Origin of the sequence: Flexithrix dorotheae DSM 6795, assembly GCF_000379765.1 — a bacterium.
GTDB lineage: Bacteria > Bacteroidota > Bacteroidia > Cytophagales > Flammeovirgaceae > Flexithrix > Flexithrix dorotheae.
The window spans coordinates 519,043-624,270 of the sequence record NZ_KB903443.1; the positions used below are offsets into that span (position 1 = coordinate 519,043).

Annotated in this window: 80 protein-coding genes, 1 tRNA gene and 1 pseudogene (1 of these 82 only partly in view); 37 read left to right on the forward strand and 45 right to left on the reverse strand. The window is 36.5% G+C overall.

From position 1 onward, the window contains the following. Together A3EM_RS0117680 and A3EM_RS0117685 are read right to left on the reverse strand one after the other, a co-directional pair. A protein-coding gene (locus A3EM_RS0117680; RefSeq protein ID WP_020529570.1) for a complex I subunit 1/NuoH family protein crosses the window boundary here: on the reverse strand, window positions 1-1,079 show its 5' portion. The gene continues 40 nt to the left of window position 1, outside the view; the window shows 1,079 of its 1,119 coding nt (coding positions 1-1,079); its start codon is at window positions 1,077-1,079; its stop codon lies off the left edge, out of view. 71 nt (window positions 1,080-1,150) lie between these two features. Continuing rightward, the gene (locus tag A3EM_RS0117685; protein ID WP_020529571.1) at window positions 1,151-1,600 is read right to left on the reverse strand and encodes a MarR family winged helix-turn-helix transcriptional regulator; all 450 of its coding nucleotides are present in this window, start codon (window positions 1,598-1,600) and stop codon (window positions 1,151-1,153) included. 393 nt (window positions 1,601-1,993) lie between these two features. Between A3EM_RS0117685 and A3EM_RS0117690 the strand changes: the two genes are divergently transcribed. The 3 genes from A3EM_RS0117690 (at window position 1,994) to A3EM_RS0117700 (ending at window position 5,668) form a co-directional block, all read left to right on the forward strand. Further along, on the forward strand, window positions 1,994-2,878 hold the full coding sequence (locus A3EM_RS0117690) for a hypothetical protein (RefSeq protein WP_157637938.1): 885 nt from the start codon (window positions 1,994-1,996) through the stop codon (window positions 2,876-2,878). A gap of 210 nt (window positions 2,879-3,088) precedes the next feature. After that, complete coding sequence (locus tag A3EM_RS0117695) at window positions 3,089-4,513, forward strand: TPR end-of-group domain-containing protein (protein WP_020529573.1); 1,425 nt, start codon at window positions 3,089-3,091, stop codon at window positions 4,511-4,513. Window positions 4,514-4,573: 60 nt separating this feature from the next. Beyond that, window positions 4,574-5,668, forward strand: coding sequence for a prolipoprotein diacylglyceryl transferase (locus tag A3EM_RS0117700; RefSeq protein ID WP_157637939.1), 1,095 nt, complete (start codon window positions 4,574-4,576; stop codon window positions 5,666-5,668). Between the two features lie 139 nt (window positions 5,669-5,807). Here A3EM_RS0117700 and rpsC read toward each other — a convergent pair whose 3' ends face one another. The 11 genes from rpsC to A3EM_RS0117755 all read right to left on the reverse strand — a co-directional run bounded on the left by rpsC (window position 5,808) and on the right by A3EM_RS0117755 (window position 18,603). Beyond that, window positions 5,808-6,572 carry a 30S ribosomal protein S3 gene (rpsC, locus tag A3EM_RS0117705; RefSeq protein ID WP_020529575.1) on the reverse strand — a complete coding sequence of 255 codons (765 nt, stop codon included), beginning with the start codon at window positions 6,570-6,572 and terminating at the stop codon, window positions 5,808-5,810. A gap of 22 nt (window positions 6,573-6,594) precedes the next feature. Continuing rightward, window positions 6,595-6,984, reverse strand: coding sequence for a 50S ribosomal protein L22 (gene rplV, locus A3EM_RS0117710; RefSeq protein ID WP_020529576.1), 390 nt, complete (start codon window positions 6,982-6,984; stop codon window positions 6,595-6,597). After that, window positions 6,984-7,262, reverse strand: a complete 279-nt coding sequence (gene rpsS, locus A3EM_RS0117715) for a 30S ribosomal protein S19 (RefSeq protein WP_020529577.1) — start codon at window positions 7,260-7,262, stop codon at window positions 6,984-6,986. The genes rplV and rpsS overlap by 1 nt, the downstream gene beginning before the upstream one ends. 8 nt (window positions 7,263-7,270) lie before the next feature. Next, entirely contained in the window at window positions 7,271-8,092 is an 822-nt protein-coding gene (rplB, locus tag A3EM_RS0117720; protein WP_020529578.1) for a 50S ribosomal protein L2, read from the reverse strand. Between the two features lie 41 nt (window positions 8,093-8,133). After that, window positions 8,134-8,421: a 50S ribosomal protein L23 gene (rplW, locus tag A3EM_RS0117725; RefSeq protein WP_020529579.1), complete on the reverse strand. Its 288-nt coding sequence runs from the start codon at window positions 8,419-8,421 to the stop codon at window positions 8,134-8,136. A gap of 11 nt (window positions 8,422-8,432) precedes the next feature. Continuing rightward, the gene (gene rplD / locus A3EM_RS0117730) at window positions 8,433-9,053 is read right to left on the reverse strand and encodes a 50S ribosomal protein L4 (RefSeq protein ID WP_020529580.1); all 621 of its coding nucleotides are present in this window, start codon (window positions 9,051-9,053) and stop codon (window positions 8,433-8,435) included. 9 nt (window positions 9,054-9,062) lie between these two features. Further along, window positions 9,063-9,683, reverse strand: coding sequence for a 50S ribosomal protein L3 (gene rplC, locus A3EM_RS0117735; protein ID WP_020529581.1), 621 nt, complete (start codon window positions 9,681-9,683; stop codon window positions 9,063-9,065). Window positions 9,684-9,889: 206 nt separating this feature from the next. Beyond that, the gene (locus A3EM_RS0117740) at window positions 9,890-11,431 is read right to left on the reverse strand and encodes an OmpA family protein (protein ID WP_020529582.1); all 1,542 of its coding nucleotides are present in this window, start codon (window positions 11,429-11,431) and stop codon (window positions 9,890-9,892) included. A 47-nt stretch (window positions 11,432-11,478) separates the two neighbouring features. Further along, window positions 11,479-12,588, reverse strand: a complete 1,110-nt coding sequence (locus A3EM_RS0117745) for a PorP/SprF family type IX secretion system membrane protein (RefSeq protein WP_020529583.1) — start codon at window positions 12,586-12,588, stop codon at window positions 11,479-11,481. Between the two features lie 77 nt (window positions 12,589-12,665). Continuing rightward, window positions 12,666-17,510 carry a cadherin domain-containing protein gene (locus tag A3EM_RS45945; RefSeq protein ID WP_020529584.1) on the reverse strand — a complete coding sequence of 1,615 codons (4,845 nt, stop codon included), beginning with the start codon at window positions 17,508-17,510 and terminating at the stop codon, window positions 12,666-12,668. A gap of 424 nt (window positions 17,511-17,934) precedes the next feature. Beyond that, window positions 17,935-18,603, reverse strand: coding sequence for an outer membrane beta-barrel protein (locus A3EM_RS0117755; protein ID WP_020529585.1), 669 nt, complete (start codon window positions 18,601-18,603; stop codon window positions 17,935-17,937). Window positions 18,604-19,005: 402 nt separating this feature from the next. On the opposite strand from A3EM_RS0117755, the gene A3EM_RS0117760 reads away from it, so the two are divergent. Genes A3EM_RS0117760 through miaA form a run of 3 tightly spaced genes read left to right on the forward strand, consistent with a single transcriptional unit; the run spans window position 19,006 to window position 22,584 of the window. Continuing rightward, window positions 19,006-20,778 carry a chloride channel protein gene (locus A3EM_RS0117760; RefSeq protein ID WP_020529586.1) on the forward strand — a complete coding sequence of 591 codons (1,773 nt, stop codon included), beginning with the start codon at window positions 19,006-19,008 and terminating at the stop codon, window positions 20,776-20,778. Window positions 20,779-20,792: 14 nt separating this feature from the next. Continuing rightward, on the forward strand, window positions 20,793-21,656 hold the full coding sequence (locus A3EM_RS42785; RefSeq protein WP_020529587.1) for a PDDEXK family nuclease: 864 nt from the start codon (window positions 20,793-20,795) through the stop codon (window positions 21,654-21,656). Beyond that, window positions 21,640-22,584, forward strand: a complete 945-nt coding sequence (gene miaA, locus A3EM_RS0117770) for a tRNA (adenosine(37)-N6)-dimethylallyltransferase MiaA (protein WP_020529588.1) — start codon at window positions 21,640-21,642, stop codon at window positions 22,582-22,584. The genes A3EM_RS42785 and miaA overlap by 17 nt, the downstream gene beginning before the upstream one ends. A 60-nt stretch (window positions 22,585-22,644) precedes the next feature. Here the strand turns inward: miaA and A3EM_RS0117775 are convergent, their stop codons facing one another. The 5 genes from A3EM_RS0117775 to A3EM_RS0117795 form a co-directional block, all read right to left on the reverse strand. Beyond that, complete coding sequence (locus tag A3EM_RS0117775) at window positions 22,645-23,496, reverse strand: DUF4249 domain-containing protein (protein ID WP_020529589.1); 852 nt, start codon at window positions 23,494-23,496, stop codon at window positions 22,645-22,647. A 28-nt stretch (window positions 23,497-23,524) separates the two neighbouring features. Next, on the reverse strand, window positions 23,525-25,882 hold the full coding sequence (locus tag A3EM_RS0117780; RefSeq protein WP_020529590.1) for a TonB-dependent receptor: 2,358 nt from the start codon (window positions 25,880-25,882) through the stop codon (window positions 23,525-23,527). Window positions 25,883-25,962: 80 nt separating this feature from the next. Continuing rightward, window positions 25,963-26,139 (reverse strand): hypothetical protein, encoded by a 177-nt coding sequence (locus tag A3EM_RS47595; protein ID WP_020529591.1) that lies wholly within the window; start codon window positions 26,137-26,139, stop codon window positions 25,963-25,965. A 208-nt stretch (window positions 26,140-26,347) separates the two neighbouring features. Further along, a complete protein-coding gene (locus A3EM_RS0117790) occupies window positions 26,348-28,099 on the reverse strand; it encodes an STN domain-containing protein (protein ID WP_020529592.1) in 1,752 nt (583 codons plus the stop codon). Window positions 28,100-28,236: 137 nt separating this feature from the next. Then, window positions 28,237-29,247, reverse strand: a complete 1,011-nt coding sequence (locus tag A3EM_RS0117795) for a FecR family protein (RefSeq protein ID WP_020529593.1) — start codon at window positions 29,245-29,247, stop codon at window positions 28,237-28,239. A gap of 323 nt (window positions 29,248-29,570) precedes the next feature. On the opposite strand from A3EM_RS0117795, the gene A3EM_RS0117805 reads away from it, so the two are divergent. Continuing rightward, window positions 29,571-29,984 (forward strand): hypothetical protein, encoded by a 414-nt coding sequence (locus A3EM_RS0117805; RefSeq protein WP_020529595.1) that lies wholly within the window; start codon window positions 29,571-29,573, stop codon window positions 29,982-29,984. A gap of 51 nt (window positions 29,985-30,035) precedes the next feature. Here the strand turns inward: A3EM_RS0117805 and A3EM_RS0117810 are convergent, their stop codons facing one another. Further along, complete coding sequence (locus A3EM_RS0117810) at window positions 30,036-30,449, reverse strand: hypothetical protein (protein ID WP_020529596.1); 414 nt, start codon at window positions 30,447-30,449, stop codon at window positions 30,036-30,038. Window positions 30,450-31,459: 1,010 nt separating this feature from the next. Here A3EM_RS0117810 and A3EM_RS0117820 point away from each other — a divergent pair. From A3EM_RS0117820 to A3EM_RS0117835, 4 genes are all read left to right on the forward strand, one after another. Beyond that, window positions 31,460-32,338 carry a YicC/YloC family endoribonuclease gene (locus A3EM_RS0117820; protein WP_020529598.1) on the forward strand — a complete coding sequence of 293 codons (879 nt, stop codon included), beginning with the start codon at window positions 31,460-31,462 and terminating at the stop codon, window positions 32,336-32,338. An 87-nt stretch (window positions 32,339-32,425) separates the two neighbouring features. Further along, on the forward strand, window positions 32,426-33,226 hold the full coding sequence (locus A3EM_RS0117825) for a hypothetical protein (RefSeq protein ID WP_020529599.1): 801 nt from the start codon (window positions 32,426-32,428) through the stop codon (window positions 33,224-33,226). Between the two features lie 44 nt (window positions 33,227-33,270). After that, window positions 33,271-34,581 (forward strand): protoporphyrinogen oxidase, encoded by a 1,311-nt coding sequence (gene hemG / locus A3EM_RS0117830; RefSeq protein ID WP_020529600.1) that lies wholly within the window; start codon window positions 33,271-33,273, stop codon window positions 34,579-34,581. A 77-nt stretch (window positions 34,582-34,658) separates the two neighbouring features. Then, window positions 34,659-34,732, forward strand: a tRNA-Ile gene (locus tag A3EM_RS0117835). Window positions 34,733-35,612: 880 nt separating this feature from the next. Here the strand turns inward: A3EM_RS0117835 and A3EM_RS0117840 are convergent. Beyond that, window positions 35,613-37,199 (reverse strand): tetratricopeptide repeat protein, encoded by a 1,587-nt coding sequence (locus A3EM_RS0117840; protein WP_020529601.1) that lies wholly within the window; start codon window positions 37,197-37,199, stop codon window positions 35,613-35,615. A gap of 576 nt (window positions 37,200-37,775) precedes the next feature. Between A3EM_RS0117840 and A3EM_RS0117850 the strand changes: the two genes are divergently transcribed. The 3 genes from A3EM_RS0117850 to A3EM_RS48345 all read left to right on the forward strand — a co-directional run bounded on the left by A3EM_RS0117850 (window position 37,776) and on the right by A3EM_RS48345 (window position 40,074). Further along, complete coding sequence (locus A3EM_RS0117850) at window positions 37,776-38,795, forward strand: SphA family protein (RefSeq protein WP_020529603.1); 1,020 nt, start codon at window positions 37,776-37,778, stop codon at window positions 38,793-38,795. 152 nt (window positions 38,796-38,947) lie between these two features. Next, entirely contained in the window at window positions 38,948-39,433 is a 486-nt protein-coding gene (locus A3EM_RS0117855; protein WP_020529604.1) for a hypothetical protein, read from the forward strand. A 512-nt stretch (window positions 39,434-39,945) separates the two neighbouring features. Continuing rightward, window positions 39,946-40,074 (forward strand): hypothetical protein, encoded by a 129-nt coding sequence (locus A3EM_RS48345; protein WP_281169828.1) that lies wholly within the window; start codon window positions 39,946-39,948, stop codon window positions 40,072-40,074. 331 nt (window positions 40,075-40,405) lie between these two features. Here the strand turns inward: A3EM_RS48345 and A3EM_RS0117870 are convergent, their stop codons facing one another. From A3EM_RS0117870 to A3EM_RS0117925, 11 genes are all read right to left on the reverse strand, one after another. After that, on the reverse strand, window positions 40,406-41,815 hold the full coding sequence (locus A3EM_RS0117870; protein WP_020529607.1) for an MBL fold metallo-hydrolase: 1,410 nt from the start codon (window positions 41,813-41,815) through the stop codon (window positions 40,406-40,408). 173 nt (window positions 41,816-41,988) lie between these two features. Then, the gene (locus tag A3EM_RS0117875; RefSeq protein WP_020529608.1) at window positions 41,989-43,725 is read right to left on the reverse strand and encodes a SulP family inorganic anion transporter; all 1,737 of its coding nucleotides are present in this window, start codon (window positions 43,723-43,725) and stop codon (window positions 41,989-41,991) included. Window positions 43,726-43,787: 62 nt separating this feature from the next. Then, window positions 43,788-44,201 (reverse strand): DUF6691 family protein, encoded by a 414-nt coding sequence (locus tag A3EM_RS0117880; protein WP_026210373.1) that lies wholly within the window; start codon window positions 44,199-44,201, stop codon window positions 43,788-43,790. A gap of 55 nt (window positions 44,202-44,256) precedes the next feature. Next, window positions 44,257-44,823 carry a YeeE/YedE family protein gene (locus A3EM_RS0117885; protein WP_020529610.1) on the reverse strand — a complete coding sequence of 189 codons (567 nt, stop codon included), beginning with the start codon at window positions 44,821-44,823 and terminating at the stop codon, window positions 44,257-44,259. Between the two features lie 58 nt (window positions 44,824-44,881). Then, on the reverse strand, window positions 44,882-45,715 hold the full coding sequence (locus A3EM_RS0117890) for a universal stress protein (protein ID WP_020529611.1): 834 nt from the start codon (window positions 45,713-45,715) through the stop codon (window positions 44,882-44,884). Between the two features lie 228 nt (window positions 45,716-45,943). Next, on the reverse strand, window positions 45,944-46,573 hold the full coding sequence (locus A3EM_RS0117895; protein ID WP_020529612.1) for a Crp/Fnr family transcriptional regulator: 630 nt from the start codon (window positions 46,571-46,573) through the stop codon (window positions 45,944-45,946). 280 nt (window positions 46,574-46,853) lie between these two features. Next, a complete protein-coding gene (locus A3EM_RS0117905) occupies window positions 46,854-48,092 on the reverse strand; it encodes an Nramp family divalent metal transporter (RefSeq protein ID WP_020529614.1) in 1,239 nt (412 codons plus the stop codon). Between the two features lie 6 nt (window positions 48,093-48,098). After that, window positions 48,099-49,316 carry an N-acetylglucosamine-6-phosphate deacetylase gene (nagA, locus tag A3EM_RS42790; protein ID WP_020529615.1) on the reverse strand — a complete coding sequence of 406 codons (1,218 nt, stop codon included), beginning with the start codon at window positions 49,314-49,316 and terminating at the stop codon, window positions 48,099-48,101. 49 nt (window positions 49,317-49,365) lie between these two features. After that, on the reverse strand, window positions 49,366-50,358 hold the full coding sequence (locus A3EM_RS0117915; protein WP_020529616.1) for a Gfo/Idh/MocA family protein: 993 nt from the start codon (window positions 50,356-50,358) through the stop codon (window positions 49,366-49,368). 12 nt (window positions 50,359-50,370) lie between these two features. Then, window positions 50,371-51,723, reverse strand: coding sequence for a Gfo/Idh/MocA family protein (locus A3EM_RS0117920; protein WP_026210375.1), 1,353 nt, complete (start codon window positions 51,721-51,723; stop codon window positions 50,371-50,373). Window positions 51,724-51,963: 240 nt separating this feature from the next. After that, the gene (locus A3EM_RS0117925; RefSeq protein WP_245576517.1) at window positions 51,964-54,618 is read right to left on the reverse strand and encodes a glycoside hydrolase family 2 protein; all 2,655 of its coding nucleotides are present in this window, start codon (window positions 54,616-54,618) and stop codon (window positions 51,964-51,966) included. Window positions 54,619-55,122: 504 nt separating this feature from the next. On the opposite strand from A3EM_RS0117925, the gene A3EM_RS0117930 reads away from it, so the two are divergent. Then, complete coding sequence (locus A3EM_RS0117930; RefSeq protein ID WP_020529619.1) at window positions 55,123-57,780, forward strand: ABC transporter permease; 2,658 nt, start codon at window positions 55,123-55,125, stop codon at window positions 57,778-57,780. A 119-nt stretch (window positions 57,781-57,899) separates the two neighbouring features. Here the strand turns inward: A3EM_RS0117930 and A3EM_RS0117935 are convergent, their stop codons facing one another. Next, on the reverse strand, window positions 57,900-58,640 hold the full coding sequence (locus A3EM_RS0117935; RefSeq protein ID WP_020529620.1) for a phytanoyl-CoA dioxygenase family protein: 741 nt from the start codon (window positions 58,638-58,640) through the stop codon (window positions 57,900-57,902). A gap of 218 nt (window positions 58,641-58,858) precedes the next feature. Between A3EM_RS0117935 and A3EM_RS0117940 the strand changes: the two genes are divergently transcribed. Further along, window positions 58,859-59,293, forward strand: a complete 435-nt coding sequence (locus A3EM_RS0117940; protein ID WP_169513377.1) for a hypothetical protein — start codon at window positions 58,859-58,861, stop codon at window positions 59,291-59,293. 39 nt (window positions 59,294-59,332) lie between these two features. Here the strand turns inward: A3EM_RS0117940 and A3EM_RS0117945 are convergent, their stop codons facing one another. The 3 genes from A3EM_RS0117945 to A3EM_RS0117955 all read right to left on the reverse strand — a co-directional run bounded on the left by A3EM_RS0117945 (window position 59,333) and on the right by A3EM_RS0117955 (window position 62,555). Continuing rightward, a complete protein-coding gene (locus tag A3EM_RS0117945; RefSeq protein WP_020529622.1) occupies window positions 59,333-60,604 on the reverse strand; it encodes an MFS transporter in 1,272 nt (423 codons plus the stop codon). A gap of 43 nt (window positions 60,605-60,647) precedes the next feature. Next, window positions 60,648-61,808, reverse strand: coding sequence for a mandelate racemase/muconate lactonizing enzyme family protein (locus A3EM_RS0117950; protein ID WP_020529623.1), 1,161 nt, complete (start codon window positions 61,806-61,808; stop codon window positions 60,648-60,650). An 81-nt stretch (window positions 61,809-61,889) separates the two neighbouring features. Next, the gene (locus tag A3EM_RS0117955) at window positions 61,890-62,555 is read right to left on the reverse strand and encodes a GntR family transcriptional regulator (RefSeq protein ID WP_044238883.1); all 666 of its coding nucleotides are present in this window, start codon (window positions 62,553-62,555) and stop codon (window positions 61,890-61,892) included. Window positions 62,556-62,969: 414 nt separating this feature from the next. Between A3EM_RS0117955 and A3EM_RS0117965 the strand changes: the two genes are divergently transcribed. Next, window positions 62,970-64,448 (forward strand): alpha-L-fucosidase, encoded by a 1,479-nt coding sequence (locus tag A3EM_RS0117965; RefSeq protein ID WP_020529626.1) that lies wholly within the window; start codon window positions 62,970-62,972, stop codon window positions 64,446-64,448. Window positions 64,449-64,462: 14 nt separating this feature from the next. Further along, window positions 64,463-65,554, forward strand: coding sequence for a Gfo/Idh/MocA family protein (locus A3EM_RS0117970; RefSeq protein WP_020529627.1), 1,092 nt, complete (start codon window positions 64,463-64,465; stop codon window positions 65,552-65,554). A gap of 875 nt (window positions 65,555-66,429) precedes the next feature. Here A3EM_RS0117970 and A3EM_RS42795 read toward each other — a convergent pair. The 3 genes from A3EM_RS42795 to A3EM_RS0117985 form a co-directional block, all read right to left on the reverse strand. Continuing rightward, on the reverse strand, window positions 66,430-68,016 hold the full coding sequence (locus tag A3EM_RS42795; RefSeq protein WP_020529628.1) for an arylsulfatase: 1,587 nt from the start codon (window positions 68,014-68,016) through the stop codon (window positions 66,430-66,432). Between the two features lie 140 nt (window positions 68,017-68,156). Continuing rightward, the gene (locus A3EM_RS0117980) at window positions 68,157-68,534 is read right to left on the reverse strand and encodes a DUF779 domain-containing protein (protein WP_020529629.1); all 378 of its coding nucleotides are present in this window, start codon (window positions 68,532-68,534) and stop codon (window positions 68,157-68,159) included. 116 nt (window positions 68,535-68,650) lie between these two features. Further along, window positions 68,651-70,174, reverse strand: coding sequence for an aldehyde dehydrogenase family protein (locus A3EM_RS0117985; RefSeq protein WP_020529630.1), 1,524 nt, complete (start codon window positions 70,172-70,174; stop codon window positions 68,651-68,653). A gap of 354 nt (window positions 70,175-70,528) precedes the next feature. On the opposite strand from A3EM_RS0117985, the gene A3EM_RS0117990 reads away from it, so the two are divergent. From A3EM_RS0117990 to rfbB, 5 genes are all read left to right on the forward strand, one after another. Next, window positions 70,529-71,440, forward strand: a complete 912-nt coding sequence (locus A3EM_RS0117990; protein WP_020529631.1) for an AraC family transcriptional regulator — start codon at window positions 70,529-70,531, stop codon at window positions 71,438-71,440. Between the two features lie 557 nt (window positions 71,441-71,997). Continuing rightward, on the forward strand, window positions 71,998-74,415 hold the full coding sequence (locus A3EM_RS45950) for a T9SS type A sorting domain-containing protein (protein ID WP_020529633.1): 2,418 nt from the start codon (window positions 71,998-72,000) through the stop codon (window positions 74,413-74,415). Between the two features lie 266 nt (window positions 74,416-74,681). Then, a complete protein-coding gene (rfbC, locus tag A3EM_RS47975) occupies window positions 74,682-75,233 on the forward strand; it encodes a dTDP-4-dehydrorhamnose 3,5-epimerase (RefSeq protein WP_020529634.1) in 552 nt (183 codons plus the stop codon). A gap of 12 nt (window positions 75,234-75,245) precedes the next feature. Continuing rightward, window positions 75,246-76,118: a dTDP-4-dehydrorhamnose reductase gene (rfbD, locus tag A3EM_RS47980; protein WP_020529635.1), complete on the forward strand. Its 873-nt coding sequence runs from the start codon at window positions 75,246-75,248 to the stop codon at window positions 76,116-76,118. Between the two features lie 85 nt (window positions 76,119-76,203). Then, window positions 76,204-77,214, forward strand: coding sequence for a dTDP-glucose 4,6-dehydratase (gene rfbB, locus A3EM_RS0118015; protein WP_020529636.1), 1,011 nt, complete (start codon window positions 76,204-76,206; stop codon window positions 77,212-77,214). Window positions 77,215-77,236: 22 nt separating this feature from the next. Here rfbB and A3EM_RS0118020 read toward each other — a convergent pair whose 3' ends face one another. Beyond that, window positions 77,237-79,444 (reverse strand): amino acid permease, encoded by a 2,208-nt coding sequence (locus tag A3EM_RS0118020; protein WP_020529637.1) that lies wholly within the window; start codon window positions 79,442-79,444, stop codon window positions 77,237-77,239. A gap of 389 nt (window positions 79,445-79,833) precedes the next feature. Here A3EM_RS0118020 and A3EM_RS47605 point away from each other — a divergent pair, with 389 nt between their 5' ends. After that, entirely contained in the window at window positions 79,834-79,980 is a 147-nt protein-coding gene (locus A3EM_RS47605) for a hypothetical protein (protein WP_020529638.1), read from the forward strand. A 31-nt stretch (window positions 79,981-80,011) separates the two neighbouring features. Here the strand turns inward: A3EM_RS47605 and nadB are convergent, their stop codons facing one another. Both nadB and nadA read right to left on the reverse strand, forming a co-directional pair. Next, window positions 80,012-81,586, reverse strand: a complete 1,575-nt coding sequence (gene nadB, locus A3EM_RS0118030; RefSeq protein ID WP_020529639.1) for an L-aspartate oxidase — start codon at window positions 81,584-81,586, stop codon at window positions 80,012-80,014. Window positions 81,587-81,656: 70 nt separating this feature from the next. After that, a complete protein-coding gene (gene nadA / locus A3EM_RS0118035) occupies window positions 81,657-82,655 on the reverse strand; it encodes a quinolinate synthase NadA (protein ID WP_020529640.1) in 999 nt (332 codons plus the stop codon). 299 nt (window positions 82,656-82,954) lie between these two features. Between nadA and A3EM_RS0118040 the strand changes: the two genes are divergently transcribed. From A3EM_RS0118040 to A3EM_RS0118080, 9 genes are all read left to right on the forward strand, one after another. After that, window positions 82,955-83,938, forward strand: a complete 984-nt coding sequence (locus A3EM_RS0118040; protein WP_020529641.1) for a polysaccharide deacetylase family protein — start codon at window positions 82,955-82,957, stop codon at window positions 83,936-83,938. Window positions 83,939-84,470: 532 nt separating this feature from the next. Next, complete coding sequence (locus tag A3EM_RS0118045) at window positions 84,471-89,513, forward strand: PKD domain-containing protein (RefSeq protein WP_020529642.1); 5,043 nt, start codon at window positions 84,471-84,473, stop codon at window positions 89,511-89,513. 175 nt (window positions 89,514-89,688) lie between these two features. Further along, the gene (locus A3EM_RS0118050; RefSeq protein ID WP_020529643.1) at window positions 89,689-91,461 is read left to right on the forward strand and encodes an SLC13 family permease; all 1,773 of its coding nucleotides are present in this window, start codon (window positions 89,689-89,691) and stop codon (window positions 91,459-91,461) included. Window position 91,462: 1 nt separating this feature from the next. After that, window positions 91,463-92,056: an adenylyl-sulfate kinase gene (gene cysC / locus A3EM_RS0118055; protein WP_020529644.1), complete on the forward strand. Its 594-nt coding sequence runs from the start codon at window positions 91,463-91,465 to the stop codon at window positions 92,054-92,056. A 96-nt stretch (window positions 92,057-92,152) separates the two neighbouring features. Beyond that, window positions 92,153-93,058 carry a sulfate adenylyltransferase subunit CysD gene (gene cysD, locus A3EM_RS0118060; protein WP_020529645.1) on the forward strand — a complete coding sequence of 302 codons (906 nt, stop codon included), beginning with the start codon at window positions 92,153-92,155 and terminating at the stop codon, window positions 93,056-93,058. A 35-nt stretch (window positions 93,059-93,093) separates the two neighbouring features. After that, complete coding sequence (dinD, locus tag A3EM_RS0118065; RefSeq protein WP_020529646.1) at window positions 93,094-93,945, forward strand: DNA damage-inducible protein D; 852 nt, start codon at window positions 93,094-93,096, stop codon at window positions 93,943-93,945. Between the two features lie 27 nt (window positions 93,946-93,972). Continuing rightward, entirely contained in the window at window positions 93,973-95,238 is a 1,266-nt protein-coding gene (gene cysN, locus A3EM_RS0118070) for a sulfate adenylyltransferase subunit CysN (protein ID WP_020529647.1), read from the forward strand. A 73-nt stretch (window positions 95,239-95,311) separates the two neighbouring features. Beyond that, the gene (gene cysQ / locus A3EM_RS0118075; protein ID WP_020529648.1) at window positions 95,312-96,097 is read left to right on the forward strand and encodes a 3'(2'),5'-bisphosphate nucleotidase CysQ; all 786 of its coding nucleotides are present in this window, start codon (window positions 95,312-95,314) and stop codon (window positions 96,095-96,097) included. 184 nt (window positions 96,098-96,281) lie between these two features. Beyond that, complete coding sequence (locus A3EM_RS0118080) at window positions 96,282-96,983, forward strand: LiaF domain-containing protein (protein ID WP_020529649.1); 702 nt, start codon at window positions 96,282-96,284, stop codon at window positions 96,981-96,983. 18 nt (window positions 96,984-97,001) lie between these two features. Here the strand turns inward: A3EM_RS0118080 and A3EM_RS0118085 are convergent, their stop codons facing one another. Continuing rightward, a complete protein-coding gene (locus A3EM_RS0118085) occupies window positions 97,002-98,123 on the reverse strand; it encodes a sterol desaturase family protein (protein WP_157637940.1) in 1,122 nt (373 codons plus the stop codon). 576 nt (window positions 98,124-98,699) lie between these two features. Here A3EM_RS0118085 and A3EM_RS0118095 point away from each other — a divergent pair. The 3 genes from A3EM_RS0118095 to A3EM_RS0118105 are packed head-to-tail and all read left to right on the forward strand — an operon-like array spanning window position 98,700 to window position 101,761. Then, the gene (locus A3EM_RS0118095; RefSeq protein WP_020529652.1) at window positions 98,700-99,188 is read left to right on the forward strand and encodes a T9SS type A sorting domain-containing protein; all 489 of its coding nucleotides are present in this window, start codon (window positions 98,700-98,702) and stop codon (window positions 99,186-99,188) included. A 2-nt stretch (window positions 99,189-99,190) separates the two neighbouring features. Further along, window positions 99,191-99,862: a hypothetical protein gene (locus tag A3EM_RS0118100; protein ID WP_157637941.1), complete on the forward strand. Its 672-nt coding sequence runs from the start codon at window positions 99,191-99,193 to the stop codon at window positions 99,860-99,862. 36 nt (window positions 99,863-99,898) lie between these two features. Next, the gene (locus tag A3EM_RS0118105; protein WP_020529654.1) at window positions 99,899-101,761 is read left to right on the forward strand and encodes a hypothetical protein; all 1,863 of its coding nucleotides are present in this window, start codon (window positions 99,899-99,901) and stop codon (window positions 101,759-101,761) included. A 14-nt stretch (window positions 101,762-101,775) separates the two neighbouring features. On the opposite strand, the gene A3EM_RS0118110 is transcribed toward A3EM_RS0118105, so the two are convergent. The 3 genes from A3EM_RS0118110 to A3EM_RS0118120 form a co-directional block, all read right to left on the reverse strand. Further along, window positions 101,776-103,077 carry a M56 family metallopeptidase gene (locus A3EM_RS0118110; protein ID WP_157637942.1) on the reverse strand — a complete coding sequence of 434 codons (1,302 nt, stop codon included), beginning with the start codon at window positions 103,075-103,077 and terminating at the stop codon, window positions 101,776-101,778. A gap of 77 nt (window positions 103,078-103,154) precedes the next feature. Continuing rightward, the gene (locus A3EM_RS0118115) at window positions 103,155-103,532 is read right to left on the reverse strand and encodes a BlaI/MecI/CopY family transcriptional regulator (protein WP_020529656.1); all 378 of its coding nucleotides are present in this window, start codon (window positions 103,530-103,532) and stop codon (window positions 103,155-103,157) included. A 396-nt stretch (window positions 103,533-103,928) separates the two neighbouring features. Next, complete coding sequence (locus A3EM_RS0118120) at window positions 103,929-104,567, reverse strand: TMEM175 family protein (RefSeq protein ID WP_083925252.1); 639 nt, start codon at window positions 104,565-104,567, stop codon at window positions 103,929-103,931. Between the two features lie 347 nt (window positions 104,568-104,914). Here A3EM_RS0118120 and A3EM_RS0118125 point away from each other — a divergent pair. Beyond that, window positions 104,915-105,228 (forward strand): annotated as a pseudogene (locus tag A3EM_RS0118125) (carbonic anhydrase family protein); the annotation flags it as partial.

Genomic DNA, 105,228 nt, shown 5'->3' on the forward strand with positions numbered 1-105,228 from the left:
AGCACTAGAGAAATGGGTGTAAGGTATTTCCAACACAAAGACATAAGCTGGTCCACTCTTAATCTGGGATAGGTCCATCTTATCCACATTTGTACCAGAATTAAGGCAAAAACTTTTAATAATATCCAGAAAATTCCCCAAATATTGCCCATTACCGTGCCTGGCAACCCACTTGTCCATTCAGCTAATCTCAAACTACCAATATTGGGAAAAGGCGTGTTCCATCCTCCAAAAAATAAAATAGCAGCAACAAAACTAACTAAAAGCATCATGGCATATTCAGCCAGCATCACCATTGACCATCTGAATCCAGTATATTCCGTATGAAAACCGCCAATCAATTCAGACTCAGCTTCTGGTAAATCAAAAGGGGTTCGGTTGGCTTCCGCCAGACTGGAAATAAAAAATATGATAAATACAAAAAACAGCAAAGGCATCCGAACTACATTCCAGGTTAAAAACCCACCAATATCTGTGACTTCTATACCAAGCTTTTTAATTCCAAACAGGTAATTTAACTCATTGGAATAATTGATAGTCTCTGTCTGATATTGTTGAATCCATATTCCCTGCTGAAAGCTAATTTCCTGCAAGTTGAGTGTTTGGCAAATCACTACCGCACATAAAACAGAAATTCCCAAAGGCACTTCATAGGAAACAATCTGAGATACAGCACGCATGGCCCCATAGATCGTGTACTTATTATTGGAGCCCCAACCTGCCATCAGAATTCCTAAAACATCAAGAGATATAATGGCCAGAAGATAAAAAACCCCTACCGAGGCAATTGACCCTATGATCCCTGAAGTAAGTGGAATAACAGCAAAACCAGAAAAAACCGCTGTGAAAATAATAACAGGGGCTACAAGAAAGAGAAACTTATCTGCAGTTTTGGGAATTATATCTTCTTTCTGAATTAATTTTAGGAGGTCTGCTACGGTTTGGAGAATACCAAATTTACCCACTTCCATTGGACCCAACCTATCCTGGGCAAAAGCGGATACCTTTCGCTCAATATAAACAGCGAAAACTGTATAAATTATAACAAGAAGTAGTAAGAGAACGAAGGCAATAACCATCCTAAATAATTTTCAGCTAAAATTTGGTCCAAAGTTAATTTCAATTTCTGATGAAAAAAACTCTTTCCAATTTATCCTCTTAGTTTATCCAATAAATAACTTAATTGTTTCAGTTCCTCAACTGATAAATTACTACAACAGAACTCTATTTTTTCGGGTGAATTCTCTATCTCTTTCAATAGATCCAAACCCTTGGCAGTTATTTTTACATCCACCTGCCTTCTGTCATCTTTACAAACATGTCTTCCAACAAGACCCTTCTGTCTTAATTTCTCCACCAATCTTGATGCATTTGACATTCTATCCAACATTCTTTCCATCAATAAATTTATGCTGGCTGGTCTAGGATATTGTCCTCTTAAAATTCTTAATATATTAAATTGTTGGGGAGAAAGGTTATACTGTTTAAAAAATTTGGCATTCAAAGAGTTAACCCAATTTCCGGTAAACATTAAATTTAACATGGCTTTCTGGTGCACACTTGAAAACTTGTACTGTTTTATTTCTTCTTCAAAATTCATGTTAAATCTTTTTTAAGTATAGCAATCCTGGAGATGGAATAATAAACTTAAGCTGCCACAATTATCCTGACTCACAAAGTTTCAATTTAATCTACTTTTTTCTGAACTGCGGCATTAAATCAAAAAAATATTTTTTAAAATGAACAATTAAAGAGATTATTTAGATAATCTAAAAAAACAGGAATTTAGCCTTGTATAGGATATTTAAGAAATTTTTCAGCTAATCAGCCTAAATTGAATTCCTCATATTATTCCAATTTTGCCAAATTATCCAACTTTCAATTGCTTATTTTTAACGTGCAAACCCTATAATTAACCGAAGCATTTTGATACTGTTCTTCAAAAATTTTAAATTTATAGAAAAGATTTTTTAAAATTTAACTGAACAACCCAATGAAAACTATAATAGGCTCATTCCTTTTATTTTTAATGTTCCCCTTAATTTCGTTTTCCCAATCTGTTTCTTTTGATGTAGAAGAAATAAAGGAAAATATCAGTAAAGGGGAAGCAAACGGATTTGCTGTTTATATCCCACAAGCCCATCGAAAAGATGTAGAAAAAGCATGGAGTAAAGACATTAGAGTAGATACAAAGTCAAAAGTGGTAGAAAAAGATGGAGAATTCTTCATTGAGGGTACAAATATCGATAGATTATCAGCAAATCCTATTAACGTATTCAGCAGGATAATAGAAATGGATAGTGGAGTGAAAGTACATGCATTTTTTGAAGTGGATTCAACCTTTTTATCAAGTGAAATTGATGAAGAAAAGGCTACAGTAGCCAAAAAAATTGTAGCTGAATTTGCATCCGATGCCTATACTTTTGCAGTTCAGGAGGAGTTGGAAGAGGAAGAGAAGAAATTAAAAAATTTAAACAATGACCTGAAAAAACTGGTGAATGAAAATGAAAAAATGCATAAAACAATTGCCATGAATAATTCAGATATAGATGCCTTAAATGCTGATTTGGATCAAAATAAACTTAAACTTGACCCTAACCATGGAAAAACAGTGGCAGTTTATGATGAAAATGGAAGGGAAATCGATAGGGCTCCGGCCCCCTCAGAAGTTAAAAAGATTGATGCAGATTTAAAAAAGGAAATTGATAAGGAAGCAAAAAAAATACATAAAAAGATCTTTAAATTAGAATCAGAAATTAGAGAAGCTGAAAGAAATATTCCAGTTAATTTGCAGGAACAGGAAGAAAAGAAAAGTGAAATTGAGGCTCAGGAAATGGTAATTGAAAAAGTAATGCAAAAATTGGAAAATGTCCAATAAAAACTGTCTGACATTTAAAAGGGCTGTGTTCTAACATTAAAGAATACAGCCCTTTTTTATGAAGTTGTTCAAAGTTAAATCTTTTGACTACGTATGGCCTATTTTGCAACATGCTTTCTCATTAAATAATGAGAATTACATAACTCCAAAATAGTAATAAATTTAGTATTTTTTTAAATTGAGGTTAAGTGTCAAATAACCACCATAATAATGCTTTCCCTCAGGCAAATTTTAGTTGGAATAATACTTTATTTCCATTTCTCAGGTCTTCACGCCCAGGAGAATATAAAAGATTTTACTACACTTTATGGGACTGTAATAGATTCTGTAAAATGCAAAAATAACCCCACTCAAAGTTACGCTCTTTTTCTTCCCAAAACCTACTCACCTGATAGGAGTTGGCCAGTTATTTACTTTTTTGAACCTGCTGCAAGGGGAGCACTTCCTCTAAATAAATATTATGAAATTGCTGAAAAATTCAATTTTATTTTCGTCTGCTCAAACAATTCAAAAAATGGTTCCTGGGAAACTGTATTTGATGCTGCAGATGCGATTTTCATGGACACCCAGGAACGGTTTAATATTGACAAAAATAGAATTTACACTTCTGGATTTTCCGGGGGTTCCAGAGCTGCAGTTACCCTAATTCATAATTATCCCAATATCAGAGGAGTAATTGGCTGTGGTGCAGGATTTTCAATCAACCCTGCTCACCACCCAACCAAGGCCCACAGCAACTTACGTTATGTAGGAATTGTGGGAAATAGGGACATGAATTATCTGGAACAATTTAGAGTTGCTGAAGCCTTAAATAAATTAGGTATCCCAAATTTCTTAATCACATTTGAAGGAAAGCATGAATGGCCTCCTGTAGCCAACTTTTATCAAGCCATAGAATGGCTGGTGTTTCAAGAACAGCTAATGAGGACAACTTCTGTATCAAAAAATGATATAAATACAGACTACTATTTTAATAAAAGAACCGAAGCTCTTACCACTTTAAACCAAAATGAAATCATTGCACAAACAAGGATTTACCAGGCTCTGATCAATGATTTTTATGGAATTTATAACATGGAAAGTTTCGCAAAAAGGTTGGAAAAACTACAAAATTCAAAAACTTATAAAAAGAAGGAGAAGGAAATCAGGAGGCTTAACTCCAGAGAGTTAGCCGAGAGAGAAAAGTACCTTCAGGCTCTTGCTCAAATTCCATATAATAATCTTATTGATAATGATAGCATTCAATATTGGTGGAAAATGGAAAGAAATGCATTGTTTCGGATGGAAAACAGTAAAGATTCACTTAAAAGTAGAATGGCTTCCAGGTTACTCAATCTTATATGGGCAACTTGTGCAGAAAAAGGGTGGGGAGCATTGCAAAAAGAAGACTTTATCCACGCATCAAATTATTTCTATTTGTGGACAGAAATTCAGAAAGATAGTTATTGGCCTTACCTCAACCTGGCCTGTTCTTATTCATTACAAAATAACAAACAGGAAGCAATAAAAATGTTAAAAAAAGCAACTGATTTGGATGAATTGTCACCGTCCACTCTTGAAAAAATCCAGGCATTAAACAATATCAGAAAAGAACCTGAATATATCGAAATCCTAAGCAAGTTACCCAAGGAATAGTTTAATACAGAAATACTTAGTCCACTTCTTTGCCGTTTTCAAGGAGTAAAAATTTATTATTTGAAAACACTTCAAATTAGCTTTATGCCTTATTTCCTTAATATTATTTGGTCTTTTGACCCGATTTTATTTTCAATATTTGGATTTCAAATAACCTGGCTAGCTTTTCTTTCAGTAATTGGATTCGGCTTTGGTTATTTGTTTTTGTATTATTCTTACAGGCGAGAGAAAAAATCAACCAAAGAATTGGAACTTCTTACAGTATACCTACTGATTTTTGGGTTTCTTGGTGCCAGAATTGGATATTTCATAAACCAATCACCTATCAATTTCTTTTCAGACTTACAGGAAACGGTCAACTTTAGTGTTGGAGGGTTTTCAAGCCAGGGAGGTATTTTAGGAATATTATTTGGCTTAATAGTTTATTCTTTTGGCAAGCGAAATTTTTGGCAAATCGTTGACAAAGTAGCAGTTTCAGGTTTAATAGTCGCCTTTTTTGTGAACATAGGAAATTTTTTAAGTTCAAATGATTTTGGTTCACCAACAAAAAGTAATTTAGGAATAGCTTTTACCGAACAAACAGGTTCCTTATTACATGAAGTTTTGGATAAGGTAAGTACATCCAAAGTTTTAGCAGATACTATCCAGAAAGAAGAAACTGAGTTTATCCCAATTAAAATTGAAATTTCATTTATTGAAGAATTTAATAACAGAAATGAAATAGAAACTTACTTAAATACAGAAGTAAAACAATTCCTGGCAAATCAACCTAACCTATATGAACCCCAGCAATCAAATTTAAAATATCAAATTGCTGATCAAAAGAAAGACAACAAAATTACTGCAGAATTAAGTACCTTCATTATAAAGAACCATCCCACCCAACTTTATGCTGCATTATTTTATCTGATCCTATTTATTCTCTTTTTTAACAGGTACTTTAAGCTTTCAGTAGGAAAAACCACTTCATTTCTTTTCATCCTGATATTTCTTTACAATTCTCTCTCTATTTATTACTTTGGATCTTTGGAGAACACCTCGTTTATTTCAAGTTTAATAAACCATGCTCAATGGATAAACATTTCCTTTATCTTAATAGGAATAATATTATTTATTAAATCCTTAAATCAGCCATCCAGAGTATCGTACTATTAAAGATATTACAGGAATTTCACTTCTCCTTAATAACAATCTTAAAGAAAAGAAAAAAGTAAAGGAACTTCACTAATAATAAAGGGCATAAAAAAAGGCAAATTCCGAATTGGAATTTGCCTTTTTTTTAAGAAATCAGAAATTAATTATTATTTCTGGGTGATTTATTCCTTCTGTTTCCTCCTCTTCCTCCTGGTCCTCTTTTTCTATCACCTTGAGATCTTCTGTCTCCTTTATCCGAACCGCCTAAATCAACATTTGGAGAAAGGTCAGGCTTACCATAAATTTCACCTTTGAAAATCCAAACTTTAATTCCAATGATTCCATAAACAGTTTGTGCCTCAGTTAGAGCATAATCGATATTTGCTCTAATGGTATGCAAAGGAATTCTACCTTCTTTGTAAGTTTCCGTTCTTGCCATTTCAGCACCTCCCAATCTTCCTGAAACTTTAATTTTAATTCCTTGCGCCCCTACTCTCATTGAATTAGCAATAGCCTGCTTCATCGCTCTTCTGTATGAAACCCTATTACTAATTTGCTGACCTACAGATTCAGCAACTAATTTTGCATCCAGCTCAGGTCTTTTAATTTCAAATATATTTATTTGAACATCTTTTTTTGTAAGCTTTTTCAACTCTTCCTTCACTTTATCAACCTCAGCTCCAGCTTTACCAATTACCACACCTGGTCTAGCAGTGTTAATAGTAATTGTTAATCTCTTAAGTGTTCTTTCAATTACAACTTTTGATATTCCAGCTCTTGGGTTTGGAATTCTGGCAGAGATATATTTTCTAATTTTCTCATCTTCAATCAATTTCGATGAAAAATCTTTTCCACCAAACCAATTGGACTCCCAGCCTTTCACGTAACCTAACCTCAGACCTGTAGGATTAACTTTTTGTCCCATGGATATAATCTTTTATAAATGCTTAATTTTCTGTTTCTTCTACTGACTCTTCCACTTCAATTCCAAAACTTTCACTGGAATCAACTACTAAAGTCACATGATTAGATCTTTTCCTGATCCTGTGAGCTCTACCTTGTGGAGCGGGTCTAAATCTTTTCAAGGTTCTTCCCTGAGTTACAAATGCTTCTTTAATATAAAGATCAGCATCTTCAATAGAAGAATCTGGATTAGAGTTTTCCCAATTAGCTAAAGCAGAAAGTAAAAGTTTTTCTATTAATGGAGCACCACTTTTAGCTTCGAACTTTAATAAATTAAGCGCTCTACCAACTTTTTGTCCCCTTATTAAGTCAATCACGAGCCTCATTTTTCTGGGCGCGATAGGAACATTATTTAATTTTGCTACGGCTTCCATTATCTTTTTCCTTTATCTTTTTTAGCAATATGACCTCTAAAATTTCTTGTAGGGGCAAATTCTCCAAATTTATGACCTACCATATTTTCTGTAACATATACTGGAATAAATTTATTTCCATTATGTACAGCTACTGTATGTCCGATAAAATCCGGGGAAATCATTGATCTTCTTGACCATGTTTTCACTACAGATTTTTTCCCAGATTCATTCATGGCCAACACTTTCTTTTCCAGACTGTGACTTATATAAGGCCCCTTTTTTAATGATCTAGCCATTTTTTATATTATTTTTTCTTACTTACAATCAATCTATTAGAATACTTGGTTCTAGACCTGGTTTTTTGCCCTTTGGCAATAATACCATTTCTAGATCTTGGGTGACCTCCTGAAGATTTACCTTCACCACCACCCATTGGGTGATCCACCGGGTTCATAGCTACACCCCTAACTCGAGGCCGTCTGCCTAACCATCTTTTCCTTCCTGCTTTCCCCAATTTCTCATTAAGATGATCACCATTTGAAACAGTTCCAATAGTTGCATAGCAAGTAATAAGCACCATTCTAGTTTCACCAGATGGCAACTTTATAGTCGCATACTTTCCGGTTCTACCTAATAACTGCGCATAAGCTCCGGCACTTCTCACTAAAGTAGCACCATTACCGGGTCTCAATTCAACATTATGGACAATGGTACCAACTGGAATTTTCTCCAAAGGAAGTGAATTTCCAACTTCAGGAGCTACATCTGGCCCTGACACTACTTTTTGTCCTACTTTTATACCCTCAGGAGCAAGAATATAAGTTTTTTCTCCATCCGCATATTCCAACAAACAAATTCTTGCTGTTCGGTTCGGATCATACTCAATTGTTTTTACCTCGGCCAAAACACCATGCTTTTTCCTGGCAAAATCAATAATTCTATATCTTCTTTTATGCCCGCCACCAATATACCTCATGGTCATTTTACCACTGTTATTCCTTCCTCCACTTCTTTTTTTAGGAGCAAGTAATGACTTTTCCGGTTTATCGGTAGTAATCTCTTCAAACGAAGGGGCTAGTCTATATCTTTGACCTGGAGTAACCGGTCTTAGTTTTTTTACACCCATTATTTCTTATGTTTTGCTGTATTTTATACAGTTAAAAACTATTATAAATTTTCGTATAAATCAATCACATCCCCTTCCTGAAGGGTTACTAAAGCTTTCTTGAAAGAAGGTTTTCTTCCTGAGATTACTCTTGCTTTGGTGTATCTTGTCTTTTCCTTCCCTTCATAATTCATAGTTCTCACTTTATCCACAGTCACACCGTAAACCTCTTCAACAGCTTTTTTTATCTGGATTTTGTTTGCATTTCGATCGACAACAAATCCATACACTCCTTTTTCATTCAACTCTGAAACCTTCTCAGTTATCAAAGGACTTTTTAAAATTTGCATATCTTTATTTTTTAAATATTTGAAAGTTTTTCGATCGAATCTTCAAAAACAATCAAATTATCTGCATTAACAATATCATAAGTATTCAGGCTATCAACAGTAGTGACATTAGCCTTTTGGATATTTCTCGAAGAAAGGAAAACATTTTTATTGTTTTCACCTAAAACAAACAAGGTCTTTTTACCTTCCAACTCTAATCCCTTAATTAAGGAAGCAAAATCCTTAGTTTTTGGATTATCCATAGAGAAGTTTTCCAAAACTGAAATACTGGAATCACTTGCCTTGTAGGATAATGCTGACCTTCTCGCTACTTTTTTCAACTTCTTATTAAGCTTGAAATCGTAGTTTCTCGGTCTTGGACCAAATACTCTTCCTCCTCCTCTAAACACAGGAGATTTGATACTACCTGCCCTAGCGGTACCTGTACCTTTTTGTTTCTTTATCTTTTTTGTCGACCCTGCAATCTCTGCTCTTTCCTTCGACTTATGAGTACCTTGTCTTTGCTGAGCTAAATATTGTTTTACATCCAAATAAATAGCATGATCATTCGGCTCCACTCCGAATACGGACTCAGGCAAATTAACTTTTTTCCCTGTTAGCGCCCCACTTTTATCTTTTACTTCTATCTCCATTTCACTAAATTACTTTTCGATAAAAACATAAGAATTTTTAGCACCAGGTATTGAACCATTCACTACCAAAAGATTTTTCTCTGGTATCATTTTCAAAACCTTTAAATTGGCTACTTTAACCTTTTGATTTCCTGTTCTTCCACCCATCTTAAGTCCTTTAAAAACTCTTGCTGGATAAGAACAAGCTCCAATGGCACCTGGATGCCTCTGCCTGTTGTGCTGACCGTGAGTTGACTGGCCAACCCCACCAAAATTATGTCTTTTTACGACACCTTGAAATCCTTTTCCTTTTGAAGAACCTACAACATCCACAAATTCACCTTCTTGAAAAACATCTTCAAGTTTTACAACATCACCAGGCTTTAACTCCTGATTGAATCCGTCAAATTCTTTGATTTTGTGTTTGGGAGAGGATCCCGATTTTTGGAAATGACCTTGCAAAGGCTTAGTGGTATTCTTCTCTTTCTTCTCATCAAACCCCAATTGAACTGCTGAATATCCATCAGTTTCATCAGTTTTGACTTGAGTAACTACACAGGGGCCAGCTTGGATCAATGTACAAGCCATACTCTTCCCGTTTTCATCGTAAACGCTGGTCATTCCGACCTTAATTCCTATTATTCCCGGCATAATTATAACCTTTAATGCATCGGTTGCGGACCTTCCGCAACATACTGATTGATAAACTTAAAATATGGCCAAATGCAGGCTAAAACCTGAATTCACTACATATTTCCCTAATAAAAGGAGTGCAAAAGTAGTAATTTATTTAACGATTACAAATTACCTCTAAAAAATTTTAAAATTTCTCACTGAAGATCAGCAGGATACTAATTTTATTTGAGGAATTTGAGCTCTACTCTTCTGTTCCTTTCCCTTCCTTTTTTCGAATTATTATCTGCAATTGGTTTGTTCTCCCCATAACCTATTATCATAATTCTATCCTCTGTTATTCCGTTATCCAACAAATACTGCTTAACTGAGTTAGACCTTCTTTTCGAAAGCTCATCGTTATCAGACTCAGATCCAATAAAATCCGTATGCCCTACCAACTGAATTTTAACATTTTTATGGACTTCCATGGTGAGGACTACATCGTCTAGCATTTCTTTATACTTTAAAAGGATATCATCTGAACCAGAGCCAAAAAGAATATCTACAATGGCTGATAATGCCAGAACCTTTGCCTTTTTGGGTTCCTCCAAAGGACCATTTTCCAATAATTTAATTTTTTCGCCCACAACTATATTTTGATCTTTATTACCTTCAGGAACTTCGGTAGAGATAATATTTTCACCAGATTTCCCATCTTTTTCAACGGCAACTAACGGAACTGTGGCAATTGTTGTATTGCCAGAAGTACTTTCAGAAATAGGAATAGAATTATTCTCAGCCCCTTTCCCGCTGTTCATTGTTACCATTGGTTCATTCGGCCGTTCATCTTTTTCTATAGCCTGATTTACTGTATATAACTCAGCAAGCCTTCCACTTCGGTTGCTGGCAAAAAAAGCTTCTCCATTTTGTCCCAAAGTAAAATAGGCATCGAATTTTGAAGAATTAATCCCCTGACCCATATTTACAGGTTCTGACCAATTCTCCCACGAATCGTCTAGTCTTTTACTGTAGTAAATATCCGCTTCCCCCAATCCTCCTGTACGATTACTGGCAAAAAATAAGGTCTTACCATCATCACTTAAAAATGGGGATATTTCATAACCCTTAGAATTGACCGCTTCACCTAGGTGAATTAAAGGAGACTTCCACGCTTCCTTTCCATCCTTGTTTTTAATTTTATAACTGATATATAAATCCTCCTGTCCCAAAGATTCTTTCCCTTGCATGGATACAATTAACACATCCTCAGTTTTGTTCACGAACAAACCATAGGCATCATTTCCTTCTTTTAAATTATGAATTTCATCAATTTCAACCAGCACCGGATTCGTCCAGGTTTTATCCTTTTTTTCTGTAAAAGATAAACCACTAACTCTACCGTCTTCATATTCATAGGAATTAAGTAAATAAATTCTGTTTCCTTCCTCGTTAATACCTACAACTGCATTATTTCCTGTGGTATTAAATTTTTGAGAAGGCTTGGCTGAAGACCAGTTTCCATTCTTCAGTTTTTTACTATACCAAATATCCTGTCCCTTAAACTGTCCCCCAAAATTCCCTTTATATAAGGTTCTTACAAAATAAAGCAGTTTGCCATCGGCTGATAATAAAGGAAGGCTTTCTTCAGCATAAGTATTAATAGTCCGGGGTAATTTGGTGGGCTTCCCAAATTTCATTTCCTGGGAATAGCTCACATTTGTAGCAACTAATAAAGCCAGAATGGCTGTAAACCTTTTTATGTTATTTAATGATATTTTTTGCATTTTTTTTGGATTTGATGTTGATTCAAGAAATCTGTTTGGAATTTAACCTACCAAATGAGAGGACTCATCACAGAGCTTTTCCCTAGTTTTATGCCCACAGTTAATTCATGGCTTCCCGATTGATGCATACTCAATTCCGAAATAGTATAATCATAAGAGTAACCAATTCGCAAAGCATTTTTCAGCCAAATTCCCGTCATAAATGCAATAGCATCCTGATTTCTGTAATAAACCCCTGCCATATATTTTTCTCTATAAACACATTTTACATTGAAGTTTACTTCTGAAGGAGAAATGGTTTTAATTTGGTAAAGCACTCCCGGAATAATGAGCAAATCTCTTACTGCATCAATATTAAATCCGGCCAGAATCACATGCTGGGTTTCTGCACTCTCCTCAGAATAATTCAGGTTATTATTTCCAGCTATCGTTGCAAAGTTCATAGCCGAATATCCACCATAAAATTTTCGGGAATAAATTAAAACTCCGGCATTGGCATGAAAGAATGTTTCATCTGTACTCCCATTGAGATAAGCCTGATACAACTCATCTTCATCAGGGTTGGACACCGAAAACTTATCCAAACGATTTCTGGAAAACATCCCTGATACCCCAAAAGACATTTCCATTTTCCGGTTCAATGGGATGTGGTAAGCATAGGCCAACTGTGCACCAAATTGAGAAAATTCACCATATCTGTCGGTGTGTAAACTTCCCCCAAAACCGTGTTTTTTCTCCGCCTCAAACTTTTCTATATGCAATTCAGCATTCAGTTCTTCAATAGCCCTTTCAATACTGTCTTTCACCAAAAATTTAAATAATTCGGGGTCACTGATCCTAAGTGCATTCTTTGGAAAAACAATCACTTCAGCAGCCTGATCAGGATCATCCGGAATATGGGTATTTCTGAGTTTCCTTTTTGATTCACTTTCCAGAACCGTACTGATATAGGCATAGTTGGTGGCTGGAGCGTTCGCCAAACCGGACCATTGTTGCCTCAGACCAAGTTTCACATCGGTAAAATTTTCAACTCCCATAAATGCCGGGTTATACATTCCGGGCGCATTCATATATTGGGAAAGTTGGAACTGCTGCTGGCCAAAGCCTGCCACACTCAGGCTAATTCCTATTAGCCATAAAAATATTTTCTTTTTCATCTATGGTATCGTTTAAGCGTTGTTTCGCTTGTAAAAAATTCGTAAAAGGAAGTTTTGTACATTTTTAATCAGTAATGCTAGCGCAAAATGGTTACTGAACCGGTGATTGGTGGTGGACCGGTATTCAGGTTAATGACATAATAATAGGAACCTACCGGCAATAATTTCCCATTCAGTTTCCCATCCCATCCTTCCTGGTAACCCTGAGATTGGAATACCCGCTGGCCGGACCGGTCAAATATTTCTACAACACAATTTGTATACAAAGCAAGTTCATGAATTTCCCAGGTATCGTTCACATGATCACCATTGGGTGTAAATCCTGATGGGGCACTCACCAGTGGCAAAGCTGTCACCTTTATTTTAAGGTTTTTCTCAAAACTTTTCACCGAATCGCCATCATCAGTAGTCCGAACCCGAATCAGATAGATGTTTTTTGTATTGTATACAAAAGAAGCTGTGGCATATAATTCATTCCCGGAGATGGTAAAGCTGGCATTGTCTACACCCCCTTCTCCTTCTACTAATGTGTAAGTATGCAAGTCTTCTGCATCTTTATCAATGGTATAAAGCTGACCTACAAAAGTATTCTCAGGACGATATTCCAGAATGGTATCATTATCCAGTAAAATATCAGTAGGAGCATAATTTACATTTTCAATATTAATCACCACAATTCCGGTACCGGTATCTCCTACATCATCCTTCACACTGATATTCAGCACATATTTGTCATTTTCAGAAAAATTTAACTTTCCAGAGTCTGCTACCGAAATTAATCCGGAATACTGTTGTATTTCAAAAGCATTGTCGTAATTCCCTTCCAAGATACTATACTCCAAAAGTTTTCCCTCACCACTGGCTTTCACCACTCCCACTTCAGTTCCTTTTGGGCTATCTTCCGGAATACTGAAGGTGATATCTTCAACCTGTGGTGGCAATTTTGGTAAAATTTTCACTGTGACCTCAGCTTCAGTAGAAATGCCATTTTCATCTTTCACTGAAACAATAAACTGGTAATACAAATCCGCTACAGAGATTTTACCCGGATCAAGTACGGATATTTTTCCCGACAGGCTGTCAATGGCAAAAGCATGATTTGAATTTCCATCTATAATCTCATATTCTAATGAAAATTTGCTTTTAGCTTCTAATTGTCCAACCAGGCTTCCCTTTGCAGGATTTTCTTTAATATTAAATAAGGTATCTGCCACAATTGGTCCGCTAATTAATTTAAAGACCTTTTCATAAGAAAGGGATGGCGTTCGGTTATCACTGGTTTTTATCCTTATCGAAAACTCGCTCTTTTCAGCATTCAAAATACTTCCATTTGGAAAAAGCGTATTCCCCGAAATATTAAAAAATGCATTGTCCGTAGCACCTTCACCAGATACAAACTCATATTTGTGTATATCATTCAAATCAGGATCAAAGGCCGCAAATTCACCAATTTGGGTAAGATTCCCATCTCCCTGAAGGGCTATAATATGATTAGAGAGCAACAGGCTATCCGGAGCTTCATTCACATCCGTGATATTTATGGTAAACTCTCTTTCTACTATAATTCCACCCTGGTCCTGAGCATGAACCAGAATTTTAAAGGATTTTATATCCGCCTCATAGTTAAATACCGTCTTAGTATAAAGCACATCCTCTTCAATCTCAAAATACTGATGATCATACCCTTCTTTTTGAGCAAAAGTGTAAATATGGTGATCCTCATCATCAAGGTCCAGGGCACTAAAAACACCTATCGCAGAATTAATCGGCTTATTTTCCTCTACATTATTGTTGCTCAGGCTAAAATTTTTCAGAGCCTGATTATCCTTTTCCAATCTGATTTTAATGGTAAAACTTTTTTCCAATTCCTTACCATCATTGTCAGTAGATTTTACCCTAATGTTATAAAATGTTTTGAGCTGATAATCAAACACGGCATTGGATCTTAACTGGTTTCCTTCAATTAAAAATGAAGCATTTCCTTCATCTCCATCTCCGCTCACAAACTGATAACTGTAAGTTTTCTCTGCATCTCCACCCTTGGTAATCAGGTTTCCAATAAAAGTTTTTACTGGTAATTTTTCAGTTATCAGATTATTATCCAGGATGATATCATTTGCAGATTCCTCCACATTTTCAATTTTGATGGTAAACTGCTTCATGTAGATAGAATCCCCACTATCCATTACTTCCACCAAAATGGAATAAGTGGCTTTTTGCTCATAATCAAAAACCTGTGTTGATTTTAGTTCATTTCCTTCAATTGTAAAGGCATCATTATTTTCACTTCCTGGCCCATCTACCAGCCTAAACTGATGTACATCATTTTCATCCTGATCTATGGCACTGAAATCCCCTACTTTTGTTCCAATCGGAAGGTTTTCTTTAATACTTTCTTTACTTAATAGGATATCTTCCGGAGCCTCATTCCTGTCCAGTATTTTAATTTCAAATGATTTCTCAAAAGTTTCCAATCCCTTATCCCGAACCTGAATCCGGATATTATACGATTTACCTGTTTCATAATCGAAACCATCATGCGCTACAATAGTGTTATCTTTTATCCTGAAAAAGTGGTTGTCTTCCCCTCCTTCTCCGGCAACAAGCTGGTAGAAAAAGAAATCATCCTTATCAGGGTCGATAGCAGACAAATCTCCAATCCAGGTCCCTATGGGTTCATTTTCTGCAATTTGGGTAGGATCCAGCAGAATATCGGTTGGTGGTAAGTTTTCTTCCACCCTGATTACATGTACAAAAAGGGTATCTTCATAAGAATAGGAGACTGGCTTTCCATTATCCGTAGATCTTAAGCGAATAACATATAATTTCTTTTCATCATAATTTAGTGAATCTTTTATCCACAAGTTATCCCCATCAATAATAAAACTTCCGTTGTCATCATCCCCTTCTCCAGTGGCAAAAGTGTAAGTATGCTGGTCCAGCTCATCCTCATCTATAGACTTCAACCTCCCCACAGGGGTACCAATTGGCGCTTTTTCATTAATTTGATTTGGAGTCAATTCTATTCCCGTTGGAGGATTATTTCCCGCTACCACATCAATCTGAAAAACCTTTTCAAAACTCATTTTTGGGATACCATTATCTGTAGTTTTTACCCGGATAGTATATTGGTTTTGTTCTTCTACATCAAAAACCTTATTGGACAAAAGACTATCTCCATAAATAGTAAAAACACTATTGCCTTCATCTCCTTCACCAGCCACCAACGCATAAATGTGGGAATTTTCAAAATCTGCATCTTCAGTAGAAAATGTACCAATAAAAGTTCCCACTGGAAGATCTTCAAAAACATGATTTTTAGAAAGGGCAATATCTGTTGGAGGGCTGTTACTATCTCTCACATAAATAATGATATCCTGATCCACATACAATCCTTTGGAATCAGTAGCTCTTACTGTAATGTAATACTCCCTTTTTACGGTATAATCAAATACTGCATTGGCTTTCAGGATATTTCCATCAATCGTAAAAGCTCTATTATCATTATTGAAACCAGCCTGAAGACTAAAGGTATGGGAATCATTTAAATCTTCATCCACGGCCGATAATTGCCCAACCACTGTACCAACAGGTTGCTGCTCATCTATGCTGTCATTGCTGAGCAAAACAGCCAAAGGGGCTTCATTTACATCGGTAATACGAATGGTAAGCGCTTTTTCATAAGACAAACAACCAATATCCGTAGCTCTTACCCGAATAGTATAGACACTATCTTCTTCATAATTGAATTTTTTATTGGTTCTGATGGTATCAAATGGGGCAACCAGACCTAAAAAACCATCAGACCGTATGCCTGGAGCCAAAGAATCCATATCCACTAAAAAGGCATCGTTATCATCACTTCCTTCTCCCGGCACCAATTTATAAATATGTCTGTCAAAAACATCCGGATCAACTGCCTTCACATGTCCAAAAATTTCTTTCAGTTCTATATCTTCCGGGATCGTGTTATTGGTAAGAAAAATGTCGGTAGGGGCCTTATTATCTGCCACCACAGAAGTGTGTGCATAACCGGCACTGATTAAAATGGTTTTTCTGTTATTCACAAAACTGGAAGTGGAACTTTGGTCGAACCGGTCATTTCCCCAAACGGCAATGGTACTGTCGGAGGTTAAAGCTACTGTATGGTGATTTCCCGCATCAATAGCAATCACCTCTTTGAAATTTAATTCATAAGGAGGAACAAGCTGATCATGCGCTTCATTATCACCCCATAAAATTAATTCACCGTGAATATTTAAGGCTACAGAATGTAATTCTCCTGCTGCCACAGCTTTAATATGACTCAATCCCACAGGCACATCCGTTTGCCCATATTCATTCCAACCCCAGGAAACCACAGTGCCATCTTCTCTTACGGCCAGGGTATGGAAATTCCCACAACTGATGGATTTAATTTTTCCTATATCATCCGGCACATTCAATTGCCCGAATTCATTTCCACCCCAAACTACCACTGTCCCGTCTCTTTTAAGCGCCACCATGTGCTGGTCACCAGTACCAATGGCCACTACATTATCCAGACCGGCAGGAACGGAAGTTTGTCCAAAATCATTAATTCCCCAGGCCTGTACTGTTCCATCATCCAGCAAAGCAGCGGAATATTTAAAACCAGCGGCAACCGAAACAGGTTTAGCCGAGCCAAAATTGGGAATATAAAGTTGTCCGAAATTGTTTTTACCCAACCCGATCACCCTATTTTCAGTAATGATGAGGGAATGATCGAAACCAGCACTGATGTCAGTGACTTCTTCCACACAATAATAGGCTGGAAAAAGTGGCACACCGTCACCCCAATCCAGAATTACCTGGGAAGAATTTTGTGCAAAAACAGGAAAGTACAACAGGTAGTTGAAAAGTAACAACAGGGTAGAAATACCCCATCTTAATGGTGTCTTCATAGCAGGAAGTTTCAGTTAGTGTAATTTGTCTTCAAAATAAAGTTGATTGACCCTAAAGTAGGTCCTTAGAAAATAGTGAAATGAAATTATTTTGAATGGGATATTTACTTATTATTAAAATTCCATCTAAATTCAACCTTACTTATTTCAGTCAATAAACCATAAATTATTTCACAAAACAAGTAAAAGGTGAAAAATAATTCGATCTCCACTTTGTTTGAGCAATAATAACTAACTTACCACAAATTTAAAAACTCGATTTGTTAAGGAGACTTAAAGCTAACAATATCCCCTTTTGTTATTAAACCAGAGCATTTTTTTAATTCAGTTTAACTGACTGAAAAGGCGATCTTTTTGCCAATAAAAAAGCAGGTTAGGATTTCAAACCTAACCTGCTCCTTTAAATTACTATATGAGCAATTAATTATTTATTTTTGCCCAGAATAACGGTAAACCCAAGGTCTAGTCCAATAATATGGGAAATTTCTTTCTCATTATTGTCATTATTTTCCTTTCTTTTGGATACATGATTTTCATACCCTAATAACAGATCAAAGTTTACTTTTTTCCCTAATGGAACTGCCATACCAATTCCAGCAGAAATCATTGATTCTCTAATATTACCTTCAATTTCTGAATTGTTATAATCAATTTTTACCATACTATTAGTTTTTCCAAAAGAGGACCCAAACTCTAAGAATGGTAAAATATTTTTCGTTGGGATATAATACCTTAAGAATGGCCCAAAACTATACTGATTAATAATAAATGTAATTTTGTCATCATCATATTTGGTATTAGAAAAACTATAGTTAGATAGCAAACCAACCACAAAATTATTTGCAACAAAATAACCGATCTTAGGTGAAAAATTTAGACCAAAAGATTTACTTTCATTCCCACTACTACTACTAGAGTCGTCATCACCTTTAATTACTCGTTTGCTAAATCCAATACTGGTTGTGTTTTCTTCAGTTCCAGCTACATTTAAAGAGGTTGATAATCCAATTAATATTTTTCCTTTATTTATTTGACCCAATAATAATCCAGATTGGATTGTACAAAACACTAATAACAATACTGTTTTTTTCATTTTTTACGATTATGATTTAATGATAATTGATATGATAGATTTGGGAGGAATCACCAAAACCAAAATTATTAAACGCAAGGCTATTATAAATTAATATTTTACAAAACATTTAACCCACCTTATTTATTAGACAATTTATTGGGATAAATTGACAATAAATTTTTCGCCTTAAAACAAAAACCAGCTTTATTTGAATACCAAATAACGATTATGGACCATCATAATCTATTCTTATTTCTTTTAAGTTTTCAGATTACCAATAAATTATTCAGAACCAAAAACCATAATTTCCCTTCAATTTAACCTCCCTTAAATTCGCAAACCATCCTTGTATCTTTATATTTGCATTCAAACTGAAATTAGCAAAAAGCTAAACTTCAAACCCAAATTTAACTGTAAACAATGGGGTTATCCGATAAGCTCGAACGCGCATTAACCTGGAACATAAAATACATTTCTGAAAGGAATTTTGTCCTGATTATAAGTGGGATTGTCGGGATTGTTTCTGGTTTGGCGGCTGTAATTTTAAAAGAGGCGGTACATTATATACACCACTTTCTTACTTCACAGGATTTCACAGAAAACTATGTCCAGATATTATATCCTGTAATAGGGTTATTTTTTACTATTCTTTTGGCAAAAGCACTTTATAGGGAAGAGCAACTCGGGCATGCCATTACTGATATCCTTTATTCCATTGCCAAAAAATCCAGTGTGATTGGGAAAAGTAAAACCTATTCCCGTATGATTACCAGTGCATTTACAGTTGGATTTGGAGGTTCAGCCGGATTAGAGTCTCCGATTGTACTCACTGGTTCTGCAATTGGTTCCAATATCGCCCAACTAGTCAATTTCAATTATAAATTAAGAACTTTAATGATTGGCTGTGGAACTGCAGGAGTAATATCCGCTATCTTTAATGCCCCTGTAGCTGGATTAATTTTCAGTATGGAAGTCATCCTGATCGATGTTTCAGTTTCCAGTTTTATCCCTCTTTTATCAGCCTCGGTTAGTGCAACTTTAGTTTCTCTGGTGCTACTGGGTGAAGATGTCCTGTTTTCGTTTAAACTAGTGGATACTTTCAATGCCTTCGATACACCTCTTTATATTGCACTGGGTATTCTTTGTGGCATCACCTCAAAAACTTTCCTTAAAGTTTTACATGCAACTGAGGACTTATTTGAGAAATTAAAAAACCAATATTCAAGAGTACTCATTGGTGGGGCTCTGCTTTCCTTAACCATTTTTCTGGTACCACCTGTATTTGGAGAAGGTTATTCTATCATAAAAGCATTACTTAACAACAACCATGACCCCATCCTGGACAGAAGTATTTTCTTTGATGGCAAAGAGATAAATGACTGGATTTTTCTGGGATATTTGGTGGTCATCATCATTTTTAAATTTGTGGCTTCATCCCTTACAATCGGTAGTGGCGGTAGTGGCGGAACATTTGCACCATCCATGTTCCTGGGAGGAGTTACTGGTTTTGCTTTTGCCACGCTGGTCAATCTGACAGGATTTGCCTACATTTCTGAAAGTAATTTTGCTCTGGTTGGCATGTGTGGGGTGCTTTGTGGCGTACAATATGCTCCTTTAACAGCCATTTTCCTGATTGCAGAACTTACGGGTGGATACGTTTTATTTATCCCCTTAATGATTGTTTCGGCAATTTCTTATAGCACCGTTTCTTTTAACAATCCCATTTCTCCTTATGTTACTGAACTTTACAAAAGAGGGGAATATGCTGCTGATGACCATGATAAAAAAATCCTCAATCACCTAAGTATCCATAGCCTGATTGAAAGAGATTTTAAGAAGATTCACCAAAGTGCTATTCTGGAGGATTTAATCAAGGTAATCAGCAAGAGTAAACGGAATATTTTCCCGGTACTCAACGGACAGAATGAACTCACTGGAATTGTAACTCTTGATGATGTACGGGAAATAATGTTTGATGGAGAAAAACAGAAAAAAGTAAAAATTTCCGAGATCATGAATATTCCCCCGGCATACATAGAATATGATGAGGATATGGCCTCTGTGATGCAGAAGTTTGAAACTGCCAATGCCTGGAATTTACCGGTTTTAAAAAATGGAAAATATGAAGGATTTATTTCAAAGTCCCGTATTTTTAATGTGTACCGAAAGCAACTGGTAGGTAAAAAACGATAGAAAATGAAGGCGCTATGGATACTTTTGAAAAAAGTGTGCTCGATTTTTTAAAGCAAAACTATTCAGGAGAAATCCAACTTGATTATTCACCAAATTTCGCTAAGGTATTATTCCCGGTTTATTTTATTCCGAATTTCCATCTGGCCATCCAGCTCATTTCTTTAGATAGAACAGAACTCTTTAGCGCTTCATTAAAAGAAGGAAATTATTTTTCCCTACTATCTGATCGGTTCGATCAAAATGGTATTCGACTCATTCATCTTTGGGAAGACTTTTGGCATACAAAAAATAAAATTGTAAAAAGCAGGCTTTTGGCATCGGTGGGGAAATACCAGCGAATTCATGGCAGAAAAGTGAAAGTAAGCCGAATTACCAACCCTCAACTTTTGCAATTTTTGGAAGCAAATCATTTGCAGGTGCCTATCCCAGGAAAACACAAATATGGTTTAATATTCCAGGATGAACTTGTAGCTGTAGCCAGCTTTAGTCATGGCCGAAAAATTAAAAGGCATGGAGAGGTCTATAAGTCTTATGAACTGCTGCGATTTTGTAATAAAAAGGGCATTACCGTAACTGGTGGTTTTAGCAAATTGCTCAGTCGGTTTCTAAAAGATTACCAACCAGATGATATCATGACTTATGCGGATAGAGACTGGTCGTATGGAAAAAGTTACATTACTTTGGGATTTGAGGTAATCCAGGAAACTCCAACTCAATTATTTTTGGTTGATAAAAGCAATTTTCAAAGATTTTACCCAGATAAATTGTTACAAGATGGTAGTGTAGAAAAAGCATGGGCAAAAGCTTACAATGCAGGAAACCTGAAATTTATCCTTGATTTGAAAAAACGGTCTGAAAAGCATGGAACCATCAAATGATCATCATCCGCTCATCATTATCTTAGGCCCGACTGCATCTGGAAAAACCAGCCTTGCCTCTCACCTTGCCTATAATTCGGATTCGGAAATAATCAGTGCAGATTCCCGTCAGGTTTACCAGCAAATGGACATAGGAACAGGCAAGGATTTGGATGAATATATCGTAAATGGCCAAAACATTCCCTATCATTTAATTGATATCAAGCCTCCCGGTTACCGTTACAATATTCATGAGTTTAAGGCTGATTTTGATTCGGCTTATTCGCAAATCAGAGCAAAAGGGAAATTGCCAATTTTATGTGGGGGAAGTGGCTTATATATTGAAGCTGTCTTAAAAGGACATGAGCATACACAAGTGCCGGAAAATGAAAATTTGAGAAAGGAATTAAGTCAATTTGAAAATAAAAATTTACTGGAAACGCTGGCAAATTTGCCCAATCCCAATCAAATAAAAATAGATACCTCTACAAGAAAAAGACTCATTAGGGGAATTGAAATACTGACTTTTTTAAAGGAAAATCATTTAAATAAAAACCCAGGAAAAAACTATAACTCCATCATATTTGGCCTAAATCCGGAAAGAGAAAAAAGGAGAAACAAAATTACCAAAAGGCTAAAATACAGGCTGGAAAATGGGCTGATTGAGGAAGTCAAAAATTTACTTGAATCAGGAATTTCCCCAGAAGATTTAAAATACTACGGATTGGAATACAAACTGGTCACCGAATTTCTGGAAGGAAAATTAAATCAGCAAACACTGTTTGAAAAACTAAACACCAGCATACACCAATTCGCCAAACGCCAAATGACCTGGTTCAGAAAAATGGAAAAAGATGGCTTTGAAATCATTTGGGTAAATGATGAATTAACTTTCGAGGAGAAAATTGATTTTCTTTTGAAGAAACTCAATCAATTCAGGTTAATTTGAAAATAAAAAAAAGACAAAGCCAAAAAGCCTTGTCCTTTAAATCGCTTCTAAATAAAGTCTTTATTTAATCACTCCCTTTTCCCCTGAAATCACACCCTTCACGGCATAATTTGAAGAACCACCAAAATAGCCAACCACCTCTAGTCCGGGTTTGGGGTTTTTATTGAAAATATTTGTTCTCACATTGGATGGAGGAACAGCAAACATTCCCCCGTTATCGGTTTGCTCAGAAAGCTCGGCAAAGAAATAATAAGCATCTTTGGTAATATTCAATCCTTCTACCATTACAGAATCCCCCTCCTGGAAAGGATCATCCCAATTGAGTTGCAAATCGTGAATATAATTACCATCGATCCACTCATCTGTTTCATATATCAGGTTTTTGGGTTGATTAAGCAATTGGCCATTTCGATAAAGTTTTAACCGGTAATTATCCCCAATCCCTTCCGGGTCCCAACCAAAGTAATTCAAATAATATCCTGAATTGTCATCACCGGATTTTTCCTTGTATTCATAAGTGATAGAATCTATCACCACCTGCCTTTGGATAGCGGTTTCTGCATAATATTCTTCACCGTTCACCAACATTTCCAACCGGTAAGATTTACCTACCTGACCCAGGAATTCAGGACTGGTCTGGTACTTTCCTGGCTGATTTTCTGTAAGGTTTTCCACGTTTCCATCTCCGTCAATAATTTTTAAAACACCACCAGTTACAGGAGCAAATTCACTATTATCAAAATATCCCTGAGTCTGGGTAAGCGTAACGGTATAAGGACCTGGCTGATCGTCAATCCAGCCATCTACAGCTAATAAAGTTCTGCCTTCTTCCAGTTTTACATCAATCACATCTTCACAGGAAAAAAAGGAACCTAGCACTAAACTATAAATGATATATTTTAAATTTTCCATTTGTTTAATCTTTGAAATTATGATGAATTTAAAACTTGAAATTGTAGGTCACAGATGGCAACATTGATCCGAAAATCGAAAGCCTTACCGCTTCAGTATTTCGGGGATTATCCTCATTTTGCCTGAAGTAAATACTATAGGCATTTCTTCTCGAATACACATTGTAAATTGCAAACACCCACTCACTTTGGTACTTCCTCAAAGGATTTCTTTTACCCTGCAAAGTGGCAGAAAGATCTAGCCGATGATAAGGTGTAATTTTGTAGTTATTTCGGGAATCATTGGTATTTATCGGCACTGTAATACCCTGATATTCAAACCGTCCATCTGGGAAAGTAGTAGAAACTCCCGTGAGGTAAGAAAAATTTGCGGCAAACTTCCATCTGTTATTCAATTGATAAATGGCTGTAGAGCTCAGATTATGAGTCCTGTCGTATTTGGCAGGATAATAATTTCCATTATTTATACCTTCAATCTTCTTTTCCGATTTGGACAGAGTATAACTCACCCAGCCTGTAAGCCTGCCGACATTTTTCTTAAATAAAAATTCAGCTCCGTAAGCCCTTCCATCCCCAAAAAGCAAATCTCCTTCATAATATTTGTTCAGTAAAAATTCTGTTCCTCCTACAAAATCCACCTGGTTGTCAAGGGTTTTGTAGTACACTTCTGTGGAAAGTTCATAAGCTTTGCCTTTCAGATTTTTAAAATATCCCACTGCTACCTGATCAGCTACCTGCGGTTTGATATTATTTGTACTTAGGGTCCAGGTATCGGTAGGAGTAGAAGCCAGAGTTGGAGAAAGCAGGTGAATATATTGCGCTAATCTATTGTAACTAAACTTTAGAGAAGTGCTCTCATTCAGCGCATAGCGCAAAGAAAACCTCGGTTCAAAATTGTAGTAATTTTGGATGGACTCACTCTTTCCAAACTTTTTCTCATTTTCAATATCCTTCCTTTCCCCGGGATTTCCACTATATTCATAAGCAGTATTTGGCCCCAGGTAATCATAAGAGGATATTCTTAAACCGTATCTCAAAAATATTTTATCCGACAATTCCGATTCGTGCTCAATAAATCCGGCATACTCAAATCCTTTCTGCAAGTCCATAGTGAGCGGATTGAAAACAGAAGTTTCGGTTAAAGGCCTTAATTCTCCGGGATTAACTTCATACAAAGTAGAATTGATCCCGAAGTTCAGACTGTTCCTGTGGTTGATAAAATAGCTAAAGTTGGCATTCCCCACATAATTTTTGATCATGGCTTTCGCCTCAAAATTATTCGTATTGACATCCGGTACACCCAGTTTATAGCCATAATCCGAATAAGCCAGGGTAATTTCCCCAAAAAGCCGATCATTGAAAATATGTTTCCATTTCAGGGAAGAAGCCGCATTTCCCCAGTTGTTATAAAAATCATCTCCAAACTTGAAGGAATCCTTGCCATAATACCCTGAAAGAGAAACCTTGTTTTTCTCATTGATATCAAAATCCATTTTTCCATTCAGATCGTAAAAGAAAGCTCCATTTTTACGCATGTCCGGATCAGAAGAAAGCTTAAGAAATAAATCCGCATAAGACCTTCTTCCTGCCAGCATAATGGAGCTTTTTCCCTTGGTAATTGGGGCTTCCATGGTCAATCTACTGGAAACAGTTCCAATTCCACCAGACATAGCAAATTGATCTTTGTTGGCTTCATGCATACCCACATCCAGAATCGAAGCAATCCGGCCTCCATATTGAGAAGAAATCCCTCCTTTGAGCAGTGCCACATTCGAAACTGCATCCGGATTAAAAACAGAGAAAAAGCCCAACACATGAGAACTGTTATAAATGGGAGCGCCATCCATCAATACCAGATTCTGATCAATTCCTCCTCCTCTCACATTGAAGCCTGTAGCTCCCTCTCCTACCGTAGTAACTCCGGGCAATAGCTGCAAACTTCTCACAATATCTACCTCCCCAAGCAATGCAGGTATATTTTTGATGGTCTGAATTTCCAACTGATTCACACTCATATCACCTGAAATAATATTGTCATTTTCCTTTTTTCCTTCTACCACAACTTCTTCCAGATTTTCTGTTTTTTCTGTTAAATCAAAATTTAGGTTGATATTTCTATCCAGTTTAATTTGCTTTTCTATTGGGGCATAGCCAATTGAAGATATCACAAGGAGGTAATCTCCTTCAGTAAGCGCTAAGGAAAATTCTCCTTTAGGGTTAGTAGCCGTTCCTTGCCTGGTACCCCTCACTTTAATGGTAGCACCAACCAGTTCCTCCTGACCTGCAGAAGTAACTTTTCCACTAATCGTAAATATAGATTGTGCAAATAGTGACTGGGAAATGATTGTCAAAATAAGGCAAAGCAATCCCATCCATCCTTTTTTCATGATGTTCTGTTTTTTTAATAAGATTAAAATTGAATTTTTATAAATCTGTGGTGAAGGGGTAAATCATCTCCCTTCAAAAATTAATAATCGTTTTTTTGATAACTCCCCTCCATCAATTCCCGAATTTGTTGAAGTTTTATTCTTAAAAACTCCATCTCCTGTTCTCTCATAAAATTACACAAAGCCTTTTCCCAACCATCATGATAACTTTTTGATAAATAAAGGCTGTTTTGGTTTTTTGAATTACTAGCTTTCATAAGTCTAAAAATTTAATAACCTGTTAAATTATTTCTGGGTTTTACCAATGAAGTATATTGAAATTTGGGCATTATAAACCAGGGATTACGTATGAGGTAACCGTTGATTTTTAGCCGAAACAAATTATAATTAATTACTGTACAAGATGTTATTTCAAGGTTTTCAGTCCACCTGTTTTATATAGTTCTTAATATTTAACACAAATGCTTAAAACCGAATACCACCATTTAAACCGATCCACATTTTCACATTATGATGACTATGGTCCTCGTCATAAAAACTCCATGGGGCAATATCATTGGCAACTTCAGCCCTATTCTCCTCCTTATTATCTGATACCAATACGTTGTAAGATGCACCAAGAAAGATCGCTGTCTTAGGTGTGATATATTTCGAAAACTGAAGTTTGGCATTATAAAACTGTATTCCTTCCTCGAAATCGGAAAAAGCATCCTTAAAAAACAAATGTCCCATTAAGTCCAGATTCATCGCAAAGCTACTGGAAGCTATTGGAAACTCTGTACCAAAACCTGCTCCTGCTGCCTGTCTTAAAGTATTACTATTGAATTGCGCTCCAACAGAAAAGATATTGTAAAACCTTGGTACACCTATTTTATAAGCAATATTCGCATTAAGTGTTTCCGTTCCCGAAATTTCAAATTTTCTGTAGCCACCTTTTTTCACAATACTCAGCAAACCAATTGGAACCCCACCAATTGTATCAGCAAAATTGAATACGCCTATTTGTACTCCGGAAATATTTCTGGCCATATTCAATACCCCAATTTGTGATCCCTTAATATCCCTTGTCTTATTATAAAATCCAGCTATTTGTACTCCTCTGTTGTTTGCTGCAATGTTCATAAAACCAGCTACCTGAGCCCCGTATACATCCCCATGTCTGATATTCAAAAACCCAGCAATTTGTGCTCCGGTTAAGCTATCTAAACCAATATTCATAAAGCCTGCAGCTTGCATGCCCCACTGAGTGCCATTATTTATATTCATAAAACCTGCGGCTTGTGTAGCTTTCCCAGAATCTTGTGCCACATTCATAAAACCAGCAGCCTGAAAGCCATTTAAACTACCATTCACAGAATTAATTAATCCTGCAGCCTGAAAGCCTTTCACATTTCCCGTTCCAAAACTGGCGATTCCACTGGCTTGAAAACCCTTAATATTTCCGTTGGTTACACTTCCCAATCCATTTAGCTCGAAAGAACCAACTCCTGCAGATACTCCATAAAGCAGGTTTAGTGAAATATCATTGAAAACTTTAGGTGCTCTTTTGCCATTGGTACTAACCGGATAGAACAAGCCAAAATGCGCAGGCACGGAATCCAAATCGTGGTTTGGTTTAAAATTAAATAAAGGCTTGGATGTTTTCTTCTTCTCCGGCTTTTCCTTTTTCTCTTTTTTAGCCCCGGATGGGATATTTCCAGTTTTTTGAGGCACCTTATTCATTGTATTTCCTGTACCGGCAACTACCGTGGCAGTGCTCATTTTTAAACCAATATTTTCAGGAGTTTCCACCTCTTTTACCGAAACTACCTCCGTATTTTTTTTCGCGATTGAAGTTTCCTGTGGTTGAGAAGGAATTACAGCCGGGATTATTTTTTCTTCAACAGGTTCTTCTGGTTCAGGTTCTTTTGATTTTTGAAGTATAACCTGGTTCTTAATTACCTTATAGGAAATATCTGTTTCTTCCAGCAGCATTTCCAAACCATCTTTCAATAAAATCCCTTTTTGGTCAACATTTACTTTTTGATGTAAAGGAAGTCTGTCACTCACATAAGAAAAGTTAATTTGATATTTTTGAGTTAAATCCCGGATAACTTCCCCAATCTCCACATCACTATATACTAAATCCACTTTTTGATTTAAAACATTATTATCCTGTGCCTTTAAACCCAGGCAATATGATACAAGCAACAAGGCGATAAAAAGCTTTGTTTTCATAAGTCTAATTCTTTTTAAACTGTAGTGACCATGCCCTCAAATTTAATCATACCTGAATATGATCTGACAATCCTAATACTACAGCTTTTTATTGTTTAGTTAATTACTACGATTAATTTAAAAATGAGATAATCCAATTACATTTCAGGATCACAACCTTCCCCGGAGATATGGTAAACTCCATCGCTTTCCTGATAAGAGAAATTTGCTGATGCTGCCAAAATTTCCATCACTTCTTCTATTGTTAATTCTTTGAAATTGCCAGTATAATGACAGTTGAGCAGTGTTGGTGATTTTATATCCATATCAATGGCATAATGCTGTTCTAAAGTATTGAATACCTGATTCAGCACTACATCATTAAAAGTAAGCTGGTTATTTTGCCAGGATCTGAAATTTTCATTTTCTATTTTTTGCTTTGTTATATTCTTTAAACTTCCTACTGAAGCTTTTTCACCAGGAAGTAAAAAAACGGTTCTGTCTTCATTTTTTGGGGAAAAGGCCACCCGGCCAGTGGCAACGGCAACTTCCACCTCACTATTTTCATTTTCTTTAATATTAAAAGAAGTCCCAACTACTTCTGTTTTAGAATTTCCTGCATAAATAGTAAACCTTCTGCCTTCCGCTTTTTTCACTTCAAAGAAGGCTTCTCCTGTTAAATTTACCACCCTGTTATCCAGGTTAAAATTTTCGGAATAAGTTATTTGGCTATTTTTATTCAGCCACACTTCACTACTATCAGGTAGCACAACTTTTTTCACCTGATCGTTACCAGCTGAAATTTCTACCATGTCTTTTGAGAAATAAACCATTTTTAGTGTAATAGCCAATCCAATTCCCATCAATAAAACTGCAGCAGCTTTATAAAAAGACGAAATACTATAATGATGTGATTTTGTAACTTTAAGTTTTTCCTGAACAATACCATTCTTTTCACTAAAAACCTTCCATGCCTGTTCACTATCAGGAAAAAAAGTTTCAAGTGGTTTATTAGTTTTATTCCAGATTTTCTGATAATTAAAAAATTCCTCCCTGTTTTCAGCGGACTCATTTAACCAGGAAAGTAATTGCTCATATTCTTTCCTTGTCGATTCCCCGCTCAGGAATTTGGTAAATAATTCAATATGTTGCTCACTTTTATTTTCCACCTTTCGGATTTATGTTAATTGATTTTGTAATTTTATAATTGACCACCAATTCTACTTTTTTTGCTCAACTACTAATAATACCGGTAATTTTAACTCTCCCCCCACCCTACCTCGAAAAAAAATTAAAAAAAAATCATTATCACCCAACCTAACCCCACAAATTCTTAGAATAATTCAAACAATAAAGCTGCAAATATTAATTCATCTAAAAAAAATCTTATCCAAGTGAAAAATTAAAAATCCTTAATTTTTTTGTAAAATTTTCCGCGGCAAAAAATGTTTATAGGAAATAAATATCCTTTTTATAACCTAAAAAACAATTTATGGAATTAGTAAAAAACAGTTTTTTTCAAGCCTCATTTGATGTAGAGCAATCAACACTTACTATTGTGTGGTTACCTGAAACTGCTAAAATGACGGAATATGATTACAAGGAAGCCCTTATTACTATTTTGGATATTATAGAAAAAAATGAAGTAAAATACTGGATTGGGGATACCAGAAACTTTGCCTACGCCATTGTTCCGGAATTGCAGACATGGACCGCTGAAGAATTTAATCCTAAATTAATTGAATATGGGTTAAAAAGAATGGCATTATTAGTCCCTGAAGAATTTGTAGCCAGCCTGGGCATTGAACAAACTGTAGAAGAGATGGAGGCCGATCATAATGAAGCGCAATTCATTACCAGATATTTTGATAATCTTGATGATGCGCAACAATGGATAGCAGCTTAAAAAAATTTATTTGAACGCATAAAAAAAAGCCTTCATATGAAGGCTTTTTTATTAAGCAGCAAGTGCACTTTCTTCCTTAAACCAGTCGAAAGCTTCGGTTTCTCCAGCAAAGTAATGAATATCAATATTCTGTTTATCCATAAAATTTCGGGCAATATTCTTTGCAGCAAAGGTTGCAAAAATATCGTCTCCCAAAATCAGGGCAATATTCAGCTTTTTGGTGCTATCCGCAAACTTCCTCATGTTCGGAACTACATTGGCTTTCACCCATTGTTGGTCCTCTACTCCAATCACGCCCATTGTAGAAGTATCGGTGATGTGATTGTGGTGGCCTTTGCTCTTAAACAACTCCACCAACTGTCCATAGGCAAGCCGATACTGGTCTGAGGTGCATTTTTTTAAAAATGTAAGGTGACTAAGATTCAACTCTTCAATGAATTCTAGTTTGAAAAAAGATTCTTCCATAGGTTTTTAGTTTAAGTGTTTCCTAAAGCCTTTTTTTCAGCTTTTGAAAAATCATTTTTAAGGTTTGTTTAATGTAAATCTTTCACTAATTTCCTTTAAACAGGAATTTATTTTTTCTATTTTCTAAGGGTTAAAAAGGGATTTGAAAAAGGTGTATGATTTTTCTTTAATTTTTAAAAATTTCCCGGTTCTTGCGATTTTAAATAATAATTAAAAGGAGAATATTTCAAAAAAATGCCTTCTTTCCACTGGAATAAAAAATGTCCACTGGAAATTTTTAGTGGACATTTTCTTTTTAATTTTTTTAATCTCCCTTGCTCGAAAAAATGTGTTTGAGAACGATTGGGAAATTCTTTTTATCAGTTTACCGGCAAATAAAAATAGCCACTTCAAAAAAAGGTGAAATAATTATTTCTTTCTCGAATTCTTTGCTTCTTTCAAGTTGATAGGCATTGATTGAGCACTTTCAATTATAGCCTGAATTACACTAGCTTGTTGTTTGTTGCTAACTGTAAGTGAAAAACTATGTTTCTTATTCATTAATCAAAAATTTAAATTGTTTTAATTAACATATATTTATTGAAGATAAACGCTGCCCAATCTTCCTCAGTCTATTTTAAGTATATAAAATTGTAAAAAAACACTTTATGGCAGAGAAATTAATGATCCCTCTAAACCTTACAGTTCATGACATGATTTCCCGAAGGAATTGAAACTCTTTTAGAAAAACGCCATTTATCAGATTCAGTTTACCTTACCCAAGTTAACTGAGTATTTTACAAAGCGAACTGCTTGTCCAAGAATAGGCTAAAAAGAACCCTCAAAAAATGGGAATTTAATTCGTTTCCCTTCCTAAAGAAGATTATCGCAATTATTTGTAGGGTGGTTATGGTATTTTCTTAAAAAATAAATATAAATTGAACCCTTTAAATGAATTTCTTTTATTTAAACCCAAAACGGGTGAGGTAAAATGAAGGTTATATTGATATAAGAGCTAAAAAGAGAAGTATATGGTAAAATCAATGACAGGTTTTGGGAGAGTGGTTCTTGAGACAGATGAACTGAGTGTACAAATAGAACTAAAAACCCTGAATTCCAAGTTTTTAGATTCAAATATTAAAATGAGTTATCTTTTTTTCGATAAGGAAATTGAGATAAAAAACCTGCTCAACAAAAAACTGGAAAGGGGAAAGGTAAGTCTGAATATTAATTATGTATCTAAAAAACCGGAAACCAATAAAATTCAGGTAAACTTCCCATTGGTTTCAAATTATTATAAAGAACTCAAGAAAAGTGCGGATGATCTTGGCACAAATGACAGTGATATTTTTAGGATGATCATGCAAATGCCTGACGCTTATATTAAGGAGCAGGATCAGGATGCCATAGAAAAAGACTGGAAAGTAGTGGCGGAGGCTTTAAATCAGGCCATAGAAAAATGTACACAATTCAGGATTCATGAAGGAGAAATTCTGAAATCTGAGCTCAATGGCTATATTGATAATATTAGAAATTTACTTAAAAATATTGAAGAACTCGATCCCGAAAGGATAAAACATATTAGGGAGAGGCTTCAAAAACAGGTAAATGATTTGGTATCTAATGAGAATTTTGATCCCAATCGGTTCGAACAAGAACTCATTTATTATATAGAAAAACTGGATATTAGCGAGGAAAAAGTAAGGCTCAACAAACATCTTGATCTTTTTCAGGAAACCCTAAAAGCCAAAATATCCAGCGGAAAAAAATTAACTTTTATCAGTCAGGAAATTGGTAGAGAAATCAATACAATTGGTGCCAAAGCCAATTTTGCGGAACTGCAAAAATTTGTAGTGGACATGAAGGATAATCTGGAGAAAATAAAAGAACAACTCTTTAATATCGTATAATTCAAACTGTCAAAAATTCTTCTACTTAAATAAGAGAAGGTTCATTTAAGCGTTGGGGATATTTAGTTGCTAATTATCCCTCGTTTTATGAAAATTCAATGGTTCTTCAGGGCAATATTAAGTTTTGTATTGATCACTTCATTCCGATTTGGGATAGGCCAGCCATTAGAAAAATTACACTTTGAAACCCAATTTGACTTTACCTTAAGTACCGATTTCTATCTTGCTGACAAATCAAGGTTTTTTGGTGAATTTAATTTCCACAATTTATTTACAAATCAAACAAATACCGGGAAATCAGAATTTTCTGCGGTGGGTGAAGGGCAGTTGCTGGTAGGCTTTGAAAAGAAGTTAAAGGGAAAATGGAGTGGAGGATTATCGCAAAAGGTTCATACCCACAACCAATTAAACACGTTTGGCACAAGTGCTTTTATCAGACACTCAGGCAGTTTTTTAAACCTGATATTCGACAAAAGATTAAGCTACCAGGTAGAATACTCCAATTCAGCAAAAACCTTAGGAAAAGCCTCATTTTTTGTTTCACTTGCCAAAAAAATCGATTTAAAAAAATGGGCATTATACCCGGCAGTTTCCTATCAGATATTTAAGGAATCAAAACAAAAAGATGATCTTTCGGAAAAAAGGAGATTTAGTAATTCGGTTTTGAGAGCAGATCTCTTATTGAGTCCTACAGCCAATATTTTATACGGACTTTTCATACAGAAAGAAACCAATTTTTATTTTGGACTGGAACAATACGATGGAAATGGAATAATTTTAAAGCCTTTTAGAAAGCTAAATATCATTCAGCCAACTTTAGGTTTAACTTTTAAATACCAAATCCGGCCAAATAATATCCCAAAAGGATTTTTTAATTTTCTGAATTAGCACTAGTTTCGAATCGAGTTTTTGTCATACAAATCGATTTTGAAATGGTTGGAATTATTGGGGCTGGAATTTCCGGATTATCACTGGCTTATCATTTACAGAAATTGGGTAAAGCTTATTGTTTGTTTGAAGCAGGTGATAAACCTGGTGGTAATATTTGTTCGGTAAAAAAAGAGGGTTTTCTACTTGAAAAAGGCCCTAACTCCCTCCTTGCCGATTCAGAAATAATTGATTTAGTTAAGGAGTTAGGTTTAGAAGATCAAATGATTATTCCGGAAACGGTAAGTAAAAAGCGCTATATTTTCAAAAATGGGAAATATCAGCAACTACCTTCCAGTCCTCCAGGTTTGATTTTTAACAATTTTTTTTCTTGGCATGCCAAATTTTCCATTTATAAAGAATTAAACAACAAAAGTACTTCACCTCAAAACGAAACTGTTGCTGATTTTTTTGAAAGAAGATTTTGCAAAGAAATCGTGGACCAGGCTGTAAACCCTTTTATTTCAGGAATCTACGCTGGAGATCCAGAAAAATTAATAATGGAAAAAACTTTTCCAGCCTTTTTAGAAAATGAACAAAAATTTGGTTCGGTAATAAGAGGTTTTATTAAAAATAAAAAAAACACACAGCGAAAACTCACTTTCAGTTTTAAAGAAGGTCTTGGTATTTTGGCAGATAAGCTGGCTGAAAACCTATCCGTTAACTATAATTCGCCAATAAAAGAAATTAGACAGGAGGCAGGAGGCTTTTTGTTAATTACAGAAAATGGGGAAACAAAAGTTACAGCGCTTGTTTTTTCCATCCCGGCATATGCTGCAGGGAAATTAATTAAGGATATTTCCCCAGAAAGTGCCCAAGCATGGGAAGGGGTAAATTACCCGCCTATTTGTGTAGTTCATACAGCTTTCAGGCGAAAAGATTTGGGTTTTGATTTCAATGGTTTCGGAGGATTAAATCCTAAAAAAGAAGACTTATTTACTGCAGGAAGTATCTGGAATAGTTCACTTTTCGAAAATAGATCACCAAAAGATCAATTCCTGATCACATCTTTTGTAGGAGGCGCTCAATCTCTGGATAATTTCCAGCTTACGGATGAAGAAATAAAAGCAAAAGTTACAGATGAGCTCCAACAAAACTTCAAGATAAAAGGGTCGCCAACCCATCAGGAAATAACCAGATGGGAAAAAAGCATTCCTCAATACGATATTGATATCTTCCCGGCCCATCAGGCAATTGAAAATCTGCAAAGAGAGGGAATTTACGTATGTTCCAATTGGGAAGGAGGAGTTTCCGTTCCGGATTGTATAAAGAAAGGTAAACAACTAGCCGAAAGGATAAAGGAGAATAAATTCTAAAAAATATCAAAAAAATAATTGTAGAATAATGAATATATCTCTACTTTTGCCATCCCAAAAAGAAACAATATGTTTCAGGGCCCATAGCTCAGCTGGTTAGAGCACCTGACTCATAATCAGGGGGTCCGAGGTTCGAGCCCTCGTGGGCCCACAATTTGGACAGGTAATTTGATAAAAGCCTCAATTAAGTTTGAGGCTTTTTTTATTGCGCAAAATATAAATTCCCTCTAATTTATATCGTAATTTCACCAAATCACAGAACTAGTTAACCTTATCATCTGTTTTTTTAATGGCACTTCAACAACTCCTGCAAAGCCTGAAAACTTCAATTATTTCTCTTCGTATGCCAATTGGCTTAGGCACACTTAGGGGAATAGTTAAGTTTATTACAAGAATCCTCATGTCGCGTTTAGGCAGAAAGAAGTAGTTCAGTTCAGAAAGGTTTTGAATAATGGTTGGATAATAACATTCATCCTAAATTTTCTCTCAGGTGGCATTATAGAAATACAGCTTTTTAATTTCAGTTTCCACGCCAAACTATAAAGAATTTTAGGAACAGATTCCCATTAGGGTAAATTAGGGATGAATAAGCTTGACTAACTCCTGTTCTGGTCCTCTAGTGAATCAAAATTAATGACAACTCTCTATTGGCGTTAATACCGTTCAAGTTCCGTCTCCATTGCCACAATTTTGTGTATCCAATAAAGAAAGTTTTTTTGGATAGACTGTAAAATGTATCCAATTCTTTCTTTAGCATTATCTTACTTTTGGTTTCATAGTGGAATTCCCGAATTCATCCTTTATGAAAATAAGGAATAAATAAAATATAGTTAATGAAATTTTAAATCCTGGAATTGGAAAACTATTTTACATCATTGGTTAAATGCTTAAAAAGCAAGAAAAATAATTTAAAAACAGAAATACAATAGGCCTACTAAAAACAATTTATTTTTTTATAATCTTTTTGCATTTTGGAAAACAGAAAGATGGCTTCATGTTTTCTCTTGTTTTATAAGATGGATACTCAAAAATTAAATTATCGATTTAACGGAATTAAAATCAGAAATCAATTCGGTAATTATTTCATTATCATGTAAAAACACAGCCAAAATTTCTTCTAAATTTGGTGGTAATTCCGGGTATTGATCATAGAATCTTTTTTGTTCGTAATGAGCTTCAGAATGTTTTGTTAATTTTAAATTAATTATCGATTTTATCATTGGATTAAAAAAGACTTCTGCATTTATCAATTTTCCATGCTGATATGCCTTTGTCCATAATTTTTTCTTATAATAGATCAGGAAAAAACCAAAATGAAACCACCAGGGGCAATGAGGATTAAGCGCCAGGGATTTTTCCAGTAATTCCATCGCTCTTTCATATTCTCCTAAACAGACCATTCCAAATCCTATCGCTCCCATTGATGAGACTGACGAAGGGTTTATTCTAAGACAAGTTTCAAGAGATTTAATTGCCTCTTCTTTTTTCTTGAGATAAATGTAAGCCCAACCCAGTTCCTGAAATCCATGTTGACAATTTGAGTCAATAGTTGTCGCTTCTTTAGCTAATTGAAACCCTACTTCCACAGGATTATCCACTGTGGGAAAGCCCAGAACGTATGCATCCAGGTATAATTCCGCCAGCATGGCTTTTACCTTCGCATTGAGAGGCTCCGATGCTACTACAGATTCTAACACTTTACGGGTTTTTAGATAGTTTTCCTCTGTGAAATTCATGTGAAAGTAATAATTAAGCAGTGTAGCATCCAGGGAATCTAATTGTAGCTTATGCTGCATGTTCTTAATTCTGTTTTGCACCATAAAACCATAGTATCCACCAAGTAGAGAAACCACATCACTAACAATATTATCCAGAATTTTAAAATACTTTTGTTCATTCCAGGTATGCGTGTAGTTATTGGACCAAACCTGAAAATTAGTAAGTGTCTCGATAAGGGTCACATTAGCTCTGATTTCATAAGCAGATTTCATTACTGTTCCGGTAATGACATAATGTACCCCAAGGTCTGCACTAATATTGTCAAGCTTAGTGTTAAAACTTATATATTCCCTGGCGGAGTGGTGAGCGATTACATCAATGTCTTCAAAATTACTGAATGCACCAGTTAGTTCCTCTCCAAGTCCATCAGCAAAATACTGAAACTCTCCATTTTCACATAAATTTCGGAAAGGAAGAATTACCAGAGTTAACTTGTTACGACTGAAATTGGTGGGCTCGGTTTCCTGATTTAAAACCCTGGCTTGTTCGCGAAAAACAGGAACATAACTTCCTTTTACCAATTCTATCTTGATAGGATCTTCTTCTCCTTTTTGGGAATAATATTTATCCAATAACTTCCGTAAACGACCAGCGTGTATTCTTACAATGGCGTCTTCCCGGGGATCAAAATCCTGGCCTCTTCCCAAAACCATAGTCGCAATGGTATATTCCTTGATTTTACCTCCATTGCCATCAAGAGTTTCGGTTACCACAAACTTTAGAAATGAGGAAAGAATTTTTGATTTAACAAAAAGGTGATCAGTTAAAATTTTATTTAACTGTGATTTAACAATGCGTTGAGTATAATCATTTTTAACAATGGGAGTATCGTAGTTCATTTGGGCTTTGATAGTATTTTAGATTCCTGCAATCTACAATAAGCCTACAACATCATCAAAAAATACTATTAATAATTTAGGTTAAATTATTGAGCGGACAAATTTAACGTAACAGTTAAATAGGTTTAATGTGTTTTTATTTCCTTGGAGATAACCCTATATTCGGCCATTATCGGCTATTATTGTTAATAAAATGAAGACTAAATGAAACCCCTAGACCTTAATGTAATACCTCTTATCTATTTTACGGAAGGGCTTTTTACCATGAAAAGGATTACTTCAGAACTACGCCCCTCTGGTAACTCAGCATCTGGAGTTAACTCAATAATCTTTTTTTCTACTACTAATAAAATAGGAGAATTCTGACTTTAAACTAAAATGAAAAAGTATATAGTATTACCTATAGATGTTCTTTTATTAAAAATATTTCACGGTATAGTTTTTCTACTGGAATATGCTCCAATTCTTTTAGGCTTAATAATGGTTCAAACTTTAGCTTTTTATGGAAAATATATTTTAAAAGCATCTATACGGTTTAAAAAATTAATCTCGTAACAAACATCATTTAAATAAACCATGAAACTAAAAATTACCTTTACAAAAAGAGCACTAAAACTTAGTGCCATAATGGTTGGGCTTTGGACAATCAGTTTTGTACAGGACGCCAAATCTCAACAAGTTTCACCATTTCAAACAGGGCATTATCTTCCTGCATTTTCCAATATTCGCGATATGGCTAAGCCAACATCAGGCTTTTTTGTGTTATGGTATAATTATTATCAAACCAGTAATTCTTATTACAATCGTGACGGAAATAAGGTAGATAAAGTATCTTTATCGGAAATCAACCCCAATTTACCCGATATACCTTTTGACGTAGGTTTAAATGCATTTGCAACAGCTCCTGCATTTTTTTGGGCTGCAAAGAAACCTGTACTTGGCGGAGCACGATACATGGCAGGAATTGTCCCTGTGTATTTTTCAGTTAAATCTTCATTTAACTCTGAAGTCTCCGGTTCAATTTCAGATAAATTAAGTGGCTTTTCAGATCTTTATTTAACTCCTCTTACGCTTTCATGGGGATTTGAAAAGCTTGATTTTACTTTTGCTTATGGTCTTTATACACCGGTAGGAAGATATGAAACCGGAGCGGATGACAATTTGGGGCTTGGCTTCTGGACCAATCAGTTTCAGGGCTTCGGATACTTCTATCCAGTTGCAGATAAATCCACTGCTCTCATGTTGGGACTTACTTATGAAGTGAATTCCAAGATTAAAGATGAAGATTTTAAACCAGGTAACCGTTTCTCTCTTGAATATGGTATCAGTCAGTATTTATCGGAAAAATTGGAAGTGGGGGTACAGGGAGGAAACAATTGGCAAGTGAGTGATGACAAAGGTGATGATGTTTTTTGGGATCCCTCTATACACGATAAAAAAGGCTCATTAGCTTTTAATGCCGGCTATTGGGTTTGGAAAGACCGACTACAGCTCAATGCTAAATATGGTTTTGACTACGGAGCCGTACAGCGATTTAAAAATGATATTCTCATGTTTAACCTCGTTTTTGTAACCAATGCCTTAACGGGTGAATAAGATTTTTTTATAATGGTGCTTCATTTTTTTTAAACTTAAGAGCATGTTTAAATTTTAACTATTTCGCTGAAAACCTAAATTTTAAACAAGCTCTAAAGAATCACTAAAACTCCAAATCAATTTTTTAGAAAACAAACCTAACTTTTAACTTAATGAAACAGATCGTAAAGACCCTTGGAATTTTATTTTCTTTATTAGTGTCCACTTTTTTTACTGGACATGCACAATCGAATTCGGAAGAAATAGAGTTTATACAGTCCATTTTTGGAAAGAATAAAAAAATGATTGTGGAAGAATTTGTTCAACCCTCCGAAGCACATAGCCAGGCGTTTTGGGATTTATATGATGAATATGAAATAAAGCGAAAGGAATTAGGGAAAAAAAGACTGGATTTATTAAATGAGTATGCTGAAAATTATTCGGAAATTAATGATGAATCTGCAAAAACCTGGATGAAAGAAGTGATCACCCTAAAGAAATCTACCGACAAATTATTGGATAGCTACTTTAAAAAAATGAGTAAAGCCACCTCACCAGTAGTTGCTACCCAATTTTATCAGGCAGAAAGTTACATCTTAACTATGATTAGATATTCTATACTTGATTCCATTCCATTTGTAGGGGAATTAAGCAAATAGAACAATTATTAAACTTAAATTCATTTTCTAGGCTGATATACAAGTAAAATTTAATGAATTAAATAATTTAAAAAGATAAATAAAATGCTGAAACTAAAAACCACAAACCTGACAATAAATTTGATCATTATCATTTCCCTATTCATTTCATGTAATTCCAAACCTGCTAAAGACACTGTAGAAGATACCCCCCCTCCCGCCCCTGCCGAAGAGGAAAAACAAGCATCTGCCCGACCAGCTCATTGGGGATATGGTGGGGATGAAGGTCCTGCAAGTTGGGGAAGCTTAAGCCCGGTTTATGCTTTATGCGGCAATGGTAAGGGACAATCTCCCATCAATATTGCAGAAACTGAGGTGGGAGACGAAGCGCAATTTCAACTTAGTTATGGGACCACTCCACTGAAANCCAAAGAAATCAGGAACGTATGTATTATGGTTTTTACAGAGAAAAAAAGCTAATAATAGGTAGTGGGGCTATAGAATCAGCACACAAAGAAGTCATTCAAAAAAGAATGAAATTATCAGGGCAAAGATGGTCAAAAAAAGGGGCACAGGCCATCTTGCAATTAAGAACAACTAAGAAAAGTGCAAAATGGTGGAGTGTGTTGGACACAATAGAACCACAGAAAATGGTAGCCTAAATGGGAAGTTTGACGTGCACCGCTTTTGATCTGGATTTTTTGCTGTACATGATGCCATTTTCCTTCAGGATCGTGAAAAGCAATGCTTCTTTCTACAATTTGTTTGCCCGTGGGAGCTGTATGGCAAGCAGCAAAAATGAGTAGGAGGAAAAAGTTAAATTTATTTGTCATTGTTTAAGCACTCGTGCTATTATTTCTGAGAAATAATAATCTCTCTTTTGACTCAAAGGTAAACAATTTCCCCACTTATGAAGATATTCTAAAAATGAAGTGCCGGATTTTCAAAAATTGAAATCCGGCACTTCATTTTTGTTTATTGCTTAAGGTTAAATTATAGCGTTGAAGGACAAACGTAATTGGACTTTGGAATATCGGTTCGTTTGATGGCCCCAAAACCTCCGGCCACATCAACTACATTGTGAATTCCTCTGGCTTTTAAAATCGAATTGGCTATCATAGACCGGTATCCCCCGGCACAGTGCACATAATTTTTGCCATCTTTTTTAAATGTGGCGAGGTAATCATTGAGGAAATCTAAAGGTGTATTTTCCGCATCAAGAATATGTTCAGAAAGGAATTCGCTTTCTTTACGGACATCATAAATATTCAATTTTTCCTTTTTACTCAGATTGGCCAGTTCTTCTGCTGAAATCAATTCCACACTATCGGTTTCTTTTCCGGATTTTTCCCAGGATGCGAATCCCCCTTCCAGGTAACCAATCACATTATCAAACCCAACCCTGGCCAGTCGTATCATGACTTCTTCCAGTCTTTCTTCAGCTGCTACCAGCAGGATAGGCTGCTTTACATCCTGAATTAAGGCACCAACCCATGGTGCAAACCCGCCATCAATACCAATAAAAATGGAATTTGGGATATGGCCTTTAGCAAATTCCGACTGGTGTCTTACATCCAATACCACCGCTCCGGTTTCATTGGCGGCTGCTTCAAAGGCTTCCGGAGACATGGCAATCTGTCCTTTTTCCAAAACTTTATCTATTGCTTCATAACCCTGTTTGTTCAACATCACATTGAGAGGGAAATAAGCAGGTGGGGGTAAAAGCCCTGTGGTTACTTCTTTAATGAACTCTTCTTTTGACATATCTGCCCTTAAGGCATAATTGGTTCTTTTTTGTTCTCCAATTGTCCCTACAGTTTCCTTACTCATATTTTTCCCGCAAGCCGAACCTGCACCATGACCAGGATAAACAATGGTTTCATCTGGAAGTGTCATGATTTTATTTCTCAGGCTTTCAAACAAAATTCCGGCAAGTTCTTCCTGAGTCATGTCAGCTGCTTTTTGAGCTAAATCCGGCCGACCCACATCTCCTAGAAACAAAGTGTCTCCACTAAAAATAGCATGTTCTTTCCCCTCTTCGTCAAGTAATAAAAAGGTGGTACTTTCCATGGTGTGTCCAGGAGTATGTAAAACCCTTATAGTCACGTCACCCAATTTAAATTCCTGATTATCAGTGGCAATAATGGCCTCAAAATCAGGATTGGCATTTGGCCCGTAAACAATTGGGGCTTCAGTTTTTTCAGCCAGAGTTACATGACCACTTACAAAATCGGCATGGAAATGCGTTTCGAAAATATATTTAATTTTTGCGTTGTTTCTTTCAGCTTTTTTCAGGTATCCATCTACTTCTCTTAAGGGATCTATCACAGCAGCTTCACCTTTACTCTCAATATAATAGGCTCCCTGAGCCAGACAACCTGTATAAATTTGTTCAATTTTCATGTTTGTGTTATTTATTATGCTCAAGTTGTTTTAATTAATTATAGTCCAAAAGTACGGGAATCAATTATTTTATTCAGCTACATTTGTTACATAACAAAAATTGTTTTTAAATAATCTTCTCAATTGTTGTTTGGTTGTCACCAAAGATGGTTATTTCCTAATTGTATAAAACTTTATTGCACCAGTTTTACATTCGATTGAGTGGCAATGGAAAGCAGGCGTTCATGTTCCGGTTCCGTTTGAAGATTATCAAACCAGGTTAATGCTTCTTTTACCGTGTTGAACATGTGTTGGCATGAAATTAAATCCTTAATTCCTCCTTTTTGGAAAATATCCCTGACAGGTCCAATTGCAGCAGCGACATAAACCTGTATACCTTTTTGCTGGATTTCATCAATTAACCTTAAAAGCATATGGTTTGCAGAAGAATCAATGAAATTAATTGCTTCAGCACTGATAATTAACAGTTTAAGATCTCCCTCTTTTTTCTGAATTTCTTCTTCTAATGCTTCCCTGAAATAGGAGGCGTTGGCAAAATAAAGCTGGGCATCAAACCGGACAATTAATACATCTTCCCTTTGGGTAGCCTCAGGAAACCTTTTGATGTTTTTAAATAAGCTTGTTTGTGGAATATTACCCAATACTGCCAGATGGGGTTTGGTGGTTCGGTAGACCAACATAAGCAAAGAAGCTAATACCCCCAGAATTATTCCTTCTTTTATGCCTACCATTAATGTAATGATAAATGTGAAGAGCAATAAAGCGAATTCTTCTTTTCTGTTTTTCCATAATCTCAATGGATATTTAAAATCAATAAGTCCAAAAACTGCTACCATAATGATAGAAGCTAACACCGCTTGGGGAAGGTTATAAAATAATGGTGTTAAAAATAGCAGAGTAAGGCCTACTATAGCCGCACTGATCAATGCTGAAACGCCTGTTTTTGCTCCTGCCTGATCATTCACTGCAGTTCTGGAAAATCCTCCTGTAGTTGGGTAAGCCTGGAAAAATGACCCAATAATGTTAGCCATCCCAAGCCCGATCAATTCCTGATTGGCATCTATTTTATAGTCAGCATGTTTTTGTTCCACAGCTTTTGCTACTGAAATCGCTTCCATAAAAGCGATTAGAGAAAGCGTAAGTGCAATTGGAATTAAATCGTTTAACTGATCCAGTGGAAAAATTGGAACACTGAAAGCAGGAAAACCGGTGGGAATATCTCCTACTATTTTCACTCCTGTACCAGTCAGATCGAAAAGGATAACAGCCGAAATACCTGCAATTACCACCATTAAAGCCGCAGGTATTTTAGGAATAAATTTTTTAATGATTCGAATCATGACGATTCCTCCCACACCAATAATTAAAGTAATCCAATGAATGCTTTCAACTTTTTGAATGGCATCTAAAAGTAAAAGGTGTACCTGGTTGCTTCTAATAATATCCACACCAATCAGGTGTTTCAACTGGTTAAATCCAATGATAATTGCAGCTGCGGAAGTAAATCCACTGATCACGGGTTTGGACAGAAAATTCACCAAGAAACCAAGTCGGAAAAGGCCCATGGCCAGTTGTATTATTCCCATTAGAAAAGCAAGGGTAATAGCCATTAGGATATAATATTCGGTGCCAGCCTGGGAAATTACACTCAATCCCATGGCCACCAAAAGTGAATCCATGGCCACTGGCCCAACAGCCAGTTGCCTGGAAGTTCCAAAAATGGCATAAATAACCTGGGGGACTAAAGCTGCATATAAACCGTAAACCGGAGGTAAACCAGCAATCATAGCATAGGCCATTCCCTGGGGAATCAACATGATGCCTACCGTTAGTCCGGCAGGGATATCCCCGGAAAGCTGATCTTTGCGATAACCCTTTATCCATTGCAGGATAGGAAGATATTTTTTCATGTGTTGAGTGTTTTGGTTAAATAAAATAACATGGATTAAAATTTCCTGCCATTAATATTGGGTTAATGGGGTAATTTCCTTCGGAATAACCCATAGGTGAAAGTGCCCAAAAGTGCTGCGATAAGTACAATCAGGATGGAAAAAGTACCACTCCCAATCAGTACATACATTGGCCCGGGACAAGCTCCGGCCAGTGCCCAGCCAAGACCGAAAATAATCCCTCCAATCAAATACCTGGGTATACTTTTATTTTTTGGAGCAAAAATGATAGGTGTGCCTTTTCTACTTTTCATTTGTTTCCGTTTGATCAATTGAACTATAATTACTCCGAAAAGCAAGGCTGTACCTATAATCCCGTACATGTGAAAGGACTCAAAGCGGAACATTTCAAAAATTCTGTACCAGGAAACCGCCTGGGATTTAAACATTACAATGCCGAAGAGCATACCTATCATTAAAAATCTTATGTATTTCATTTAATTTGAATTTTATCGAGTTTACCAATTTCATTAAGTTTGTTAAATCCTCCTTCTAAAAAATAATTGGAAGCAGAAAATGGGTCATGATTAACCCTCCAATAAAAAATCCGATCACAGCAATGAGTGAAGGCATTTGTAAATTACTCAGCCCACTAATGGCATGGCCTGAAGTACATCCTCCGGCATAACGGGCCCCAAATCCAATCAGGAAACCTCCTATTGCCAGGATAGATAGTCCTTTCAGGGAAAAAAGATTTTCAATACCAAAAATTTCTGAAGGCACAAAATGCTGTCCCGGATCAGAAAAACCCATATTGTTCAGGGCTTTAATTGTTTCGGAATTTAAATCAACGGTTTGGTTAGGTGTGAGAAAATTTGAGGCGATGAACCCCCCAATGATTGCACCTGCCACTACAATCAGATTCCATCGTTGTGACTTCCAGTCAAAATTGAAAAATTCGGCAAATTTACCAGCTCCTCCGATGGAGCACATGGTGCGCAAATTAGAAGACATCCCAAAATTCTTCCCTTCAAAAAGTAATAAAAACATGATAAAGGCAATCATAATCCCAGACACATACCATGGCCAGGGTTGTGAAATCAATTCAATTATGTTCATTTGTTTAAAAATTTCTACTAGTTGCTGCAGGTTTTATAACCTGTTGATTTAATGGATTTTAATAAATGAGTAGTGGAGCCAAAACGTGGTCAGCTATACTGGCCTTAATGTTTTTGGACATCATCCAACTGATGGTTTTCCGGTGTAATTCCGGTATGGCAATGAGTTGTAAATTTTCCTTCTGTATATTTTCGGCAATTACACTTTCTTCATTTTTGCCATCCAACGGTAAATTATGGATGTGAAAATCACTCAGTTCATTTTCCATCGCAAAATTTTTCATGACTTCATCATGCCCGTTTAAGCTTCCACCTTTTCCTCCCGACATTCTAAATAAATGTACTTCAGCATGAAAAGCTTTTGCAATCTGGATTAGTGCAGAAAGTTTTCTGGGTTTCTTAAAGTTAAAATCATCGAAAATACCGATTTTATTTAATTCGGAATGAGATGATTGCTCAAACTTTACACTAAGAACTGGTAAATCGGATAACTCCATGATTCGGGTCACGGTGCTTTCATGAGTCAAATCCTCTATCAGGGTAGTTTGATGCCCACCCATGAGGATTAAATCATAACCCTTTTTAACTATTTTATACCTGACAATTTTTTCAAGATTACCAATTTCTACCATTGGTGCTTGGATAAAAGGAAATTTTGCTTTGAACTCATTGGCAATGGCCAATTCAGATAACTTTTGATCTGTTAATGCAGACAGATCATAATCTACACAAGGATCTATAATGCTTCCATCTGGCTTTAAAGGGACCTGAGGATAAGCATTAACCACACGAAGTATGTCCACTTCAAGGGGTAAGACATTGTTAATTTTTTGTGTAAATTCAAACAGATGATGTTCTGCAGTTGAGAATTTTGTAAGTAACAGGATTTTCATAATATGACTAAAATCATTGTTTCAAGATTATAGCCACAAAAGTAAATTCCCTTTGGATTGTACACAGCAACATTTGTTACACAAGGAAAATCACTTGGTAAAGTTGAAAAAAACGTAAAATAAATTTTTTAATAGTTTGGCCAGAATTAACTATCATATAATATTATTATCCGGAATGGAATTCCCGGAGTGGAACTCTGGTACTTTTTTTATAAAAAGTAAAGGGCTCTAGAATTCCAAAACTTCCAATTTGTTGCGGTACAATTTTACCTTTCCCTCATTTTCAAGCTGTTTCAATAACCTGGAAATCACCACTCTTGAAGTATTTAACTCATAGGCAATCTCCTGATGTGAGATGGGTAATTCCTTGCTTTTTTTAATCAACACCTTATTTTTCAGGTACTTATATAGTCTTTCATTCATGTTTAAAAAAGCCAGAGTATCTATAGCATCCAGCATTTCGTAAAGCCTGGTGTTGTAACTTTCGAATACAAAGTCCCGCCATGTTTTATATTTCAGCCAATCTTCCATTTTCTGGCTGGGAACAAAAATCAGCTCCGTATCCAATTCAGCAATGGCCCTGATCTGACTTCGGGTATTCCCCATACAACAAGTTAAAGTCATGGCGCAGGTATCTCCTTTTTCCAAGAAGTACAATAGCAATTCATTACCATTCTCATCTTCCCGCAAAATTTTAACAGCTCCGGTAAGCAAAAGGGGGATGCTTTTGATCAAACTGCCAATTTCAATAAGCCGGGTACCTTTCGGAACTTGTTTATAAATTCCTACCTCGGCAATTTCCTGAATAAGTTTTTTTTCGAATAAATTCCCGTAAAAAGTCTGGAGCTTTTCTTCCATTTTTTTATGTGCTTGATTAGGTAAAGTATAAAGTTATTTGATCCCTTCGAAAACAGCTTTTTTTTCCAAAACAAAATTTGAAATATTTTTCATTTTTTTCTTTTTCCTTGATTTTCATATACTTACAATTTTGTGTAAGGCTATGTCAGGACAATACATAAATAATCATAACTTTCATTATGTTAAGTTTTGTAAACAACTGTTCCTATTTCAACAAGAGATTTCTCAATAAAAAATAAAAGACAAAGCGTTTCAGTCGAGTAGACCAGCGTTTCTCGAATTAAAAATCCACAATGGCAAACCAGGTAGTAATCAGGGAAAAAAGAATAACGGCTACAATTCCAATATTTAGTCTCAAATCTGCCTTGTTTTCCTTCATTAATTTTTCCCTGTTAATCAGAACGAAAATTGGGATAGCCACTGCCGGTAAAATACAAGCCTGAAATGCCTGTGAAAATATCATCAAAGCCGGGGGTCTTTCTTCCGGAAATACTGTTCCAAAAGCAAATGTCATGGCTATAAGAATAAGTATCCTTGATTGCTTAGAATGGATATTTCTGGACACTCCCCGGTAATCAGCGATAAGCCAGGGAGCAATGAGTACAATGGGGAATATAGTAGACAAACCAGCACCTGCAATGCCAATAATCAGGATAAACGCAGCCGCTTTTCCTCCCAGTGGCTGGAAAAGGGAAATCATTTCAACCGTATTATCCAGTTTTAAGCCTGATATATGAAGCGTCCCTGCTGCAACTGCCATAATTACTCCGCTAAGTAATAGCATCATAAAGGCAGAAACAAAAGCATCCTTTTTTTCAGTTTTTAGGTCATTAACCGACCAGCCTTTTTCAGAAACCACCACACTTCTCATAATGAAAACTGCTGCAGAACATGTTGTTCCAGTGATAGCTGCAATTAGTCCAAGTGAACCAGGAGTATCTGGGATTCTTGGAACTATGCCCGATGCCAAAGCTGAGAAACTCGGTTTCACCATGAAAAATACCACTATAAAAGAGATTCCCATCAACACCACTAAAACGGTGAGTACTTTTTCAAATGCCTGATACCGACCATACCAGATAAAAAAATAAAGCAGAATAGAGAAAAAGAGAATAATCCATCCGGTACTGATTATTGTTCCTCCGGATGCCAACCGGATACCTTCCTGTATCAGGTCTGCCACGATGCCCATTACCCCCATAAGGGCGAGTAATTCCCCGATAATGAGTGCTATAATGATATAAAGGGATAAAACCCAACCCCATTTGAATTCTTTTTTGAAGTTGAATAAGGCAGTATGTCCCGAGACAAGTGTCACTTTCCCATAGGCTACCATCAAAACGAAAGTAAAAATACAGGAAAGTACAAGTGCCCAAAAAAGTCCCATTCCATGTTCCGCACCGGTTTTAGCCATCGTAGTGATACTTCCTGTACCAATATTGTATCCAATCAGAAACAGTCCTGGTCCAACTGCACTAAGGGCCTTTAAAATTTTGTGAGTTGAAGTATTGTTTGTCATATTGAATTAAGGTTGCGAATAGACCAATTCCCCGGCTATATAAGTGTGCTTTATTTTCATTTCATTATGCTCCATGGAAAAAACAATTAAATCAGCCCTTTTTCCTTGTGAGATAGTACCTATATTTTCTAATGCCATTATTTCAGCGGGATTAGTACTTGCCATCTGAATGGCTTCATTTAAACTACATCTGGTGAATTCCATCATTACACCCACACATTTACTAATTGGGGAAGCCGCTCCTGCCAGCACATTCTCTTTAGGTAATTTCACTACATTTGGTGTAAGTTCCAGTGTTCTTTCTCCCCGAACATATTCCCCGGGAGGCAGACCAGCCAAATCCAAAGCATCGGATACCAGTATGGTTTTTCCCGGCCCTTTTACTTTGTAAAAACTCCTCACTTCTTCCTTAGTCAGATGAAACCCATCCGCTATTATACTTGGCGTAATCCGGTCATCTGCCAGCTGTGGCCACAAAGGATTATGATGTCTGTTGATTTCATTGGCACAGCCATTTCCCAAATGTGTAGCCATTTTTGCACCTGCATCCACCGCCATTTTAATCTGCTCAGCATTTCCATTATGGTGTCCCAGAGATACTAACACTCCGCTTTCCACACATTTTCTGATAAAGGGAATTGCCCCATTCAACTCGGGAGCCACCGTAATAATTTTAATACCCCCTTTGGCTGCTTTTTGAATTTCCTGAAATTCTTCCCAATCCGGGGCTTTGATATATTTCTCCAGATGTGCCCCGCGAAATCCCTTTATTGGGGAAATATAAGGTCCTTCCAGATGAAACCCGGGAATTGATTTTCCAATCTCCGGATCTTCCATAGCCTGAGCCAGAATAGCAAAATTTTTCTTCATCCGGCTAATATCACTGGTAATGATGGTGGGGAAATAAGTTGTCACTCCAGCTTGCCAAAGGGCTTTTGTAGCCTTTTTTACACCTTCTAAAGTAAGATCGGGCCCAGAAAAATCTACCCCCATGTAACCATTAATCTGAATATCAATTAAACCCGGGGCAATGAAAAGCTTTTGTCCGGGATTTTTTTCTTCCATTCTCTGAATAGCCGCAATTTTCCCCGCAGTTGTTGATATGGAAATGTATCCATTATCGGAATAAAATATGCCTTCAATGTTATTTAGTGCCTTATTGTCCATTTGGGCTAAACTTGTGAGGAAGAATAAGAGGAAAATGGGGGTAAAAAATTTTTTCATTGGAAATTTAAGGTTAAAAAAGTAGAACTGGCAGGCGAAAACCTTAAACTTAAATGGTAAAAGACTCCACTTTTTCCCATTGACCACTTGAAACCGACTTCTCCAAAGCTTCCAAAACAGCCACTCCACTTAAAATACTTTTATGACTTCTGGGTTCTTTCCCGGTTCGAAACATTTCCACCATATCCACATAGTTTCTGCCTGGATTCTTTGGTTCTACTCTTGATTTCAGTTCATTAATACCATTTTCTGTTTCCACAAAAGTCTGCCAGCCATATTTTTTTGTAGTGAATACCAAAGAAGCCAACATACCATTGGCAAAAACCATGGAGGCTCCGCTGTTTTTCCCATTTTTGATGATTCGGACTTTTTCTACGTCATCGCCAAACATGTACATCAACGGTTGAATAATATGAGCACCGTAAAAAAACACGCCACCATATTCAGAGTTCAAATCCACACTACCTGATCTGATCACCTGATTGATTTCCCCAAAATCTTTCAATTGTTCCATGATATCAAAAGTTTCCTCGTTTTGAGCGATAGAACTAAAAGATGTAACGGGTGTACCCAGCTTACGTGCCTTTTGTAAAAAATCGATTCCTTCCTGCAAGCGATAACAAAAAGGCTTATCAATAAAAATGGGAATTTTTTCTTCCAAAAAAGGAGTGGCGGCAGGAAGATGATATTTTCCGTGCCTGTGATCTACAATTAAGGCGTCTATTTTCCCCAGCATTTCTGATGGATCTTTTACCATATTGGGAATTCCGCCTTTTTCCATGGCATCTTTGGCAAAAGCCTCGGTTTCCCCCCATACATATTTCACCTCTACCCCTGGGAATTTTTTGTCGATATTAAACATTTTCCCAAAGCCACGGGTATGGGAATTTTCAGCTCCGATTATGCCAATTTGGATTTTTTTATTTTTTGTTTCCCCTCCTCCCAAATAGTCAGAATATAGTAGTGATGGACTGGAAACCGCTAATGAAGACAGGGCAATTCCTTTTCCTGCCTGTTTTACAAATGCTCTTCTGGTGCTCATTTTATTTGTTGGTTATAGTTTCATTTCCCATCCCTTTTCGTAAGTCCTGCTCCATAGCTTCTGCGCTTCAGGATGCTTGATGATATGACCGTTCTTTGGGTCTGTATTCAGGGAACTTCCTACACGTTGGGCAATATTTCCCAGTTGCACCAATAAGGTACTTTTGTGACCGGAATCTATATCCGCATTTAGTGCCGTTCCATCTTGGATAGCACTAAACATATTCCTGATATGAAGGGCATCCAAATGTTCCGCTGGGTTAGTCGCATTTCTGGGATCAATTTCTTTGGAATCTTTCACCTCTTTCACCACTTTTCCTTTTAAATCAAAAACGGTATAGCTATTTCCTCCCGGAATTAAAATACTTCCCTCCTCTCCATAAAACACAACGCCCACAGAACTTCCCTCTATAGGTTTTCCATTACAGCTTCTGCCTTCCCAGGTCATGGTTAAATTGTCACCAAATTCCAGGTTAATAAGCTGTGTATCAGGGGTTTCCCAGTCATCCTGATAGCGGTACCTGCCACCATTTGAACTTACCTTTGTGGGAAAATCCACTTCCATTCCCCAGCGCAAAAGATCGACCATATGTGTACCATTATTTAGGGCCTCACCAGTTCCCCAGTGCCAATGCCAGTGCCAGTTATAGTGAATCAAATTATCTTTCAGGTTTTTCCTCGGAGCAGGGCCCTGCCAGAGTTCCCAATCCAACCAATCCGGAACTGCCATAGGCTTTCCAATCCCTATAGATTGGCGATTGTTGGTATACCAGCCTTTCCCAAAATATACCCGGCCAATTTCTCCGTTTTTCACCGCATTGATCCCTTCCACTACATTAGGCCATGATCTCCGCTGGTTTCCCATTTGGATAACTTTTCCATATTTTTTAGCGGCTTCCACCAAAATTTCCCCTTCTTTGGGATTATGACTACACGGTTTTTCTACATACACATTTTTACCTGCCTGCATTGCCAACAAAGAAGCCGGGGCATGCCAGTGATCAGGAGCGGCAATCACCAAAACATCCACATCAGAACTTTCAAGTGATTTTCGAAAATCAGTGATACCTTTAGCTTCCACCGATTGTCGTTCTTTTAGGGCATCAAGACAGGAAGAAATGGCTCTGCTATCAACATCACAAACATGAATGACATCGCATATATCTTGTTGGGCAAAGTTGGTAGCAAGGGCTTTTCCTCTGCTATTTACACCCATCACCGATGCTTTTATTTTTTCATTTGCCCCTAAAATACGGCCATAACTTTGCGCACTAAACTGAGGCAATACCCCTCCAGCCATCAAAGCGGTGGAACTCAATGCGGTTTTTTTGATAAAATCTCTTCTTGTATGCTTATTTTCTGACATTGTTTTTTGGTTGTCGTAATGATTAAAAAAATGATATGAAAGGGGATTTTCTAAATTTAGAAATTTTCCGTAATTAAACGCAAGCTTTTGCCAGTTCATTAAGGAAAAAAAGTTGCTGAAATAATTATTTCTTCAACGATAGAGCTGGTTAGACTTTAACAATCAAAAAACTCCTGAAGAAATTTTAATCCTTCAGGAGTTTTCAAGGGGTAGTTTTTTCAGGATATAAACTTCAGCCTTTTATTCTATATCAAGCTCCATTTTAGGCACATTCCAACCTTCTACAGTCAATTTCAAATCCTCTTTTTTCACAGATTGGAAATTAAATTCAAGTTCAATTTCTTTTTCTTCTCCGGAAATTACTGAGATATAATTATCACTATAAAAAACCGGTAAAATCCGTTTTCCAGTAGAAGCATTAATAATTGAAACACGGTTAAAAAATGCTACAGGGTTATCAGCCGGATTTTTTAGGGTAACAGCCAATTTTCCTTCACCTTTTTTTGTGTACTTTACTTCCAGGTTACTCGTTTTCAGTTGCTTTAAACCTGAATAATTACCTTCTTTATTTGGAACCCAATATAGATTCTCACTCACTATTTTTTGAGCAGTATCAACCAGTTTGATATTTAGGAATACGCCATTTTCCGCAGCAGTTTTGTCCAAGAGCTTTTTTACTGACAGAAATTTTTTGACCGTGGACGGACCAATATTTGAAAAAACCTGGGTGAATAATTCCTTATTTCCTTCCATGTCTATGGTTTCGATTTGTAACATAAGATCCCTATGGTACTGAAAAGTATTATTCACTGCCATTACCATTCCATCCGTTGGATTATACATCACATGTAAAGCTTCACTTCCTTTTCTCAAACCATATAAACAGGCATTAGGATCCAGATAATAATCGTACATTTGGCCCCGCATGGCAGTCCATGGATTCTGGGTTTTCCAAATAATGGTACCTGTATACCATTCCCACATATGGGAACTAAAACCTTCCATTAGTCCTCGGTACTGATTATAATTTACCAATTGGGCTTTCTTGCCAAAATCAGCAGCATCTTCTGCATCTCCGTATGGTCTGATAAAATCCAGATAACCAATGTACTTATGATACCTCCAAACTTCATCCACCAAAGTATCTTTATAAGCTGGAGGAACTAAATTTGCTTCGGGAATAAATCTTCTTAAAGACTCGATATCCCCTACTCCAATAGAGCCAACTTCCGAATTGAAGGGAAAAGTCTGGTGATTCCAGAATACATCAATAGGTTGGATGCCATAAGGTCCATCCCCATTTCCACCAATAAAATTATAGGACATGCTATCTGCATTAGAATATTCAATAAACCATCTGGTTCCATCCAATTCAGGTATTATTTCATCTTTAAGAGGAAGCAGTATATCTTCCGGTGGAGTAATTTCATTTCCACCACAATACATGGCAAGTGAGGGATGATTCCGGATCATTTTTATCTGGTCTTTAGCCGAAGTTAAAAACAGATTATGGTCATCAGGATATTTTCTTCTGGTCCATTGATCCTCTAATTTTTTAGGGTCAAGCCATCTTCCATTGCAATCTCCTGACATCCAGAAATCCTGAATGACCAGCATTCCATACTTATTACAAGCTTCGTAAAACTCCGGTCTTTCTGATAAAGCCCCTCCCCAAATTCTGATTAAATTCAAATTCATATCCCGGTGGAACCTCACCTCAGCATCATATCTTTCCCTTGAAAATCTAAGCATGGCATCAGAAATGATCCAATTTCCCCCTTTGATAAAGATCCGCTGACCATTCACCAGAATTTCCATACTTTGGGTTTTGGGATTCCATTGTCTTTGAATTTCCCTTATTCCAAATTGAACAGATTCCTTATCCGATGGGGATTCATTTCCTTCCTGGAAAGTGATATCAATTGTATAAAGGTCCTGGGCTCCATACATATTTGGCCACCAAAGCTTTGGAGTTTCTACAATTAGCTCATCAAAATCAACTTCCTGGGTAGTATTAGGAGCAATTTTTATGTTTTTGATCATTTCTTTCCCTTCCAAAGTATATTTCAAGGTTCCTGAAACCTCACTGGAAGTTGGGTTTTCTACTTCTGCTGAAACCTTTAATATGGCAGGTTCCTGCTTGTCTGCAGAAGAGTTCCTTTTATTAGGTACGAGTGTGATTACATGTGGATTCTTTATATTGATTGAGCCGGTTTTTTCTATGAAAACTTTATCCCAAATACCTGTATTTCTATCCCTGATTGGCTGTATCCAGTCCCATCCTGCCACATATTGATGGGAAACATTTTTGGCAATTGTTCCATCACCACCCTGACCGCCATTGGGGTTACCAACTGGGTCTGGTGGATAAACTATAACTGCCAGTCGGTTTTTACCATTCGAAGCCAGAAGGTCGGTAATATTATAGGTCTGGCGGAGAAACATTCCCTTATGAGTAGCGGAATTTACTTTCTTTCCATTTAAATAAATTTCACAACTGTAATTTACCCCTCTTAAGTGTAACCAAATTTGTTCTCCCGTTTCTGCCTTTTCCTTAAAATCCCTCACAAACCAATAAGTATAATAATCCCTTCCTGTATCGTAAATGTCCTTAATTTTCTCATTATTCATTCCATAAAAAGGGTCTGGAATTAACTTGTTGTCAAGGAGTGTGGTTAATACAGTTCCCGGTACCGTTGCAGGAAGCCATTTTGAGGTCTTGAAAGAGGGATTCGAAATAGTTTCTCCAGAAGCAGAAACCTCCGAAATAGGCCGGCACCACCATTCCCCACCTAATTCATACTTACTTTGAGCCAGCATATTTGAGCCAAAAGTAAGTATGGTAAACAGAATTAAAATTGATCGTTGTAAAGTGTTATTTTGTTGTGTCATCATTAAATATTTGATTGATAATTTTAAATAAAATTAGTGTGTGCGGACACAATTTCAAATCAATAGGCTACTTTTTTATAATTTAAGTCAAAGTTGGGAATTTTAAAAACATCTGAAGCTGTTCCTTCAAACAAGTTTAATTATCGTTTGAAACGGGGATTTAAAATAATACTACAATTAGGAAATTATAAAAAAATCCTTTTAATTTGCAATACTACAATTAGGAATTAATTATCTGTATATTTATCTATTTGATAAAGAATAAATTAGGTAAATATCGGAATAGTTATGCTAAGAGTGTCTTTTTGGATAATGGATTCAACAGGGAATATTAAAAGAAAGATTCCTGGATTCTAGAAAAAGCAAACAACCTCATAAACAGCAGGCAGACTAATGCAACTTTTTTAAAATCACAGAATTAAACAAAAGGATATTATAATTTTATGGAAATTATAGTCATAAACTTTGGAAAAATAGTTTTGGATCTAAAGTTAAACCATTGAATTTATGAAAAATACTTCCCCTCCAAAACTTATTCTACGATTTTTTAAATGGTTTTGTCATCCTGATTTACATCCTTTTATAGAAGGCGATTTATTAGAAATTCACAAAGAAAATGTAGCGAAATCAGGAAAGAGAAAAGCCGATATACAGTTTGCTACAGATGTTTTTTTACTTTTCAGACCAAGTATAATCAAACCATTGACAGGATATCACAAATTAAATCAATATGACATGTTTAAAAATTATTTCAAAGTTAGTGTTCGAAATCTTTTAAAGTATAAGGCCTTTTCATTTATCAATATATTCGGATTAGCTGCATCGATGTCCATTTGTCTTTTGATTATTCTAATGTTAGCGGATCAAAAAAGTTATGACCAGTTTCATACGAAAAAAGACAGAATTTATCGTATTCTTAACAAAAGAGTCAACCATAGTAATACTTATGCTACAGTACCTTTTCCTATAGCTTCAACGCTCAAAAGTGATTATCCGGCAGTGGAAGAAGCAACAAGTCTGAGAAGAGGGTTTGGTGGAGATGCCCATTATAATGAAAAACATGCTGAAATACGGGGTTATTTTACTGATCCTGGTTTTTTAAAAATTTTTAACTACGATTTAGAAGCAGGTGATCCATTTACCGCAATGGATAATCCAAACACAATTGTAATTTCTAAAAAAACTGCATTGCTGTTATTTGCAGAAGAAAATCCTATTGGGAAAACTATTGACTTTACCAGTAGAGGGCTAGATTATTTTACGGAAGAAGGAAATGAACCAACGGATTGGGGCAACTATACCGTCACAGGAGTATTAGCCCAAAATACTTATAAAACCCATCTTGAATTCGATGTTTTAGTTTCATCATCTTCCATTCCTCATTTGGCACAACAGGAAAAAATAAATGACTTGTCAAATAATTGGGAAAATAATTATATGTCCTATGCTTATGTGCTTTTGAACCCGAAAGCAAGTGAAAAGGACTTAAATATTGCCCTTGGTGATATTGTTGCGAAAAAATTTAGTGACAATGAAAACCTGAAAGGATCTGAATTAATGTCTCAATCTTTGGAAAAAATCACACCAGGTCCGGCATTAGGAAATGAACCTATAACAAGACTGCCTCTTTTTGTTTATTATATTCTTTCATCTCTGGCATTGGTCATTATGATCTCAGCATGTCTAAATTATACAAATTTGTCAGTGGCAAGAGCTGTAACCAGATCGAAAGAGATTGGAGTAAGGAAAGTAATTGGAGCAAAAAGAATGCATTTAATTTTTCAATTACTAAGCGAATCTATAATTACCTCATTTCTTGCGCTTGTCTTGGCCAACATTATCTTGATTTTTGTAAAATCTGCCTTTTTAGGACTTTGGATGAATAATTATTTAAATTTTGACCTTTCTGCAAATGTCTATGTATATCTTATTTTTTTGATTTTTAGCATTCTGATTGGGTTAATCTCCGGAATTTTTCCTGCATTAGTACTTTCCAGGTATAATCCAATAAAAGCATTAAAAAAGGAAGGGATATTACAACTTGGTAATTTGGGTATTCGAAAGGTTCTTAATATTATCCAGTTTGTATTTTCACTTGTGTTTATTATAACGTCTTTGGTGGTTTATAACCAGTTCAAATATTTCATGAATTTTGAATATGGCTTCAACCCAAAAAATGTTCTAAATATTAATTTACAAAGTACTGATTTCCAATTATTAAAAAGCAGCCTAAGCAGTATCCCGGAAGTTTTAGATATAACAGGATGCGCATATCTTCCTGCCACTGGCCGGAATGATAATACGAGCCTGGCTAAATATGGGACTAAGGAATTTATAAGCGCTATTCATGTTAAGGTAGATGAAAATTTTATAAAGACCCTGGAATTAAATCTACTGGCCGGAAGAAATCTGCCATTGCCAGGAGAAGGAAGTAGTGATCAGATAATAGTCAACGAAGCAATGGTAAGAGCTTTTGGATATGATAGCCCAAGTGCCATTCTTGGAGAATCCTTTGAAGAGAGAGGTGGAAACACCATACAGATTGTGGGAGTGATTGAAGATTTTACTTTTCAATTACTTTTTTCAAAGCGTCCTACAGGTGCTGTTGTTTTAAGGAATGACCCTGATGGATTTAAAATTGCCAGTCTAAAAGTTAGTACCAAAAACCCAGAAATTATCTCAAAACTTGAAGAAAAATGGGAAACCATTGATCCTATTCATCCTTTAAAATATGAATATTATGAAGATAAATTAGCTAATAATAATAAGGGCATTTTTGATATTGTCTCCATTATTGGTTTCATGGCTTTTTTGGCAATTACCATAGCCTGCCTTGGATTGTTAGGAATGGCTATTTATACAACTGAAAGACGAACAAAAGAAATTGGAATCAGAAAAGTGCTAGGTGCTAATAGTTTGATTCTGACCTACTTACTTTCAAAAGAATTCTTATTTATTTTGATAATGTCTATTCTAATTGCTGCTCCGTTAAGCTACTTTTTAAATCAATTTTGGCTGGACTTTCTAGTTGAAAAAGTTGACTTTGGTTTCGGCACTGTGTTCATTGGTTCTATGCTGTTATTAACGCTTGGTTTGTTTACCATTGGATCACAGGTATTACGGCTTTCAAACCAAAATCCGGTTGATTCGCTTAGAAATGAGTAACAGAATCATAAGATTTTTCCTTTTTCCTAAGTTGCTAGGAATAACCAAAAAACGTTTATAGAAACTTCATCAAGGCCATAAAATTGAAATTATCATTTTCAATCCCTAATGATTACGGTTTATAAAGTATCCAAAACCTTCTCCCCTTTCAGTCCAATCCGCCTTCTGGTTTCTTCAGTGAGATATTTCTTTTGATCAATTTGTTGAGGCTGATCTTTGGCACAAAAATAACTGTGGATACTTCTGCGGTCCTTATTTGTTTGATTGGTTGTCCCTCCATGCCAAACATGGGAATTAAAAATAAAAACAGAACCCGCTGGAGCCTGAATCAATATTTGATCGGGATGAGGTTGCATAGGATCTTCCATTGCCTCTTCTGGTAGTTTACTTGATTTGTGGGTTCCGGGAACGATACGTGTAGCGCCATTATCAGGGGTAAAATCATCCAATAACCAAATGGTATTGCAAACTTTATAAGTCCCGTTGACCACCGCATTTTTCCAGTCTACATGGAGTTTTTGAAGTCCTTTGCCAGGTTTGGCAGCCCGATAATTTAATGAGGACAGTTTATAATCTATTCCCAAAACGGCTTCTATTCCAGCCAATACCTTAGGATGAGTATACAATATATCAAAAACTTCTCCTTTGTTTACCAAATCAGCCAGGCGGTCTGCTCCATCTTCCTTGGGATGCCGAATGTATTTCGATTCCACCAATTCGGCACCAGCACGTTCACCTTCTGCATTCAATAAATCATCAATTCGATGATTAAGGTTTTTCACTTCCTCATCTGTCAGTAATTTTCCTAAACCAACATATCCATTTTTATCCAGGAACTCTTTTTCTTCACCTGTCAGCATGTTTTTACTTATTTAATTGATAAATTGCTTTTTCAACTAGAAAGTAAAGAAAATATCTGAACAATTTCCAGCAATCCAGACAGAATTTGAGCTTTAAAATATTACTTTTTTGTTTTACATTTTTAATAAATAATCCTTCCAAAGGACAATCTGAAGATACTTGTAAACTGCATTTCAGTAGCATCGAACTTGAAAGTATTGTTTTCCCAAATTTTGAATTGACAAGTTACTATTTCCCCATCAAAGACAAATTTGGAGAGCATGTTGATTTCAACGAAAAATTAACCAAAAACCAAATTTATATTCAACTGGCTCAAAGTCTTCCCTCCTATTCCTTCATAATCAAAAATAAAGAAAAAGTGGTGTTGGAAATTATGCTTTTCCAGCAATATGTAGGTTCGGAAAATACGTTCACATTTAAACTGTGTGATTTGAGGAATGGACAAACAAGGGAAATCCGGAGCAATTTTTCAGGCGATATCTCAATGCATCGAGCCAACGAATTGATTGAATTGAAATTAGACCCTTATGCCAGAATTATGAACCTGGCCAATATTGGTTCGGAAATTTATTTTGATGGTCGTAGTTTTAATATATTAGATTACGAAACCATTAAGCAGGATATAATTAAACAGGTAGAGGAAAGTTTATAAAAAACAAATTTCTCTTTAACTTCTGAATAATCTATCGATCTACTCCAACTCCGGATTAACTTTAATTTCCTCCACTTTCCCTACCAAAAATAAATAAGACATTAATCCAATAAAGGCCAATGCAGCTACAAAGGCTAATGCAGGTCTAAAATCACCATCATTGGCCAGATAACCTATTGCCACTGGGGTAATCACTGCGGATAAACCACCAATAAAATTGAAACAGCCTCCAATGAGCCCAACCATATTTTTAGGTGCCAATAAAGATACAAAAACCCAGGAAATGGAAGCCAGACCATTTCCAAAAAAAGTAATGGATAAGAAAACCGTAACCCATGTAGTACTGGTCACATAATTTGCCCCTATAATTGAACTGGAAAGTAATAACCCAGTCACAATCGGTGCTTTCCTGGCCATTTCATTGGAAACGCCTTTTCTAACCAGAAAATCAGACACAAAACCTGATAACAAAATGCCAAAAAATGCAGCCAAAAATGGAATAGAAGCCAAAAATCCGGTGTTCAGACTGCTCAGACCCCTGTATTCTTCCAGATAAGTGGGAAACCAGGTGAGGAAAAACATAATGGTTCCCCCTAAGCAAAACTGGCCAATGTAAATTCCCCAAAGTTTTCTATTGGTAAAAGCAATTCTTAGATTCTTAAGACTTACCACTGCCTGAGGAGAATTGCTAGTAGTTTTTGGTTCAACTTCCGTTTCCTCAGTAGATTCCTTTTTCTCCCGATAGGCCAGAAACCAGACAATTGCCCAAATTATTCCGATTAATCCTGAAACTACAAATAAGCCTCTCCATCCGAAATATTCCTGAATTACGGCTAAAACCGGCATTAAAAAAGCTAAGCCGATAAATTGACCAGAGGTATAAACCGCAATGGCACCTGCCCGTTCTTCGGCAGGAAACCAATTGGTCACAATTTTATTGTTGGCAGGATAAGAAGGTGCTTCAAAAAAACCAATCGCCATCCTGCAACCCACCAAAGCGGACAAAGAGCTGACCATTCCCTGCACAATAGTAGCCAATGACCAGATTACCAGTATGGCAGGATACAAAATTCTAATTTTCACAAGGTCAACCAACATTCCACCAGGAATTTGCATGAATGAATAGGTCCAGGCAAAAGCAGAAAATATTATACCCATTTCGATCTTATCCAGTGCTAAATCACTGGAAATTGCACTTGCAGCTACTGAAATATTAGTGCGGTCCATGTAATTGATCACTACACTAATGAAGATAAGGGCCAAAACCGAAAACTTTTTTTTGTTCCCTTTTTTGAGTTTGGAAGAATTCATCGGATTTTACATTTTGCAGGTTGGGTGTGATTTAAATTGCGACTTACCAGTTGGTGTATGAACCATCAGGTTTGGCCAGTCTTGGAGGCTCCCAATAGCGAAATTGCAAATCTTTGATTTCCTCTTCATTCACATCAATCCCAAGCCCTGGCTTATCATTCACCTGATACCCGTTATTTTCAACCAAAGGCCGGTTTGTAAAAAAACGATCATAATCACTCATATCTCCATCATAAGGAGGTAATTCCAGCCAAGCAAAATTGGGAATTGCAGCACAATAGTGAATAGAGGCAGCTGTACAAATCGGGCTAAGGGGATTATGCGGCATCATGTCAATATATTTCGACTCGCACATAGCGGCCACTTTCATGGCTTCCGTAAACCCTCCGGCATTACATATATCAATTCGCCCAAAACTGGTTAAACCAGACTCTATGTAGGGGGCAAAATCCCATTTGCTGGTCAATTCTTCCCCAACTGCAAAAGGCACATCAACCATGGATCGCAATGTCTGGTAAGCGGTTATCGATTCATCTCGTATGGGTTCTTCAATAAAATCTATGGTACCTGCAGGCATTCTCTGGCAAAAAGAAACGGCTTCAGCTACAGATAATCTATGGTGATAATCAATACCCAATACCACATCATTTCCAAGTACTTCCCTTGCTTTTGTAAACCAGTAAGATGATTTGGCTATAGATTTTCGGGTATCAAACTCAGTAACCACACCCGCTTTTCCATTTTCACCGGCAGTAGATCGCATTACCGTCCAGCCAGCTTCTTTTTTCTGTTTTACGTCCTCTATAAATGCCTCTCCAAAATCCAGTGTAGTGGTCACAAACAAAGGAATCGTGTCTCTTTGTTTTCCCCCAAGCAATTGGTAAACAGGAAGATTTAGATATTTCCCGTACACATCATATAAGGCAATATCGATGGCAGCAATGGCAGCTGCCAATACTCTTCCCCCTTCGAAATACTGACTTCGGTACATTTCCTGCCAGATGGCATTTATTTGTAAAGGAGACTTTCCAATCAAAAATTGCTTATAATGGGCTACAGCCCCCATCACTGCCTGTTCCCTCCCGGAAAGTCCGGATTCTCCCCATCCATAAATACCCTCATCAGTTTCTACTTTTACTAAACAAACATTTCGAAAGCCCGCCCAAAATGCATAAGTTTTGATATCTGTTATTTTCATAATCATATTTAGGTTTCAGATATTTAAATAAATACCTGCCTCATTATCAGATGGTTAATTTTATTTATTTAACTAGCTTTATCAATATTATCTTCTTAATAACTTGGTGAAATAATCTCCTCCATTTTTTATATGGCGTGTCAATACCTCTGTTGCTTCCTGTTTATTACCAGATTTTAGTTTTTCCATTAATTGATCGTGCTCTCTTAAAACACCTTCAATTCTGGATTTGCTAATTGGCAAATTCCCATGGGACGCTACCAGAATTAACCTCTTGTTTTTCCAAAGTTCTACTGCACTCTGATTATAATGATGACGGTACATTTCCCAGTGAAAAGCTGTATCCAGATCCCGAAAAGAAATAAAATCCTTTTGGTCAGCCTGTTTCATCTGCAATTGAATTTGCTCAAGCCTGGTCATTTGATCTTCGGTAAATTCCTCAATGAAAAAGGTCAGCAGATAAGGTTCCAGTAGCTGAAGTATTTCAAATACATCCCGCATCATGGCATATTCAAATTCAGTAACCCTTGCTCCGCTATTCTTCTGTGAGGTTACAAAACCCTCACCTTCCAATTGCTTGAGCGCCTCCCTCACCGGATTGATACTGGTATAATATCTCTCAGCTAATTTGGTGGTAACCAATCTATCTCCACTTACAAAAACACCTCTGGAAATATCTCCAAGTAAGCGTGTATAAACACTTTCATCGTCCCCAAATGGCAGGGTAATCAATAGCTTTTTATTTGCTTTCAATTTATTATTATGTGTTAAAGGCTTAAAATTACACATAATTTTTAAATAAATACACACAAACCACAAAAAAGTAATTTTTAGTTGTTAATAATCGCTTTCGGTGCATGGTAATAAAAACAGGCAATTTCCAACCAGGTTGGCGGTAATACCGCAGCTAAATGAACTTCGCTTTTTTGTACCATAGGATCAATGCTAAGTGGTACAATCAGTAAAATTCAATCTTGTAAAGCTTCTGATCAGATTGGGATAAATGGAACACTAATGCTTATTTAAAAATTGCTTAATAAAATTTCAACAATTAATTTTAAGCAGATTACTCAGGTTAGTATGATGTTACAACCTCATTATCAAATGCTTGTGTGATTTACAGCAACACCTATATAATATTAAAATAAACACAACAACCCCTTTCCAATGAAACGTAATTCATTTAAAAAATTTTTTATTCACCCAATTGCAATTTTTGTTCTTGCTTGTTTAACCATAAGCTGTTCGGAAGAAAAGAAGGAAACAAAAGCCCCTGAGCCTGTGTTGCCAGTACCTACAGAGCGACAACTTGCCTGGCACGAGATGGAACAATATGCATTTGTGCACTTTACCACCAATACTTTTACCGATAAGGAATGGGGTTATGGTGATGAAAGCCCTGAAATATTCAATCCCACAGCTTTTGATGCCAGTCAGTGGACCAAAACGATCAAAAATGCCGGATTGAAAGGTTTAATTCTGACTTGTAAACATCATGATGGATTTTGCCTTTGGCCGAGTGAATATACCGAACACTCTGTAAAAAACAGTCCCTGGGAAAACGGTGAGGGTGATGTAGTGCAAGCGGTAAGAGATGCTTGTGAAAAGGAAGGGTTAAAATTTGGCATTTATCTTTCTCCATGGGACAGGAACCATCCTGATTATGGAAACCCGGAATATGTGACCTATTACAGAAATCAATTAAAGGAAATTTTTAATAAATACGGACCTGTTTTCGAAATGTGGTTTGATGGGGCAAACGGAGGAGACGGCTACTATGGCGGAGCCAATGAAACCAGGAAAATTGATAAAGCTAATTATTACGACTGGCCGACTACGCTTGAAATGGTGAGGGAAATTGAGCCTCAGATCATATTTTTCAGCGATGCAGGTCCGGATATTCGTTGGGTTGGAAATGAAAGAGGATTCGTGGGCGAAACCAACTGGAATACAATTAGCACGGATACGCTTTACGCAGGAAAAAGTGGCATTACAGAATTATTAAATACAGGAGCAGAGGGAGGTGAAAATTGGGTGCCTGCTGAAGTTGATGTTTCAATCCGGCCAGGTTGGTTTTACCATGCCGAGGAAAATGAGAAAGTGAAAACACCCGAAAAATTATTTGAAATTTATCTTACCTCTGTGGGAAGAGGTTCTAACTTATTGCTTAACCTTCCACCTGACAGAAGGGGAATTTTGCATGAAAATGATGTAGCGGCATTGGAAGGCTGGAAGAAAATGCTGGATGAGGCCTTTTCCACCAATTTGGCCGCCAAAAAACCAGCTTCTGCAAGTAATGTCAGAGGAAATGATGAAACTTATTCCGCAGGAAATTTAACCGATGGAGATAAAAATACTTACTGGGCTACTGATGATGAAATCACTTCAGCCAGTTTCACAATCGACCTGGAAAGCCCTAAAACAGTAAAATATGTATTGGTGCAGGAATTCATCAAACTAGGCCAACGGGTAAAATCATTTGAAATTGAAGTGGAAAAGGACGGAAACTGGCAGAAAGTAGGAAGCGAAACTACCATCGGTTACAAAAGAATTATACCAATCGATCCGGTAGAAACTTCGAAAGTCCGGGTAAAAATAACCGACTCAAGGGCATGTCCGCTTATATCTAATGTAGAAGTTTACTAAAAAAATATGATGAAATGGAAGAAATCATTAAAGTTGGATTTATAGGTGCAGGAGGAATTGCCAAACCCCATGTTTATGCCTTAAAAAATTTACCCTACTACTATGATCAGGTTCCGGAAATTCAGCTGGAAGCTGTAACTTCATTCAGGGAGGAAAGCAGGATCTCTTTTGCCAGGAAAAATGGTTTTAAACAGGCACAGGATTTTGATTCCTTCATTAAAAATGAGGAGATTAATACAGTCTTTATTTTAGGACCAAATAAAGTACATTTCGAGCATTTGGAAGCTGCACTTTCCATGCCTTCAGTCAATCAAATTTATTTGGAAAAACCAGTCTGCGCTTCCCAGGAAGAAGAAGTAGCTATTGTGGAATTGATGAAAAATGTGGATGGAAAAAAAATCCAGATCGGTCATCAATTTTTGCAAAACTCAGCCATACGGGCAGCCTTAAAGTTCTGGAATTCAGGAGTTCTGGGAAAACCTATCCACTTTGATTTAAAATATTATCACGGGGATTATTTGCAAAAGAGTTATAGGGATAAACGCGCAAACCGACTCACTCCGGCTCCAGAAGGCGGAGCAATGGCCGATTTAGGTTCTCATGGAATCAGTTTGTTAATTGCCTTTCTGGGGGAACAATTGCAAATTACAAGTGCGGTTCAAGGAGGTAGTTTTCCTGATGTGCCTGAAAGCTCGGATCTATTTAGTGCCTTGTCTTTGTTTGATCCCAAGAGCAAAGCAGTCGGACACATGTCTGCCAGCCGAATTAGTGCAGGAACCGGAGATTTGGTTGATTTTGAAATCTTCTGTGAAAAAGGGGCACTCAAATATTCCAGTCATTCTCCCGATTATTTTGAGTATTTCCTAGAAGAAACTCAAATTTGGAGCAAACAATTTCTGGGTAACAGCTATGCCCCAATTACCAGTTTCCCTTCCAAACATGTGCCTTCAGGCTGGTTGAGAGCATTGGTACATGCTCATTACCTCTTCCTGACTGAGGATGATCCGAAAGCTTTCCGACCGGATATTCAGCATGGTTTGGCAGTTCAAAAACTGGTAAGGGAAACAGCTGAATATTTAGATAAATTCAGGTCTGGGGTTTCTTGAAAACCAGTTTTAAAATATAGCTAACAAAAGTACTCCAATTCTTTGCAGGGTAGACCCGGCAAATTGGCAGCGCGCTAAATTTAACGCAGGGTCACGAAAATGCAGACCCTGCTGAGACTTCATTTAATTGTTTTTTAGGAGTACAGCAAAGTGTTACAATCAGTAAAATTTACATCGGGCATAACAAATGCCGATTTTGTTTCAGTCGCAATTCAATTGCTCATGAGCTGGAACCTTACTTTTGTCGTGAAATTATATTTGAGTTTAGATACAATCTAAACCCAGTGGAAGGGAATATCCACATTCTTCTTTTCAACATTTTGGGATATCGATAAAAAGACTCAATATATCATCACTAAATACTAGAATTGCCAAACATATTAGAATACTGACACATGTTTTTTGCAAAACCTGCCATTTTGAAAGATTTGAATATCTATGTTGTAAATTTCTAATCCTGCTTGGTGAATAATACAAGAAGTTCAAACCCAATAAAAGAAAACAAAAAATAGTCAAACCAATCTTAATAGATAAGTCTTTTAGTTCAATTCCTTCACATCCAAAAAAGAATCTTAATAAAATAATGATTGAAGGTAAAAAGATTATTAATTGGATAATTGATATAAGCATTATAGCCCAATAAATGGATCTATAAATCTTAAATTTCATAACCTTATAAAAAAGTATATTTAATATCCACATAATTTGATTAAACCTGAAAGGGGTTTTAAAACAATATACATCTATTATATATCCAGATATTTATAGAATTGTGATATAGATAAACTGATCTAATTTTAAATCCTATAGATCATTAAATTTACATTTTGAATTTTACTTTTTAAAAAACCTTCTTGTAATAGAAATATTCAATCTTACTTTTTCACCAAAAGCTTACGATCAACCACTCCAACACGATTGGCCCAGGCTTCGTATTTTTCAGTGAGCTCCTTCCCTTTTTCTGGATTTTCGGAACTCAAATCCTTCATCTCTATCCGGTCTTCTTTTACATTATACAATCGCCAGACTTCTTCTGGGAACGAAGCAACCAGTTTCCAATCCCCTACCCTCACCGCTTTATTTCCTTCATGCTCCCAAAAAAGGGCTTCATGATCTTCTCTTTTTCCATTCTTTATCAATGGCAACAGTGATTTTCCCTCCATTGGCAAGATTTTATTTCCATGATATTCGTCTGGATAAGTAGTTTCGGCTAACTCCACACAAGTAGGCATAATGTCCATGATGTGCGCTACTTCATGATTCAATTTATCCGCTTTTTTCATGTTTGGATAATGGAAAATAAGCGGAGAGGAAATTCCTCCTTCATGCACCCAGTGCTTATACATTCGGAAAGGTGTATTGCTTACATTGGCCCACGCCCTGCCATACGACCGGTAAGTTTCATTCGACCCTAATTTATCTTTATCTTCAATATTTAAAGGATCAAATCCAAGTTCTTCATGTGTTCCACCATTGTCCGATAAAAAGAAAATAGCTGTATTTTCCAATGCTCCATTGGCCTTTAAAGTCTTAATTATTTCCCCCACACCATGATCCACCATTTCCAACTGAGCCGCATAGATTGCCATTTTGTGGTCGTAAAATTCTTTTTCTTCCTGTGTGAGTTGATCCCAATTTAACACCACATCATCCACCTCACTTAACTGCATTTGTGGTCCAAAAAAGCCAAGTTTTTTCAGCTGGTCCAGCTTTTCTTTTTTCAAGGCATCAAAACCATCCATAAACTTTCCCAAATATTTTTGATACACCTCCTTTGGAGCCTGGATGGGGAAGTGAGGAGCAATATGCGCCAGATATAGGAAAAATGGGTTGTCTTTTTTAGCGGCCTCATCAATAAATTTTACAGCATTTTCATTGAATGCGGTAGTGGAATAATAAGTTTCATCCAGAGCAAGTACACTGTCATTCAGTACTACACTTCTCTTTCTGTTGAAGGGATAAAAGTAAACTCCTCCTCCTTCCGGGACACCATAGAATTGTTCAAATCCCCTTTGTCTGGGCCAGTAATCCTTACCACTTCCCAAATGCCATTTTCCCGACATTAAAGTGGAATAACCTGCATCTTTTAAAACTTCGGCTATTGTAACACAACTTTTATTGAGCCTTCCCTGATAAGATGGATAACCATGATCTCCTGTCATATCACCAATACCAGCCTGATGTTGGTAGAGACCCGTCATCAAGGCGGCTCTGCTTGGGCAGCATCTTGAGGTATTGTAGAATTGGCTAAATAGCACACCTTCATTAGCCAGTTGATCTATATTGGGAGTTTGAATTCTTGAACCAAAAATCCCCAAATCGGAAAAACCCATATCATCCACCATAATTAATACAATGTTTGGTCTTTCATCTGCGGAAGATTCGGGTGTTTCTGTAGTTTCTTTCTGGCAAGAATTAAAAAACAGGATAGTAAGGAAAAGGGTAAGTGATAGTAGTTTCATTTGAAGCTTTAAGTAAATTTTCAGTTTAGAAAACCTGAATTTAGCAAAAAATGAAATTATTGCTCCTAAAATCTTTTAAAAAGGGATTTGTAAAAGACTAAAAGGGAATGTTTTTTTCTGGGAAATACCAAATTTTAAAATCAGGATTCTTCTCCAAAATGAATTGGGCTTAAATCCTTTAGTTCTTCATCGGTAAATAGCCTGGACTCAATGACAAAGCGAATGCCCATGGGGATTTCCAAAGAAAAACTTGCTCCTCTTCCTTTTACCACATTTACCGTGAGTTGAGTATGTTTCCAATAATCAAACTGATCTTTTGACATATAAAAATCGCAACCATGAATAGTTCCCAACCAGACATCGGTTTCATTTAAAAGCAATTCCCCTTTTTCAAAACACATAGGAGAAGAACCATCACAACAGCCACCACTTTGATGAAACATCAACGGCCCGTGTTTTTCTCTCAGTTCATCAATTACTGCTTTGGCTTTTTCGGTAACTAACACACGTTCTTTCATAACAGATAGGGATATAAATAGGGAAAGGTGGAAAATAAGAAAAGCTGCCTGCAATAAAATTGCAGGTAGCTCAAAATTTTTATTGTTAAACTGCTTACAACTTGAAAAATTAAATTTTAAAAGAATCCTAACGCTTTTTTATCATAGGAGATGAGCATATTTTTAGTTTGTCGGTAATGGTTCAACATCATTTTGTGAGTTTCTCTGCCTATTCCCGACTTTTTGTAACCTCCAAATGGGGCATGAGCAGGATAAGCATGGTAACAGTTTACCCAAACTCGTCCTGCCTGAACCGCCCTGGATATTTGGTAAGCCTGGTGCATATCCCTTGTCCAAACACCAGCACCAAGTCCGTAGAGGGTATCATTGGCAATTTCAATTGCCTCAGCCTCATTTTTAAAAGTAGTAACACATACAACTGGCCCAAAAATTTCTTCCTGGAACACTCTCATTTTGTTATTGCCCTTCAAAATAGTTGGTTGAATATAGAATCCACCTTCTAAACCTTCATTGTATGCAGCTGCTCCTCCTGCGAGCACTTCACATCCTTCCTCCTTACCGATATTGATGTAGTTTAATATTTTTTCGTATTGGTCATTGGAAGCCTGGGCACCCATCATGGTATTTGGATCCAGCGGATGGCCAAGTTTTATCGCTTTAGTTCTTTCTATCACCCTTTCGATAAAAGCATCATAAATATTTTCCTGCACTAATATCCTGGACGGACAAGTACAAACCTCTCCCTGGTTTAGGGCAAACATTACTGCACCTTCCAGACACTTATCAAAAAATTCATCATCTGCTTCCATTATACTGTCAAAGAAAATATTAGGTGATTTACCTCCTAATTCTAAAGTAACAGAAGTGATATTTTTAGAAGCATATTGCATAATTAACTGGCCGGTGGTGGTTTCACCGGTAAATGCCACTTTATTAATTCTTGGACTTGAAGCCAATGGTTTACCAGCCTCAGTTCCAAAACCGTTTACAACGTTAAGCACACCCGCTGGTAAAATATCCTGTATCAGTTCCATTAGGATCATAATTCCTACCGGAGTTTGTTCTGCAGGTTTCAACACCACACAATTTCCGGCTGCAAGTGCAGGGGCTACTTTCCAGGCGGCCATTAAAAGTGGGAAGTTCCAGGGAATGATCTGTCCTACCACACCCAAAGGTTCCAAAACATTCATAGAAACCGTGCTGGAATCCAGTTCACTTACAGAACCTTCCTCAGCTCTTATTACACCGGCAAAATACCTGAAATGATCAACCGCTAAAGGTAAATCTGCAGCTCTGGTTTCCCTAAGTGCTTTTCCGTTGTCCCAGGTTTCTACCCTGGCCAGGTTTTCTAAATTTTGCTCAATAACATCTGCTATTTTTAATAGAATATTGCTTCTGAAAGTGGCTGATGAGTTATTCCATTCTGGTGCTGCTGCCCATGCTGCATCAATAGCTTTTTCTATATCTTCTGAAGTAGATCTGGCGATTTTTGTAAATGAATTTCCATCCACCGGTGATACATTCTCAAAATATTCTCCTTTTACGGGAGCTACCCATTTCCCTCCTATAAAATTATCATACTGATTTTTGAAAATTGGCTTTTCTACCACATTGCTTGTGGTGGTTAATACATCACTCATATTTACTAGTTTGGTTATGTTAAATAATATTTACCTCATTTTGGCCTAGTGCCCACTATACAAACTTATTCATAACATTTTACTAAAAGTTGACCAATCCTATCATAAAGGTGAACAATCCTAGCAACCTTTATCCAGCATATTTTCCAAAAGCCTCCTCTTGCAAAAATATAACTAGCTTTTTATGTGATGTATTAACGAGAAATAAAAATTTAAAACTTAAATAAGTAACATATTAAAAATATTATACTTTAATAGTTCATAATTATACTATTTTATAGAATTTGATTTTTGATGAAAAATTGTTCATATTTATCATTACCATAAACCGACTTAACCCAAAACATAACAAATATGTCCCTTTCAGAACAATTTTTCCAAAACCGGAGATTGGAAAACCTGGTGGAGAACAAAACCTCTTATACCCTTAAAAGTGCAGAAATGCACATTTTTGAAACACATCAGCAAGCCGAAAGGGTTTTACTCGAATTCAATCATCCTGTGTTGGCCAGTATGTTACAAGGCAAAAAAATCATGCACCTCAACCAAATGCAATCATTTGATTTCCTACCTGGTGAATCTTTAATCTTGCCTGCCGGAGAGCCCATGTGTATAGATTTTCCGGATGCAAAACTTAAAGACCCAACAAGATGCCTGGCGATGACCATAGCAGAAGATAAAATAAAGGAAATTATAGACTTTTTGAATGAGAATATGCCCAAGTCAGATAATAAAGAATGGCGTTTTACAGACTATAATTTCCACTTTACCAATGATATAGCCATCCACCAGATCATCCATCGCCTGCTTTATTTATTTACTGAGAATCATACTTCAAAAGATGTTTTTGCTGATTATATGCTCAGGGAACTTGTGATCAGAATTCTTCAGGCAGAAACTAAAAAGATTTATACAGAAAAAACCCTGAGCATGGGGGGAAATAACAGACTTGCATTTATCATTCAATACATTAGAGATAACCTGGATAAATCACTTAGTATTGAAGAATTAAGCGAAAAAGTGTGTATGAGTGAATCCAATTTCTATAGGGTATTTAAAAATGAGATGGGCATTTCCCCTGTTGATTTTATAAACAATGAACGAATAAAGCTGGCCACCAGCCTTCTCAACAATCCGAAAAACAGAATAAAAGATGTATACATGGAATGTGGGTTTAATAGTCTTTCCTACTTCATTCGCCTGTTTAAAAGGAAAAAACAAGTTTCCCCAAAGGAATATCAACAGGAAATATTGAGGCAGGGGTAAATTTTCTGATTCTTAAACTTGGGTCTATCCACAAGGGACCTTCTTTAAATCAAGAAGTAGGATAGAAAAACTTTAACTTATTTCCCAAAGTGGAGTTAACTGCCCCTTACCAAATTCATAAATATTTTTAATGGTGAATTTTTTTATTTTAAAGTTCACTTTGTATATTACAAGTCAACCAGCCTTGTATTGTTTTTTTATTTTGAAAATACATTTTTCTCAAAATCAATACTAACAAAATTCACCTATTAAATCTATAAACCACCGTTTCTGAAAATCAAATTTCATTACTCAATTATTGGCTTGAACAACCAAAATTGAGTGGGCATTTTTTATTTCCAATCCAAACAAATTAGGTACCTGTACTTCTAATATTGAGCATCTTCATATCAATCAGTTTTGATAAATTATAAGATGGTTATTTCCATCCATCTACTTATTAACACTTTTAAAATTGCCTTAAACCCTTTGGGAAAATTTTTGAATTTTCCTTTAGGAATTTTTTACCCTTAAAAAGCTCCGAAACTATATTTTTTAACTAATAAAAACCCAATTAAATGAAACACAATTATTTTAAAAACAATGCTTGTTACCTATTGGTAATCATGATTTTTTTAGCTTTCAGTACCAAGGCTCAAATTGAAAACATACCAGGAAAATCTTCATCGAAGGTATCATCAACTTTATTAAATCTTCAAACTTCTGCAAATCTTAGAAAAGGCATTACTACTACTGATATTGGCGGATTTAAGGCTTTGGATTTGTCTTATACTATTGGTAATGATGTAGTAATTGAAGCGGTGGCCGATGATGGAAATGGATCGAAACTTCTGGCCGAATTAAAAAAAATAGGGCTTAAAAGAGGATCAGCTTATGGCAGAATGGTTTCCGGATTATTTCCTATAAACAAAATTGGAGAGTTGGAAAAAGTTAATTCCATGAAATTTGCTCGTCCGGCATACAAACCATCTACCAACAAAGGGTCTACTACTTCACAGGGAGACGTGAGTTTACATTCAGATGTAGCCCGATCTAATTTTGGAACATCAGGAAAAGGACTGAAAATAGGTGTCCTTTCCGATAGCTATAATAATCTGGGAGGGGAAGCCTTGGGAATAAGCACCGGAGATCTACCAGCTGGCGGAGTAGAGGTTTTACTTGATTTGCCACCAGATGAAAATGGCGTGTTGACAGGATCAGACGAAGGAAGAGCCATGCTCGAAATTATTCATGATGTTGCCCCTGGAGCTGATTTGGCATTTCATACAGCATTTCTTGGCCAGGCAGAATTTGCCAATGGAATTGTGGCATTACAAGAAGCCGGATGTGATATCATTGTGGATGACATCGCTTATTTTGCCGAACCATTTTTCAGTAATGGGGTAATCGCTCAGGCGGCTAACTATGTAAACAGGAAAGGAAGTATTTACCTGTCATCTGCCGGCAATGGTAATCGGGAATCGTATCAAAGCGGATTTAACAATTCAGGTATTGAACCTTTGGGACCGGGCAATGGATTTGCCCATGACTTTGGCGGAGGAGACATTTTCCAATCAGTTACAATAGGTCCAGGGAGTTCATTTGTTTTCTCTCTCCAATGGGATGATCCATTTTTCTCGGCCAGTGGAATAGGAGCTGATACTGATTTGGATGTTTTTATTCTTTTTGGTTCTACCATCATCTCGGCAGGAGTGAACATTAATATAGATGGCGATCCTGTAGAAATTGTAGGAGTAACTAATGGAGGGGCTACAGCAGCAAGTGTAGATGTTTTAATAGTAAAATATGAAGGTCCCGATCCCAATTTGATTAAATGGGTGAACTATGGCGATACTCCGGACCTAATTGAATACGACACAAAAAGCAGTACCTGTGTAGGACATTCCAATACCTATGGTGCAATAGCTGTGGGGGCTTCGGCCTGGTTCAATACACCTGAATGGAATTCCAATGTAACTGAACCTATTATAAATTCTTTTTCTTCTGCAGGAGGTACTCCTCTTTTGTTTCGAGATAATGGCAAACCTTTAAGAAGACCGGTAGTTTTAAGAAAACCAGATATTACAGGCCCCGATGGCGGAAATACTACCTTTTTTGGTAATGACCTGCCATTCAACCCTCCATTTGCTGGTGAACCAGATGGGTTTCCCAACTTTTTTGGAACATCTGCCTCTGCACCACATGTAGCAGCAGTTGTTTCAATGATGCAGGAGGCATCAGGGAAAGATTTAAAACTTTTTAAAATAAGAAGAATTTTCCAGAAAACCTCTGTCGATATGGATGACCCCTTTACTGAAGGCAAGTTTGACAAGCGATTTGATTTTGGTACTGGATATGGTTTCGTTCAGGCAGACAAAGCAGTGGAATTGGTAATAAAAGAAAGCCGGCCAAGACATGCAGTTAGACCTGTATTGGAAAAAGTTGTTGCTGATGGTAGCGGAAAATATAAGGCTATATTCGGTTATAAAAATGAAAATAAGTCGTTTGTAATCATCCCAATTGGCAGAAATAACCGATTTTATCCGGTGAAAGACGAAGGGCAGGTTTCTGCCTTCAAACCGGGAAGACAGTATGCCCAATTTGAAGTACCACTTAACCCTGGAGAGACAATTGTTTGGACCTTAAAAGGACCCGATGGAAAAAGAAGAACATCCACAGCAACGGCACCAGGGAAACCTGCCGCCAGAATTGCTGCAAGCATTTTAGAACCTTCAAATGAAGAAAATCAACTCACTCAAGATTTAGCCATTTACCCAAATCCAACGAGTGGACTTGTTAATTTTAATGCCATTGCAGAAATTGGCCAGGTTATAGAATTATCTGTAGTAAATACATTAGGGCAAAGAATCTTAGAATTAAATAGTGTTTCCCAGTTGGAAACTTCATTCGACTTTGCTCAGCAGGGAAAGGGATTATATATTGCTCAATTCAGAATTGGAGAAAAAATCCTTTTAAAGAAATTTGTTGTTGAATGATTAATCCCATTAAAAAAAGAGAATGCTAATTTTTGGCATTCTCTTTTCTGCTTTAACTACTTGCTAAAATGTACTTCCCAATCCACAAGGAAAGATCATTAGATTTTTTATTGGAATTGTAAAAAGCCAATATTCGACTCATAAAGCCAGGAGATATTTCTAAGTTTTAACTATTTATTCATTTCATTTATTCGTGTTCCATGGAATACTTGTCAAAAAAATCGTTAAAATTGTATTAACTATTTTTTTCCATCAACAATTTTTTAATGCAAGTCGAGGAAACCCAACTTTCAGGTTGTTTTGTTATTAAACCCAAAATTTTTCGCGATCCAAGAGGATATTTTTTTGAAAGTTATAACCAGGAGAAATTTGAAAAAGGAACCGGAACAAAAATCAATTTTGTACAAGATAATCAATCCCAATCCAGTTATGGGGTAATCCGTGGATTACATTATCAGCTTAATCCACACGCACAGGCAAAATTAGTAACAGTTTTGGAAGGAAAGGTGTTGGATGTTTGTGTGGATGTAAGACGAGAATCAGCTACATTCGGGCAACATTTTGCTATTGAACTAAGTGCTGAAAACAAATTCCAGTTATTTATTCCAAGAGGATTTGCCCACGGTTTTGTGGTGTTAAGTGAAACCGCCATTTTTCAGTATAAATGTGATAATTTTTATGCGCCTCAGGCTGAGGCTGGAATTATTTTCAATGACCCTGAACTAAATATCGATTGGAAAATTCCTCATGATCACCTCATTATCTCCGAAAAAGATAAATACTTAAAAACACTTAAAGAAGCCGAAAATAATTTTTAATCTGATCTATTCATGAAAACCATTCTGGTAACCGGAAGTAAGGGACAACTTGGAAATGAGTTACAATTGATAGCCAAAGGTCATCCTGACCAATTCATTTTTGTGGATGTGGATGAACTGGATATCACCGATTCTACAAGTGTGAACAGCTATTTTCTGGAAAATGAAATCGACTTTTGTATAAATTGTGCGGCCTACACTGCTGTGGATAAAGCAGAAAGTGAACAGGAAACTGCATTTAAAATAAATGCAGATGGGGTAAAAAACCTTGCTTCGGCCTCTAAAATCACCGGGGCTGTATTCATACATATTTCCACTGATTTTGTGTTTTCCGGAGATCAAAATAAACCCTACAAAGAGGAAGACAAGATAAATCCTTTGAGTATTTATGGGGAAAGTAAAAAAGCCGGGGAAGAAAATGCATTGAATTTCAATGCAAAATCTATAGTCATAAGAACTTCATGGCTGTATTCTTCATTTGGAAATAATTTCGTGAAAACCATGATCAGACTCGGAAGAGAGCGGGAAAGTCTTGGTGTGGTGATGGATCAAATTGGAGTACCAACTTACGCAAGGGATTTGGCTCAGGCTGTCATTTCAATTATTGATAAAATTGAAACAGATGGTTTACGGGAAGAGGAATTTGGCTTGTATCAATACAGCAATAAGGGGGTTGCCAGTTGGTATGACTTTGCCAAAGCTGTTTTTGACCTTACTTCAATAAAAATAAATCTAAGACCAATTTTTACTGAAGAATATCCACTGCCAGCAAAAAGGCCAGCTTATAGTGTGATGAATACCCGAAAAATTCAGGAAAAATTTAATTTAGATATTCCATACTGGAGGGATAGTTTAAATGAATGCATAAATGAGTTCCGGTACTAATCTGTTTTTAAGAATAATCATATGAATATCAAAGAATTACATCACAATTGAATACATTTAATTTTATCCAACCACTTAAAATCAAATGAATAAATCTATATTAATAACCGGGGGAGCCGGATTTATAGGATCCAATTTTGTACCCTATTTTCTGGAAAAATATAAAGATTATACAATCATAAACCTGGATAGCCTGACCTATGCAGGAAATCTTGAAAATCTGAAAGAGGCCGAAGGTAACCCGAATTACGAGTTTGTGAAGGGGGATATTTGCGATAGGGGCTTAATAGAAAGTTTATTTGAAAAACACGATATAAGAGGAGTAATTCATTTCGCAGCCGAATCTCATGTAGATAACTCTATTTCAGGTCCTGAAGCATTTATTAAAACCAATGTTAATGGAACTTTTACCCTTTTGGATGTAGCCAGAAATCGCTGGATGGATGGACCCTTTCAATATAAAGAAGAGTATGAAGATTGCCGGTTTCATCATATTTCCACTGATGAAGTGTACGGCACTTTGGGGGAAACTGGATTATTCACAGAAGAGACTCCCTATGCCCCAAATAGTCCCTACAGTGCTTCTAAGGCTGCCAGTGATATGATCGTAAGAAGTTATTTCCACACTTACGGGATGGATGTGGTTACCACCAACTGCTCGAACAATTACGGTCCAAAGCAACATGATGAAAAGCTTATTCCAACCATCATTCGTAAAGCCATTAATAAAGAAGCTATCCCCATTTATGGAGATGGAAAGAATATCAGAGACTGGTTGTATGTGATCGATCACTGTACTGGAATTGACCTGGTTTTTCATACTGGAAAATCAGGTGAAACTTACAATATTGGGGGACGGAATGAGAAAAACAATCTCTACATTGTAGATACGATTTGTAAAATTCTGGATGAGAAAAAACCACTGGAATCTGGTTCTTATACCCAGTTTATCACTTTTGTAAAGGACAGACCCGGCCATGACAGAAGATATGCCATCGATGCCACAAAAATTGAGACTGAATTAGGATGGAAAGCAGACGAAAATTTCGAAAGCGGCATCATCAAAACGGTTGATTATTACCTGAACAAATATTGATTTATCAAAAATAATTTGCTAATCAGTAAACCGAATTAATCAGTTTTTTAGCGGTAGTTACCGTTCTGACTACCGCTATTGAACATGCCGCCCTTTCTGCCAGCTGAGTGCTAAAATGGCCAACCACAGCTCTTTCCAATAATTTTACTTTACTTGTTCCCACAATTAATAAATCGAATTCACTCGATTTTTCAATCAATGTTTCCAGGGCATTATCAGAAGATATCATTTCAAATGTTGAAGTATTGCCCCTTTGCTGAACCTTGATGTTATTCAATAATTTTTCCTGCTGTTTTTTCTGCTCCTCTTTAGCATTGGTAGGTATAATGGTTAAAAAAGTGATTTGCCCGCCAAAACTTTTCGCCAAACAGCTTCCCAGCCTTGTTATCAATTCAAGATTTAGGCTACTCCCTACACTAACAGCTATTTTCTTTGGTGGAAAAGTAGCTTCCAGGTTTCGAAATTTTAAGAATACTACATTAGTATTGGCATGATGGAGCATTTCATTGATGATATTGGCCGTTTTCTGGGAATTTTTCCCTTCATAACCCATCACAATCAAATCGCAACCTTCCTCTTCAGCTGCATGTACAATCCCCTGTGGGATACTTTTTGAAGCACGAATTACAGGAGTCAGTTGTACATTAGGCCCTACTTTAATGTTGGCTGTTTTCTGGATGATATCCAGAGCATAATCCGCTTCCGCCAAAGCTGCATAAAAATCGATCTGATCGGAGGTTTTTACCACAGATAAGGTTACTAACTCTCCACCTGATTGTGATAACAAGCTATTGGAAACCGTACATATGGCCTTAAGAGTAGACGGATTAGCCACCGGAACCAAAACTCGTATTTGTTTCCCAAGCAATAACCTTTTTTTACTAGCCGATAGTACCAGGTTCATACCGATCTTCCCCCTTACTTCCCTTTTCCTTGAGTAGAAAAAATAAACCAAACCTCCGATTATAAGTAATTGAAAACCAAAGGTTAAAGAAACCCAGTCAAGCGTGAAGAGCAAGGCTATATTAACGATAAGCGAAATTTCTGGAAGTAACCTTTTCAGCAATAATTTTGGCCTTTTTTCTGGTTCGGTTTTGTAAATTTTTCTTAAAGCCAGAGAGGCGGGCAACATGGAAACCAAAAGGCAAAAATTTGCTGATTTTGCAATAAACTCAAGGTCTAAAAACAACAACACAATAATAATCAGAAAACCACCAGCATATAATGCGGCCTGCGGTGTCTTTCTGGCTTCGTGTATTTTTCCCAGGATTTTTGGCAAAAACTGACTTTTCCCCATGGCAAAAATCTGCCTGCCCTGAGAAAGCAAAGTACTATTTAAGGCCCCTGCGGAGGCTATTAAAGCACCCGAGGAAATTAAAACCCAACCAAAACCACCCAGACTTTTTGTAGCTACCAACAGCAGGGGAGCATTAGAAGAAGCCAGTTCCTGCCAGGGAATGACCAGAATAGCAGTAAGTGTAATAAGAATGTAAAGTAACAGACTAATGCCAAGCGAAAGGATCATGGCTTTAGGAACTGTTTCCGAGGGTTCTTTTATTTCATCAGAATTATTGGCGATAAGCTGAAATCCAAAAAAGGAAATGTAAATGATGGCGATGGCTGCCCCTGTCCCTTTGAACCCATTCGGATACATTGGTGTCAAATTGTCTATATTAAGGGCGAAAACGGAACAACCGATAAGTATAACCAGAATAAAAACATTTCCCCAGGTAAGAAATTTCTGGACTTTTTCCCCACTTTTGGTTCCTCTGGTATTCAGAGCTGTAGAGGCTAAAACCAAAATTATAGCAATTAACTTAATCCCGTAATTCGGAAAATCATATCCTAATACTGAAGCAAAGTATTCCGCAAAACCTATGGCATACAAGCCACAGGCAAATACACTTCCCAAAGCCAGGAACCAGCCTGTCACGAATCCTTCCAGGCTACCAAGGGAATTATAGACATAGCCATAAGCCCCACCTGAGGCAGGGTTTTTCCGGGCTAGTTCAGCAAATAAGAAGGCGGTAAGAAAAGCAAGACCCCCACAAATGGCATAGGAAAGCCAAACAGATGGACCGGCTACATCTGCAGCCAGACCAATAAGTACATAGACACCAGCACCCATCAAAGCACCCACTCCAATGGTAGTAGCCCCAAACAACCCAACTGTCCTCTCAAAAGTGATCGGTACAATCTTTTTCTTATAAATCTCCTTTATTTCTGACATTTACTTTCAATACAGCAAATTCCCATTTTCTTAACAGCCTTCAAGTTAAAGGAGATATTTATCTAATAAAAGGCAATTCTTTAATAGTTTTTGAGAAGATTTCCCATATTAAGAACGAACCTCCTGATTCCACACATTACGAGTAGAGCAATTACTCAAAAAGCAGCCAGTTTGGTCTTTATTATTAATCCGCTAAATAACAACTTCAAAACATTCCACCACCATGAAAGAGGTGGCCTCTTGGGACTTTGGTTTGAACAATAGAGACCAAACAAATTATTGCACATTTTCCATTGTATATTCACTTTGGTTAACTAAACAAAATTTAAGGAAACAAACCCGGGTATCTATTTAGCAGTACAAACTATTATCACTAACAAATAACTATTATGAAGAAATTTATGCTGATTACATTTACCTGCGCTGTTTGTACTACCTGGCTTTATTATGAAGGAATTACCCTGGGATGGCAGGTTGGTGCATTTATCACCTTCTTTTTCAATTTAATGACACTTATAAAAAAGGCTCAGGCCTGATATTGAAAATCCTGATATCAGGATTTTCAAATTACTTTTGTTCCAGATCTTTGTTATAATACCCTCCTCTGTTTTCTTGTCGTTTAATAGATTGCTCAATTATCAGATAGGCCACTGTCACCAGGTTTCGCAATTCACAAAGTTGCGGTGACAAAGTAGAATTTTCGTAAAGCTTTTTGGTTTCCTTATAAATGAAATGGAGCTTTTGTCTGGCTAATTCCAATCTCTCATCGGATCGGACAATTCCTACCAGGTCACTCATTAAAGTCTGAAGTTCCTTTCTGGTATGGGTAATAAGAATCATCTCCTTCGGTTCCATCGTGCCTTCTGCATTCCATTCATTTATTTCTTCGGGCTCCTCAATCGATTCTACCTTTTTTATTCCATCCTTATAACAGGTATGTGCATAAACCAATGCTTCAAGTAAAGAATTGGAAGCCAGTCGATTGGCACCATGTAAACCCGTGTGTGTACATTCTCCACAAGCATATAAATTGCCCACACTTGTTCTGCCTTTTAAATCTACTTTTATACCTCCACACAGGTAATGCGCTGCAGGGACAACGGGAATCATATTTTTTTCCGCATAAATTCCCAAACTGGCACATTTGTCATAGATATTTGGAAAATGTTGCCTGAAAGCTTCTTTATCCAAATGCCGGCAATCAAGATAAACAAAATCATCCCCGCTTATTTTCAATTCCGAATCAATGGCTCTTGCCACAATATCCCTTGAAGCCAGCTCTTCTCTTTCATCGTATTTATACATAAAAGGCTCACCAGATTTGGTTTTAAGTTTAGCCCCAAATCCTCTTACAGCTTCTGAAATTAGGAAAGAAGGTGTCTCTCCAGGATTGTATAAAGCCGTAGGATGAAACTGGATAAATTCCATATTCTGGATGAAAGCTTTGGCTCGATAAGCCATAGCAATTCCATCCCCGGTAGCTACAACAGGGTTTGTCGTGTTTCTGTAAACATGACCAATCCCTCCACTTGCCAGAAGCGTAACTTTTGCCAGAATTTTCTCTATTTGTCTGGTTTTATGATTCAACACATAAGCACCATAACAATTAATTTCCTGATTTTTAGGTTGGACCGGATTTTTGAAATGGTGTTCCGTAATCAGGTCAATGGCAAAATGGTAGGATAGCACCTCTATATTGGGCATGGCATTAATTTGCCGGATCAGTTTTCTGGACATTTCCAGCCCCGTAATATCCTTGTGATGGGCGATCCTGTTTACGGAATGTCCTCCTTCCCTTCCCAAATCATATTCACCAGTAGACTGCTTGTCAAATTCTGCTCCCCAATCAATAATTTCCCAAAATCTCTTTGGCCCCTTTTTTACCACCATTTTCACCACTTCCTTATCACAAAGGCCATCTCCGGCAATCAAGGTATCTTTAATATGTTTTTTAAATGAATCTTCATCCTGGTCAATTACCACTGCAATTCCTCCCTGAGCATATTTCGTATTGGACTCCCCCTCCTCTGCTTTGGTAACAATAGTAATTTTTGACTGGGGAAGTTTTTTTGCCACTTTTAGGGCATAGGTTAACCCTGCCAACCCAGAGCCTATTACTAAAAAATCTGTATCAAATTTCATCAGTCTCCTTTCATTTCGTTAAAAGAGCAATACCGGCCGGCATTCGTAAACAGGTATTTCCCTCATTGAGTTAAGAAATTTCCAACATTCTTTCTATTGGTTTTCTTCCCTCTTCAATTACTCTTTGTGATAAATTAATTTCAGGAGATCCGTATTTCATACATAAATATAGCTTTTCAAGTGTATTTTGTTTCATGAATGCACACTCACTACAGGCACAAGTGTTGTCTTCATTACTAGGAGCAGGAATAAGTGTTTTTTCGGGCACTTCTTTCATCATTTGATGAAGAATACCAGCTTCTGTGGCTACAATAAATTCCTCTCCTTCATCTTCTTTTACAAACTTTAATAATTGAGCTGTTGAACCGATAAATTGAGCAGTTTTCAATAAAGGTTCTTCAGATTCGGGATGAGCTATAATTTTCGCTTTAGGGTGCTTGTTGTGTAATTCTATTAGCTTGTCCACAGAAAAAGCCTCATGGACAATACAGGAACCTTCCCATAAAACCATATCTCTTCCGGTTTTTTTGATGAGGTATTTACCTAAATTTTTATCCGGTGCAAAAATGATAGGCTGATCTTTGGGAACAGATTCAATAATTTTTACTGCGTTGGATGAGGTACAGGTAATATCACTCATCGTTTTGATATCTGCAGAGCAATTGATATAAGTAATTACAATGTGATCAGGGTGTTGATCGATAAACTTTTTGAACTCAGTGGGAGGACAAGAATCCGCTAAGGAACAACCCGCCTTAAGATCGGGTAATAATACAGTTTTCTCAGGATTAATGATTTTTGCAGTTTCTGCCATGAAATGAACTCCTGCAAAAACAATCACATCAGCATCGGTTTCAGCAGCTTTTTTGGCCAATGCCAGGCTATCACCCAAATAATCGGAAATATCCTGAATAACAGGCTCCTGATAATAATGAGCCAGAATTACAGCATTTTTTTCCTTTTTTAATTTTTGGATTTCAGCGATTAAATCCAGTGAGGGATCCACTTTAAGGTTGAGGTATCCGATCTGGTCTAACTTTTTCTTAGCTTCTTTTATATTTGGTGCCATAATTAGTTTTTGCCCTTTTTATCACAAACCTAAAGAATGATTATATCGATTAAATAAACAATTATTTGTGCATTAAGTTTCTTAGAATTTCATCTCCTCTTTAGGAAAAGGATTTAATAAAATAGCATTTTCCCCTTCCTAAAAATTACGCAAATATTACACATCCATTAAATAAACTAAAATAATAAAAGGATTTTCTTAAATAAGCAGCAAAACTTTAGGAAATTGAATAGTCCGGTCCTCTGTTTTGGCAGTATAAATATTGACAAGGTATAAAAAATAAATAGCTAAAAAACTTCATGAAACAACAGATAAATCAATTTGCCCTATTCCTATTTACAATCCTGATTTCTATTTCCTGTACCAATGAGCAAAAAGAAAGTGGCGATACAGATCAGCCTGCAAACTGGGCAGAAAAACTAGGGTTTCCTAAAGGGAAAAAAGTGATCATTTTACATGCTGATGATGCTGGTATGTGTGAGGAAGCTAATATTGCTACTTTTCAACAATTGGAAACTGATGTAATTCAATCAGCAGCCGGAATGCCTCCATGTCCAAAGTTTGAAGAGTTTATTGATTGGGCCAAATCGCATCCTGAGGAAGATTTGGGATTACATTTAACCTTAACCAGTGAATGGAAAACCTACCGATGGCATTCTGTAGAAGATACTGCAGAAGTACCAGGGCTGATTGATCCCGAAAGAAAATTATGGAGAGAAGTTCCTGATGTGGTTAGACATGCTTCGGCAAAAGAAGTAGAAAAGGAAATAAGAGCTCAAATTGAAAAAAGTATCGCCTTAGGGTACAGACCAGATCATATTGACACTCATATGGGTACGCTTTACGCGCATCCAGAATATATAGAAGTTTTCTTTAGGGTGGCTGAAGAATACAAAATACCTGCTAACGTCATAGATTTATCGGACAGTGCAGTAGTTGAAAAATTTAGAGCCGTGGGTTATCCTATAAATGACGATGTAATTCGATATGCAGAAAATTATAGTCTGCCTAAAATTGACAATTTTACCAGTGCCCCTAATGCCAAAACTTATGAAGAAAAAATCCAGAAATTCAAGGATTTGATTCTATCACTCAAACCGGGCATTACAGAAATTATCTTCCATCCTTCTGTGGAAACAGAAAATCTGAAAACCATTACCAACTCCTGGCAACAAAGAGTTTGGGAAGCCAAAATGTTTTCAGATCCCGACCTTATAAAATTCTTTGAACAAGAAGGTATCCTTTTCACAAATTGGAAGGAAATCATGGAGAGGTTTAAATAATTCTTCAAGAATCCTGCTTAATCCAAATTTATTTTTTTAGTTAACATTCATTAACCACAAAATATTTATCTTAAAAAAAATCCCATCTAAATTGCGTAAAAACCAACCATTTATTTAATTTAATGGTGCAGATTTTTATTCTGCGCTTATAAATAAACAGGAAACTAAATAACTTAGTGGGACTAGCAAGAGATAAGTGAATTATCTTAGGATGTTATCAAAAGCTTACTAACATCTCTTATTTAATGCCTGTCACAATAGGATAAAAGAATTAATCTAAGTTTAACAAAGTGTAATTTGTTGTTCAACAAAATTAAAAAATTGTTGAAGTTTGAATTGCTGGAGGGACAAACCAATCTATCAATTCAGAAAACTAATATAAACCCTTTTAAAGTCAGGACTATTCGGAATAATCAATTGCCATATCAAAGATGATAGACACTATTTCTTTATATACAGTTGGCTATTTCTTCAAAAGTTTTCCTAAGACTTAACTACTCAATAGGAGCTTATTAATTTAACAAATCACAAAATGGGAAGAAAATTACTGTTACTATTTGCCTTTACTAATTATATTAGCTTGTACTTGTCTTATGGTCATTCCAAAATGGATGCAAAGATTATTTTCAAAGCCAATTCAAGGTATTTATTACCCAATGATTTCAAAGATGAGTTAGTTACTTCAGGATTACAGCAACCAACTGATTTAAAATTCCTGCCCAACGGAAAAGCTTTAATTAGCCAAAAAGACGGGAAAATATTCCTTTGCGATCCATATGCAAGTACTCCGGAACTTTCCTTGTTTTTAACTATTCCAAATCTTAATACAGAGTTTGAAAGAGGATTGTTGACAATGTGTCTTGATCCTGATTTCACTTCAAATAATTATTTTTATGTATATCACTCTACAAACGATGGAAGATTGAGACTTTCTAGATTTACTGCCTCAGGAAACTCTTCCAATATATCTTCTGAATTTATTATCTGGCAAACCCATGCCAATTATATCAATTTTGGAAAAAACCTTTACCATTTGGGGGGAGCATTAGCCATTTCAAAAGCAGGAGAGATTTTTTTAGTTATAGGTGATTTACAAGAAATAGAAAAAGTGCAGGACCTCCAAAAATTTCATGGAAAGTTATTAAGGCTCAATAAAGATGGAAGCATTCCAAATGACAATCCTTTTTATAATGGTGGGGCTGCCAGTGGTCCCAATGGAGAGTTATCCGAAATATACGCATGGGGATTAAGAAACCCTTTTAAAGCTTCTTATGATGAAGTAAGCAAAAAGTTTATTATGGGTGAAGTTGGAGGAAATAATCATGAAAAATCCTGGGAAAATTTAAGGTATGGTGTAAAAGGAGCAAATTATGGATGGCCTGAATGCGGAGACGAAAACAGAGATAGTGATGGAAATTGCAATGGCCCAAATTTTGTAGATCCAATATATGCTTACAAACACAAACCTAACAGGGGAAATTCTATAACCGGTGGGTTTGTATACAGAGGAGGAAATTTCCCTGCAGAGTATCAAGGGGCTTACTTTCTCGCAGATTATGCTCAAAGTTGGATTCGTTATCTGAAAATGGATAACAATCTGAATATTACTTCCCTAGGTACAGGTGAAAGTAGAATGGAAGAATTTGTCTCTCCTTCAGGAACATTTGGAATGGTAGATATTGAACAAGGCCCAAAAGGAGAAATTTTTTACCTGATGTTCAATAAAGGAGCCCAGAATACTGGACAACTCCGGAAAATATATTATACAAATGGAAATATTGCCCCGCCAGTAATTACAAAAGCCCTTGTAGATAAAACAAAAGGGGAAACACCCCTTACGGTAAATTTTAACGGGGAAGCACAATATCTGGGCAGTCAGACTTTGACTTATAACTGGGACTTTGGTGATGGGACCAAATCAGGATCTCCTGTAATAGCTCACACCTATACCAAATCCGGAACTTATAAAGCTCGATTTAGTGTAATAATTCCCGGAATTACTGTACAAAGTGAAGAAATAACCATTCAGGTGGGTGAACCCCCGGTAGTGACCATTAATTCGCCTATAAATAATAGTAAATTTATTGCGAGTCAAAAGATTATCCTAGATGGAGATGCAACCGATGATGGATTACTTTCTGAAAATGATTTTGTATGGTATGTTGATTTTCTTCATGATGACCATACACATCCATTTATCAATGGAATTTCAGGTAAAAAAGCGGAATTTACGATCCCATCCAGCGGGCATAGTTTTGAAAGTGAAACGGGTTTCATTGTTAAATTGACAGTGAAGGATGCCGATAATCTTTCAACCGTTGAAGCCGATACTATTTATCCAACAAAAACTATATTAACTTTTGAAACTCAGCCATCCGGACTTAAAATTCACCTGGATGGAGCACCAAAACAAACACCTCATGTTCATGATGAACTTGTTGGTTTTACTAGTCAGATTGATGTGATTTCTCCACAAACCTTAAATGGAAAAACCTATAAATTTACAGGATGGTCTGATGGTAAATCCAAGAACCATATGATTACCAACCCGGCTCAGGATAGTAACCTTATTGCCTATTTTGAGGAAGTGGCCCCACCTCCATCTACAATTTATGAAGCAGAAGATAATTATACAATTGCTGCAGAAACAGGAAAGTATAAAATCAATAAGATATATGGCAAAATTTTAAGTCAGGAAACAGGTGTATCCATTTTTGATAAAGGAGATAAAATTAATATTAAACTAAATAATGTAAGTGGTTCAAAGTATCAGGTAAAAGTCAGATTAAGATCAGGACACAATGGTAATCCAATAGCTTATTGGCCAGATGGATATGAATTTACCCTTGATGGAGAGCCTTTAAGTATGCTGGGAGATAACGCAAGTTTATCAGCATTTTCAGGGGAACTAGGAGGGTTCTATTTGGGAACTATGAATTCTGTCCCTCCAGTTGAATTGGCCTCAGGAGATTATATATTAACTATAACAGCCAAAAGTAATTGGCAATGGATAGATTATGTAGAACTTGTGAATATCGGACCAGTGGCAAAGAAAGATCCAACAGCGGATGCAGGTCCGGATTTAAATATTAGTTTACCAACCGATCAGGTAACCATTACCGGAAAAGGACTTGATCCAGATGGAGGAACTGTAAAATTTGCATGGTCACAAATTTCAGGGCCAAATAATGCCACACTAATCGGGAAAAATGCAAGTCTAGTAGTTGCTAGTAATCTCTACGAAGGCACCTATAAATTCAAGTTAATGGTAGAAGATGACGAGGGTACAACAGCTTATGACTCAATGATGGTGGTAGTAACCCCCCCTATGAATATTAAGCCAATAGTGGATGCCGGACTGGACAGGACTATTGTTTTACCTAAAGATTCTGTTATGCTAAGTGGTTCAGGAAGTGATCCAGATGGAGGTGATGTCGCCTTTTTATGGAAACAGGTTAGTGGTCCTTCACAGTTGCAACTTTCGGGATTGGAGTTAGCTAAGTTAAATGTCAAAGGCCTTCAGGAAGGGATATATACTTTTAGCCTGACGGTAACTGATGATGAATTATCCTCGGAAGTGGATTTCGTAACTATTAAAGTTTTACCAAAACCCAATACTAATAAAGATCCTATTGTTGATGCAGGAATTGATAGAACTATTGTTGCCCCTAAGGATACAGTAGTGTTACTTGGTGCTGGCAGCGATCCTGATGGAGGTAGTGTAACCTATAGCTGGAAACAGGTAGAGGGTCCTTCTCAGGCGGTGCTTTCTGAAACTGATAAATCCTTTTTAAGGGTAAGTGGTTTGGTGGAGGGCGTTTATAAATTGAGTCTGAAGGTAACAGATGATGAATTATCTTTGGCAGAAGATTTTGTTACAATTACGGTATTACCAAAACCCAATACTAATAAAAATCCAATTGTTGATGCAGGACCTGATAAAGAAATTACCCTCCCCAATAACTATGTTGCTCTTCCGGGAAATGGATATGATCCGGATGGAGGCCAAGTTACCTTTTTGTGGAGCCAGGTTTCTGGCCCCAGTTCACCAGTTTTACAATATAAAACTACTAGTGAATTAAGGATTAATGGCTTGGTGGAAGGTTTATATAAATTCAAATTAAAAGTAACTGATGATGAAAATGTAGCTGTAGAAGATGAAGTTCAGATAATTGTAAAACCAGAAATTAAGGGTGGGGATGTAATTCAGGGGATTACTTTAATTAATGCTTCAAGTAATCAGTCAATTGGTATTTATGATCCGATAACCAATGGTGGTGAAATTAATATTGCCAAATTACCACATACTAACCTCAATATTAAAGCTCAGACTACTAAAAAGGTTGGAAGCATCAGTTTTATCCTCACTGCTGTTTCTGGTGGAGGGAAAAATCATACTCAAACTGAGAGTGTGGAGCCCTACGCTTTATTTGGGGATAGTGGTGGAAATTATAATGAATGGGGTTCAGGATCACCCAAGGCCGGTTTTCATTACAGTCTTTTAATAAAAGCTTTTGATCAACCCGGGGGTAAAGGAAATCTACTGGAAGAATTAACCATTAACTTTTCTTTTATAGATGAAAGTCTTCCTCCTGTAAAAAAAGATCCGATTGCCAATGCAGGAGCTGATCAAATATTGACCTTACCTTCAAACAGCATCAGCTTATTTGGAGATGGAAATGACCCTGATGGAGGATCGGTGACTTTTAAATGGACACAAATAAGTGGTCCAAATAATTCCACCATGGAGGGTGAAAATACTAAGATTCTAAAAATCAGTAATTTAGTTGAAGGCAGTTATACCTATAAGCTAGAAGTGAAGGACGATGAGGGAATGGTAAAAGATGATAATGTAACCGTTACAGTAAAACCAGAACCTACCAGTGGTGGTTCAGGCGTGATTGAAAGTATTTCTTTAATAAACGCTGATCTAAATATACCAATAACGTTTTACAATCCTATTTCTAAAAATGGTATAATTGATTTAAGCAAATTATCTACCCAAAATTTGAATATCAGAACCAATACTATAGGGGAAAATATTGGAAGTGTAAAATTTGAGCTCCAGGGTTTTGGCGGTGCTGCAAATCATAGTAAAACCGAAGGAATGGCACCTTATGCTTTATTCGGGGACAATGGTGGAAATTATGCTAACTGGCCTCCTTCAACTCCAAAGGATGGATATAGTTATAATTTAACTGTTAAGGCTTATGATAAAGGTGGAGCTCAGGGAAATGTAATTGGAGAATATAATATTTCTTTCTCATTCAATAATGGAAGTGCATCTGCCAGATATAGTATTTCAGATGATATGTATTTATTAGAGGAAGGGATTGACCTTTATCCGAATCCTACCTCAGGGGAATTAAATCTTAAATTGGAAGTTTTGGAAAATGACAAAGTGGAGCTGTTGATTTTCAATGCTCTGGGTCAGCAGGTTTTCAAAAATAGCTATTTCGGAAGTATTCAAACCAAATTTAATCTGAAGGATTTTGGAGCAGAAAAAGGCATATATATAACAAAGGTTCTTAAAAATGGAGCATTCCTGAGAAGCCTGAAAATTGTTTTAGATTAAAAAACAACTGAAAACTTTGGCACTAAAAAATCAGTGGATAAATCGTATTATCCACTGATTTTTCTAATTCAATTAGATAGATGATAAAAAATCAACAAGAAATACAATAATTCTTTTTAAGATTCTCCACATATATAGATATTTGTTGAAATTTTTAAAACCGGAGTAGATATTTGTGGCTGAATTTCATCAATTATTAACCCTTACTGTTCTTCTTCTGATTATTATCAGCTTGTTCAAAGGGTTTCTTGATCCTGCTATTACTTTTTTATCTGGAACTGTTCTGTTGTTGGTTTTCCAAATCATCACTCCTGAACAATTCCTTTCTGGTTTTTCTAACAAACAAATTCTTACTATAGTCCTGCTTATTCTCATTTCAGCAGGACTTAGAAAAAACTTCAATATTTCCGTCCTTTTCGATCGCCTGTTCTCCCGGGCTACTACTCCCCGATCATTTTTATTTGTAATGATGAGTTTTGTGGCGGGATGTTCAGCATTTATCAATAATACACCTATGGTGGCTATGATGACTCCATATGTGTACGACTGGGGGAAACGAAATGGTGTTTATCCATCAAAACTCCTGATCCCTCTCTCTTATGCAACAATTTTAGGAGGAATGATTACCGTAGTGGGTACTTCTACTAACTTGGTACTCAATGGTTTCCTGGAGCAATCGAATGAAGTACTTCTTAATTACAGCGACTTTTTATACCTGGGCTTACTTGTTACTATTTCCGGGGTTTTGTTTATTCTGGTTATTGGCTCCAGATTGCTCCCCGAGAATAAGGACAGGATCGAAATGTTGAAAAAGAAACCAAGGGAATACCTGGTAGAAACAAGAATTGGAAAAAATTCCCCTTTACTGAATAAAACGGTAGGGGATGGCGGACTTAGAAATCTGAATGGGGTATACCTAGTTGAATTGGTCCGGGGAGAGGATATCATTTCACCTGTAGGACCCAATGAAAAACTAAAAGTAAATGACAGGCTGATTTTTGCCGGAGATACTGAAAAAATTGTCGATCTATTGTCGGAGGACAAAGGCTTTTATGTACCAAAAGCCGATAGTCACCTTATCCAAAATAACCTGGATATTACCGAAGTGGTGATCCCGGCCAATTCCTCACTAGCAGGATTGTTAGTAAAAGACACCGATTTTAGAAGTAAATACAATGCTGCAATTATTGCCATTCACAGGAATGGAGAAAAACTAAGCGGGAAAATCGGAAATATGAGACTTACAGTAGGCGATCTTCTCTTACTTTCCGTTGGAAAGGATTTTCATAAACAAAATGAAAGGCTGAAAGGATTGTACGAAATTTCAAAAGTGAGAGAATCCATTCCCGACAATAAACTAAAAAGGAATATTTTTAAGGTAATTATCCTGAGTATAATCGCCCTGATTCTTGGGGGAATACTGGAGTTATTTTTAGGGTTGTTGATTATTTTTACTTCACTGGTGATATTGGGATTGTTTTCGGTTGATGACGTCCGAAAGGAGCTTGATTTCAACCTAATTACCATACTGGTATGTGCTCTTGTACTAGGTGAGGCCCTTATTGAAACAGGAACAGCAGAATTATTTTCCAACGGACTTTTTTCAGTGCTGAAACCCACAGGGAACCTGGGTTTGTTAATAGGATTGTTTGTACTCACCATTTTACTCACATCATTTATAACAAATGCAGCTGCAGTATCCATTGCTTTTCCCATTGCCTATACCCTCTGTCAGGATCTGGGGATTGATGGGAAACCTTTTTATGTGGCAATTGCGTTTGGTGCATCAGCAGCTTTCCTGACACCAATGGGTTACCAGACTAACCTGATGGTGTATGGCCCCGGAGGATATAATTTCCGGGATTATTTCAGATTAGGGCTGCCTTTAACGGTGCTTTATTCGGCAGTTTGTATTGTTTTTATAGTTTTGCGGTATAATTTAAATTGATATGTCTGATAAAAATATAATTCCTCACGATCATAAGATCAAAAAAGAGGACAGAGCAAGGTTGAAAAAGCATAAGCCGGTGGTGTTATGGTTTACCGGTCTTTCTGGTTCGGGAAAATCAACTTTGGCAGGAGCATTGGAACAAAAGCTCTTTGAAGAAGAAATGCACACTTATATCCTGGATGGGGATAATATCCGAACCGGATTAAACAAAGGCCTTACTTTCAGTGACGAAGACAGGAAGGAAAATATCAGAAGAATTAGTGAGGTGGCCAAGCTTTTTGCAGATGCCGGTTTGATTGTGCTCACTGCTTTTATTTCTCCTTTCAAGGAAGACAGGGCCTTGGCCAAATCACTTATTGGGGAAGTTGAGTTCATGGAAGTTTTTGTGGACTGCCCCTTGGAAGTTTGTGAAAAAAGGGATGTCAAAGGACTTTACCAGAAAGCCAGAGATGGGAAAATAAAGAAATTCACAGGAATTGATTCTCCATTTGAAGCACCCGAAAATGCTGATATAGTGATCCATACCGACCAGCAAACTTTGGAAGCTTCTGTAGAACAACTCTATAAAGCTGTGATTAATAGAATTAAATAGTCATTTTTGCAGTATTAATGGCATAAAAGGGGAAAGATTTTCCCTTTGTAAATAAATAACTGGTTTTAAAACCAAAAATTAATTTAGGAAAAAAGAATGGAAAATTATTATTTAAATAATCTAAAAGAACTTGAAGCCGAGTCCATCTATGTTTTGCGTGAGGTGGCCGCTAAGTTTGACAAGCCAGCTTTATTATTTTCGGGTGGAAAAGATTCTATCCTGGTAACTCACCTGGCCAGAAAAGCATTTTTCCCCGCAAAAATTCCATTTCCTTTAGTACACATCGATACTGGTCATAACTTTCCCGAAACCATCGAATTCAGGGATAGACTGGCCAAAGAAATAGGGGCTAACCTTATCGTAGGATCTGTGCAAAAATCGATTGATGAGGGTAAGGTGAAAGAAGAAACCGGTTTTTATGCCAGTAGAAATGCACTGCAAACGGTTACTTTATTAGATACCATAGAAGAATATAAATTTGATGCCTGCCTGGGTGGAGCCAGAAGAGACGAAGAAAAAGCCAGAGCTAAAGAAAGGTTTTTCTCTCACAGAGATGATTTCGGCCAGTGGGATCCTAAAAACCAAAGGCCTGAACTTTGGAACCTGTTCAATGGGAAAAAAAGTATGGGCGAGCATTTCAGGGTGTTCCCTATTAGTAACTGGACTGAAATGGATGTTTGGCAATACATCAAATACGAAAAAATTGAAATTCCATCTATCTACTTCACACATAAAAGAAAATGTATTGAAAGGGATGGTTCTCTATTAGGATATTCAGAGTTTCTTAATTTAAAACCCACTGAAAAAATTGTGGAGAAGCAAATTAGATTCAGAACTATTGGTGACATGACCTGTACCGGAGCTGTTGAATCAGATGCTTCAACCATGGACGATATTATTAATGAGGTATCTGTAGCCAGAGAAACAGAAAGGGGTACAAGAAGTGATGATAAGCGATCTGAAACAGCTATGGAAGATAGAAAGAAGCAGGGATATTTTTAAGATTGTTAATTCGCATTGCATGAAAAACTGCTAAAATGAAACAGGAAAAAATCCAGGAATTGAAGTCGGCATTTGAATCTATTGCTCAGGAGTTTGAGCAGGTAGAGTTCTGGCTGGCACGTGATTTACAAAAATTGCTGGATTATAGTGAGTGGGAAGTTTTTGAGCATACGCTTAAAAAGGCCGAAGAAGCCTGCAAAAATGTAGAGGAAAATGTTTCTGATCACTTTGTAGTGGTAGACAAGGTAATTAGGTTAAATCCAGAGGAAGAGCTGAAAATTAAAGATTTTATGCTCACCAGATTTGCCTGTTATCTTATCGTTCAGAACGGTGATCCTAAAATAGAAAAAGTAGCTTTCGGACAAGCTTATTTTGCCCTTCAAACCAGAAAACAGGAACTGCTGGAAGAACGGCTGGAACTGGACGAAAGGAAAAGGGCGAGAATTAAGCTGGCGAAAACGGAGACTCTATTTTCCAAAAACATTTTTGAAAGAGGAGTTGATCAGTTCGGTTTTGGCAGAATTAGAAATAAAGGAGATCAGGCCCTGTTTGGTGGAAGTGGTACGAAGGAAATGAAACTGAAATTGGGGGTTCCCAAAAGTCGCCCACTGGCAGATTTTTTACCAACCATTACCATTAAGGCCAAAGATTTCGCAACAGAGATTACCAACTTCAATGTGGAGAATCACAATCTTTATGGAGAAAAAGAAATCACCAAAGAGCATGTGAAAAACAACAAAGATGTGCGTAACCTTCTGAAAAACAGAGGTATAATTCCTGAAGACCTTCCAGCGGCAGAGGATTTTAAAAAACTGGAAAGACGGGTGAAAGCTGCCGATAAAAAGCTCTTAAAGCAGGAAAAAAGTAAAAAACAAAATAAGAAATAATTTCAGAAAAGATAAATTAGAAAACTCATGAATGAAGCAGATCAATCGAATATGGAAATCCTAAGGTTCACTACTGCAGGAAGTGTGGATGACGGAAAAAGTACTTTGATAGGCAGGTTGCTATACGATTCAAAATCTATTTTTGAAGACCAGTTATTAGCAGTGGAGAAATCTAGTGAAACCAAAGGCCTTGACCATGTTGATCTATCATTATTGACAGATGGATTGAAGGCTGAAAGGGAACAAGGGATCACCATTGATGTGGCATACAGATATTTCGCTACTCCAAAAAGGAAATTTATCATTGCGGATACTCCTGGTCACATCCAATATACCAGAAATATGGTAACAGGTGCTTCTACCGCCAATCTTGCCCTTATTCTCATAGATGCAAGAAAAGGTATTTTAGAGCAAACCTGCCGACATGCTTTCATTGCTTCTTTATTAAAGATTCCACATATCATCATTTGTGTGAACAAAATGGACCTGGTAGATTATGACCAGAAGGTTTATGATGATATTGTTGCTGAATTTAGAAAGTTTGCTGCCAAACTTGAAGTAAATGACGTACACTTTGTACCGATAAGTGCTTTAAAAGGGGATAACGTAGTAGATAAATCTGAAAATATGGACTGGTATGGAGGATCTACCTTGCTTTATATGCTGGAAACTATCCATATCGGAAGCGACCAGAACCATGTAGATTGCCGTTTCCCGGTGCAGTATGTGGTAAGACCTCATTCCGATGAATACCATGATTACAGAGGATATGCCGGAAGAATTGCCGGAGGTGTTTTCAAGAAAGGAGATGATGTATTGGTATTACCATCTGGATTTACATCAAAAATTAAATCAATCGATACTTTTGATGGAGAATTGGAAAATGCCTTTGCGCCCATGTCAGTAACTATTACTTTAGAGGATGATATTGATATTAGTCGTGGAGACATGATTGTAAGGCCAAATAATCAACCAAACGTTTCTCAGGACATTGAGGTAATGTTGTGCTGGTTAAATCCAAAAGGACCAGTACCAAGAGCTAAGTATTATGTGCAGCATACCAGTAATGAAGCCAGAGCAATCATCAAGGATATTCTGTACAAGGTTGATATCAATACCCTTCACAGAAATGAGGAGGATAAGGATATAAAAATGAATGATATTACAAGGGTAAAACTAAGAACTACAAATCCATTGTTTTTCGATAGTTACCGAAGAAACAGAAATACAGGAAGCATCATTTTAGTAGATGAATCTACTAATGAAACCGTTGCTGCCGGTATGATAATTTAAATATTTAATTGATATAATTTATACTAAAAGGGCAATCATCAGCATTGGTGATTGCCACTTCATTTTTTAAGATATGGATCAAAATTTTTTAAATACCTGGCTGGAAAAAGCCAAGGAAGTGGCTGTAGTAGCCGGAGAAAAAATTCTGGAGGTATATCATTCCGGAGATTTTGGAGCAGAAGCCAAATCAGATAATTCTCCACTTACCCTGGCCGACAAATTGGCCCATGAAGCTATTGTGGCAGTATTAAAAAATTCAGAATTACCCATATTAAGCGAAGAAGGGAAATCCATTTCTTATGAAGAAAGAAGTAAGTGGGAATATTTCTGGATGGTAGATCCGCTTGATGGTACCAAGGAATTTATCAAAAAGAATGGTGAATTTACCGTAAATATTGCCCTCATCCACAATGACCAGCCAATACTTGGAGTAGTGTATGTGCCGGTGAAAGCTCAAATGTACTGGGCTTCAAAATCGAATGGTGCTTTTAAAAGTGAAAATGGGGAATCCGAACAATTAAATGCAGCCTCCTACTCTACTGCTGATGAAAACCTGAAAATTGTTGGTTCAAGATCTCACATGAATGAAGAAACTACCCAGTTCATTTCCAACCTGAAAAATCCAGAAATTGTAAGTATGGGAAGTTCTCTGAAATTTATGCTTATTGCCGAGGGTGCCGCACACATTTATCCAAGAATTGCCCCAACCATGGAATGGGATACTGCAGCAGCTCATATTATTGTGAAAGAAGCTGGAGGAGTGGTCTTGCAATTTGGCAAAACCGAACCAGTGGTTTACAATAAGGAAAACTTATTGAATCCATATTTTGTGGCCAAAGGCATTGAAAAGGCTTCCTGAAAAAAACAGGAAATAGTTGGCTTATGAAAAACTATTTCCTTTATTTCTCGCATTTGTTTAACTTTAGAGAAGTGATCTTTTTTTTAACAGTTGATGTAATTTTTTAAAACTTTCTTCAACTAACTACAAAATTAGGATTAGCTGTTATTCAACGAATATCATTTATCTGAAGTCGCCTGTTTTAATGGAGAATAATTATAAGGACAATCGTAAAAAAGAAGAAAAAAGGCCGGTAGTTTTTGGATTGCCCAAGCTGAAAGACAAAGTATTGGCTATGTTGGGCAATGCCTTTGTTGAAAATGACCTGGAAATTACAGAATATGAAAAAAGGCTGAAAATCGCCAATGAGGCAAAATCTATTGAAGAATTGGAAAATGCCGTTTACGATTTTCCCCAGGCCCACGAGATTTTCCCCTCTAAAAGACCCGCTGCACCTCAGCAGCCCTACGTTTCAAACAGTCCTGCCAAAACTTTCCGAGATGCTTTTGATGAAGCCGATTACTTTACTTTAATTGGCGACAGGAATTTCACTCAACTGGATATTACCCGGCCCAATATGAAAGTAATCATAGGTATTGGGGATACAATGTTCGACCTGAGAGAAATTGCAAAAAAATTCACGCACATTCGAATTGAAAGTTATAGCCTCATAGGAAATTTAAAAATAAAAGTTCCTGAAAACACCCAGGTAAAAAGGAATCTGGTCTGCTTAATTGGCGATATTAAGCAAAGAAAGGGTGGGAAAAACTTTATCCAGCAAATGTTTGCCGGAAATCACCAACCCTCCCCTTCTCCATTAAGCCATCAGCCTCCAATTACATTGGAAATTGTAGGCTTTAAAGCCATCGGTGATGTAGTCATCGAATTTTATGGCGAAGACTATTAATTCATCCATAATCTTGTATCAGGAAGAACCTGCCATCACTTTTTCTTCTTCTTCCACCGTATGAGGGTGTCTGGCTTTCTTTTTTAAATTCCCATAATTGAATGGAGCCAGCATCAGACCCACAAATGTTTTGGGGAAGTTGGGCATATCTCCAATGCCTATTTCATCACTTGGCTTTTTACCCTTGGGCAGATAGAAAGTTCCAAACAGAATATCCCAGAAAATCACATCTCCTCCATAATTGGAATTTCCCTCCTCAATATTTTTAGAATGATGATACCGATGGTTTTTTGGCGATGAAAAAATATAGTCAAAAGGACCAAGTATCAAATCCATGTTAGTATGCTGAAATCTACCAATGGTTCTGCTGAGCAAACCAGTTACAAAAACAATTTCTACCGGAGCCTGTACAAAAGCCAATGGAATAGCCCATAAAAAGCTGGAAACCAGTCCTTCTAAAGGATGAGACCGTGTCCCATTAAACCAATATAATCTTGTTGAAGAATGATGAACAGAATGCCACCGCCACATAAATTCTGATTCATGCATCCAGCGGTGATACCAATATCTGAAAAAATCCCTGACGGAAAGTAATAATAAAACCTGAACAACAGGATGCAGATAAGTTGGCCAGATAGAACGACCTATTTCCGGAGAAATCTCCTGTACCACAATAGAAATAGTAGCCAGACGCAATGGACCATTGATATAATCCCCCCAGAATTTCCCGCCAAAAAACAGCATGATATCAGTGGTAGTTTCATCATCTTTAAGCCACTTTCGGCTAAAAGGAATTAACCTTTCCAAAGGGGCGAAAATAGCCCCGAAAATCAGGAACATGACTATATTCCCCAGAAAAGTCCTTATGGTAAAGCCATCTTCTACCAGTTTAAAACCGATCACAAAAGTGGCTGCCATAAAAATAGGATAGATAGAAACCTGAAGAATTTTCTTAAATAAAGTCCCTTCTATCGTATAACTCCAGGGATCTACTCTTGAAAAAAGCCAGCTGAAAGGCCTTAAAATATAATCTCTGCAAAAGTTTTCAAATTTACCTGATGCCGAATCCAGGTTGTTATATAGGGCATTGAAAAAGGAAGTTATCTTCCCCTTAGGGTGGGAATTGTTAGTGTTTTTCATTTTCATTAAGTAAGTAATAGGATAAAATTAAAAGTATCCGATCTTGTCACAATTGATTGATATTGAGATGAAATTGCTCAATATCAATAAGTATTGGTACTTAGTTGGAATAAGATCAATTTTCAAGTTAGGGAAATTATTGATTTATCAAAGGATATTAACCTGATTTTGTGCGAATAATGAATGAAATAGCAATTAATTGGGATGAATGAGAATAAAATACTGATAAATCAGAAAAAAGAATAAATTAAAAAACTGAATAATTATAACGGATTGCGGTGAAAATTACCAAAATTCAGAATTCCCTGAGAGGGTTTTCCCATTTGAAAAACCCTGTGTCCTGGCAAAGACCTAAACAGAATGCAGGATTGCAAAAATACAATGCCTGCTGAGGTCCCCTCTTTGCTTTTCTGCATTTATGTTTTTGGATCACCGCAACAAATTACAAGCTGACAATATGGTATTTTATCCTGAAATTGAACTCTTCGGTATTTTTACGTAAGTTTAGTGAACTGATGTTTCTCCGGAAACCACTAATCAATTGCTAATTTTTGACTAACCAATCTTACTAAAGGCGTGAAATTATTTTTATTAATTGCCTTAATATTCTTTTTCCACAGGGCAAAGGCTCAAAAACCTCTGGCTGTTAGAAGCACTCTGGGATCTTCAGGAATTTCCAGTGCTATCCATTTGGGGAAACAAAATATTTATTTTCAGCAAAGTGTAGGACAATCTGGGGTAACCGGCCATTTTGTGCATTCTGGAAAAATTTTAAAGCCAGGGTTTATTCAACCAATTTTAAAGAACAAAAAATACAAAGCTGAAAATTCACCTCTGATTTACCCCAACCCGGTAAGGGAAACGCTATTTCTCTACTTTCAGAAAAAGACTAATGAGGACATTCAGATCAGGATTTTTTCACTAATGGGAAAATTATTGCTGGAAAAGCATTTCCCTCCAAATTCCTCTTTTCAGATTAACCTTTCCGAACTTCCGACAGGCCAATATATTTTCCAGTCTCATTCCAACACTACTCATTTCGTCCGTCAAATCATTAAAGAATAGACATGAATAAATTTTTAATAATACTTTGCCTCCTCTGTTCATTTCAGATTACACACGCCCAACAACTGATGCTGAATATGGGTAAAACCATTTCCACATTTGATTACAAAAATTCTGATGGGAATAAACTGGATAATCTGCTTTCCCGAAGTTATGGCTATATGGAAGCTGGCTATAAATTGCCTGTATTCACTGAAAATTTTAAAGTTTTAGCCAATGTTACTTATAATAAATATGGCGCATCTGGAAGTGAAAGAAGTTACTATTTCGAGTGGGACATGGCCTACTTGGGGGGAAATGTGGGTCTGGAATATGACTTGTGGAGAATTGGTGATTTTTTCAACCGAAAAAATGGATTTGTAAAAGGCCGTGAAGGCCTGATTTTTTTCATTAAAGGGACTTTTTCTGGTGAATTTTTAATTACCGGTACCCAGCAAATAAACAACCAGGCCTATAACCTGAAAGGTGTGGAACAATTCGATCAACCCTTGTTTTTTGTGCGGGGAGGAGCTGGTTTAAGTTATGGTTTCTCTGAAGATGTGGCCTTGTTTTTCCAATACATGGGTGGCAAAAGTTTCCCGCTTTTAAAAGGAAATCCTGATGACAAGGAAGAACTCAGCCTGATTACACACCAATTCGGTTTTGGTGTATTGATAAAAATTTTACACAAATAAAATTTCTAATGCCTATCTATTTAAAATGCCAATATCATGAAATTTCTTTTAATCAACTTTCTACTGTTTTTTATAATTTCTTCATCTATTTATGCACAATCCCATGGAATTAGCTATCAGGCTGTGCTCATTGACGAAAATGCATTTGAGATCCCAGGAGTAGACATAGTAGGCAGTCATATTGGCGATACAGAATTGACCATAAGGTTCTCCATTCTAAATGCTGCAGGAGGAACTGATTATCAGGAAGAACAACTGACAAAAACAGATGAATTCGGGATGATCAATGTAATCATTGGGGAAGGGAATTCCACAGGAAACAGCCCTGGTAATTTTGAGGATATTGATTGGGATGGCACACCTAAAAACCTGATGGTAGAAATAAAACTGGAAGAAAACGCTACAGACTTTGAAGAATTTTCAAATCAGGCACTTTATTTCGTTCCTTATGCTTTCCATAGAAATATCACTGCTACAGGCACAATGGAAGTGGATGGAAACACTACCCTCAATGGCACTACTACTTTAAATAGTACATTAACAGTGGCCAATGCCAGTAATACCAGCTTAACCGGAGATTTAAATGTAGATGGTTTATCTACATTGGCTGAGCTGGAAGTAGAAGGGGAAAGTGACCTAAACGGACAGGTGACCATTACAGCCGATATTAATGGCAGCCAAAATAATGTAAATTCATATCCGCTGGTCGTACAGGGCAGCGATCAGGGTATTTCCATAAAAGTAGACGGAGGTAGAAACGCGAGCAAAAATTTTGTCACCTTCAGGGACGGTTCCGGTATTCATGGCCGAATTGAAGGCCAGACACTTGCCGAATTGCAAAGCAGTTTTCGGTTTATTTGGGATTTTACCATGGCCGGACTGGAAGAGGCTTTCGTATTGGCAGAGGGCCTTGCGTGTGGAACTCAACTCGATGCAGCTGAAGTAATTGTAATGGGATTAGAGGGATTAAAAGCTTATTCCCAATGGATAGAACTTTCGGCCAATGCCGAATTAAATGTGGGTGTAGCTTTCGAAACGGGAGGAGCTGATTATGCCGAATGGCTTGAAAAAGCAGATCCGAATGAGTCTTTTACTGAGGGAGATATAGTAGGTGTTTATGCCGGGAAAATTTCTAAAAAAACGACTGATGCAGACCATGTTATGGTGATTTCCACCAACCCTATTATTGTGGGGAATATGCCAGAATCTGAAAAGGAAAATCAATTTGAAAAAGTGGCCTTTTTGGGGCAGGTGCCGGTAAAGGTAGTGGGAAAAGTGGAATTAGGAGATTACATTCTGGCTTCCGGAAATCAGGATGGTTTTGGCATAGCCATTTCTCCTGAAAAAATGAAGATTGAAGACTATTCCAAAATAGCCGGAGTGGCCTGGCAGACTTCAGATGGAGGAACTACAAACTTTATCAATATGGCTGTTGGGATCAACAATAATGATTTGGCCAGTGTAGTGGCAAAACAGGCAGCAGAAATCGAGTCCCTAAAAAAGCAAATAAATGAAATTTATGCTTTGCTCAAAGGAAAGTCAGTTAATGGAGAGCATCAGGTTAAAACTGCTGTTGCCCCGAAAAATGAACCGAATGGATCCCCATCTCCCACTTTGATTTCCAAAAAAATGAGGGTTCAACAAGGGAAAAAATCCCTGAAAATTACAGAAGAAGAATTTGAAAACTGGCTAAATGATTATGGCTATATTTTCGAAGAAAAAATGAGGTTTGTAAAAGAACAATTCCAACTCAATAATGTAAACATTGAAAAATACCCAGAGGTAAAAATCCTCATTGAAAATCCAACAAAGGCTTTCAGAGATATGAGAAATGGCCAATATATGAATACCCTGTGGCAATCATTTGAACAGAAATATTTGGAGCAGGTTAAGGATTAACCACAGAAAAATTCTTATTTTTTTACAAATAAAAGCCTATATCCAATAGTTCCATCCTCCATTTTTTTATCCCAATAAGTATTTGTCATCAAACTTAGATGGTAAACATAAATACCATAGTGTTTTGCAGTCTTGGTTAATCTACTTTTTCCAAAATGGGAAAAATCAGAATTTGTGAAATTATTCAATTCATCATTCTTTACACGAACTCCATCAATCCAAACACCATACATTTTTTCGTCTTTGAATGATTCAATTTGTTCTGAAGATGGTACTTTTTTTTCTGTAAAAACATCAAGAAAAACTATAGGTAGTTGATCTTTTTGAGTTTTATCCATTTTTAAATATAAACCTTCAATTTGTTTCTCATCTTTTTCTGAAATTAGCTTAGGCAGGTTCTTTTTCCAGTCAGGATTGCTTTCCTGATATTTACTTAAAATGGCTAAGACCTCCCCCACAATATCCTGTTTAGGTGCGTGGGTTTTTAGAATTGCTGGCTTTATCCATTCCTCTTCTAGTTGGGCAAATGTTTTTTCTCCAAATACTAAAATTACTGCCATAAGCATGGGGAGAACGGAAATTTGTTTTATAATCCGGCTAAAAGTGGAAGTCTTAACGGTCATCATAATTAATCTTCTTTTGAGAGTTAAAAAATTGAATGAATGGCTTAAAACAAAATTTGTATTCGGAGCTACATGATGCAGTATCAATTGCTGGTAAGAATGTGGGTCTCCATGTTGCTTTAATACGGCTTCATCCGCCAGAAATTCATGGTTGAGCCGAATGGCATTTCTATAGAAAAATAAAATGGGATTGAACCAGCAAAGTGTCAATAATAGTTCTATCAAAATGATATCCAGGCTATGTTTTTGATCAGCATGGGCAAATTCATGGGTTAAAATTTTCGCCTCTATTTTATTTTTATTAAATGCCGATTTATTCACGAAAATCCAGTTTAAAAAGCAAAAAGGACTTATTTCCTGATTACACAAAATTAAAGTTCTTCCTTTAAGGCGATGTTTTTCAGCATGTTTAGCCATGGAAACAGGACCTATTAGATTCTTCAAAAACCTGATCACAAGAATACCGGAAATACAACTATAAATCAGGGTAATCCATACAAAAGCATTTTCTGATTCAGGTTCATCGAATGTGGATGGGATATTTTCATAACTTTCAAATACATGCTCTGTATAAATCAGGTTTTCCTGTTTTGGATATACCTCAGGAATAAATGCAGAAGGAATTTCAAATTGGGGAATTAAAAAAGAAAACAACAGACTCACCAATAAGTAGTATCGCTTAAAATGGTGCATTTTTTCCTTTTCAAAAACCAGTTTGAAACACAACAGAAAGATGCCACTGCAAAAAATAAATTTGAGGAAATAAAAGATCATAATTTCTTTTTCTTTTCAATTTCCTGATCAATAATACTTTTTAGTTGCTCCAACTCCTTTTTCGAAAGATTTGTCTCCTTTGTAAAAAATGAAGCAAATTTTAAGGCCGAATTGCCGAAGAAACTCCTGATCAATCCATTTACATGTTGGGAGAAATAATCCTCCTTTTTCACCAGAGGAAAGTATTGCCGGGAATTACCAAAAAGCTTAAAATCAATAAATTTCTTTTCTCTTATTCTTTTCAGCAGGGTGGCAATTGTGGTATTTGCCGGTTTGGGATCAGGATAACTTTCAATAATTTCCTTCATGAAAGCCGTTTTCCTCTCCCAAATAATTTCCATTAATTGCTCTTCGCTTTTTGAAAGTTTTACCATTCTACATTTGAATTATTTGTTCTACAAATGTAGATTTAAATTTTTTATTTCCTAATCAATCCCGTACTTTTTATAAAAATTTATACTCAGATTACACAAAATACCAAACGAAGACCATGCTGGGACGCATAGCGTAAAAGTTTTTCATTTAAAACTCACCCCTAACAAAATTTCTTAAATTTTTTCTTGCAATTATAAATTTTTGTAGCATCAATAATATAGAAATTACCATTCTGTAAGTAGCTACCACGTTGTTTTTGAAAAAAGGATTCAAGGTAACTTCTACTACAGTAATTGCCAAAGGGAAACCAAGACAGGTAACTGTTTATGACCTTTTATTGACTATAGTTTCATTAATTATTTATAATGGATTAGCTGCCAACCACCTTATCTTTTTTAGTTCAAAGCCTTTTCCCATTTATTAATGAAAAGATGAATCAATGGTATTAAGATAAATAAGTAAGTACCAATTTGAATATCAATAAAAGCTACAATAACAGCCAAAATGCACATCATTGGGATGATTAAAATACTTATTCCTATAAATTTATTTTTTTGTTGGCTAATAGAGGATTTTAATAATTCCGGATGATTCGTAAAGTATTTCCAAATGATAAATAATATGATCCCAATAATTATATGTGCAGAAGCAAAAATTATCACCACCAATTCATCTAAAGGATAAAGAGATTTGATTTTAGAAACAAAAGGGATAAGAGAAATAGCAAATAAGAATATAATATTTAAAAAAATAACATTCCGATTGGTGTATTGAATTACATGGAAGATTTTTTGATGGATTATCCAGTAAACTCCAATGATGAAGAAACTTGATAAATAGGCGATAAGACCTGGCTCAAGTTTTAATAAAAATAAATTTAGACCTTCTGTATTAAAATCGTGATCGTCAGGTATATCTATTCCCAAAACAAGTAAAGTGAGCGCAATAGCCATTACACCATCACTTAGAGCATTTAAGCGATCAATTCCGATTTTTTCGAAATTTGCTGTATCATTATTTTTTTGATTCATCATTTAAAGTTTGTTGTATAAAATTATTTATAGTTTCAGTTTATTAAGTGAATATAGTTCATGATTTGAAACAATACAATATTTAATTTTGGTTGTGATGGAAGATTAAGAAAATGGAATAATTAGCTGCACTCCTTTCCCGGTTCATGGCACTTTGCGGATCTGCCTTCTTCTTCAATGGCCGGTTAGTACTGAGTTACAGGAGAAGAAGTTAGGTTTCGGGAAAAATTAAAAATTAAGTTTTCAATAACTTTTAAATAAGGATTCTGATTTTTACAAAATGTTCTATTTGATAATTAAAATTTACTACTATCTTTAGGACACTATTTAACTGAAAACTCAAAACAAACATGACAACGCGAAGAATCTCTTATCACTTTTTTTTGGTGGGAATTATCATTTCCCTATTCATTTCATGCAATTCCAAACCTGCTAAAGACACTGTAGAAGATACCCCCCCTCCCGCCCCTGCCGAAGAGGAAAAACAAGCATCTGCCCGACCAGCTCATTGGGGGTATGGTGGGGATGAAGGTCCTGCAAGTTGGGGAAGCTTAAGCCCGGTTTATGCTTTATGCGGCAATGGTAAGGGACAATCTCCCATCAACATTGCAGAAACTGAGGTGGGAGACGAAGCGCAATTTCAACTTAGCTATGGGACCACTCC

Coding starts and splice junctions, on each gene's coding strand:
- A3EM_RS0117685 (WP_020529571.1), bottom strand. CDS start 1,600: ATGAATTTTGAAGAAGAAATAAAACAGTACAAGTTTTCAAGTGTGCAC.
- A3EM_RS0117690 (WP_157637938.1), top strand. CDS start 1,994: ATGAAAACTATAATAGGCTCATTCCTTTTATTTTTAATGTTCCCCTTA.
- A3EM_RS0117695 (WP_020529573.1), top strand. CDS start 3,089: ATGCTTTCCCTCAGGCAAATTTTAGTTGGAATAATACTTTATTTCCAT.
- rpsC (WP_020529575.1), bottom strand. CDS start 6,572: ATGGGACAAAAAGTTAATCCTACAGGTCTGAGGTTAGGTTACGTGAAA.
- rplV (WP_020529576.1), bottom strand. CDS start 6,984: ATGGAAGCCGTAGCAAAATTAAATAATGTTCCTATCGCGCCCAGAAAA.
- rpsS (WP_020529577.1), bottom strand. CDS start 7,262: ATGGCTAGATCATTAAAAAAGGGGCCTTATATAAGTCACAGTCTGGAA.
- rplB (WP_020529578.1), bottom strand. CDS start 8,092: ATGGGTGTAAAAAAACTAAGACCGGTTACTCCAGGTCAAAGATATAGA.
- rplW (WP_020529579.1), bottom strand. CDS start 8,421: ATGCAAATTTTAAAAAGTCCTTTGATAACTGAGAAGGTTTCAGAGTTG.
- rplD (WP_020529580.1), bottom strand. CDS start 9,053: ATGGAGATAGAAGTAAAAGATAAAAGTGGGGCGCTAACAGGGAAAAAA.
- rplC (WP_020529581.1), bottom strand. CDS start 9,683: ATGCCGGGAATAATAGGAATTAAGGTCGGAATGACCAGCGTTTACGAT.
- A3EM_RS0117740 (WP_020529582.1), bottom strand. CDS start 11,431: ATGCAAAAAATATCATTAAATAACATAAAAAGGTTTACAGCCATTCTG.
- A3EM_RS0117745 (WP_020529583.1), bottom strand. CDS start 12,588: ATGAAAAAGAAAATATTTTTATGGCTAATAGGAATTAGCCTGAGTGTG.
- A3EM_RS45945 (WP_020529584.1), bottom strand. CDS start 17,510: ATGAAGACACCATTAAGATGGGGTATTTCTACCCTGTTGTTACTTTTC.
- A3EM_RS0117755 (WP_020529585.1), bottom strand. CDS start 18,603: ATGAAAAAAACAGTATTGTTATTAGTGTTTTGTACAATCCAATCTGGA.
- A3EM_RS0117760 (WP_020529586.1), top strand. CDS start 19,006: ATGGGGTTATCCGATAAGCTCGAACGCGCATTAACCTGGAACATAAAA.
- A3EM_RS42785 (WP_020529587.1), top strand. CDS start 20,793: ATGGATACTTTTGAAAAAAGTGTGCTCGATTTTTTAAAGCAAAACTAT.
- miaA (WP_020529588.1), top strand. CDS start 21,640: ATGGAACCATCAAATGATCATCATCCGCTCATCATTATCTTAGGCCCG.
- A3EM_RS0117775 (WP_020529589.1), bottom strand. CDS start 23,496: ATGGAAAATTTAAAATATATCATTTATAGTTTAGTGCTAGGTTCCTTT.
- A3EM_RS0117780 (WP_020529590.1), bottom strand. CDS start 25,882: ATGAAAAAAGGATGGATGGGATTGCTTTGCCTTATTTTGACAATCATT.
- A3EM_RS47595 (WP_020529591.1), bottom strand. CDS start 26,139: ATGAAAGCTAGTAATTCAAAAAACCAAAACAGCCTTTATTTATCAAAA.
- A3EM_RS0117790 (WP_020529592.1), bottom strand. CDS start 28,099: ATGAAAACAAAGCTTTTTATCGCCTTGTTGCTTGTATCATATTGCCTG.
- A3EM_RS0117805 (WP_020529595.1), top strand. CDS start 29,571: ATGGAATTAGTAAAAAACAGTTTTTTTCAAGCCTCATTTGATGTAGAG.
- A3EM_RS0117810 (WP_020529596.1), bottom strand. CDS start 30,449: ATGGAAGAATCTTTTTTCAAACTAGAATTCATTGAAGAGTTGAATCTT.
- A3EM_RS0117820 (WP_020529598.1), top strand. CDS start 31,460: ATGGTAAAATCAATGACAGGTTTTGGGAGAGTGGTTCTTGAGACAGAT.
- A3EM_RS0117825 (WP_020529599.1), top strand. CDS start 32,426: ATGAAAATTCAATGGTTCTTCAGGGCAATATTAAGTTTTGTATTGATC.
- hemG (WP_020529600.1), top strand. CDS start 33,271: ATGGTTGGAATTATTGGGGCTGGAATTTCCGGATTATCACTGGCTTAT.
- A3EM_RS0117840 (WP_020529601.1), bottom strand. CDS start 37,199: ATGAACTACGATACTCCCATTGTTAAAAATGATTATACTCAACGCATT.
- A3EM_RS0117850 (WP_020529603.1), top strand. CDS start 37,776: ATGAAACTAAAAATTACCTTTACAAAAAGAGCACTAAAACTTAGTGCC.
- A3EM_RS0117855 (WP_020529604.1), top strand. CDS start 38,948: ATGAAACAGATCGTAAAGACCCTTGGAATTTTATTTTCTTTATTAGTG.
- A3EM_RS48345 (WP_281169828.1), top strand. CDS start 39,946: ATGAAATTATCAGGGCAAAGATGGTCAAAAAAAGGGGCACAGGCCATC.
- A3EM_RS0117870 (WP_020529607.1), bottom strand. CDS start 41,815: ATGAAAATTGAACAAATTTATACAGGTTGTCTGGCTCAGGGAGCCTAT.
- A3EM_RS0117875 (WP_020529608.1), bottom strand. CDS start 43,725: ATGAAAAAATATCTTCCTATCCTGCAATGGATAAAGGGTTATCGCAAA.
- A3EM_RS0117880 (WP_026210373.1), bottom strand. CDS start 44,201: ATGAAATACATAAGATTTTTAATGATAGGTATGCTCTTCGGCATTGTA.
- A3EM_RS0117885 (WP_020529610.1), bottom strand. CDS start 44,823: ATGAACATAATTGAATTGATTTCACAACCCTGGCCATGGTATGTGTCT.
- A3EM_RS0117890 (WP_020529611.1), bottom strand. CDS start 45,715: ATGAAAATCCTGTTACTTACAAAATTCTCAACTGCAGAACATCATCTG.
- A3EM_RS0117895 (WP_020529612.1), bottom strand. CDS start 46,573: ATGGAAGAAAAGCTCCAGACTTTTTACGGGAATTTATTCGAAAAAAAA.
- A3EM_RS0117905 (WP_020529614.1), bottom strand. CDS start 48,092: ATGACAAACAATACTTCAACTCACAAAATTTTAAAGGCCCTTAGTGCA.
- nagA (WP_020529615.1), bottom strand. CDS start 49,316: ATGAAAAAATTTTTTACCCCCATTTTCCTCTTATTCTTCCTCACAAGT.
- A3EM_RS0117915 (WP_020529616.1), bottom strand. CDS start 50,358: ATGAGCACCAGAAGAGCATTTGTAAAACAGGCAGGAAAAGGAATTGCC.
- A3EM_RS0117920 (WP_026210375.1), bottom strand. CDS start 51,723: ATGTCAGAAAATAAGCATACAAGAAGAGATTTTATCAAAAAAACCGCA.
- A3EM_RS0117925 (WP_245576517.1), bottom strand. CDS start 54,618: ATGATGACACAACAAAATAACACTTTACAACGATCAATTTTAATTCTG.
- A3EM_RS0117930 (WP_020529619.1), top strand. CDS start 55,123: ATGAAAAATACTTCCCCTCCAAAACTTATTCTACGATTTTTTAAATGG.
- A3EM_RS0117935 (WP_020529620.1), bottom strand. CDS start 58,640: ATGCTGACAGGTGAAGAAAAAGAGTTCCTGGATAAAAATGGATATGTT.
- A3EM_RS0117945 (WP_020529622.1), bottom strand. CDS start 60,604: ATGAATTCTTCCAAACTCAAAAAAGGGAACAAAAAAAAGTTTTCGGTT.
- A3EM_RS0117950 (WP_020529623.1), bottom strand. CDS start 61,808: ATGATTATGAAAATAACAGATATCAAAACTTATGCATTTTGGGCGGGC.
- A3EM_RS0117965 (WP_020529626.1), top strand. CDS start 62,970: ATGAAACGTAATTCATTTAAAAAATTTTTTATTCACCCAATTGCAATT.
- A3EM_RS0117970 (WP_020529627.1), top strand. CDS start 64,463: ATGGAAGAAATCATTAAAGTTGGATTTATAGGTGCAGGAGGAATTGCC.
- A3EM_RS42795 (WP_020529628.1), bottom strand. CDS start 68,016: ATGAAACTACTATCACTTACCCTTTTCCTTACTATCCTGTTTTTTAAT.
- A3EM_RS0117980 (WP_020529629.1), bottom strand. CDS start 68,534: ATGAAAGAACGTGTGTTAGTTACCGAAAAAGCCAAAGCAGTAATTGAT.
- A3EM_RS0117985 (WP_020529630.1), bottom strand. CDS start 70,174: ATGAGTGATGTATTAACCACCACAAGCAATGTGGTAGAAAAGCCAATT.
- A3EM_RS0117990 (WP_020529631.1), top strand. CDS start 70,529: ATGTCCCTTTCAGAACAATTTTTCCAAAACCGGAGATTGGAAAACCTG.
- A3EM_RS45950 (WP_020529633.1), top strand. CDS start 71,998: ATGAAACACAATTATTTTAAAAACAATGCTTGTTACCTATTGGTAATC.
- rfbC (WP_020529634.1), top strand. CDS start 74,682: ATGCAAGTCGAGGAAACCCAACTTTCAGGTTGTTTTGTTATTAAACCC.
- rfbD (WP_020529635.1), top strand. CDS start 75,246: ATGAAAACCATTCTGGTAACCGGAAGTAAGGGACAACTTGGAAATGAG.
- rfbB (WP_020529636.1), top strand. CDS start 76,204: ATGAATAAATCTATATTAATAACCGGGGGAGCCGGATTTATAGGATCC.
- A3EM_RS0118020 (WP_020529637.1), bottom strand. CDS start 79,444: ATGTCAGAAATAAAGGAGATTTATAAGAAAAAGATTGTACCGATCACT.
- A3EM_RS47605 (WP_020529638.1), top strand. CDS start 79,834: ATGAAGAAATTTATGCTGATTACATTTACCTGCGCTGTTTGTACTACC.
- nadB (WP_020529639.1), bottom strand. CDS start 81,586: ATGAAATTTGATACAGATTTTTTAGTAATAGGCTCTGGGTTGGCAGGG.
- nadA (WP_020529640.1), bottom strand. CDS start 82,655: ATGGCACCAAATATAAAAGAAGCTAAGAAAAAGTTAGACCAGATCGGA.
- A3EM_RS0118040 (WP_020529641.1), top strand. CDS start 82,955: ATGAAACAACAGATAAATCAATTTGCCCTATTCCTATTTACAATCCTG.
- A3EM_RS0118045 (WP_020529642.1), top strand. CDS start 84,471: ATGGGAAGAAAATTACTGTTACTATTTGCCTTTACTAATTATATTAGC.
- cysC (WP_020529644.1), top strand. CDS start 91,463: ATGTCTGATAAAAATATAATTCCTCACGATCATAAGATCAAAAAAGAG.
- cysD (WP_020529645.1), top strand. CDS start 92,153: ATGGAAAATTATTATTTAAATAATCTAAAAGAACTTGAAGCCGAGTCC.
- dinD (WP_020529646.1), top strand. CDS start 93,094: ATGAAACAGGAAAAAATCCAGGAATTGAAGTCGGCATTTGAATCTATT.
- cysN (WP_020529647.1), top strand. CDS start 93,973: ATGAATGAAGCAGATCAATCGAATATGGAAATCCTAAGGTTCACTACT.
- cysQ (WP_020529648.1), top strand. CDS start 95,312: ATGGATCAAAATTTTTTAAATACCTGGCTGGAAAAAGCCAAGGAAGTG.
- A3EM_RS0118080 (WP_020529649.1), top strand. CDS start 96,282: ATGGAGAATAATTATAAGGACAATCGTAAAAAAGAAGAAAAAAGGCCG.
- A3EM_RS0118085 (WP_157637940.1), bottom strand. CDS start 98,123: ATGAAAAACACTAACAATTCCCACCCTAAGGGGAAGATAACTTCCTTT.
- A3EM_RS0118100 (WP_157637941.1), top strand. CDS start 99,191: ATGAATAAATTTTTAATAATACTTTGCCTCCTCTGTTCATTTCAGATT.
- A3EM_RS0118105 (WP_020529654.1), top strand. CDS start 99,899: ATGAAATTTCTTTTAATCAACTTTCTACTGTTTTTTATAATTTCTTCA.
- A3EM_RS0118110 (WP_157637942.1), bottom strand. CDS start 103,077: ATGCACCATTTTAAGCGATACTACTTATTGGTGAGTCTGTTGTTTTCT.
- A3EM_RS0118115 (WP_020529656.1), bottom strand. CDS start 103,532: ATGGTAAAACTTTCAAAAAGCGAAGAGCAATTAATGGAAATTATTTGG.
- A3EM_RS0118120 (WP_083925252.1), bottom strand. CDS start 104,567: ATGATGAATCAAAAAAATAATGATACAGCAAATTTCGAAAAAATCGGA.